At 68.2% G+C, this 115,343-nt stretch carries 93 protein-coding genes (2 of these 93 only partly in view); 51 read left to right on the top strand and 42 right to left on the bottom strand.

Translation table 11 applies throughout. The features are described 5' to 3' along the window. The 5 genes from pnp to tsaD form a co-directional block, all read right to left on the bottom strand. Window positions 1-327, bottom strand: the start of a protein-coding gene (gene pnp / locus VPH43_RS12070) for a polyribonucleotide nucleotidyltransferase (protein ID WP_328577953.1). It extends 1,965 nt beyond the left edge of the window; the window shows 327 of its 2,292 coding nt (coding positions 1-327); the start codon lies at window positions 325-327; its stop codon lies beyond the left edge, outside the window. 212 nt (window positions 328-539) lie between these two features. Further along, window positions 540-809, bottom strand: coding sequence for a 30S ribosomal protein S15 (gene rpsO, locus VPH43_RS12075; RefSeq protein WP_328577954.1), 270 nt, complete (start codon window positions 807-809; stop codon window positions 540-542). 140 nt (window positions 810-949) lie between these two features. Continuing rightward, the gene (locus VPH43_RS12080; RefSeq protein ID WP_328578251.1) at window positions 950-2,101 is read right to left on the bottom strand and encodes a pyridoxal phosphate-dependent aminotransferase; all 1,152 of its coding nucleotides are present in this window, start codon (window positions 2,099-2,101) and stop codon (window positions 950-952) included. Window positions 2,102-2,106: 5 nt separating this feature from the next. Then, window positions 2,107-3,399, bottom strand: coding sequence for a branched-chain amino acid ABC transporter substrate-binding protein (locus VPH43_RS12085; protein ID WP_328577955.1), 1,293 nt, complete (start codon window positions 3,397-3,399; stop codon window positions 2,107-2,109). Between the two features lie 68 nt (window positions 3,400-3,467). Next, window positions 3,468-4,499: a tRNA (adenosine(37)-N6)-threonylcarbamoyltransferase complex transferase subunit TsaD gene (gene tsaD / locus VPH43_RS12090; protein ID WP_328577956.1), complete on the bottom strand. Its 1,032-nt coding sequence runs from the start codon at window positions 4,497-4,499 to the stop codon at window positions 3,468-3,470. 191 nt (window positions 4,500-4,690) lie between these two features. Here tsaD and VPH43_RS12095 point away from each other — a divergent pair, with 191 nt between their 5' ends. The 5 genes from VPH43_RS12095 to VPH43_RS12115 all read left to right on the top strand — a co-directional run bounded on the left by VPH43_RS12095 (window position 4,691) and on the right by VPH43_RS12115 (window position 8,991). Beyond that, window positions 4,691-4,972 (top strand): hypothetical protein, encoded by a 282-nt coding sequence (locus tag VPH43_RS12095; RefSeq protein ID WP_328577957.1) that lies wholly within the window; start codon window positions 4,691-4,693, stop codon window positions 4,970-4,972. A gap of 148 nt (window positions 4,973-5,120) precedes the next feature. Next, the gene (locus tag VPH43_RS12100) at window positions 5,121-5,753 is read left to right on the top strand and encodes an ANTAR domain-containing response regulator (protein ID WP_328577958.1); all 633 of its coding nucleotides are present in this window, start codon (window positions 5,121-5,123) and stop codon (window positions 5,751-5,753) included. A 243-nt stretch (window positions 5,754-5,996) separates the two neighbouring features. Beyond that, window positions 5,997-7,244, top strand: coding sequence for a CmpA/NrtA family ABC transporter substrate-binding protein (locus VPH43_RS12105; protein WP_328577959.1), 1,248 nt, complete (start codon window positions 5,997-5,999; stop codon window positions 7,242-7,244). A gap of 11 nt (window positions 7,245-7,255) precedes the next feature. Further along, on the top strand, window positions 7,256-8,176 hold the full coding sequence (ntrB, locus tag VPH43_RS12110) for a nitrate ABC transporter permease (RefSeq protein ID WP_328577960.1): 921 nt from the start codon (window positions 7,256-7,258) through the stop codon (window positions 8,174-8,176). A gap of 14 nt (window positions 8,177-8,190) precedes the next feature. Further along, window positions 8,191-8,991 (top strand): ABC transporter ATP-binding protein, encoded by an 801-nt coding sequence (locus VPH43_RS12115; RefSeq protein ID WP_328577961.1) that lies wholly within the window; start codon window positions 8,191-8,193, stop codon window positions 8,989-8,991. 144 nt (window positions 8,992-9,135) lie between these two features. Here VPH43_RS12115 and fdx read toward each other — a convergent pair whose 3' ends face one another. From fdx to uvrB, 8 genes are all read right to left on the bottom strand, one after another. Further along, window positions 9,136-9,474: an ISC system 2Fe-2S type ferredoxin gene (fdx, locus tag VPH43_RS12120; protein ID WP_328577962.1), complete on the bottom strand. Its 339-nt coding sequence runs from the start codon at window positions 9,472-9,474 to the stop codon at window positions 9,136-9,138. Window positions 9,475-9,485: 11 nt separating this feature from the next. Then, complete coding sequence (gene hscA / locus VPH43_RS12125; RefSeq protein ID WP_328577963.1) at window positions 9,486-11,342, bottom strand: Fe-S protein assembly chaperone HscA; 1,857 nt, start codon at window positions 11,340-11,342, stop codon at window positions 9,486-9,488. A 42-nt stretch (window positions 11,343-11,384) separates the two neighbouring features. After that, window positions 11,385-11,903, bottom strand: coding sequence for a Fe-S protein assembly co-chaperone HscB (gene hscB, locus VPH43_RS12130; RefSeq protein ID WP_328577964.1), 519 nt, complete (start codon window positions 11,901-11,903; stop codon window positions 11,385-11,387). Window positions 11,904-11,960: 57 nt separating this feature from the next. Then, window positions 11,961-12,284 carry an iron-sulfur cluster assembly protein IscA gene (iscA, locus tag VPH43_RS12135; protein ID WP_328577965.1) on the bottom strand — a complete coding sequence of 108 codons (324 nt, stop codon included), beginning with the start codon at window positions 12,282-12,284 and terminating at the stop codon, window positions 11,961-11,963. 5 nt (window positions 12,285-12,289) lie between these two features. Continuing rightward, window positions 12,290-12,703, bottom strand: a complete 414-nt coding sequence (iscU, locus tag VPH43_RS12140; protein WP_328577966.1) for a Fe-S cluster assembly scaffold IscU — start codon at window positions 12,701-12,703, stop codon at window positions 12,290-12,292. A gap of 21 nt (window positions 12,704-12,724) precedes the next feature. Continuing rightward, complete coding sequence (locus VPH43_RS12145; protein WP_328577967.1) at window positions 12,725-13,945, bottom strand: IscS subfamily cysteine desulfurase; 1,221 nt, start codon at window positions 13,943-13,945, stop codon at window positions 12,725-12,727. 70 nt (window positions 13,946-14,015) lie between these two features. Next, window positions 14,016-14,549 carry a Fe-S cluster assembly transcriptional regulator IscR gene (gene iscR / locus VPH43_RS12150; RefSeq protein WP_328577968.1) on the bottom strand — a complete coding sequence of 178 codons (534 nt, stop codon included), beginning with the start codon at window positions 14,547-14,549 and terminating at the stop codon, window positions 14,016-14,018. A 203-nt stretch (window positions 14,550-14,752) separates the two neighbouring features. Continuing rightward, entirely contained in the window at window positions 14,753-16,867 is a 2,115-nt protein-coding gene (gene uvrB, locus VPH43_RS12155) for an excinuclease ABC subunit UvrB (RefSeq protein WP_328577969.1), read from the bottom strand. 106 nt (window positions 16,868-16,973) lie between these two features. Between uvrB and VPH43_RS12160 the strand changes: the two genes are divergently transcribed. From VPH43_RS12160 to VPH43_RS12200, 9 genes are all read left to right on the top strand, one after another. Continuing rightward, window positions 16,974-18,170 (top strand): amino acid aminotransferase, encoded by a 1,197-nt coding sequence (locus VPH43_RS12160; protein ID WP_328577970.1) that lies wholly within the window; start codon window positions 16,974-16,976, stop codon window positions 18,168-18,170. 230 nt (window positions 18,171-18,400) lie between these two features. Continuing rightward, window positions 18,401-19,711 carry a polyhydroxyalkanoate depolymerase gene (locus tag VPH43_RS12165; protein WP_328577971.1) on the top strand — a complete coding sequence of 437 codons (1,311 nt, stop codon included), beginning with the start codon at window positions 18,401-18,403 and terminating at the stop codon, window positions 19,709-19,711. Window positions 19,712-19,718: 7 nt separating this feature from the next. Continuing rightward, the gene (rsxB, locus tag VPH43_RS12170) at window positions 19,719-20,399 is read left to right on the top strand and encodes an electron transport complex subunit RsxB (protein WP_328577972.1); all 681 of its coding nucleotides are present in this window, start codon (window positions 19,719-19,721) and stop codon (window positions 20,397-20,399) included. Further along, on the top strand, window positions 20,396-21,043 hold the full coding sequence (gene nth, locus VPH43_RS12175; protein ID WP_328577973.1) for an endonuclease III: 648 nt from the start codon (window positions 20,396-20,398) through the stop codon (window positions 21,041-21,043). The genes rsxB and nth overlap by 4 nt, the downstream gene beginning before the upstream one ends. Window positions 21,044-21,078: 35 nt before the next feature. Then, the gene (locus tag VPH43_RS12180) at window positions 21,079-21,495 is read left to right on the top strand and encodes a low affinity iron permease family protein (protein WP_328577974.1); all 417 of its coding nucleotides are present in this window, start codon (window positions 21,079-21,081) and stop codon (window positions 21,493-21,495) included. Between the two features lie 72 nt (window positions 21,496-21,567). Next, window positions 21,568-21,783: a cell division protein ZapB gene (gene zapB, locus VPH43_RS12185; RefSeq protein WP_328577975.1), complete on the top strand. Its 216-nt coding sequence runs from the start codon at window positions 21,568-21,570 to the stop codon at window positions 21,781-21,783. Next, window positions 21,780-22,097, top strand: coding sequence for a cell division protein ZapA (locus tag VPH43_RS12190; RefSeq protein ID WP_328577976.1), 318 nt, complete (start codon window positions 21,780-21,782; stop codon window positions 22,095-22,097). The genes zapB and VPH43_RS12190 overlap by 4 nt, the downstream gene beginning before the upstream one ends. A gap of 265 nt (window positions 22,098-22,362) precedes the next feature. Continuing rightward, window positions 22,363-22,812, top strand: coding sequence for an EVE domain-containing protein (locus tag VPH43_RS12195; protein WP_328577977.1), 450 nt, complete (start codon window positions 22,363-22,365; stop codon window positions 22,810-22,812). After that, the gene (locus VPH43_RS12200) at window positions 22,809-23,621 is read left to right on the top strand and encodes a sulfite exporter TauE/SafE family protein (protein ID WP_328577978.1); all 813 of its coding nucleotides are present in this window, start codon (window positions 22,809-22,811) and stop codon (window positions 23,619-23,621) included. Before VPH43_RS12195 ends, VPH43_RS12200 begins: the two co-directional genes overlap by 4 nt. 124 nt (window positions 23,622-23,745) lie before the next feature. Here the strand turns inward: VPH43_RS12200 and VPH43_RS12205 are convergent, their stop codons facing one another. Beyond that, entirely contained in the window at window positions 23,746-24,765 is a 1,020-nt protein-coding gene (locus tag VPH43_RS12205; RefSeq protein WP_328577979.1) for a GGDEF domain-containing protein, read from the bottom strand. A 109-nt stretch (window positions 24,766-24,874) separates the two neighbouring features. Beyond that, complete coding sequence (locus VPH43_RS12210; RefSeq protein WP_328577980.1) at window positions 24,875-26,149, bottom strand: type IV pili methyl-accepting chemotaxis transducer N-terminal domain-containing protein; 1,275 nt, start codon at window positions 26,147-26,149, stop codon at window positions 24,875-24,877. 229 nt (window positions 26,150-26,378) lie between these two features. Between VPH43_RS12210 and VPH43_RS12215 the strand changes: the two genes are divergently transcribed. Continuing rightward, on the top strand, window positions 26,379-27,641 hold the full coding sequence (locus VPH43_RS12215; protein WP_328577981.1) for an MFS transporter: 1,263 nt from the start codon (window positions 26,379-26,381) through the stop codon (window positions 27,639-27,641). Window positions 27,642-27,745: 104 nt separating this feature from the next. Here VPH43_RS12215 and VPH43_RS12220 read toward each other — a convergent pair whose 3' ends face one another. After that, window positions 27,746-29,452 (bottom strand): bifunctional protein-serine/threonine kinase/phosphatase, encoded by a 1,707-nt coding sequence (locus VPH43_RS12220; protein WP_328577982.1) that lies wholly within the window; start codon window positions 29,450-29,452, stop codon window positions 27,746-27,748. Between the two features lie 74 nt (window positions 29,453-29,526). On the opposite strand from VPH43_RS12220, the gene nirB reads away from it, so the two are divergent. The 7 genes from nirB (at window position 29,527) to VPH43_RS12255 (ending at window position 39,093) form a co-directional block, all read left to right on the top strand. Then, window positions 29,527-31,986: a nitrite reductase large subunit NirB gene (gene nirB, locus VPH43_RS12225; protein WP_328577983.1), complete on the top strand. Its 2,460-nt coding sequence runs from the start codon at window positions 29,527-29,529 to the stop codon at window positions 31,984-31,986. 70 nt (window positions 31,987-32,056) lie between these two features. Continuing rightward, window positions 32,057-32,860, top strand: a complete 804-nt coding sequence (locus VPH43_RS12230) for a type IV pili methyl-accepting chemotaxis transducer N-terminal domain-containing protein (protein WP_328577984.1) — start codon at window positions 32,057-32,059, stop codon at window positions 32,858-32,860. Window positions 32,861-32,875: 15 nt separating this feature from the next. Continuing rightward, window positions 32,876-33,298: a nitrite reductase small subunit NirD gene (gene nirD, locus VPH43_RS12235; RefSeq protein WP_328577985.1), complete on the top strand. Its 423-nt coding sequence runs from the start codon at window positions 32,876-32,878 to the stop codon at window positions 33,296-33,298. Between the two features lie 25 nt (window positions 33,299-33,323). Next, a complete protein-coding gene (locus VPH43_RS12240; RefSeq protein ID WP_328577986.1) occupies window positions 33,324-36,110 on the top strand; it encodes a nitrate reductase in 2,787 nt (928 codons plus the stop codon). 31 nt (window positions 36,111-36,141) lie between these two features. Continuing rightward, window positions 36,142-37,098, top strand: a complete 957-nt coding sequence (gene ybiB / locus VPH43_RS12245; protein WP_328577987.1) for a DNA-binding protein YbiB — start codon at window positions 36,142-36,144, stop codon at window positions 37,096-37,098. After that, window positions 37,095-37,907: a uroporphyrinogen-III C-methyltransferase gene (gene cobA, locus VPH43_RS12250; protein ID WP_328577988.1), complete on the top strand. Its 813-nt coding sequence runs from the start codon at window positions 37,095-37,097 to the stop codon at window positions 37,905-37,907. Before ybiB ends, cobA begins: the two co-directional genes overlap by 4 nt. Window positions 37,908-37,959: 52 nt before the next feature. Further along, on the top strand, window positions 37,960-39,093 hold the full coding sequence (locus tag VPH43_RS12255; RefSeq protein WP_328577989.1) for a sterol desaturase family protein: 1,134 nt from the start codon (window positions 37,960-37,962) through the stop codon (window positions 39,091-39,093). A 3-nt stretch (window positions 39,094-39,096) separates the two neighbouring features. On the opposite strand, the gene VPH43_RS12260 is transcribed toward VPH43_RS12255, so the two are convergent. Then, window positions 39,097-40,257, bottom strand: a complete 1,161-nt coding sequence (locus VPH43_RS12260; RefSeq protein ID WP_328577990.1) for an MFS transporter — start codon at window positions 40,255-40,257, stop codon at window positions 39,097-39,099. A 73-nt stretch (window positions 40,258-40,330) separates the two neighbouring features. On the opposite strand from VPH43_RS12260, the gene VPH43_RS12265 reads away from it, so the two are divergent. From VPH43_RS12265 to VPH43_RS12290, 6 genes are all read left to right on the top strand, one after another. After that, the gene (locus VPH43_RS12265; protein WP_328577991.1) at window positions 40,331-41,530 is read left to right on the top strand and encodes an NAD(P)/FAD-dependent oxidoreductase; all 1,200 of its coding nucleotides are present in this window, start codon (window positions 40,331-40,333) and stop codon (window positions 41,528-41,530) included. Window positions 41,531-41,672: 142 nt separating this feature from the next. Beyond that, entirely contained in the window at window positions 41,673-41,885 is a 213-nt protein-coding gene (gene rpsU, locus VPH43_RS12270) for a 30S ribosomal protein S21 (protein ID WP_104301834.1), read from the top strand. Window positions 41,886-41,956: 71 nt separating this feature from the next. Next, window positions 41,957-42,403 carry a GatB/YqeY domain-containing protein gene (locus tag VPH43_RS12275; protein WP_328577992.1) on the top strand — a complete coding sequence of 149 codons (447 nt, stop codon included), beginning with the start codon at window positions 41,957-41,959 and terminating at the stop codon, window positions 42,401-42,403. A gap of 10 nt (window positions 42,404-42,413) precedes the next feature. Beyond that, entirely contained in the window at window positions 42,414-42,758 is a 345-nt protein-coding gene (locus tag VPH43_RS12280) for a TIGR01244 family sulfur transferase (RefSeq protein ID WP_328577993.1), read from the top strand. Window positions 42,759-42,868: 110 nt separating this feature from the next. After that, window positions 42,869-43,492 (top strand): TRAP transporter small permease subunit, encoded by a 624-nt coding sequence (locus VPH43_RS12285; RefSeq protein WP_328577994.1) that lies wholly within the window; start codon window positions 42,869-42,871, stop codon window positions 43,490-43,492. Continuing rightward, window positions 43,489-45,180: a TRAP transporter large permease gene (locus tag VPH43_RS12290; protein ID WP_328577995.1), complete on the top strand. Its 1,692-nt coding sequence runs from the start codon at window positions 43,489-43,491 to the stop codon at window positions 45,178-45,180. The genes VPH43_RS12285 and VPH43_RS12290 overlap by 4 nt, the downstream gene beginning before the upstream one ends. A gap of 86 nt (window positions 45,181-45,266) precedes the next feature. Here the strand turns inward: VPH43_RS12290 and VPH43_RS12295 are convergent, their stop codons facing one another. From VPH43_RS12295 to pmbA, 3 genes are all read right to left on the bottom strand, one after another. Continuing rightward, window positions 45,267-46,349, bottom strand: coding sequence for a TRAP transporter substrate-binding protein (locus VPH43_RS12295; RefSeq protein WP_328577996.1), 1,083 nt, complete (start codon window positions 46,347-46,349; stop codon window positions 45,267-45,269). A gap of 154 nt (window positions 46,350-46,503) precedes the next feature. Next, on the bottom strand, window positions 46,504-47,586 hold the full coding sequence (locus tag VPH43_RS12300) for a TRAP transporter substrate-binding protein (RefSeq protein ID WP_328577997.1): 1,083 nt from the start codon (window positions 47,584-47,586) through the stop codon (window positions 46,504-46,506). A gap of 219 nt (window positions 47,587-47,805) precedes the next feature. Then, window positions 47,806-49,179 carry a metalloprotease PmbA gene (gene pmbA / locus VPH43_RS12305; RefSeq protein WP_328577998.1) on the bottom strand — a complete coding sequence of 458 codons (1,374 nt, stop codon included), beginning with the start codon at window positions 49,177-49,179 and terminating at the stop codon, window positions 47,806-47,808. An 86-nt stretch (window positions 49,180-49,265) separates the two neighbouring features. Here pmbA and yjgA point away from each other — a divergent pair, with 86 nt between their 5' ends. Both yjgA and mog read left to right on the top strand, forming a co-directional pair. Next, window positions 49,266-49,796 carry a ribosome biogenesis factor YjgA gene (gene yjgA, locus VPH43_RS12310; protein WP_328577999.1) on the top strand — a complete coding sequence of 177 codons (531 nt, stop codon included), beginning with the start codon at window positions 49,266-49,268 and terminating at the stop codon, window positions 49,794-49,796. Then, window positions 49,793-50,383 carry a molybdopterin adenylyltransferase gene (mog, locus tag VPH43_RS12315; RefSeq protein WP_328578000.1) on the top strand — a complete coding sequence of 197 codons (591 nt, stop codon included), beginning with the start codon at window positions 49,793-49,795 and terminating at the stop codon, window positions 50,381-50,383. Before yjgA ends, mog begins: the two co-directional genes overlap by 4 nt. On the opposite strand, the gene cysE is transcribed toward mog, so the two are convergent. Then, window positions 50,376-51,155, bottom strand: coding sequence for a serine O-acetyltransferase (gene cysE / locus VPH43_RS12320; RefSeq protein WP_328578001.1), 780 nt, complete (start codon window positions 51,153-51,155; stop codon window positions 50,376-50,378). The two genes, mog and cysE, sit on opposite strands and share 8 nt — an antisense overlap. An 88-nt stretch (window positions 51,156-51,243) precedes the next feature. Then, a complete protein-coding gene (locus tag VPH43_RS12325) occupies window positions 51,244-51,990 on the bottom strand; it encodes an RNA methyltransferase (RefSeq protein WP_328578002.1) in 747 nt (248 codons plus the stop codon). 78 nt (window positions 51,991-52,068) lie between these two features. Here VPH43_RS12325 and VPH43_RS12330 point away from each other — a divergent pair, with 78 nt between their 5' ends. The 11 genes from VPH43_RS12330 to VPH43_RS12380 all read left to right on the top strand — a co-directional run bounded on the left by VPH43_RS12330 (window position 52,069) and on the right by VPH43_RS12380 (window position 63,142). Then, complete coding sequence (locus tag VPH43_RS12330) at window positions 52,069-53,028, top strand: inositol monophosphatase family protein (protein WP_328578003.1); 960 nt, start codon at window positions 52,069-52,071, stop codon at window positions 53,026-53,028. 18 nt (window positions 53,029-53,046) lie between these two features. Continuing rightward, window positions 53,047-55,641 carry a DNA mismatch repair protein MutS gene (gene mutS / locus VPH43_RS12335; protein WP_328578004.1) on the top strand — a complete coding sequence of 865 codons (2,595 nt, stop codon included), beginning with the start codon at window positions 53,047-53,049 and terminating at the stop codon, window positions 55,639-55,641. Further along, a complete protein-coding gene (locus tag VPH43_RS12340; protein WP_328578005.1) occupies window positions 55,638-56,462 on the top strand; it encodes a proteasome-type protease in 825 nt (274 codons plus the stop codon). Before mutS ends, VPH43_RS12340 begins: the two co-directional genes overlap by 4 nt. Then, a complete protein-coding gene (locus VPH43_RS12345) occupies window positions 56,459-57,256 on the top strand; it encodes an alpha/beta fold hydrolase (RefSeq protein WP_328578006.1) in 798 nt (265 codons plus the stop codon). Before VPH43_RS12340 ends, VPH43_RS12345 begins: the two co-directional genes overlap by 4 nt. Window positions 57,257-57,323: 67 nt before the next feature. Beyond that, entirely contained in the window at window positions 57,324-59,012 is a 1,689-nt protein-coding gene (locus VPH43_RS12350) for a CTP synthase (protein ID WP_328578252.1), read from the top strand. A 14-nt stretch (window positions 59,013-59,026) separates the two neighbouring features. Then, window positions 59,027-59,884 carry a 3-deoxy-8-phosphooctulonate synthase gene (kdsA, locus tag VPH43_RS12355; RefSeq protein ID WP_328578007.1) on the top strand — a complete coding sequence of 286 codons (858 nt, stop codon included), beginning with the start codon at window positions 59,027-59,029 and terminating at the stop codon, window positions 59,882-59,884. A gap of 7 nt (window positions 59,885-59,891) precedes the next feature. After that, window positions 59,892-60,185 (top strand): DUF1330 domain-containing protein, encoded by a 294-nt coding sequence (locus VPH43_RS12360; protein WP_328578008.1) that lies wholly within the window; start codon window positions 59,892-59,894, stop codon window positions 60,183-60,185. Window positions 60,186-60,265: 80 nt separating this feature from the next. Next, window positions 60,266-61,552, top strand: coding sequence for a phosphopyruvate hydratase (eno, locus tag VPH43_RS12365; RefSeq protein WP_328578009.1), 1,287 nt, complete (start codon window positions 60,266-60,268; stop codon window positions 61,550-61,552). Window positions 61,553-61,567: 15 nt separating this feature from the next. After that, entirely contained in the window at window positions 61,568-61,843 is a 276-nt protein-coding gene (gene ftsB / locus VPH43_RS12370; RefSeq protein WP_328578010.1) for a cell division protein FtsB, read from the top strand. Between the two features lie 10 nt (window positions 61,844-61,853). Further along, complete coding sequence (gene pnuC, locus VPH43_RS12375) at window positions 61,854-62,480, top strand: nicotinamide riboside transporter PnuC (RefSeq protein ID WP_328578011.1); 627 nt, start codon at window positions 61,854-61,856, stop codon at window positions 62,478-62,480. Then, window positions 62,456-63,142 carry an ATP-binding protein gene (locus tag VPH43_RS12380; RefSeq protein WP_328578012.1) on the top strand — a complete coding sequence of 229 codons (687 nt, stop codon included), beginning with the start codon at window positions 62,456-62,458 and terminating at the stop codon, window positions 63,140-63,142. Before pnuC ends, VPH43_RS12380 begins: the two co-directional genes overlap by 25 nt. A gap of 65 nt (window positions 63,143-63,207) precedes the next feature. Here the strand turns inward: VPH43_RS12380 and hslO are convergent, their stop codons facing one another. Both hslO and VPH43_RS12390 read right to left on the bottom strand, forming a co-directional pair. After that, the gene (hslO, locus tag VPH43_RS12385) at window positions 63,208-64,164 is read right to left on the bottom strand and encodes an Hsp33 family molecular chaperone HslO (protein ID WP_328578013.1); all 957 of its coding nucleotides are present in this window, start codon (window positions 64,162-64,164) and stop codon (window positions 63,208-63,210) included. Between the two features lie 37 nt (window positions 64,165-64,201). Continuing rightward, on the bottom strand, window positions 64,202-64,726 hold the full coding sequence (locus tag VPH43_RS12390; RefSeq protein WP_328578014.1) for a gamma carbonic anhydrase family protein: 525 nt from the start codon (window positions 64,724-64,726) through the stop codon (window positions 64,202-64,204). A gap of 40 nt (window positions 64,727-64,766) precedes the next feature. Between VPH43_RS12390 and VPH43_RS12395 the strand changes: the two genes are divergently transcribed. Together VPH43_RS12395 and VPH43_RS12400 are read left to right on the top strand one after the other, a co-directional pair. Beyond that, on the top strand, window positions 64,767-65,567 hold the full coding sequence (locus VPH43_RS12395; RefSeq protein WP_328578015.1) for a ferritin-like domain-containing protein: 801 nt from the start codon (window positions 64,767-64,769) through the stop codon (window positions 65,565-65,567). After that, window positions 65,564-67,060, top strand: a complete 1,497-nt coding sequence (locus tag VPH43_RS12400; protein ID WP_328578016.1) for a M81 family metallopeptidase — start codon at window positions 65,564-65,566, stop codon at window positions 67,058-67,060. The genes VPH43_RS12395 and VPH43_RS12400 overlap by 4 nt, the downstream gene beginning before the upstream one ends. Window positions 67,061-67,070: 10 nt before the next feature. On the opposite strand, the gene adeC is transcribed toward VPH43_RS12400, so the two are convergent. The 10 genes from adeC to rocD form a co-directional block, all read right to left on the bottom strand. Further along, the gene (gene adeC, locus VPH43_RS12405; protein WP_328578017.1) at window positions 67,071-68,465 is read right to left on the bottom strand and encodes an AdeC/AdeK/OprM family multidrug efflux complex outer membrane factor; all 1,395 of its coding nucleotides are present in this window, start codon (window positions 68,463-68,465) and stop codon (window positions 67,071-67,073) included. 17 nt (window positions 68,466-68,482) lie between these two features. Continuing rightward, the gene (locus VPH43_RS12410) at window positions 68,483-71,572 is read right to left on the bottom strand and encodes an efflux RND transporter permease subunit (RefSeq protein WP_328578018.1); all 3,090 of its coding nucleotides are present in this window, start codon (window positions 71,570-71,572) and stop codon (window positions 68,483-68,485) included. 11 nt (window positions 71,573-71,583) lie between these two features. Beyond that, window positions 71,584-72,732, bottom strand: coding sequence for an efflux RND transporter periplasmic adaptor subunit (locus VPH43_RS12415; protein WP_328578019.1), 1,149 nt, complete (start codon window positions 72,730-72,732; stop codon window positions 71,584-71,586). Between the two features lie 295 nt (window positions 72,733-73,027). After that, on the bottom strand, window positions 73,028-73,726 hold the full coding sequence (locus tag VPH43_RS12420; RefSeq protein ID WP_328578020.1) for a TetR/AcrR family transcriptional regulator: 699 nt from the start codon (window positions 73,724-73,726) through the stop codon (window positions 73,028-73,030). A gap of 77 nt (window positions 73,727-73,803) precedes the next feature. Next, window positions 73,804-75,093 (bottom strand): DcaP family trimeric outer membrane transporter, encoded by a 1,290-nt coding sequence (locus tag VPH43_RS12425; RefSeq protein ID WP_328578021.1) that lies wholly within the window; start codon window positions 75,091-75,093, stop codon window positions 73,804-73,806. Between the two features lie 50 nt (window positions 75,094-75,143). Continuing rightward, window positions 75,144-75,869: an amino acid ABC transporter ATP-binding protein gene (locus VPH43_RS12430; RefSeq protein WP_328578022.1), complete on the bottom strand. Its 726-nt coding sequence runs from the start codon at window positions 75,867-75,869 to the stop codon at window positions 75,144-75,146. Between the two features lie 92 nt (window positions 75,870-75,961). Next, window positions 75,962-76,750, bottom strand: a complete 789-nt coding sequence (locus tag VPH43_RS12435; RefSeq protein WP_328578023.1) for an amino acid ABC transporter permease — start codon at window positions 76,748-76,750, stop codon at window positions 75,962-75,964. A gap of 124 nt (window positions 76,751-76,874) precedes the next feature. Beyond that, window positions 76,875-77,651 carry an ABC transporter substrate-binding protein gene (locus tag VPH43_RS12440; protein ID WP_328578024.1) on the bottom strand — a complete coding sequence of 259 codons (777 nt, stop codon included), beginning with the start codon at window positions 77,649-77,651 and terminating at the stop codon, window positions 76,875-76,877. Between the two features lie 114 nt (window positions 77,652-77,765). Further along, complete coding sequence (locus VPH43_RS12445; protein ID WP_328578025.1) at window positions 77,766-78,368, bottom strand: MarC family protein; 603 nt, start codon at window positions 78,366-78,368, stop codon at window positions 77,766-77,768. An 18-nt stretch (window positions 78,369-78,386) separates the two neighbouring features. Beyond that, window positions 78,387-79,637: an ornithine--oxo-acid transaminase gene (rocD, locus tag VPH43_RS12450; RefSeq protein WP_328578026.1), complete on the bottom strand. Its 1,251-nt coding sequence runs from the start codon at window positions 79,635-79,637 to the stop codon at window positions 78,387-78,389. 159 nt (window positions 79,638-79,796) lie between these two features. Between rocD and VPH43_RS12455 the strand changes: the two genes are divergently transcribed. Further along, a complete protein-coding gene (locus tag VPH43_RS12455; protein WP_328578027.1) occupies window positions 79,797-80,264 on the top strand; it encodes an Lrp/AsnC family transcriptional regulator in 468 nt (155 codons plus the stop codon). 113 nt (window positions 80,265-80,377) lie between these two features. Here the strand turns inward: VPH43_RS12455 and phbB are convergent, their stop codons facing one another. The 3 genes from phbB to phaC all read right to left on the bottom strand — a co-directional run bounded on the left by phbB (window position 80,378) and on the right by phaC (window position 84,127). Next, complete coding sequence (gene phbB / locus VPH43_RS12460; RefSeq protein WP_328578028.1) at window positions 80,378-81,115, bottom strand: acetoacetyl-CoA reductase; 738 nt, start codon at window positions 81,113-81,115, stop codon at window positions 80,378-80,380. Between the two features lie 191 nt (window positions 81,116-81,306). Beyond that, window positions 81,307-82,488, bottom strand: a complete 1,182-nt coding sequence (locus VPH43_RS12465; RefSeq protein WP_328578029.1) for an acetyl-CoA C-acetyltransferase — start codon at window positions 82,486-82,488, stop codon at window positions 81,307-81,309. 19 nt (window positions 82,489-82,507) lie between these two features. Further along, window positions 82,508-84,127 carry a class I poly(R)-hydroxyalkanoic acid synthase gene (gene phaC / locus VPH43_RS12470; RefSeq protein WP_328578253.1) on the bottom strand — a complete coding sequence of 540 codons (1,620 nt, stop codon included), beginning with the start codon at window positions 84,125-84,127 and terminating at the stop codon, window positions 82,508-82,510. Window positions 84,128-84,345: 218 nt separating this feature from the next. Here phaC and VPH43_RS12475 point away from each other — a divergent pair, with 218 nt between their 5' ends. Further along, the gene (locus VPH43_RS12475) at window positions 84,346-84,621 is read left to right on the top strand and encodes a hypothetical protein (protein WP_442909278.1); all 276 of its coding nucleotides are present in this window, start codon (window positions 84,346-84,348) and stop codon (window positions 84,619-84,621) included. On the opposite strand, the gene pgeF is transcribed toward VPH43_RS12475, so the two are convergent. Both pgeF and maiA read right to left on the bottom strand, forming a co-directional pair. Then, window positions 84,559-85,329 carry a peptidoglycan editing factor PgeF gene (gene pgeF, locus VPH43_RS12480; RefSeq protein ID WP_328578030.1) on the bottom strand — a complete coding sequence of 257 codons (771 nt, stop codon included), beginning with the start codon at window positions 85,327-85,329 and terminating at the stop codon, window positions 84,559-84,561. The genes VPH43_RS12475 and pgeF overlap by 63 nt on opposite strands. Beyond that, on the bottom strand, window positions 85,329-85,964 hold the full coding sequence (maiA, locus tag VPH43_RS12485) for a maleylacetoacetate isomerase (RefSeq protein ID WP_328578031.1): 636 nt from the start codon (window positions 85,962-85,964) through the stop codon (window positions 85,329-85,331). The genes pgeF and maiA overlap by 1 nt, the downstream gene beginning before the upstream one ends. Window positions 85,965-86,010: 46 nt before the next feature. Here maiA and VPH43_RS12490 point away from each other — a divergent pair, with 46 nt between their 5' ends. After that, window positions 86,011-86,628 carry a chorismate--pyruvate lyase family protein gene (locus VPH43_RS12490; RefSeq protein WP_328578032.1) on the top strand — a complete coding sequence of 206 codons (618 nt, stop codon included), beginning with the start codon at window positions 86,011-86,013 and terminating at the stop codon, window positions 86,626-86,628. On the opposite strand, the gene VPH43_RS12495 is transcribed toward VPH43_RS12490, so the two are convergent. Then, the gene (locus VPH43_RS12495) at window positions 86,529-87,221 is read right to left on the bottom strand and encodes a fumarylacetoacetate hydrolase family protein (RefSeq protein WP_328578033.1); all 693 of its coding nucleotides are present in this window, start codon (window positions 87,219-87,221) and stop codon (window positions 86,529-86,531) included. The genes VPH43_RS12490 and VPH43_RS12495 overlap by 100 nt on opposite strands. Window positions 87,222-87,297: 76 nt before the next feature. Between VPH43_RS12495 and VPH43_RS12500 the strand changes: the two genes are divergently transcribed. From VPH43_RS12500 to VPH43_RS12515, 4 genes are all read left to right on the top strand, one after another. Next, window positions 87,298-87,846: an NUDIX hydrolase gene (locus VPH43_RS12500; protein WP_328578034.1), complete on the top strand. Its 549-nt coding sequence runs from the start codon at window positions 87,298-87,300 to the stop codon at window positions 87,844-87,846. Between the two features lie 7 nt (window positions 87,847-87,853). Then, window positions 87,854-90,091, top strand: a complete 2,238-nt coding sequence (locus VPH43_RS12505; RefSeq protein WP_328578035.1) for a type I secretion system permease/ATPase — start codon at window positions 87,854-87,856, stop codon at window positions 90,089-90,091. Further along, window positions 90,088-91,512: an HlyD family type I secretion periplasmic adaptor subunit gene (locus tag VPH43_RS12510; RefSeq protein WP_328578036.1), complete on the top strand. Its 1,425-nt coding sequence runs from the start codon at window positions 90,088-90,090 to the stop codon at window positions 91,510-91,512. Before VPH43_RS12505 ends, VPH43_RS12510 begins: the two co-directional genes overlap by 4 nt. A gap of 217 nt (window positions 91,513-91,729) precedes the next feature. Continuing rightward, entirely contained in the window at window positions 91,730-112,597 is a 20,868-nt protein-coding gene (locus VPH43_RS12515) for an immunoglobulin-like domain-containing protein (protein WP_328578037.1), read from the top strand. A 225-nt stretch (window positions 112,598-112,822) separates the two neighbouring features. Here the strand turns inward: VPH43_RS12515 and VPH43_RS12520 are convergent, their stop codons facing one another. Continuing rightward, window positions 112,823-114,148 (bottom strand): N-acetylmuramoyl-L-alanine amidase, encoded by a 1,326-nt coding sequence (locus tag VPH43_RS12520; RefSeq protein WP_328578255.1) that lies wholly within the window; start codon window positions 114,146-114,148, stop codon window positions 112,823-112,825. Between the two features lie 38 nt (window positions 114,149-114,186). Next, entirely contained in the window at window positions 114,187-114,684 is a 498-nt protein-coding gene (gene tsaE, locus VPH43_RS12525) for a tRNA (adenosine(37)-N6)-threonylcarbamoyltransferase complex ATPase subunit type 1 TsaE (protein WP_328578038.1), read from the bottom strand. Here tsaE and queG point away from each other — a divergent pair. Next, window positions 114,661-115,343 carry the 5' portion of a tRNA epoxyqueuosine(34) reductase QueG gene (gene queG / locus VPH43_RS12530; RefSeq protein WP_328578039.1) on the top strand. The gene runs 412 nt beyond the window's last position, so 683 of the gene's 1,095 nt are visible here — the first part of the coding sequence; it begins with the start codon at window positions 114,661-114,663; its stop codon lies beyond the right edge, outside the window. The two genes, tsaE and queG, sit on opposite strands and share 24 nt — an antisense overlap.

Consider the following 115,343-nt stretch of genomic DNA (forward strand, 5'->3'; position numbering starts at 1 on the left):
GAAGCCTTCCGGGAACAGCGGGCGGATCGGGCGGTCGATCAGGCGGCTGGTCAGCGTTTCGAGTTCGCTCGGGCGGCCTTCACGCTTGAAGAAGCTGCCCGGGATCTTGCCGGCAGCGTAGGTCTTCTCGATGTAGTCCACCGTCAGGGGGAAGAAGTCCTGGCCGGGTTTGGCTTCGGTGCGCGCCACCACGGTGGCCAGCACCACGGTGCCTTCGATGTCGACCAGCACGGCGCCGGTGGACTGGCGGGCGATCTCGCCGGTTTCCATCGTGACCTTGTGGTTGCCCCACTGGAAGGTCTTGGTGACTTTGTTGAACATGCTCATGTTCGTCTCTCCGTATGTTGTCCGACGCTGTTGAAGCCTGCGTCTTGAGGCTCGGAGCGCTCGGCACCCTTGCAGGCGGGATGCCATTCCAGTGTGGCCAGCACGTGGCGACGGTGGAATGACACAGCACTGCCTGGAACGGATGCGGCTCCTAAAGACAAAGAGCCTGTGCTGCGCATCGGGCAGACAGGCTCTTCGTGCTCATACCGTGCTTACTTGCGCAGGCCCAGTTTCTGGATCAGCGCGGTGTAGCGGTCGGCGTCCTTGTCCTTCAGGTAGGACAGCAGGCGCTTGCGCTGGTTGACCATCTTCAGCAGGCCACGGCGGCCGTGGTGATCCTTCAGATGGAGCTTGAAGTGGGGGGTGAGCTCGTTGATGCGAGCGGTGAGAAGCGCAACTTGCACTTCCGGGGAGCCGGTATCGGCGGCGCCACGGGCGTTCGCCTTGATGATGTCGGCCTTGTTCAGGTCAGCCACTGCCATGAGAGTTTCCTCTGTGTGAGAACGCGCATGGCCGGCTGCGCCGGGTGCGGTCTCGGTTGCCACTTGCGGTCACGGGTGAAACCGACCCATGCCGTGCTATTTGCTCCGCAATGGCGTTTCGGCCACGCAGAACCGGCGGATTATAGCCCAAGCGCCGTTCGAAGCCGGCCCAGGCCCTGCTCCAGCCGCCCCAGCTGCCGCGAGGCGAAACACCAGCGCAGCCAACCCTCACCCTCCGGCCCGAAGGCGGCGCCGGGCGCCAGGCCCAGCCCATGGTCCAGCACCAGGCGCTTGGCCAGCGCCAGCGAGTCGTTTTCGCCCGCCAGGCGGAAGAAGGCATACATGCCCCCGGCCGGCGAAGCCACTTCGACTCCGGGCACCGCTTGCAAGCCGGCCACCAGGAGATCGCGGCAGCGCTTCAGGTGCTGCACCAGCGCCGGAACGGAGCTGTCCGCCTCGGCCAGGGCCGCCAGCCCACCGCGCTGCACGAACACGGGTGCACAGGAGCTGTTGAACTCGATCAGCTTGCCCGCGGCATCGCACAGGCCCGCCGGGAGCACCAGCCACCCCAGCCGCCAGCCCGTCATGAGGAAGCTCTTGGAGAAGCTGTGGGTGACAATCACCCGGTCGTCGGCGGAGGCCAGGTCCAGGAAGCTCGGGGCAGCCCCCGTCCCGGCGAAGTAGAGCCGCTCGTACACCTCGTCGGCGACGATCCAGGTGCCGGTGCGCCGGCAATGGTCCAGGATGGCCTGCTGCTCGCTGCGGGTCAGCGTCCAGCCGGTGGGGTTGTTGGGTGCGTTGAGCAGCAGCACCCGGGTGCCCGGTGTCACAGCGTGCAGCAGGGCCTGCAGGTCCAGCGTCCAGGCGCCGTGCACGGGCTTGAGCGCGATGCGCCGCACCTGGGCGCCCAGGATGGCCGGCTGGGCGGCGATGTTGGGCCACACCGGCACCACCGCCACCACCTCGTCGCCCGGGCCCACCAGCAGCTGGCTCGCGATCATCAGGCCGCTGACACCCGAGGAGGTGACGGCGATGCGATCGGCAGCCACCGCGGGGTGGAGCGTCGCCGTGTAGTCGGCCAGCGCGGCCCGCAACTCGGCCAGACCCAGGTTGTGCGAGTAGAACGTTTCTCCCCGCGCTAGGGAATCGGCGGCGGCCTGGCGCACCGGCGCCGGCGTCACTTCGTCGCTTTCGCCAAACCAGAAGGCCAGCACGTCGCCGCCGCGCTGCAGGCCCGCATTGGCGACTTCGCGGATCTTCGATCCGGGCAGGTGGGCGATGGTGGTGCGCAAGCCCATCACTCGGGGCGCACCATGCGGCAGCCGTGGGCCGGCTCGGCGATGTCGAAGCGCCGAACGGTGCGAAAACCGTAGCCGGAGCCTTCGCTGTCGAAACGCACGCCAGGCGTGCCGGCGCGCTGCATCACGCTCACATACAGCGGCTGGAGGAACTGGTGATCGGCCGCGCGCATCACGCCGGCGTGGAAGCCGCCCAGGTGCTGGGCGTCGAACCTCATGCCCTCGAGCGCACGCGCCACGGCCACCGGGTCGGTGCTGCGTGCTTTCTCCATGGCTGCCACCAGCATCTCCACCATGGCCTGCATGCGCGCGTGCACGTAGTCGTCGCGCGGCTCCGGGAAGCGCTGGCGGAAGGACGCATAGAACGCATCGGACGCCTTGCCGCCCGCATTGGGATGCCATTCCGCCACGGCCAGCACCGAGCCGACGCCGGCATCCCCCAGCGCGGCCGGCACACCGAGCGCATTGCCATAGAAGGTATAGAACTTGACGCCCAACCCCAGCTCCTTCACCGCCTTGACGAGGAAAGTGAGGTCGTTGCCCCAGTTGCCGGTGAGCACGGCCTGCGCCCCGCTGGCGCGGATCTTGGTGGCATAGGGCAAAAAGTCCTTCACCCGGCCCATGGGGTGGAGCTCCTCGCCCACGATCTCGATGTCCGGGCGCTTGGCCTGGATCATCTCGTGGGCCTTTTTCACCACGTACTGGCCAAAGCTGTAGTCTTGCCCAATCAGGTAGACCTTCTTCACGCGGGTGTCGTCGCGCAGCACGTCGGTCAGGGCCGCCAGGCGCATGTCGGCATGGGCGTCGAAGCGGAAGTGCCAGAAGCTGCACTTGTCGTTGGTGAGCGCCGGGTCCACCGCCGAATAGTTGAGGAACAGCGCCCGCCGGCCGGGCTCGCGCTCGTTGTGCTTGTTCAAGGCATCCACCAGCGCCGCGGCCGTGGCCGAGCTGTTGCCCTGCATCACGAAGGCGATGTGCTGGTCCAGTGCGCCACGCAGCAGCGACAAGGCCTCCTCGGTGTTGCCCTTGCTGTCCATGCGCACCAGCTCCAGCTGGCGGGCGCCGCCGGGCAACTGCACGCCGCCACGCTGGTTCACCCGCTCCACCGCCCAGACGAGGTTGCGCGCCACCGCGTCACCGGCATTGGCAAAGCTGCCGGACAGGCCTTCGATCACCGCCAGGCGCACCGGCTCGGCGGGTGCCGCGGGTGCCTGGGCAACGGCGCCAGCGAGCAGCGCGCCGCACAGCCAGCCGAGCCACACCCGGCGCGGGCGTTGAACAGGGGAATTCATTTGCGAGGTCCAAGCCATGAAAAACGCCGCTTTGATCCAAGCGGCGCGGAGCGGGTGATTGTAGGGAGTCAGGCCGCGGCCAGGTCCCAGCGCGGCCGTACGTCGAAGGCGTAATCCTGGGTGGGCGTGGCGCGACCCCGCTGCACCCGCATGGCGGCGGCCAGGGCGATCATGGCGCCGTTGTCGGTGCACAGGCTGAGCTCCGGGTAGTGCACCCGCACGCCGGCCTTCTCGCAGGCCCGGTTCAGCTGGCGCCGAAGCTCGGCATTGGCCCCCACGCCGCCGGCGATCACCAGTCGCTTCAGGCCACTGGCGCGCACGGCCGCCATCGCCTTGCGCACCAGCACCTCGACGATGGCCGCCTGGGTGGACGCCGCCAGATCGGCCAGCTGCGCCGGCTGCACCGGCTCGGGCAGGCGCTTGAACTGGGTCATCACCGCGGTCTTGAGCCCGGCGAAGGAGAAGTCGAGGTTGCCGGTGTGCAGCAGCGGCCGCGGCAACGCAAAGGCGTCCGCCCGCCCCTGCTCCGCCAGCCGGGCCAGCGCCGGCCCGCCGGGGTAACCCAGCCCCATCAGCTTGGCCGACTTGTCGAAGGCCTCGCCGGCGGCGTCGTCGATCGTCTCGCCGAGCAGCTCATAGCGGCCCACGTCGTCCACCCGCATCAGCTGGGTGTGGCCGCCGGACACCAGCAGCGCCACGAAAGGAAACTCCGGCGGGTCCGCGGACAGAAACGGCGACAGCAGATGGCCCTCGAGGTGGTGCACGCCGAGCGTCGGCTTGCCCAGCGCCGCCGCCAGCGCACAGGCCACCCCTGCGCCCACCAGCAGTGCGCCGGCCAGCCCAGGGCCGCGGGTGAAGGCCACCAGGTCGATCTCGTCCAGCGTGCAGCCGGCCTGGGCGAGCACCTCGCGGGTCAGGGGCAGCACACGGCGGATGTGGTCGCGCGAGGCGAGCTCCGGCACCACGCCGCCATAGGCCTGGTGCATGTCGATCTGGCTGTGCAGTGCCTGGGCCCGCAGGCGGGGCACCGCGCCACCGGTGACCTGGACCAGGGCCACACCGGTTTCGTCACAGGAGGACTCGATGCCGAGCACATTCATGTGCGGAAGTTTAAACACCGTGTCACACGTAGGCCCGAAGCTTGCATGACTGCACGACTTGATATGAGTGTTTTCCCTGTAGAGGGCGCAGACCATTGCGGCGGACCGGTGGCGCAGCTACCCTACGCCCCCTGCACAAGAAATACAGGGCTGCCCCGCGTCACATGCGGCGGCCCGACACGTTGGGGTCCATGAAAGAGTACAAGCTTTCCGCCTGGCCGGATCTTCCGGCCCCGTTCCATCGCACCAGCTACCGTCGCATGCTGAGCGACATGTCGCACCGCTTCGTGTCGACGCAGCAGCTGATGGCGACGAGCGGCGCCACCCGCATGGAGGTGCGCAGCTTCCTGCAGATGCTGGCAGACCGCGGACTGCTGTGCGAGCGCGAAGCCCCGCGCACCCCGCTGTCGGGCTTCAGCGGCTGGCTGCGCCGCACCTTCCAGAACGAACCCGAAGACGCGCACACGCGCTGACACGTCCCGCGCGGCCGGGCGCCCCCGGGTTCCACGCTCAGATCACGCCGCGCCCCTCGCACCCCCCAGGTCAGCGCGACGCTGACCAAGCCCCACCTCCCCCCCACGACATCGGCGCCTTGGCGCAGATGTTGCTCAATGCTGCGGCATGTCCGCCGCCAGCTCTCTTCGCATCGTCATCATCGCGCCGGAATCGCTGTCGCCCGATCCGGCCGACGTGACGGCCTGGTGGGAGGCCGAGCGCTCGCGGTCCCTGCGCATCGGCTTGCTGGAGAACGGCTACAACATCGTGGCGGTGCTGCCGGCCGACGTGTTCCTGCCGGACCGGCTGGCGCAGATCCAGCCCGACATGATCATCGTGGACGCCGAGAGCCAGGCGCGCGACACGCTGGAGCATGTGGTGATGGCCACGCGCGACGCGCGCCGGCCGGTGGTGCTGTTCACCGACGATGAAGACACCTCCCACGTGGGCGCGGCCATCGCAGCCGGCGTCACCGCCTACGTGGTGGCCGGCCTGGGCGCCGAGCGCATCAAGCCGGTGCTGGACGTGGCCATGGCGCGCTTCCAGCACGAGGAGGCGATGCGGCGCGAGCTGGCCGACGCCCGACTGCAGCTCAACGAGCGCAAGCTGATCGAGCGTGCCAAGGGCCTGCTGATGCAGCGCCACGGCATCGCCGAGGCCGAGGCCTATGCGCGCCTGCGCAAGACGGCGATGGACAAGGGCCTGAAGCTGGCCGACGTGGCCCAGCGCATCATCGACGTCGCCCATTTGCTGAGCTGAGCACTGTTTCGGCGCGCCCAGGCTGCGCTTTGGTGCGGCGCTGGCGGTTCCAGGCGGCTGACCGCTGGCACACGGCTTGCGTTCCATCGGCCCGAGAGATCAACGGCGATCTTCTTCACCAGCGTGCATGAACTGCCAAGGACGGCGGCTCGCGCACGAGGACGACGGCGTCCCCACACCGCATGCACGCATGCGACTGTGAGGACGCCTTTTTGTTTTCTGCGCAACGTGAACGAGACGCACATGAACGCATCAGGACCCACCGACATGGCACGCCGCACCCTCATCAAGGCCGCCGCCGCCACCGGCGCCGCCGGGCTGCTGCCCGGCCTTCAATCCGTCGTGTACGCCGCCGGCTCCGACAAGCCGGAGAAGGAGGAGGTGCGCATCGGCTTCATCCCGCTGACCGACTGCGCCTCGGTGGTGATGGCCTCGGTGCTGGGCTTCGACAAGAAGTACGGCGTGAAGATCATCCCCACCAAGGAAGCGTCCTGGGCCGGCGTGCGCGACAAGCTGGTCAATGGCGAGCTGGACATGGCGCATGTGCTGTACGGCCTGGTCTATGGCGTGCACCTGGGCATCGCGGGGCCGAAGAAGGACATGGCGGTGCTGATGACGCTGAACAACAACGGCCAGGCGATCACCCTGTCGAAGAAGCTGGCCGACAAGGGCGCGGTGGACGGTGCATCGCTGGCCAAGGTGATGGCCGGCGACAAGCGGGACTACACCTTCGCCCAGACCTTCCCCACCGGCACGCATGCGATGTGGCTGTACTACTGGCTGGCCACCTATGGGGTCGACCCGATGAAGGACGCCAAGGTGATCACCGTGCCGCCACCCCAGATGGTGGCCAACATGCGCGTGGGCAACATGGACGGCTACTGCGTCGGCGAGCCCTGGGGCCACCGCGCCATCATGGACGGCATCGGCATCACCGCGGTGACCACGCAGGACGTCTGGAAGGACCATCCCGAAAAGGTGCTCGGCACCACCGGCGACTTCGTCAAGAAGTACCCCAACACAGCGCGCGCCGTGATGATGGCCGTGCTGGAAGCCGGCCGCTGGATCGACACCAACCTGTCGAACAAGATGAAGATGGCCGAAACCGTGGCCGACAAGGCGTACGTCAACACCAGCGTGGACGCGATCAACCAGCGCATTCTCGGCCGCTACCAGAACGGCCTGGGCAAGACCTGGGACGACCCCAACCACATGAAGTTCTTCAACGACGGCGCGGTGAACTTCCCGTACCTGTCCGACGGCATGTGGTTCCTCACGCAGCACAAGCGCTGGGGCCTGATCAAGGAGCACCCCGATTACCTGGGCCTGGCCAAGCAGATCAACCAGGTGGACCTGTACCGCCAGGTGGCCTCGGCCATGAAGATCAGCGCGCCGAAGGATGCGATGCGCAGCAGCAAGCTGATCGACGGCATCACCTGGGACGGCAAGGACCCGGCGAAGTACGCCGACAGCTTCAAGATCAAGGCCTGAAGGAGCGGACCATGGTGAGTGCAGTCTTCCATTCCCCGCTCGGCACCGCCGACGGGCCCGACACATCGGCCGGCAAGGCGCCCGCCAAGCCGGCGGCGGCAGCCGCCAACGCCACTGCCGCGGCCGCGCCGGTGCCGCACCGCCCTGCCCGCCTGCCGTTCGACTGGCGCGGCCTGTGGCTGGTGGTGCTGCCGCCGGTGATCGGCATCGGGCTGCTCATCGGTGTGTGGGCGCTGCTCACGATGAACAGCGCCTCGTTCCCCACACCGGCGGCCACCTTCGATGCCGCCGTCAAGCTGTTCAGCGACCCGTTCTACCGCCGCGGCCCGAACGACCAGGGCATCGGCTGGAACATCCTCAACTCGCTGCAGCGCGTCGCCCTGGGCTTCGGCCTCGCGGCGCTGGTCGGCATCCCGGCCGGCTTCATGATCGGCCGCTTCGGTTTCCTCAACCGCATGGTGTCGCCGCTGATCAGCCTGCTGCGGCCGGTGTCGCCATTGGCGTGGCTGCCGATCGGGCTGCTGGTGTTCAAGTCGGCCAACCCGGCCGCCATCTGGACCATCTTCATCTGCTCGATCTGGCCGATGGTGATCAACACCGCCGTGGGCGTGCAGCGCGTGCCGCAGGACTACCTGAACGTGGCGCGCGTGCTCAAGCTGAGCGAGTGGAGCGTGATGACCAAGATCCTGCTGCCGGCCGTGCTGCCCTACATGCTGACCGGCGTACGCCTGTCGGTGGGCACCGCCTGGCTGGTGATCGTGGCGGCCGAGATGCTGACCGGTGGTGTGGGCATCGGCTTCTGGGTGTGGGACGAGTGGAACAACCTCAACGTGCCTCACATCCTCATCGCGATCTTCGTGATCGGCATCGTGGGCCTGCTGCTGGAAGCGCTGCTGGTCAGCATCGCAAAACGTTTCTCCTTCGACGACTGAACCGGAGCACCACGATGGACAACTTCATTCAAGTGCAAGGCGCCGAAATGGTGTTCGACACGCGCAAGGGCCGCTTCCATGCCTTGTGCGACATCCACCTGTCGGTGGCGCGCGGCGAGTTCGTCACGCTGATCGGGCACTCCGGCTGCGGCAAGTCGACGCTGCTGAACCTGGTGGCCGGCCTGCTGGTGCCCACCAGCGGTGCGCTGCTGTGCGACAACCGCGAGATCGCGGCGCCCGGGCCCGAGCGCGCGGTGGTGTTCCAGAACCATTCGCTGCTGCCCTGGTTGACCTGCTTCGACAACGTCTACCTGGCCGTGGAGCGGGTGTTCGGCGGCGGCGAACCCAAGGTCAAGCTCAGGCTGCGCACCGAAGCGGCGCTGGAACTGGTGGGAATGGGGCATGCGGCCCAGAAACGGCCCCATGAAATCTCCGGCGGCATGAAGCAGCGTGTGGGTATCGCGCGCGCGCTGGCGATGGAACCGAAGGTGCTGCTGATGGACGAGCCTTTCGGCGCGCTGGACGCCCTGACCCGCGCCCACCTGCAGGACGAACTGCTGAAGATCGTGGCCCGCACCCGCAGCACGGTGATCATGGTGACGCACGACGTGGACGAGGCGGTGCTGCTGTCCGACCGCATCGTGATGATGACCAACGGGCCGGCGGCCACGATCGGGGAGGTGTTGAAGGTCGAGTTGCCCCGGCCGCGCAGCCGGGTGGAACTGGCCGAAAACAGCACCTATGTGCACCACCGCAAGCAGGTGCTCGACTTTTTGTACACCCGCCACGGCTACACGGAGAAGGCGGCCGCCTGAGCATCGCGCTGCCGCTGGCACGAGCCTTGCGAGAGGCGTTGCGACATCGCGTGCGGTGTCTTGTCTATCTCCTCAGCAGGGCGAGCCCGCGGGCCAGCTCTTTCGTCCAGCCTCTCCGCCGCAAGGCGGGGAGGCTTTTTTTCTTCAGTGGTTCTCTTTCGCGTGGTTGATGGAGTACTTGGGAATCTCCACCGTCACATCCTGGTTCGACAGGATGGCCTGGCATGACAGGCGGGAGGTGGGCTCCAGGCCCCAGGCGCGGTCCAGCAGGTCTTCTTCGCTCTCGTCCATCTCGCCCAGGGAGTTGAAGCCCTCACGCACCACCACGTGGCAGGTGGTGCAGGCGCAGCTCATCTCGCAGGCATGCTCGATCGGGATGGCGTGCTCCAGCAGGGCTTCGCAGATGGAGGTGCCGGCAGGCGCCTCCACCGTGGCGCCCTGGGGGCAGTACTCGGCATGCGGCAGGATCTTGATGACGGGCACTTAAGCTTTCCTCAGACTTCTCGGACATTGCGGCCCGCGAGGGCGCTGCGGATGCCGCGGTTCATTCGTTCGGCGGCAAAGGCCTCGGTGCCCCTGGCCAGCGCTTCGACGGCGGCGTTGATCGCGGTGTGGTCGTCACCCCGAGCCGTCTCGGCCAGCGCCTGGGCCAACGCCTCGATCTGTGCCCGCTCGCCGGCGACAAGCAGGTCGCCATCGGCGGCCAGGGCGGACTGGGTGGCCAGCAGCATGCGCTCGGCTTCCACCCGCGCCTCGCGCAGCGCACGCGCGGCCATGTCGCCTTCGGCGCTGGCAAACCCTTCCTTCAGCATGCGGGCGATGTCCTCGTCGCCCAGGCCATAACTGGGTTTGACGACGATGGCCGCCTCCACGCCGGAGGTCTGCTCGCGCGCCGACACGTTGAGCAGGCCGTCGGCGTCCACCTCGAAGGTGACGCGGATGCGGGCGGCACCAGCCACCAAGGGCGGAATGCCGCGCAGCTCGAAACGCGCCAGTGAACGGCAGTCGGACACCAGCTCGCGTTCGCCCTGCACCACGTGCAGCGCCATCGCAGTCTGGCCGTCCTTGAAGGTGGTGAAGTCCTGCGCCTTGGCGGTCGGGATGGTGGTGTTGCGCTCGATGATGCGCTCCACCAGCCCGCCCATGGTCTCCAGGCCCAGGGACAGCGGAATCACGTCCAGCAGCAGCAGGCCGCCTTCGGCGTTGTTGCCGGCCAGCTGGTTGGCCTGCAGCGCCGCGCCCAGCGCCACCACTTCGTCGGGGTTCAGGTCGTTCAGCGGCTTGCGATCGAAGAACTCGCCCACGGCCGCCTGGATGGCCGGCATGCGGGTGGAGCCACCCACCATCACCACGCCCTGCACCTCGTCGCGCCGCACCTTGGCATCGCGCAGCACGCGCTTCACGCTCTGGAGCGTGCGCTCCACCAGGTGACGGGTGAGCTCATCAAACCGCTCGCGCGACACGGCCACGGCGATGTCGCGCCCGGCGATGCGGCAACGCAGCTCGGCATGGGGGTTGGCGGTCAAGGCCTCCTTGGCCGCGCGGGCAGCCACCAGCACGGTGCGCTTGTCCTGCGGGCCGGCCACCTGCACGCCGGCCTGGGCCAGCGCCCAGTCCGCCAGGGCCTGGTCGAAATCGTCGCCACCCAGCGCGGCATCACCACCGGTGGCGACCACCTCGAACACGCCGCGCGACAGGCGCAGCAGCGAGATGTCGAAGGTGCCGCCGCCGAGGTCGAAGACGGCGTAGAGGCCTTCGCTGCCATGGTCCAGGCCGTAGGCCACCGCGGCGGCAGTCGGCTCATTCAGCAGGCGCAGCACCTTCAGCCCGGCGAGCTGCGCCGCGTCCTTGGTGGCCTGGCGCTGTGCATCGTCGAAGTAGGCGGGCACCGTGATGACGGCGCCGAACAGCTCGTCGTCGAAGCTGTCCTCCGCCCGGTAGCGCAAGGTGGCCAGGATCTCGGCCGACACCTCCACCGGCGACTTCACGCCCTGGCGGGTGGCGATGCCCACCATGCCGGGCTGGTCCACGAAGCGGTAGGGCAGCTTGTCGCGCTCGCCGATGTCGTTCAGGCCGCGGCCCATGAAACGCTTGACCGAGACGATGGTGTTTTCCGAATCCTCGGCCTGGGTCACTTGCGCATCGAAGCCGATCTGGCGCCCCTGGCCTTCCAGGTAGCGCACGATGGAGGGTAGCAGCACGCGCCCCTGCCCATCGGGCAGACATTCCGGCACGCCGTGGCGCACCGCGGCGACCAGCGAATGGGTGGTGCCCAGGTCGATGCCCACCGCGATGCGGCGCTGGTGAGGGTCGGGCGCCTGGCCCGGCTCGGAGATCTGCAGCAGGGCCATGTCAGTACAGGCGCGTTATAGGGATGCGGGAATGCATGGCCGTCATTGTCCCAGTGCCTCCAGGCGATGGTCGATGTCGGAGCGAAAGCGTGCAACGAACATGAGGGCTCTCACCACGCTCGAGGCGGCCGCGGCGTCATGGCGTTCGTCCAGCGCCTGGCGCACGTGTTCGAACAGCGCGGCTTCTTCGCGGGCGATGCTTTCGTCCAGCGCCTGCACCGCCTGAACGCCCTCGGCATCCTCTAGCGTTTCCCGCCATTCCATCTGCTGCATGAGGAAAGCCGGCGGCATGGCGGTGTTGTTCTCGGCCTGGATCGGCGCGCCGCCCAGCTCGCACAGCAGGGCGGCGCGCTTGAGCGGGTCGCGCAGGCGCTGGTAGGCCTCGTTCACCCGCACGGCCCATTGCATCGCCAGCCGCTGGGCGGCCGCGCCCTCGGCGGCGAACTTGTCAGGGTGCACCCGGTTCTGCAGCGCACGCCACGACGCGTCCAGCTGCGCACGGTCCAGCGCGAACCGGCGCGGAAGGCCGAACAGGGTGAAGTCGTCGTCGTCGAGTTTCACGGTGGTGGCATGAAAAAGGCGCGGCTGTTGGGCCGCGCCTTCAACGGAGTGAGGTGATCAGACGCGGAACGACTCGCCGCAACCGCAGCGGTCCTTCTCGCGGGGGTTGTGGAACTTGAAGCCTTCGTTGAGGCCCTCGCGCACGAAGTCCAGCTGCGTGCCGTCGATGTAGGGCAGGCTCTTCGGATCCACCAGGATCTTCACGCCGTGGCCTTCGAACACATGGTCTTCGGGCGCCACTTCATCGGCATATTCCAGCTTGTAGGCCAGGCCGGAACAGCCGGTGGTCTTGACGCCCAGGCGCACACCGACCCCCTTGCCACGCTTGGCGATGTAGCGCGAGACGTGGCGGGCGGCAGCCTCCGTCAACGTGACTGCCATGGCGCTCACTGCACGGTTTCCCCGGCGCTGGCGGTGGCACCCGCCTTGGCCTTGTAGTCCTGCACCGCCGCCTTGATGGCGTCCTCGGCCAGGATGGAGCAGTGGATCTTCACCGGCGGCAGCGCCAGCTCTTCGGCGATCTTGGTGTTCTTGATCGTCAGCGCTTCGTCCAGCGACTTGCCCTTCACCCACTCAGTGACGAGCGAGCTGGATGCGATGGCGGAGCCGCAGCCGTAGGTCTTGAACTTGGCGTCCTCGATCAGGCCGGTCCTGGGGTTCACCTTGATCTGCAGCTTCATCACGTCGCCGCAGGCGGGAGCGCCCACCATGCCGGTGCCGACGGAATCGTCGTTCTTGTCGAACGAGCCGACGTTGCGGGGGTTTTCGTAGTGGTCGATGACCTTGTCGCTGTATGCCATTTTTCTACTCCTGGTCCTTCATCAATGCGCGGTCCATTGGATCGCGCTGATGTCCACGCCGTCCTTGTACATCTCCCACAGCGGCGAGAGCTCGCGCAGCTTGGCCACGCGGTCCTTCAGCGTCGAGACGGCGTAGTCGATCTCTTCTTCCGTCGTGAAACGGCCGATCGTCATGCGCAGGCTCGAATGCGCCAGCTCGTCGCTGCGGCCCAAGGCGCGCAGCACATAACTGGGCTCCAGGCTGGCCGACGTACAGGCCGACCCGGAGGACACGGCGAGGCCCTTGACGCCCATGATCAAGGACTCGCCCTCGACGTAGTTGAACGAGATGTTCACGTTGTGCGGTACACGGCGCTCGAGGTCGCCGTTGATGAACACCTGCTCGATGTCGGAGAGGCCGCGCAGCAGCTTCTGCTGCAGCATGCGGATGCGCTCGCTCTCCACGCCCATCTCTTCCTTGGCGATGCGGAAGGCCTCGCCCATGCCGATGATCTGGTGCGTGGGCAAGGTGCCGGAGCGCATGCCGCGCTCATGGCCGCCGCCGTGCATCTGCGCCTCCAGGCGCACCCGGGGCTTGCGCCGCACGTACAGCGCGCCGATGCCCTTGGGGCCGTAGGTCTTGTGCGAGGCCAGGCTCATCAGGTCGATCGGCAGCTGGCTCATGTCGATGGCCACCTTGCCGGTGGCCTGCGCCGCGTCGACGTGGAAGATGATGCCGCGCTCGCGGCACATCGCGCCGATGGCCGGGATGTCCTGGATGACGCCGATCTCGTTGTTCACGAACATCACCGACACCAGGATGGTGTCGGGCCGCAGCGCCGCCTTGAACTTGTCCAGGTCGAGCAGGCCGTTTTCCTGCACCTCGAGGTAGGTGACCTCGAAGCCCTGGCGCTCCAGCTCGCGCATGGTGTCCAGCACGGCCTTGTGCTCCGTCTTCACCGTGATCAGGTGCTTGCCGCGGCTCTTGTAGAAGTGAGCCGCGCCCTTGAGCGCCAGGTTGTTGGATTCGGTCGCCCCCGAGGTCCAGACGATCTCGCGCGGGTCGGCGTTGATCAGCTCGGCCACCTGCGTGCGCGCCTTCTCCACCGCCTCTTCCGCCTCCCAGCCCCAGGCATGGCTGCGTGAAGCCGGGTTGCCGAAGTGTTCGCGCAGCCAGGGAATCATCACATCGACCACGCGCGGGTCGACCGGCGTGGTGGCGCCGTAGTCCATGTAGATCGGGAAGTGCGGGGTCATGTCCATGTCGAAACAGGCTTCTTCAGACGGGCAGATGTGCACAGGCGCTGCGGGCGGCTAACGCCCGCAGCGGCCTTCACTTCGAGAACGCGTTGCCGAGGGCGAACACCGAGTTCGGCGCGGTCACCTTGATCGGCTTGACGACCGGCTGGCTGGAAATCGCGCGCTTGACGGGCGCTTCTTCCACCGAGACGCCACGGGCGAGCTGGTCGTCCACCAGCTTCTTCAGCGAGATGGAGTCGAGGTACTCGATCATCTTGTTGTTCAGGCTGGTCCACAGGTCGTGCGTCATGCAGCGGCCGGTGTCGTCGCCCATGCAGTTTTCCTTGCCGCCGCAGCCGGTGGCGTCCAGCGCCTCGTCCACGGCGACGATGATGTCGGCGACGGTGATGTCCTCGGCCTTGCGGCCCAGCGAATAGCCGCCGCCCGGGCCGCGGGTGCTTTCCACCAGCTCATGGCGGCGCAGCTTGCCGAACAGCTGCTCCAGGTAGGACAACGAGATCTGCTGGCGCTGGCTGATGGCGGCCAGGGCGACCGGCCCGGAATGCGAGCGCAGCGCCAAGTCGATCATGGCGGTGACGGCAAAACGGCCTTTGGTGGTCAAACGCATAACTTCTCCTTCTCGCCAAAGCGGCAGCGCAGCAAACACGGACCAATCTGGGGCCACATGTCCGCCGGGACCGGCGGTAACCGGGTAAACCCTCGCTCGATTACCCTTGTGAGTTCCCGAGCGATTTACTCAATTATACATGAAGCCGACCAGTTTGGTCGGGATTACCCGAGGAAGTTCCCAGCGGGTCCGCCGCGTCGCGTTCAGGCCGCTTTCCCGCCGATCGGCAGCACATTGACGTCGTGCCCCGGCGCGCCGAACGCCTGCTCCCGCAGCAGCGCCAGCTGGTCGCGTACCCGCGCAGCCTGTTCGAATTCCAGGTTGCGGGCGTGGTCCAGCATCTGCTTTTCCAGCTGTTTGATCCGCTTGCCGAGATCCTTCTCCGACATGGCCTCGACCTGCGCCGCCTCTTCCATGTGCTTGAGCTTGCTGCGGTCGTCCTGCTGGCTCACCACCCCGTCGATCATTTCCTTGATCTGCTTGGTGATACTGCGCGGCGTGATGCCCTGGGCCAGGTTGTGGGCGATCTGCTTGGCGCGGCGGCGCTCCGTCTCGTCGATCGCGCGCCGCATGGAATCCGTGATCCGGTCGCCATAAAGGATGGCCTTGCCGTTGAGGTTGCGCGCCGCCCGGCCGATGGTCTGGATCAGGCTGCGCTCGGCGCGCAGGAAGCCTTCCTTGTCCGCGTCCAGGATGGCCACCAGCGACACCTCCGGGATGTCCAGCCCCTCGCGCAGCAGGTTGATGCCCACCAGCACGTCGAAGGCGCCCAGCCGCAGGTCGCGGATGATCTCCACCCGCTCCACGGTGTCGATGTCGGAGTGCAGGTAGCGCACTTTGACCCCGTTTTCCGACAGGTAATCGGTGAGCTGCTCGGCCATGCGCTTGGTCAGCGTAGTGATCAGCACGCGCTCGTTCACCTTCACCCGCTCGCGGATCTCCTGCAGCGCATCGTCCACCTGGTGGGTCGCCGGGCGCACCTCCACTTCCGGGTCGATCAGCCCGGTGGGCCGCACCAACTGCTCAACCACCTGGCCGGCATGCTCCTGCTCGTAGGCGGCCGGCGTGGCGGAGACAAAGATCGCCTGGCGCATCTTCTTCTCGAACTCGGCAAACTTCAGCGGCCGGTTGTCCATGGCGCTGGGCAGGCGGAAACCGTACTCCACCAGCACTTCCTTGCGCGCCCGGTCGCCGTTGTACATGCCGCCCAGCTGGCCGATGAGCACATGGCTCTCGTCCAGGAACATCAGCGAGTCCTTGGGCAGGTAGTCCACCAGCGTGGGCGGCGGGTCGCCCGGCATCGCGCCTGACAGGTGCCGGGTGTAGTTCTCGATGCCCTTGCAGTGGCCCACCTCCTGCAGCATCTCCAGATCGAAGCGGGTGCGCTGCTCCAGGCGCTGGGCCTCCACCAGCTTGCCGGCCTTGACGAATTCATCCAAGCGCCAGCGCAGCTCTTCCTTGATGGTCTCGATGGCGCGCACCACCTGGCCGCGCGGCGTGACGTAGTGGCTGGACGGGTACACCACGAAACGCGGCACCTTCTGCCGGATGCGGCCGGTCAGCGGGTCCAGCAGGGAGAGCGACTCGATCTCGTCGTCGAACAGCTCGATGCGGATCGCCAACTCCGAGTGTTCGGCCGGGAAGATGTCGATGGTGTCGCCGCGCACCCGGAAACTGCCGCGCGAGAAATCGATCTCGTTGCGGGTGTACTGCATGGTGATCAGCTGGGCGATCAGGTCGCGTTGGCCGACCTTGTCGCCCACCCGCACGATGAGCCGCATCTGGGTGTAGTCCTCCGGCTTGCCGATGCCGTAGATCGCGCTCACGGTGGCCACGATCACCACGTCGCGGCGCTCGAGGATGCTCTTGGTGGCCGACAGCCGCATCTGCTCGATGTGCTCGTTGATCGAGCTGTCCTTCTCGATGAACAGGTCGCGCTGCGGGACGTAGGCTTCCGGCTGGTAGTAGTCGTAGTAGCTGACGAAGTACTCCACCGCGTTCTTCGGAAAGAACTCGCGGAATTCGCTGTACAGCTGGGCGGCCAACGTCTTGTTGGGCGCGAACACGATGGCCGGGCGGCCCATTTGCGCGATCACGTTGGCCATGGTGAAGGTCTTGCCCGAGCCGGTGACGCCCAGCAGCGTCTGGAAGCTCAGGCCGTCACGCAGCCCTTCCACCAATTTGGTGATGGCGGTCGGCTGGTCGCCCGCGGGCGGATACGGCTGGAACAGCTGGAACGGCGAATCCGGATAGCTGATGAACTCGCCCTGGGGCGCCTCCGCTACCACTTCCTGCATGACATCCGAACGATCTGGCATGGGGATTTCCCTGGGGTCACATAAAATCGATGCCGTGCCGGCAGCGAACCCTTCAGGTTATCGCAACCGGCGCTCCCGCCTCACCCTCCCTTCAGAAAGAGCCTCCATGTCGTTGTTCGACGCTGTCCAGATGGCCCCGCGCGACCCGATCCTGGGTCTGAACGAGCAGTTCAACGCCGACCCCAACCCTGCCAAGGTGAACCTGGGCGTGGGCGTCTACTACGACGACAACGGCAAGCTGCCGCTGCTGGCCTGCGTGGCTGCGGCGGAAAAACAGATGCAGGAAGCGCCCAAGCCGCGTGGCTACCTGCCGATCGACGGCATCGCCGCCTATGACAAGGCGGTGCAAGGCCTGGTCTTCGGCGCCGACAGCGAAGCGGTGCGCAGCGGCCGCGTGGCCACCGTGCAGGCCCTGGGCGGCACCGGCGGCCTGAAGGTGGGCGCGGATTTCCTGCACCGCCTGAACCCGGAAGCGCAGGTGCTGATCAGTGACCCGAGCTGGGAGAACCACCGCGCGCTGTTCACCAACGCCGGCTTCACCGTCACCAGCTACCCCTATTACGACGCGGCCCGCCGCGGCGTGGACTTCGACGGCATGCTGGGCGCCCTGAACGCGGCCCCCGCCGGCACGGTGGTGGTGCTGCATGCCTGCTGCCACAACCCCACCGGTTATGACATCACCACCGAGCAGTGGACGCAGGTGGTGGCCGCGGTCAAGGCACGCGGGCTGGTGGCCTTCCTGGACATGGCCTACCAGGGCTTCGGCGAGGGCATTGCCGAAGACGGCGCCGTGATCCAGCAATTCCTCGCCGCGGGCATCGACTTCTTCGTCTCCACCTCATTCTCCAAGAGCTTCTCGCTCTATGGCGAACGGGTGGGCGCCCTGAGCGTGGTGTGCGCCACCAAGGAAGACGCAGCCCGTGTGCTCAGCCAGCTGAAGATCGTGATCCGCACCAACTACTCCAACCCGCCCACGCATGGCGCCGAGGTGGTGGCCACGGTGCTGAACACGCCCGCGCTGCGCAAGATGTGGGAGGAGGAGCTGGCCGGTATGCGTGTGCGCATCAAGCTGATGCGCGAGGAGCTGGTGAACAAGCTGGCCGCCGCCGGCGTGCAGCAGGACTTCGGCTTCATCGGCCGCCAGAAGGGCATGTTCAGTTATTCGGGCCTGAACAAGGCACAGATGGAGCGCCTGCGCAATGAGTTCGGCGTGTACGGCGTGGATTCCGGCCGCATCTGCGTTGCCGCGCTCAACAGCCGCAACATCGACGCGGTGGTGGCGGCCATCGCCAAGGTGCTCTGAGAGCGAGCGAACCGTTCTCACCAAGCCCGGCGCCTGCCGGGCTTTTTTATTGCCTTTGCTTCAAAAGGCGCGCCGCAGCGGCACTGTTCACGAAAAGAACACCCGTTCGATACGTGTTTTCTCGCTATGGTGCAGAGCCGCATACCGGCACGATTGACCGGTAAAGATGTTTGTTGCACTGCACAAAACTTCGTGCGATATTCGATTCCTCCTGCCACAAGAGTCTGTTCATGCTGTATCAGCTTTACGAAACCCAGCGCGCCCTGATGGCCCCGTTCGCTGAGTTCGCCAGCGCGTCGTCCAAGCTGTACAACCACCCGCTGTCGCCGTTCACCCACACGCCGATGGCCCAGCGTATCTCCGCCGGGTTCGACCTCGTGCACCGGCTGGCCAAGGAATACGAGAAGCCGCAATTCGGGATCACCTCCGCCGTGGTAGGCGGCACGCCGGTGGCGGTGCAGGAGCAGGTGGCGCTGAACAAGCCCTTCTGCCGTCTGCTGCGCTTCAAGCGCTTCACCGACGACGCCGCGGCGCTGGACCTGATGAAAGGGCAGCCCACCGTGCTTGTGGTGGCGCCGCTGTCCGGCCACCACGCCACCTTGCTGCGCGACACGGTCAAGAGCCTGCTGCAGGACCACAAGGTCTACATCACCGACTGGACCGACGCCCGCATGGTGCCGGTGGAGGACGGCCCCTTCCACCTGGACGACTACGTCCAGTACGTGCAGGAGTTCATCCGCCACATCGGCGCCGATGCCCATGTGATCTCGGTGTGCCAGCCGACCGTGCCGGTGCTGGCGGCCATCTCGCTGATGGCCAGCCGCGGCGAGCCGACGCCGCAGACCATGACCATGATGGGTGGCCCGATCGACGCCCGCAAGTCGCCCACTGCGGTGAACAACCTGGCGATGAACAAGAGCTACGAGTGGTTCGAGAACAACGTGATCTACCGCGTGCCGCCGAACTACCCCGGCGCCACGCGCCGTGTGTACCCGGGCTTCCTGCAGCACACCGGCTTCGTGGCCATGAACCCGGACCGCCACCTCAGCTCGCACTACGACTACTTCCTGGACCTGGTGCGCGGTGACGAGGACAGCGCCGAAGGGCACCGCCAGTTCTACGACGAATACAACGCCGTGCTGGACATGCCGGCCGAGTACTACCTGGACACCATCAAGACGGTGTTCCAGGACTTCGCGCTGGTCAACGGCACCTGGCAGGTGAGCGGCGAGCTGGTGCGCCCGCAGGACATCGAGAGCACCGCCCTGCTCACCATTGAAGGCGAGCTGGACGACATTTCCGGCGCGGGCCAGACCAAGGCCGCGCACGGGCTGTGCACCGGCATCCCCAAGGACCGCCAGTTCCACTACGACGTGGTGGGCGCCGGCCACTACGGCATCTTCTCCGGCCGCCGCTGGCGCGAGAAGGTCTACCCCGAAGTGCGTGACTTCATCGCCCGCCACCACGCGGGTGACGGCGAGCGGGCTGCCACGGCGCCGCGCACCGCACGCAAGGCAACCGCGCGCAAGGCAAAGGGATAATCCGGCGGTGCCCGCCACCGCTGATCCCACACTCGACTCCCTGGCCGCCGCGATCGACGCGGCCCTGCCCCAGACGCAGTGCACACGCTGCGGCTATCCCGACTGCCGCGCCTATGCCGACGCGGTGGCTCGCGGGGCGGCGCAGATCAACCAGTGCCCGCCCGGCGGCGCCGAAGGCGTGGCCCGGCTGGCTGCGCTGACGGGCCGGCCCGTGTTGCCACTGAACCCGGAACACGGCACCGAAGGCCCGTTGCGGCTGGCGCTCATCGACGAGAGCTGGTGCATCGGCTGCACCCTGTGCATCAAGGCCTGCCCGGTGGACTGCATCGTGGGCGCACCCAAGCAGATGCACACCGTGGTGCCCGACCAATGCACCGGCTGCGAACTCTGCATTCCGGCCTGCCCGGTGGACTGCATCGAGCTGGTGACAGTGGAGCCGCAGCGCACCGGCTGGTCCGCGTGGAGCCAGCCGCACGCGGACCAGGCCCGCGCGCGTTATGCCTTCCGCCAGGTCCGCCTGGAGCGCGACAAACGCGAGAACAACGAACGCCTGGCCGCCAAGGCCCAAGCCAAGCTGGCCGACCTCGCACAGGCATCCGCCATCACCGACCCCGCCACGCTGGAGCGCAAGCGCAGCATCGTCGAAGCGGCCCTCGCGCGCGCCCGCGCGCAGCGCAATGTCGGATGAAACGCGAGGACGTCGAACCCTTTTTCGCCACGCTGAGGGCCGCCAACCCGCAGCCCACCAGCGAGCTCGAATACACCAGCGTGTTCGAGCTGCTGGCCGCGGTGCTGTTGTCCGCCCAGGCCACCGACGTGGGCGTGAACAAGGCCACCCGGCGGCTGTTCCCGGTGGCCAACACGCCGGCCAAGATCCTTGCGTTGGGCGAGGAGCGGCTCGCGGAGTACATCAAGACCATCGGCCTGTACCGCAACAAGGCGAAGAACCTGCTGGCCACCTGCCGCATCCTGATCGAGCAGCACGGTGGGCAAGTGCCGCGAACGCGTGAAGCGCTGGAGGCGCTGCCCGGCGTGGGCCGCAAGACAGCCAACGTGGTGCTCAACGTGGCTTTCGGCGAGCCGACCTTCGCAGTGGACACCCATGTGTTCCGCGTGAGCAATCGCACCGGCCTGGCGCCGGGCAACACACCCTACGAGGTGGAGCTCAAGCTGGAGCAACGCGTGCCCGGCCCTTACCGCGCCGATGCGCACCATTGGCTCATCCTCCACGGCCGCTACATCTGCCAGGCGCGCAAGCCGCTGTGCCTGCAATGCGCTGTCAGCCGCTGGTGCGACAGCTTCCCGCTGGTGCAGCCTGAAGCCGACGAGTGAGCTGCATACTGCCGCACCGCATCCCTTTGCGCACCATGAGCACCTCCCGCTTCCATTCAGGTTTCACACGCTTCGCCAAGTGGACCGCACGCATGAGCGGCCGCCCTGTGACCTTCGGGCTGGCAGTCGGCCTCATCCTCGTGTGGGCCCTCACCGGCCCCCTCTTCCATTACAGCGACACCTGGCAACTGGTGATCAACACCGGCACCACCATCATCACCTTCCTGATGGTGTTCCTGATCCAGAACACGCAAAACCGCGATGCCGAGGCATTGCAGGTGAAGCTGGACGAACTGATCCGCGCGATCGAAGGCGCGGAGAACTCGATGATCGACCTGGAGGAGCTGGACGACGAACAGCTCGCCCGCATCCGCGCCCGCTATGCCAAGCTCGCCGAGCGTGCGCGCAAGGCGGCGCAGCGCAAGGGCGGAGGGCTGCAGACCGACGACTGAGCGGCAGTTTTCAACGCTGCCGGCCAGCGGGCGCCGCCTACAATCGGCGCCATTGCCCCCGGACGCCGCACCATGTCGAAGATCCAAGAACTCGCTGACCGGGTCGAACGGCTGCTGCTGCGGCATGAGGAACTCAAGCGCACCAACGAACTGCTGCAGCAGCAGCTGACCGCCGTGACCACCGAACGCGACAGCCTGCGTTCGCGCCTGGGCGCGGCACGCGCCCGCATCGACGCGCTGCTGGAGCGGCTGCCGGCTGATCTGGACACCAAGGGCGGCCCGCAATGAAGCAGATCGAAGTGACCATCATGGGGCAGAGCTACATCCTCGGCTGCCCCGAAGGCGGCGAAACCTCGCTGCTGCAGGCCGTGGCCAGTGTCGACAAGGAAATGAGCGCGATCCGCGATGCGGGCAAGGTGAAGGCGCGCGAGCGCATCGCCGTGCTGGCCGCCTTGAACCTGGCCTACCAGCTGGCCGAGCGGCCGTTGGTGCCTGCGGCCTCGGCCGCGGCACGAGTGAATGGCGCGGCCTCCGACGTGGACCTCGACACGCTGATCCGCAGGGTCGACCAGGCCCTGGGCGAAGACGGTCAATTGCTGTAACCCTTCACGGCCCCTGGCACGCGTTGCAGGCGTAGAATTCTTTGGGTCCGCTGCGTTCGAGTGGGTTTTATATTTCCTTGAACCGATGCTCTTTGAGCTAGGGCTTGGAACATCGCTTGGCTGGTGCGATCGTCTCGCGTCAGATGAACCCGATGCCTCGCTGACCTCGCCCACCTGAACACCACCTGGGTTCAGGAATGCGGCCCACGGTTCGCAGTGGACACCTTCTTCTGCCGCTTCCCCGATGCACCCACAGTTTTGGCTCATGAAGAGCGAGCCCGACGAGTGCTCGATCGACGACCTGGCGAAGCGGCCACAACAAACCGTCCCCTGGACCGGCGTGCGCAACTACCAGGCGCGCAACTTCATGCGCGACGCCATGCGCGCGGGCGACGGCGTGCTGTTCTATCACTCGTCGTGCCCGCAACCCGGGATCGCCGGCCTGGCCGAAGTGGCCAGCAGCGCCTACCCTGACGCCACGCAGTTCGATCCGAACAGCAAGTACTTCGATGCGAAAGCCAGCCCGGAGCATCCACGCTGGCTGCATGTGGACGTGAAGCTGGTGCGCAAGACGCGCCTGCTGTCGCTGCCGGAGATGCGCCAGCACGCCGCCCTGGCCGACATGCAGGTGCTGCGCGCAGGCAACCGCCTGTCCATCACGCCGGTGACGCCGGCGCAATGGCAGGCCGTGCTGCAGTTGCTGGACGCCGCATGATGCTCGAGTGGAGCCTGGTGGCCGAACTGCTGCTGCTGGGCTGCGGCACCGGCTTTCTGGCCGGCCTGCTGGGCATTGGTGGCGGCATGCTGATGGTGCCCTTCATGACGCTGCTGCTGTCGCAGCGCGGCGTGCCGGCGGCGTTGGCGGTGAAGATGGCGATTGCCACGTCGATGGCGACCATCCTGTTCACGTCGGTCTCCAGCGTGCGCGCCCACCACAAGCGCGGCGCGGTGCGCTGGGACGTGGTGCGCACCCTGGCACCGGGCATCGTGGTGGGCGGCTTGATCGCGGGCGCCGGCGTGTTCGCCCTGCTCAAGGGCACCACGCTGGCGCTGGTGTTCGCCATCTTCGTCGGCTTTTCCGCCACGCAGATGCTGCTGGACAAGAAGCCCAAGCCCACGCGCCAGTTGCCCGGCCCGGCCGGCCGCTTTGCCGCGGGCGGCGGCATCGGCTTCATCTCCGGCCTGGTGGGCGCCGGCGGCGGATTTGTGTCGGTGCCCTTCATGACCTGGTGCAACGTGCCGATGCACAACGCGGTGGCCACCAGCGCAGCGCTGGGCTTTCCGATCGCGCTGGCCAACACCGTCGGCTACGTGGTGGGCGGCTGGTCACTGCCCAACCCGCTGCCCGGCGCGCTGGGCTACCTGTGGCTGCCCGCCCTGGCGGTGATTGCCACCGCGAGTGTGCTGCTGGCGCCGCTGGGTGCGCGCGCCGCGCATGCGATGAACGTCAAGCAGCTCAAGCGCGCCTTCGCCGGAATGCTGTACCTGCTGGCCGCGTACATGCTCTACAAAGCGATCGCGTAGTCGACGCGCACCCGCGGCCGCAAGGCGGCCATCAACTTTCATGCTGGAGCCCCCGCCCGGAGGGGGCTAGGGGGAGCCGTACGCCCACCGGGGCACCCGGCCTAGAAGCCGGCGGCGCCGGCTTCTAGGCCGGGTCGAACCGGATGCTGGCCAGCGTGACGTGATTGCCGCCGCGGCGCTGGGCTTCCTTCAGCGCGGCCTCGCAGGCGGACATCAGGTCGTCCTGTGTGAGCGCGGTGTGCGGGAAGCTCGCCACGCCCATGGCCACGGTGAAGCCCAGCTCCTGCCCGTCCAGCACCACGATCTGGGTGGCGCACTGGCGGCGCAGGCCTTCCATGCGCGAATGCGCAGTGGCCAAGCCCACACCGGACAGCAGCACGGCGAAGCTGCCTTCATCGAGGCGGCAGGAGGCGTCCATCGCGCGGGTGTTGCCGCGCAGCAGGCGCCCCACGGCTTCGAGGATGCGGCCCTGCGCCGGCGCGCCGAGGGCGCGCACGCGCTCGGTGGGCGCGTCCAGCGCGATCAGCACCATCGCGAACTCTCGGTGTTCGCGGGTGGACAGGTCCACCTCGCGCCGCAGCTGGTCCTCGAAGTGCGCGCGGGTGTAGAGGCCCGTGGCCGTGTCGCGCAGGGACTGGTCTTGCAGTTCGCGGCGCAGCTGCTCGTTGGCGCGCTGCTGCTCTTCCAGTTGCTCCAGCGCATTGCGCAGCTGGGTGTCCTTGTGGCGCTGCTGGCTCTGGTCGCGCCACACGCTGCACAGCAGCCGCCGGCCTTGATCGTCCGGCCCGACCACCGCGCGCAGCACGCTGAAGTCATGGCGCGCGCCACGCCACTCGAAGCGGTGCTCGCTGCTCCACACACCGGGCTGGCCCAGCGCGGTCTGCTCGGCCGCCCGCAGCGCGGTGGCCAGCGTGGCGTCCAGCAGTTCGCCGTCGCTGCGGCCGGGGATCTCCGCGGCCGGCACGCCCAGCCACTCGGCCATCGCCCGGTTGACATGCACATAGCGCCCGCTGGCCGCGTCCTTCACCGACAACAGGGTGCCCTGCTGCTCCAGCACCAACGGCAGCAGCTGGCCGAAGGCCAGCTGCAGGCGGCCGGGGTCGGCAGCAGCCGCAAGATCGTCGGGGTGTAGCGGTGCGGACATGGAGGCGGGAGCAAGGTAGACGCTCCCCCGAATGGTATAGGTTTGGCGCGTGCCCGCGCCGCCCAGCGAGCGCATGCCCCCTGTTCGAGGTGAATCCACGAGGTGTGCTTCAGCCCATCAGCAACTGGACACTTCGCTCGTAACGTTCGGTCAGGCGCTCGAAACACCCCAGCAAGGCTTCGCTCGCATCGGCCAACAGCAGGCGCCCCCGCGCGGAGGCCACGGTGCGCGCCCCGTGGAGCATGCGTTGCCACTGCTCGTCGGCGCCGGCCAGGCCAGCGCGGATCTCCGGCGTGCTGAGCGGCGCGGCTTTCAACGCATCCAGCGCAGCTTCGAAGTCCCGCACCGTCTGCGCCGACTGCAAAGCCGCCTCGCGCCCCGCCTCGCCGGTGAGCAGCACACCGAGCAGTGCCTGCTTGGCCAGACGCTGGCTCAGCATGCGCTGGCGGCCGCTGAGGTTGACCACGTGCAAGGTGGTGACCGGCCCGGCACCCTCGAGCGCGGTGGTGAGGTTGTCCGCACAGGCCAGCAGGCGCTCGGCCACGGCATCGGCATCGCTCAATGCCTGGGCGCCGGGAGCGGCCTGCAAGGCAGCGGTCAGTTCAGCGAAGCTGCGGTCCACCGCTGAGAGCAGGTCACCAAACGTGGCCATGGACACCGTGCGCTTGAGGTGGTCGATCTGCTGCGCGGCCCGCTGCAGCGACTGGTCGAGCAGCGCACGCGAAGCTGGCACATCGGTGGCGCTGACCACCAGCGCATGCAGCTTCAGCAGGCGCTGCGAGAGCATGCGCAGCTGCCCCGCGCGATTGACCGCGTCGGCGTCGCGGGCGGCCACAATCACATGCTGCGCCACCTGGCCCACGCGCTGCTTGGCCTGCATGGACGCGGTGCGCAACAGATGGAACGCCTGGTCCTCGGGGATCGCCTGCGCGCGCATCAGGATGCCCTTGGCGCGGTCGAGCAGCTTGCGCTCCTCGAAACGGTCGCCCAGTTCCTGCAGCGCCTCGCGCTGGCGCTGTTCGTGGCGAAACCGCACCTGGGCCAGCTGCACCAGCGGGCGCAGCCGTTGGGATGCGTAACCGTGCACCACCCAGGCGCTCACGCCCGCTTCCAGTGCACGCTCCAGCGCCTCCGCCTGCACGTCGCTGGTGAACACCACCACCGGCAGCGGGCAGGTCTGCATCAGCGCAGCCAGCGTGCGGAACCAGGCCTCGCCCGGCACCGGCGCCCAGCACACCACGACATCGGGGGCCGCACGCACCGCCTCCTGCACCAACTTGTCGCATTCCACGGCCCCCAGCACGTGAATGCCCACCGAGGTGAGATCCCCGGCGATATCCGGCATGCCGGGCGAGGGCGTGGCAACAAGCAGGGCAGAAGTCATTGACGGCCGGGATTTCAGAGAGGGACACCCGAAGTTGAAAGCATGGAGCGCGCCACCGCACACATCGTGCGCGTCATTTGGCACGGATGCTGCTTTTCAGCACCCCGGGCGCAGCGCCGCGCCTGTCGACCGTGCACCTGCACAGCCGGTCGTGCGCCCGCCGTCGCGCGCAGCCATGTGCCTCCAGCTTTGCCCGCTTCTGGTGCGAAGCGCTGTCCTGCGGAGAGCCATGTCCAGCTTCACCACCTTCCTGCGTGCGGGCCACGGCCCCACACTGTTTGCCGCGTTCCTGTATTTCGCCTTCTCCTGCTGCATCTGGGTGCTCAACGGCGCGATGGCGCCGTTCATCAGCGAGACCTTCCAGCTGTCGCCGGCACAGAAGGGCCTGATGCTGTCGGTGCCGATCATCGCTGGCGCGCTGATGCGCTTTCCGCTCGGCGTGCTGGCGCAGTACATCGGCCGCAAGCGCGCCACGCTGGTCGAGATGGCCCTGATCGCGGTGGCCATGCTGTTCGGCTTCTTCTTCGTGCACAGCTTCAATGACCTGCTGGCCATGGGCGTGCTGCTGGGCATCGCCGGTGCCAGCTTCGGCGTGGCCCTGTCGCTGGGCTCGGGCTGGTTCCCGCCCCAGCACAAGGGCCTGGCCATGGGGCTGGTGGGTGCGGGCAACGTGGGCACCGCGGTGTCGGTGCTGGTGGCTCCGCCGCTGGCCGGCTGGCTGGGGTGGCAGGCGGTGTACGGCGTGGCGGCAGCGGCCATCGCGGTGCCCATGCTGGTGATGATCCTGCTGGCCAAGGAGCCGCCGGACGTGGACGCGCACGCCAGCTTCCGCGAGCACATCGCCTGCCTGTTCGAGAAGGACGGCTGGGCCTTCAGCCTGATCTACGGCGTGACCTTCGGCGGTTTCATCGGGCTGACCACCTTCCTGCCTTCCTACTACTACGACCAGTTCGGCGTGAGCAAGGTGCAGGCGGGGCAGCTCACCATGCTGGCGGCCTTCATGGGCGCGGCGGTGCGCATCGCCGGCGGCTGGATCTCCGACCGCTGGGGCGGCGTGAACACGCTCACGCTGGTGCTGGTGGTGGTGGCGGTGTGCCTGGTGCTGGTGGGGCTGTCGTCGGGCTCGCTGGTGCTCACCACCCTGCTGCTGATGCTGTGTTTTGCGGCCCTGGGCGCCGGCAATGGCGCGCTGTTCCAGCTGGTGCCGCTGCGCTGGCCCACGGCCACCGCGGTGGCCGGCTCGATGATCGGCGAGATCGGCGCCCTGGGCGGCGGCCTGGTGCCCAACGCGATGGGCTTGTCGAAGCAATACGCCGGCACCTACGCCTGGGGCTTCGTGCTGTTCGCCGCGCTCGCGGTGGTGATGCTGGGCGTGATGCGCGTGATGCAGATCCGCTGGACCCGCACTTGGGCCGAAAAGGGCGGCCGGGCACGTGCGCACGCTGCGCCAGCGGCCGCACAGACAACATCACTCAAAAAGGCACGCGCCTGATGACGCTCTCGGTCAAAGCCCAGCGGCCGCCGCGGATCCGGCTTCGCCGGTCCGCCAGCGGCGCCCCCTTGAGGGGGAGCGCCGAAGGCGCTCCGGGTTGGGCCCTACCTCGGCAGAAAGAGCAACCACACGATCAGCAGCACGTTGAACAGTGCGGAGATCGCAAAGGCCAGCTTCCACACGGCCCCGGGGTCGCGCTTGAGCAAGGGGGTGGGCAGCGGCGCGGACAGCAGGCGCGAGGCACCCCGCTCCAGCGCGAGCGCCAGCTCCTCTGCGGTCTCGAAACGCTGGCGCGCGTCGCGCGTCACGGCCTTGAGCACCACGTGGTCCAGCCAGATCGGCACGTCGGGCCGCCGGCGCGACGGGGGCACCGGGTCGCGCCGGTAGCGCCCGGACTGGTAGGGTTCGATCTCGCCGTAAGGCAGGTGGCCGGTGAGCCACCGGTACAGCGTGGCGCCCAGCGCGAAGAGATCGCTGCCGCGGTCGGCCCGGCCACCGGGCTCCCACTGCTCCGGGTTCATGTAGCTGGGCGTACCCGCATGCAGCTCACGTTGGGCCTCCGGCTCCCGGCCCGACAAGGCCACGCCCAGGTCGAGGATGCGCCACTGCCCATCGTCGCCCAGGTGCAGGTTGGCGGGCTTGATGTCGCGGTGGATCACACCATGGCGGTGCAGGCGGCCCAGGGCCCGTGCCACGTCCAGCGCGCCCGCCACCACCTCGTCCACCGTGAAGCGCCGGCCCTGTGCCAGCCACTGCTCCAGCGTGCGGCCACCGTGCCAGTCGAACAGCAGGTACAGCGCGCTGGGCTCCGCCACCTCGCGCAGGCGCACGAAGCCGCGCGCGTCGTGCGCGGTGACATGCGCACCCAGCCAGGCCTCGTGGGCCAGCATGGCGCGCTCCTGGGGATCATTGGCGCGCGACTCGTGCAGCGTCTTCAGCGCCAGCAGCGTGCCCTGCGCGTCGCGCGCCTGGTACAGGCGGTGCACCCCGGTGTCAGCCACCAGAGCGGTGATCGTGAAGCCGTCCAGCGCTTCCCCCACCTTCAGCTTCGGCGGCACCGGCAGATGGCGGCCGCGCCGCAGTTCATCGTCCAGGCCGCCGCTGTCCAGCCCGAGCACGCGGATCACCAGCGCGGTGGCGTTGTCCCGGCTGCCGGCGTCCAGCGCCGCTTGCACGATCGCTTCGCTGGCCTGCTGGGCCGTGCCCTCGCCCGCCAGCTGCGCGAGCGTGCGGCGCCTCAGCACGCCGTGCACACCGTCGCTGGTGAGCAGGAACACATCGCCCACCTGCAACTCGCCCTGCAGGTAGTCCACCCGCACACGATCGTCCAGGCCCACCGCACGCGTGAGGCGGCTGCGCAGGTCGGGGTGGTCCAGCGCATGGTCCTGCGTGAGCTGGCGGCATTCGCCTTCGTGCAGGCGCCAGGCCCGCGTGTCGCCCACATGGGCCAGCGTGTAGCCATGGCCCTGCAGCACCAGCGCAGTCAGCGTCGTCATGGCGGCCGCGCCTTCGGCCGCGGCATGGCGACGGTTGTGACCGGCGAGCCAGGCGTTCTGCGCGGCGATCACTCGGTCCAGCGCCACGGTGGTCTCCCAGGTGGCGGGCGCTGCGAAGAAGTCGTCGAGCAGGCACCTCACCGTGGTCTGCGCGGCCACGCTGCCCTGCCCGCCGGCGGACACACCGTCCGCAATGGCGGCGATGAGCCCGCGGCCCGGCTCACTGGGCGCTGCGCGCAAGGCCGCCGCGAAATCCTGGTTGGATTCGCGCGCACCGCGCCGGCTTGCGTAACCGATGTCGACCTCGAAGCTCATGCTTCGATTCTCGATGTGTTTTCTGGCACCGGCCTTGCTGTCCCGAGCCGGTCTTTCATGGGTGGAGCGATGCAATGAGGAAAATGAAGCTGGTGATGGTGGGCAACGGCATGGCCGGTGTGCGCACGCTGGAAGAGCTGCTGAAGATCGCCCCCGATCTCTACGACATCACGGTGTTCGGTGCCGAGCCGCACCCCAACTACAACCGCATCCTGCTGAGCCCTGTGCTCGCCGGCGAACAGACGCTGGACGAGATCGTGCTCAACCCGATGAGCTGGTATGCCGAGCACAACATCACCTTGCACCTGGGCAAGAAGGTGGTGGAGGTGGATCGCCGCCGCCGCATCGTGCGGGCCGAGGACGGCACCGAGGCCGAATACGACCGCCTGCTGCTGGCCACCGGCTCCAACCCCTTCATCCTGCCGGTGCCAGGCAAGGACCTGGACGGCGTGATCGCCTACCGCGACATCGCCGACACCAACACGATGATCGAGGCGGCCGCGAAGTACAAGCACGCGGTGGTGATCGGTGGCGGCCTGCTCGGCCTGGAAGCGGCCAACGGCCTGATGCTGCGCGGCATGCAGGTGAGCGTGGTGCACATCATGCCGTGGCTGATGGAGCGCCAGCTGGATGACACCGCCGGCAAGCTGCTGCAGAAGTCGCTCGAAGACCGGGGCCTGAAGTTCCTGATCGGCGCGCAGACGCAGGCGCTGATCGGCGACAAGGAACGTGGCAGCGCCGGCCGCGTGATGGCGGTGCAGTTCAAGGACGGCAAGGAGATCCCCGCCGACCTGGTGGTGATGGCCGCCGGCATCCGCCCCAACACCGAGCTCGCGGAAAGGATCGGCCTGCACTGCAACCGCGGCATCGTGGTCACCGACACCATGCAGACCATCACCGACCCGCGCATCTACTCGGTGGGGGAATGCGCCGCGCACCGCGGCATCGCCTATGGCCTGGTGGCGCCGCTGTTCGAGCAGGGCAAGGTGTGCGCCACCCACCTGGCGCAGTTCGGCATTGGCCGCTACACCGGCAGCCAGACCAGCACCAAGCTCAAGGTCACCGGCATCGACCTGTTCTCCGCCGGCGACTTCATGGGCGGCGAGGGCTGTGAGGAGATCGTGATGAGCGATCCCTTCGGCGGCGTCTACAAGAAGCTGGTGCTCAAGGACGACAAGCTGGTGGGCGCCTGCCTCTACGGCGACACGGTGGACGGCAGCTGGTACTTCAAGCTGCTGCGCGAGGGCCGCTCCGTGAGCGACATCCGCGACCGCCTGATGTTCGGCGAGTCCAACATCGGCGACGCCGGCCACGAGGGCCACAACAAGGCCGCCGCCATGGCGGACAGCGACGAGGTCTGCGGCTGCAACGGCGTCACCAAGGGCAGCATCTGCAAGGCCATCAAGGACAAAGGGCTGTTCACCCTGGACGAGGTGCGCAAGCACACCAAGGCCAGCGCCTCCTGCGGCAGCTGCACCGGTCTGGTGGAGCAGATCCTCATGTTCACCGCCGGCGGGGACTACTCCGCCACGCCGAAGAAGAAGGCGATGTGCGGCTGCACCGACTACAGCCATGAAGAGGTGCGCCAGGCCATCCGCAAGCCGCTGCCAGACGGCAGCAAGCTGCTCACCATCGCCCAGGTGCAGCGCACGCTCGAGTGGCGCACGCCCAACGGCTGCGCCACCTGCCGCCCGGCGCTGAACTACTACCTGATCAGCACCTGGCCAAAGGAGGCCAGGGACGATCCGCAGTCGCGCTACATCAACGAGCGTTCGCACGCCAACATCCAGAAGGACGGCACCTACAGCGTGATCCCGCGCATGTGGGGCGGCGAGACCACCGCCGACGAACTGCGCCGCATCGCCGACGTGGTGGACAAGTACAAGATCCCCACCGTCAAGGTGACCGGGGGCCAGCGCATCGACCTGCTGGGCGTGAAGAAGGAAGACCTTCCCAACGTGTGGAAGGACATCGGCATGCCCTCGGGCCATGCCTATGCCAAGGCGCTGCGCACGGTGAAGACCTGCGTGGGCAGCGAATGGTGCCGCTTCGGCACGCAGGATTCCACCCAGATGGGCAAGGACCTGGAACGTGCGCTGTGGCGCATGTACGCGCCGCACAAGGTGAAGATCGCGGTGAGCGGCTGCCCGCGCAACTGCGCCGAGTCCGGCATCAAGGACGTGGGCGTGATCGGCGTCGACTCCGGCTGGGAGATCTACGTGGCCGGCAACGGCGGCATCAAGACGGAGGTGGCGCACTTCTTCTGCAAGGTGAAGACCGCCGCCGAGGTGCTGGAGGTGAGCGGCGCCTTCCTGCAGCTGTATCGCGAGGAAGGCTGGTACCTGGAACGCACCTGCCACTACGTGGGCCGCGTCGGCCTGGACCATGTGAAGAAGAAGGTGCTGGACGACGAAGCCCACCGCAAGGCACTGTGGGAGCGCCTGCAGTTCGCGCTCGATGGCGAGCCGGACCCGTGGTTCGAGTTCGACAAGGCGCAGGTCGACGTGCGGCAGTTCACGCCGCTGGGCGCATGAGCCCCGCCCGGCCGCCCGAAGAGGCGAATTCCCGCCTGGCGGGAACGCACGCAGCGCGAAGGGTGCACCAATGAGCCCCGTGTTCACCCGCCGCCGCCTGCTGCACACGGGCGCTGCCCTGGCCGGTGCGGTCGCGCTGCCGCTGCAGGCCCAGGTGCACGACCTGAACGATGCGATCAACAAGGCAGGGCGCCAGCGCATGCTGTCGCAGCGCATGGCCAAGGCCTACCTGGCGCTCGGCATGGAGATCGAGCACAGCGCCGCCCAGCAGGTGCTGGAAGCTTCGATGGTGCTGTTCGAGCGCCAGCTGGCGGAGCTGAAGGCCTACGCACCCTCGCCCACGATCCGCGCCACCTACGAGGCGCTGGACTTGGCATGGCAGGCCTACCGGGCTGCGTTGACCGACCCCCGCGCCTCGCGCGACCAGGTGGCCGCGCTGGTGGGGCTGGACAGCCGCGTGCTGGCACTGTCGCATCAGGGCACCAGCCAGTACGAAAGCGCCTCGGGCAAGTCGGTGGGCCGGCTGGTCAACCTTTGCGGCCGCCAGCGCATGCTGTCGCAGCGCTGTGCCAAGTTTTATCTCGCGCTGGCCTGGGACTCCGGCCTGCCGCAAGCCAAGGCCGAGCTCGACAAGGCGCGCTCGGAGTTCGTCGCGGCCCATGCCGTGCTGAGCGCCGCGCCCGAAGCCACCCCCACCATCCGCGACGAGCTGGAGCTGGCGCGCCAGCAATGGATGTTCTTTGAAAACGCGCTGCAGTTCGGCAACCAGGCCGGGCTGGGTGCACGGCGCGCCAGCGACGTGTTTCGTGCGAGCGAAAACATCCTGGCGGCGATGGACCGTGTCACCGGCCTGTATGCGCGCCTGAGCGCCTGACCGAGGAGAAACGTAATGAGTGAATGGAAGGCGATCTGCCGCGTGGACGACATTCCGGTGCTGGGTTCGCGCCGCGTGGCGCGGCCGGTGGGTGCCGCCGTGGCGCTGTTCCGCAACGCCGACAACGAGGTGTTCGCGCTGCTGGACCGCTGCCCGCACAAGGGCGGCCCCTTGAGCCAGGGCATTGTGTTCGGCACCAGCGTGGCCTGCCCGCTGCACAACTGGACGATCGGCCTGCAGGACGGCAAGGCACAGGGCGCCGACGAAGGCTGCACGCCGCGCTTTGCAGTGCGGGTGGCCGACGACCAGGTGTTCCTGGATGCTGGCGAGCTGGCGTCGCTTGGCGTGGACCTGCCCTTGCCGGTGGCCGGGCCATGCGCCAGCAAGGGGACGGTCGGCGACCGCACGTTTGACGTTCAGGCACCGCACAGCGCGTGAGCACGGGCGAAGAAGGAACCTGACGATGGCTGAAACTCGATCCACCTGCCCGTACTGTGGGGTGGGTTGTGGCGTGATCATCGAAAGCGATGGCGCGCAGATCACCGGCGTGCGGGGGGACCCCGAGCACCCGGCCAACTTTGGCCGCCTGTGCACCAAGGGCAGTACCCTGCACCTGACCGCCGCGGCGCCTATCACGCTGCAGACCCGGCTGCTGCAGCCCCTGCGGCGGGCCGAGCGCGGTGGACGGGCCGAGCCGGTGAGTTGGGACAGCGCACTGGACGACGCGGCCGAGCGCTTCACCGGCATCGTGCAGGCCCACGGCCCTGACGCCGTGGGCTTCTACATCTCCGGCCAATTGCTCACCGAGGACTACTACGTCTTCAACAAGCTCGCCAAGGGCCTGATCGGCACCAACAACGTCGACACCAACTCGCGCCTGTGCATGAGCAGCGCGGTGGCCGGCTACAAGGCCACCCTGGGCGCGGACGCGCCGCCCGCCTGCTACGACGACCTCCAGCATGCGCGCACGCTCTTCATCACCGGCTCCAACACCGCCTGGGCCCACCCGGTGCTGTTCCGCCGCATCGAGGATGCTCGCCGTGCCAACCCCGCACTGCGCCTGATCGTTGCCGACCCGCGCCGCACCGAGACCGCCGAAGCCGCCGACCTGCACCTGCCCCTTCTGCCGGGCAGCGACGTCGCCCTCTTCTACGGCATGCTGCACCTGATGCTGTGGGAAGGCTGGATCGCTGCCGGCTACATCGCGCGCCACACCACCGGCTTCGACGCGCTGAAGCAGCGCGTGCGCGAGTTCACGCCGGCTGAAACCGCGCGGATCACCGGCCTGGCGCCCGAGCTCATCCAGCAGGCCGCGCGGGAATTCGCCGGCATCGACAGCAGCGGCCAGCGCCAGCCCACGCTGTCGCTGTACTGCCAGGGCCTGAACCAGAGCGCCAGCGGCACCGCAAAAAACGCGGCGCTGATCAACCTGCACCTGGCCACCGGCCAGATCGGCAAGCCCGGCGCAGGGCCGTTCTCCCTCACCGGCCAGCCCAATGCCATGGGCGGACGGGAGGTGGGCGGGCTGGCCAACCTGCTCAGCGCCCATCGTGACCTGTCCAATCCGGTGCATCGGGAGGAGGTCGCCCGCTTGTGGGGCGTTCCGTCGGTGCCGGCCCAGCCGGGCAAGACCGCGGTGGAGATGTTCGAGGCCGCCGCCGACGGGCAGCTGAAGGCGCTGTGGATCGCCTGCACCAACCCGGCGCAATCCATGCCCGACCAGGCCACCGTGCGCCGCGCCCTGGAGCGGGCCGAATACGTGGTACTGCAAGAGGCGTTTGGCACGACGGCGACCGCGCGTTTTGCCGACCTGCTGCTGCCGGCCACCACCTGGGGCGAAAAGGACGGCACGGTCACCAACAGCGAGCGCCGCATCAGCCGCGTGCGCACCGCCGTTCCGGCGCCCGCCCAGGCGCGCCACGACTGGTGGATCGCGGCCGAGTTCGCCCGCCGCCTGGAGGCCCGCCTGCGCCCGGGGCAGCCCAGCCTGTTCCCCTACGCCGACGCCCAGGCCGTGTGGCTGGAGCACCGCGAGTCCACCCGCGGCCGCGACCTGGACATCACCGGCATGAGCTACCCGATGCTCGAGCAGGCGCCCCGGCAATGGCCGCTGAAATCCGGCGAGACCGAAGGCCGGGCGCGCCTGTACGAGGACGGTGTGTTCCCCACCGCCGATGGCAAGGCCCGCTTCCACGACGCGCCCTTCGTGCCGCTGGCCGAAGCCCGCGATGCGCGTTACCCCTTCAGCCTCACCACCGGCCGGCTGCGCGACCAGTGGCACGGCATGAGCCGCACCGGCACGCTGGGCCGCCTGTTCGGCCACGTGCCCGAGCCGGCGATCGAGCTGCATCCGCAGGACCTGCAGCGCCTGGGCTTAAGCGATGGCGAGCTGGCCTATGTCACCTCCCGCCGCGGCTCGCTGCTGCTGCCGGTGAGCGCCAGCGACACCGTGGCACCCACCCAGGCCTTCATCGCGATGCACTGGGGCGAGGAGTACGTGTCGGGGCTCAGCAGCCGGGGTGAACGGCTGGCCGGTGTGAACGCACTCACCACCCCCGCCTTCTGTCCGACGTCCAAGCAGCCCGAGCTCAAGCACTGCGCGGTGAAGGTGCTGAAGGCCGAACTGCCCTGGCGCCTGGTGGCCGCGGCCTGGCTGCCGGCCGACCGGGCCTCAAGCGCACGTGAGCGCCTGAGCGCCCTGATGGCGCGCTTCACCTTCGCCAGCTGCGTGCCTTTTGGGCATGAACGCAGCGGTGTGCTGTTCCGTGCGGCGGCCCATGAGGCGCCGCCGGCCGGCTGGGCCGACGAGATCGAGCGCCTGCTCGGCCTGGACGACGGCCCGCAGGCGCCGCTGCGCTACGAAGACCAGCGCCGCGGCCAGCGCCGCACCATGCGGCTGTCGCGGGAGGGTGGCGACACCCGGCTCGAAGGCTTCGTGCTGGCGGGTGACACCAGCGCCGAGCCCTGGATCAAGGCGCTGCTGCAAGGCCAGCTGCCGGCCCAGGCCTACGGCCGCCTGCTGCTGGCACCGGGTGCCAAGGCACCGGTGGCCGTGGCGGCCCGCGGCCGCCAGGTGTGCAGTTGCCTGGACGTGAGCGAGCCGCAGATCCTGGCGCAGCTGGCCCAGTGCCGCGGCACCGAAGACCAGCGCCTGGGCGAGCTGCAGCAGGCCCTGCGCTGCGGCACCCAGTGCGGCTCCTGCCTGCCGCAGCTGAAGCGGCTGGTGCGCGGCTCCACCGTGGCGGCCTGAAACTTGCGATAGTGCGCATGGGGGTTTCACCATGAGCATTGCGCAGTACATCAAGGAGATCGGACGCGGCGGCGCGGGCGCGCGCTCGCTGGGCGCCGACCAGGCCGAGGACCTGATGAGCCAGGTGCTGGACGGCCGTGTCACCGACCTGGAGATCGGTGCCTTTGCGCTGGCCATGCGCATGAAGGGCGAAAGCGTGGAGGAAATCACCGGTTTCCTGGCCGCAGCGCAGGACCGCTGCGAAACCATCCCCACGCAGCGCCCGGTGGTGCTGCTGCCGTCCTACAACGGCGCACGCCGCCTGCCGAATCTGACCGCGCTGCTGGCGCTGCGCCTGGCCCAGGAGGGTGCGCAGGTGCTGGTGCACGGCCCCGGCCACGACCCGGCGCGCGTGACCACCGCCGAGGTCTTCCATGACCTGGGCTTGAGCGCGGCGCGCAATGCGCACGAAGTGGAGCAGGCCTGGTTGCGCCGCGAGCCGGCCTTCATGCGCACCGACATGCTCTGCCCGCCGCTGGCCCGCCTGCTGGACGTGCGCTGGGTGGTGGGCGTGCGCAATTCCGGCCACACCATCGCCAAGATGCTCAACCCCTGCCGCGGCGCGCGCGCCTTGCGCGTGGTGAACCACACGCACCCGGAATTCGGCGAGCTGATGGCCGCGTATGCGCAACGCGCCAGCGCCGACATGCTGCTGCTGCGCGGCACCGAAGGCGAGCCGGTGGCCGACCCGCGGCGCGCACCTCGCCTGCAGGTGGTGTTGGCCGGCCAGCCACGCACCGACCTGTCCATGGCAGCGCAGGACGGCGTGCTCACCGAACTGCCAGTGCTGCCGCGCGGCCATGACGCCGCCACCACCGCGCTGTACATCCAGTCGGTGATCGGCGGGGAAAAGCCGATGCCGGCACCGCTGGAGCAGCAGGTGCAGACGCTGCTGCGCGCACTCGCCGCCATGGCGCACCACACCGAGGGACTGGGGCTCACTGCATGACGACCGCCACACCGACCGCCGTCACCGTACGCGGCACCTGCACGCTCGTGGGCGCCGGCCCCGGCGACCCTGACCTGCTGACCCTCAAGGCGGTGAAGGCGATGCGCCAGGCGAGCGTGCTGCTGGTGGACGACCTGGTGAGCGACGCGGTGCTGGCAATGGCGCTGAAGGGCCGCCGCACACGGCCGCGCGTGGTGCATGTGGGCAAGCGCGGCGGTTGCGCCAGCACGCCCCAGGCCTTCATCGAGCGGCTGATGATCGCCGAGGCCCAGCGCGGTGAACGGGTGGTGCGCCTGAAGGGTGGCGACCCCTTCATCTTCGGGCGCGGCGGCGAGGAGGCCGAGCACCTGCGCGCCGCCGGCATCGAGGTGGAGGTGGTCAACGGCATCACCTCCGGCCTGGCGGCGGCCACCGCGCTGGGCGTGCCGCTCACGCACCGCGACCATGCCCACGGCGTGATCTTCGTCACCGGCCACGCACGCGACGCCGAGGCGGAACTCGACTGGGCGACCCTGGGTGCCGCAGCCGCGCAAGGGCTCACGCTGGTGATCTACATGGGCGTCTCGCAGGCCGAGCGCCTGCAGGCCGGCCTGCTGCACCACCTGGCGGCCCACACGCCGGCAGCCGCGGTACAGCACGCCAGCCTGCCGCAGCAACGCACCGTGCTCACCAACGTGGCCGGGCTCGCCACCACCTTGCGCGGGGAAGGCATCGGCAGCCCGGCCATCCTGATCGTGGGCGACGTGCTGCGCGGTGTCGCGGCGCTGGCCGCACCTGCGCGCGACACATCGCACGCCGTGGCCGCATAGCCCACCTTCTGGGGGTTGTTGCGGCCGGGGGCGGTAGCCACAATCCGCCGCCATGTCGACACCCATCCACAAACTCAACCGCCTCAGCGAATCGCACGGCGAGCTCAAGCCGGGCCATGGCATGGTCTCCGGCGTGATCGCGCTCACGCTCGCGATCCTGTGCTTCCTGGGGGTGCTGGCCTTCCACTTCCCCGAATACCTCACCACGCCGCAGCTGCGCAAGAGCTACGACGTGCAGGTGATCCGCCTGATCATGTACTGGGCGATGGTGATCTCGGGCGGGCTGTCGCTGTTCAACATCGTCATGGGCCGCGCGCGCTGGCTGGCCGCCGGGGCCTTTGCCACCGTGCTGCTCACCCTGCTGCTGGGCGGCCACAAGGTGCCGGTGAACGACTTCGCCGACAACACGCCCTACATCGGGCTGGACTGGTTCATCCTCGACCTGCTCGGCTCCTCGCTGATCTTCATCTTCATCGAGAAGCTGTTCGCGCTGCGGCGCGACCAGCCGGTGTTCCGCGCCGAGTGGCAGACCGACTTCCATCACTTCATCGTCAACCACATGGTGGTGGGCTTCGTGCTGCTGGCCACCAACCTGCTGGTGCACAAGCTGTTCGGCTGGGCGGCCAAGGACGGCATCCGCTTCTGGGTGCAGGAGTTGCCCTTCCCGGTGGCGCTGTTCCTCATCGTGCTGGTGGCCGACCTGGTGCAGTACTGGACCCACCGCGCCTACCACGAGGTGCCGCTGCTGTGGCGCCTGCATGCGGTGCACCACAGCGTGAAAAGCATGGACTGGCTGGCCGGCTCGCGCCAGCACATCCTGGAGCTGCTGATCACCCGCACCCTCGTGCTCGCGCCGATCTACGTGTTCGGCTTCAGCAAGGACGTGATCGACGCCTACATCGTCATCGTCGGCTTCCAGGCGGTGTTCAACCACGCCAACGTGAGCGTGCGGCTGGGGCCGTTGCGCTACCTGATCGTGACGCCCAACTTCCACCACTGGCACCATTCGCAGGACGACGAGGCGATCGACAAGAACTACGCCGCGCACTTCGCCTTCCTGGACTACCTGTTCGGCACCGCCGTCAAGTCGGACCGCGAATGGCCGGCTCAGTACGGTGTGGTGGGCGACTACGTGCCCAACGGCTTCTGGAAGCAGGTGAAGTTCCCGTTCACCTGGACCGGCTGATCATCAGGCCGGCAGTGCACGCCGCGCGCTCAGGGCCAGCACGGCGGCAAACAGCACCACGGTGAACAGGCCGGCCGTGAGCGACTGGTGCTCCGCGATCACGCCGATCAGCGGCGGCCCGGCCATCATGCCCAGGTAGGCCAACGAAGACACCGCCGCGATGCCATGCGCCGGTGTCACCCCGGGCACCTTGGCAGCCGCACTGAAAAGCACCGGCACCACGTTGGCGAAACCCAGGCCCACGAGTGCAAAGCCGAACAGGGCCACCGCCGGCTGCGCCACCAGCAGCGCCAGGGCCATGCCGGCAGCGCCCAGCGCGCCGCTCCAGCGCAGCAGCGCCACCGGTGACATGCGGGCCCGCACCCAGTCGCCGGCGAAGCGCGCGATCGCCATCGCGGCGCTGAAGCTGGCATAGGCGAGCGAGGCGGTGCCCGCGTCGCTGCGCAAGTCCTGCTTCAGGTAGAGCACGCTCCAGTCGTACATCGCGCCTTCGGCGAGCAGGCCGGCAGCCGCCAGCAGGCCGATCCACAGCAGCGCGCCGCGGGGCAGGCCCATCGGCGCCTGCGCGCTGGGGCTCCCCTGCATGCGCAACATGGCGGAGCCACCGAGCAGCACCGCGCCGGCCGCCAGCAGCGCAGCACCCAGCAAGTGCTGCGCGGGCGGCACGCCGGCCGACAGAACGGCCGCGCCGGCCGCTGCACCCACCATGCCGCCCAGGCTGAACATGCCATGGAAGCCGCTCATCAGCGCCCGGCCCGTCAGCCGCTCCACCTCGGTGGCCTCGGCATTGATGGACACGTCGAACAGGCTGGTGGCCACCCCGTACGCCAGCATCAGCACGAGCAACCCGGCATAGCTTTCAAAGGCCAGCAAGGCGGCGATGACGACGGTGCACACCAGGCCGCAGGCCAACGCCACCGCCCGGGGCCCATGCCGGCCCACCACGCGGCCCGCCTGCGTGAGCGCAAGCAACGCCCCTACACCAGAGGCCAGCATGGCGATCGCCAGCGCCTGCTCCCCCAGCCGGTAGTGCGCCTTGACGGTGGGCACGTGCACACCCCAGGTGGCGAACAGGGCACCCGCCACGAAGAACTGCGCGCGCACGCCGCGCGAGGCGCGCACCAGTGTGGAGTCGGGCACGCGGGCAGCAGCGGTCGAAGGCATGGAGCGGGCGATTCTAGGTAGCACCCGCGTGCCCGGGTTACGGCACGGGTACCGCTCGCGATAATCCGGCGCCATGCAAACCTTCGATGCCGTCGTCATCGGCGCCGGCGCCGCCGGCCTGTTCTGCGCCGGCATCGCAGGCCAGCGCGGCGCCCGCGTGCTGCTACTGGATCACTCGCCCAAGGTGGCCGAGAAGATCCGCATTTCGGGCGGCGGCCGCTGCAACTTCACGAATCGCGATGCCGGGCCGGCCAACTTCCTGTCGGAAAACCCCGCGTTCTGCCGCTCAGCGCTGGCGCGCTACACCGCGGTCGACTTCATCGGCCTCGTGCAGCGGCACCGCATCCCGTTCCACGAGAAGCACAAGGGCCAGCTGTTCTGCGACGAGTCCAGCGAGGACATCATCGGGCTGCTGCTGCGCGAGTGCGACGCTGGAGGCGTGGTGCGGCGCCAGCCCTGCGGCGTGCGGGCCGTGCGCGCGGCCCCCGGCGGCTTCGAGCTGGACACCGACGCCGGGCCGGTGCAGGCCACCCGCCTGGTGGTGGCCACCGGCGGGCTGTCGATCCCGAAGATCGGCGCCACCGACTTCGGCTACCGGCTCGCACGCCAGTTCGGCCACCGCGTGGTGGAGCCGCGCCCGGCCCTCGTGCCTCTGACCTTCGGCGCCGACACCTGGGCGCCGTTTTCCGCGCTGGCCGGGGTGGCGCTGCCGGTGCGCATCGAGACGGGTAGCGGCAAGGCGCGCGGTGAGTTCCTTGAAGACCTGCTGTTCACCCACCGGGGTTTGAGCGGCCCGGCGGTGCTGCAGATCTCCAGCTTCTGGCGCCCCGGCCAGCCCTTGCGCCTGGACCTGTGCCCCCAGTTGGACCTGCCGCGGGCCCTGCGCGAAGCCAAGGCGTCCTCGCGCCGGCACCTGGGCAACGCGCTGGCCGAACTGCTGCCCCAGCGGCTGGCGGACGCCTGGCTCACCGCGGCCGGCCTGCCAGCGGACCGGCCATTGCCCGAGGTGCGCGACCGGGAGCTGGACGCGCTCGCCCAGCGCCTGCAGCGATGGGAGTTGCTGCCGGACGGCACCGAGGGCTGGCGCAAGGCGGAGGTCACGGCCGGCGGGGTGGATACCCGCGAATTGAGCTCGCAAAGCATGGAAAGCAAACGCCAGCCGGGGCTGCACTTCATCGGCGAGGTGGTGGACGTGACCGGCTGGCTGGGCGGCTACAACTTCCAGTGGGCCTGGGCCAGCGCCCATGCCTGCGCGCAGGCCTTGACAGCCTGAAACCGCCGGGTGTAGCCGCGCCAATTTTTCTGGCTATAATCGCTGTCTTTGCTGGCAAACCGCGCGTCGATTCGACCCAGACGTTCCGGAACATACCCTGGGCCGGGCTCCGAGCGCACCAAATTCAGGATCCTTGAGTTACATGACCACGATTCGCGTCAAAGAAAACGAGCCGTTCGACGTCGCCCTGCGCCGCTTCAAGCGCACGATCGAGAAGCTGGGCCTGCTGACCGAACTGCGCGCACGCGAGTTCTACGAAAAGCCCACCGCTGAACGCAAGCGCAAGAAGGCAGCCGCCGTGAAGCGCCACTTCAAGCGCGTGCGCAGCATGCAGCTGCCCAAGAAGCTGTACTGATCGGATCCGTCCGGTCAACTGAAAGCCCGCGCGGGACGCCGTTGCGGGCTTTTGCCATTCTGGAGCCCCCCATGAGCCTCAAAGACCAGATCACCGACGACATGAAGAGCGCGATGCGCGCCAAGGAGGCGGAGCGCCTGTCCACCATCCGCATGCTGCTGGCCGCCATCAAGCAAAAGGAAGTGGACGAGCGCATCACGCTGGACGACACGGCGGTGATCGCCATCGTCGACAAGCTGATCAAGCAGCGCAAGGATTCGATCACCGCCTTTCAGCAAGGCGGCCGCACCGACCTGGCGGACAAGGAAACCGCGGAGGTGAAGGTGCTGGAGCGCTACCTGCCGCAGCGCCTGTCGGCCGACGAAATTGCGGCCGAAGTGCAGGCCATCGTGGCCGAGCTGGGTGCCAGCGGCCCGGGCGACATGGGCAAGGTGATGGGCGCGGTGAAGGCCCGCCTGGCCGGCAAGGCCGACATGGGCCAGGTGTCGGCGGCCGTCAAGCAGGCGCTCAGCCGCTAAGCTGCACGCCATGAACAACCTGCCCGTCCAACCCGTGGGGCCCGACATCTGCGTCGCCCCGCAGCTCACTCCCGACGCGATGGCCCTGGCCGCCCAGGCCGGCTTTCGCAGTGTCGTGAACAACCGGCCCGACTTCGAAGGCGGTGCCGACCAGCCCACCAGTGCGGCGATCGAAGCGGCGGCACGCGCTGCCGGCCTGCAGTACGCCTTCCTGCCTGTCGCCGGGGGCTATCAAAGCCCGGAAGAGATCGCGCAGTTCGCCGAGCTGCTGAAGACCCTGCCGCGCCCCATCCTCGCCTTCTGCCGCAGCGGCGCACGCTCCACGCGGCTGGTGATGGCCGCGTCGCAACTCTGATCCTCTGATTGCTCAGGGCTTACCCTAGACCGCCTTTCGTTTAAGGCGGTTTTCAGTGCCTTTTCCTTACAGTCGGCGTGACCTTGAGTCACCCACTCTTTGGAGAAGACGTGTCTGCCCTATTGCAACTGTCGCGCTTGATCGACCGGCTCAGTGAATGGGTCGGTCGCTGGCTGTCGTGGCTGGTGCTGATCATGGTGTTGATCAGCGCGACCAACGCCTCCGTCCGCAAGGCGTTGAGCTTCAGCTCGAACTCCTTCCTCGAGATCCAGTGGTACCTGTTCGCTGCGGTGTTCCTGCTCGCCTCGGGCTACACGCTGCTGCGTCAGGAACACGTGAAGATTGACGTGGTCCTGGGGCGCTTCTCGCGGCCCACGCAGATCAAGGTCGAGATCTTCGGGCTCGTGGCCTTCCTGATGCCGTTTGTCTTCGCGGTCATCGCGGAAGTGATGCCGCTGGTCATCAAGGCGTACTACAGCGGCGAGATGTCCGAAAACGCCGGCGGCCTGGTGCGCTGGCCGGTGTATGCGCTGGTGCCGATCGGCTTTGCGTTGCTCGGCATCCAGGGGCTGTCGGAGATCATCAAGCGCGTGGCCTTCCTCAAGGGCCTGATCGACGACCCAGGCAAGAAGCAGCAGGCCAAGACGGCCGAAGAAGAACTGGCCGAGGTGATCCGCGCCCGTGCCGAGGCTGAAGCCGCTGCCGCCATGGCCACCGGAGGGAAAGCCAAATGATCGAGTTCCTGCAAGCCAACATGGCGCCGGTGATGTTCATCGGCCTCATCGTGTTCCTGCTGATGGGCTTCTCGGTGGCGTTCTCGCTCGCCGCCTGCGGCCTGTTCTTCGGCTGGCTGGGCATCAAGCTCGGCGTGCCGGGGCTGGAGTCGCTGATGAACGCGCTGCCCTTGCGCATCTTCGGCATCCAGAAGAACGACACCTTGCTCGCGGTGCCCTTCTTCACCTTCATGGGCCTCATCCTCGAACGCTCCGGCATGGCCGAGGACCTGCTGGACACCATCGGCCAGCTGTTCGGCCCGATCCGCGGCGGCCTGGCCTATGCGGTGATCTTCGTGGGCGCCATGCTCGCGGCCACCACCGGCGTGGTGGCGGCCTCGGTCATCTCCATGGGCCTGATCTCGCTGCCCATCATGCTGCGCTACGGCTACGACCGGCGCGTGGCGTCCGGCGTGATTGCCGCATCGGGCACGCTGGCGCAGATCATCCCGCCATCGCTGGTGCTCATCATCATGGCCGACCAGCTCGGCCGCAGCGTGGGCGACCTGTACAAGGGCGCGTTCATCCCCGGCTTCGTGCTGACGGCGCTGTATGCCGGCTACATCCTGCTGATCAGCCTGTGGAAACCCACCTGGGTGCCGGCGCTTCCGAAGGAGGCCCGCACCATCCGCGAGGACGACGGCACGCCGGGCCTGCGCTCGCTGCTCGTGCTGTTCATCGTGTCGGTCGGCGCGGCGGTCGCGTTCGCCAAGACTCGCGCCGACAGCATGGCCACCGATGAGACCATCGTGGTGTCCATGTGCGTGGGCATCGGCGTGGCCTTCGTGCTGTCGATGATCAACAAGCTGCTCGGGCTGAAGCTGCTGTCGCGCATGGCCGAACGCGTGACCTTCGTGCTGATCCCGCCGCTCGCGCTGATCTTCCTGGTGCTGGGCACCATCTTCCTCGGCATCGCAACGCCCACCGAGGGTGGCGCGATGGGCGCGGTGGGTGCGCTGGTGATGGCGCTGGGCCGCCGGCGGCTGAGCCTGTCCCTGCTGCGCCAGGCGATGGACACGACCATGAAGCTGTCGTGTTTCGTGGTGTTCATCCTGCTGGGTTCCACCGTGTTCAGCCTGGCATTCCAGGGCGTGGACGGTCCCCGTTGGGTGGAGCACCTGCTCACCAGCCTGCCGGGTGGCCAGCTGGGCTTCCTGATCGTGGTGAACATCCTGATCTTCGTGCTGGCGTTCTTCCTGGACTTCTTCGAGCTGTCCTTCATCGTCATCCCGCTGATCGGGCCGGTGGCCGACAAGCTGGGCATCGACCTGGTGTGGTTCGGCGTGCTGCTGGCGGTGAACATGCAGACCTCGTTCATGCACCCGCCGTTCGGCTTTGCACTGTTCTACCTGCGCAGCGTGGCGCCCACCGACGACTACACCGACCGGATCACCAAGCAGCGCGTGGCCAAGGTGAAGACCGGAGAGATCTACTGGGGCGCGGTGCCGTTCGTGCTGATCCAGATCCTCATGGTGGGCCTGATCATCGCCTTCCCGGGCCTGGTGTCAGGCGGCTTGGGCAAGAAGGCAGACCTGGATACCACCAACATCCAGATCGAGGCCACACCCAGCGACTACGGTGAGAAGAAGGACGAGAACATGAACGAGCTCTTCGGGCTGCCGGACGCTGCGAGCGCGCCGAAGAAGTAGGCTCAGCCACCGGCAACGACAAAGCCGCCCTCGGGCGGCTTTGTTCTTTGGCGATGAGGACAAGGGCCGCCCGCGGCGGCCGGCGTTCAGAGCTTCTGCGCCTGCATGAAGTCGTCGAAGCTGGCCTCGGCAAAGCGGAACCACAGGTTCTGGTCGCGGCGGAAGTTGGCGTAGTCCTCGTACACCTTCTTCCAGCGCGGGTTCTTGGCCGAGAGGTCGCTGTACAAGGCCATCGATTCCTTGAAGGCCGCATCCATCATGTCCTTGGGGAAGCGAGCGAGCTTGGTGCCGGAGGCCACCAGCTGCTTCAGCGCCGCCGGGTTCTTGGCGTCGTACTTCGCCTGCATGTCCAGGTGCGCAAAGGCGGACGCCGCATCGATGATGGCCTTGTACTCCGCGCTCAGGCCGTCATAGGCCTTGGTGTTGATGAAGAAGTCGACCTGGGGGCCGCCCTCCCACCAGCCGGGGTAGTAGTAGTTGGGCGCCACCTTGTTGAAGCCCAGCTTCTGGTCGTCGTACGGGCCCACCCATTCGGCCGCGTCGATGGTGCCCTTCTCCAGCGCCTGGTAGATCTCGCCGCCGGGGATGTTCTGCGGCACGCCGCCCATGCGCTCGATCACCTTTCCGGCGAAGCCACCGATGCGGAACTTCAGGCCCTTGATGTCCGCTGCGCTCTTCACTTCCTTGCGGAACCAGCCGGCCATCTGCGCGCCGGTGTTGCCGCCCATGAAGTTGATGATGTTGTAGCCGCGGTAGAACTCGCGCATCAGCTTCAGGCCGTTGCCCTCGATCATCCACGCGCTCATCTGGCGCGAGTTCATGCCGAAGGGAATGGCGGCGCCGATGGCGAAGGTCTCGTCCTTGCCGAAGAAGTAGTACGGCACCGTGTGGCACATCTCGACGGTGCCGTTCTGCACCCCGTCCACCACGCCGAAGGGCGGCATCAGCTCGCCGCCGGCATGCACCGAGATCTCGAACTTGCCGCCCGACATCTCCTTGACCTTGCGGGCGAACACGTCGGCTCCGCCAAAGATGGTGTCCAGCGACTTCGGGAAGCTGGAGGCCAGGCGCCAGCGGACGTTGGCTTGCGCATGCACGATCGCGGGGGCCACGCTGGCGGCCAGCACACCCGCTAGGCCGGCTCCGCGCACGAAGGAACGACGTTCCATGAACACTCCTCAAGTGACAGCTATGACTCAGGAGCGGCGGATTCTAGGAGCGCTAAATGTGCAACGCCGCAGGGTAACCACTGCGGCGTTGTGTTCCTTGCATCAATGCAAGATCGCCTGGCACTGATGCACAACGCCGGGCGAACGAAGCGATTTACAGCTTCTGTGCTTGCATGAAGTCGTCGAAGCCGGCTTCGGCAAAGCGGAACCACAGGTTCTGGTCGCGTCGGAAGTTGGCGTAGTCCTCGTAGATCTTCTTCCAGTTGGCGTTCTTGGCGCCAATGTCGGAATACAGCGCCATGGACTCCTTGAAAGCCGCATCCATCACGTCGCGCGGGAAGCGGGCCAGCTTGGTGCCGGAAGCCACCAGCTGCTTCAGTGCAGCCGGGTTCTTGGCGTCGTACTTGGCCTGCATGTCGACGTGCGCGACATGGGTGGCGGCATCGACGATCGCCTTGTACTCGGCCGACAGGCCTTCATAGGCCTTGGTGTTGATGAAGAAGTCCAGTTGCGGGCCGCCTTCCCACCAGCCGGGGTAGTAGTAGTTGGGCGCCACCTTGTTGAAGCCCAGCTTCTGGTCGTCGTACGGGCCCACCCATTCGGCCGCATCGATGGTGCCCTTTTCCAGCGCCTGGTAGATCTCGCCGCCGGGGATGTTCTGCGGCACGCCACCCATGCGCTCGACCACCTTGCCCGCGAAGCCGCCCACGCGGAACTTCAGGCCCTTCATGTCCGCAACGGTCTTGATCTCCTTGCGGTACCAGCCACCCATCTGGGCGCCGGTGTTGCCGCCCATGAAGTTGATGATGTTGTAGCCCTTGTAGAACTCGCGCATCAGCTTCAGGCCGTTGCCTTCCACCATCCACGCGGTCATCTGGCGCGAATTGAGGCCGAAGGGAATCGCGCAACCGAGGGCGAAGCACTCGTCCTTGCCGAAGAAGTAGTACGGCGCGGTGTGGGCCATTTCCACCGTGCCGTTCTGCACGCCGTCGACCACGCCGAAGGGAGGCATCAGTTCGCCACCGGCGTGAACCGAAATCTCGAACTTGCCGCCCGACATGTCCTTCACCTTCTTGGCGAACACTTCGGCGGCACCAAAGATGGTGTCCAAGGATTTCGGGAAGCTCGACGCCAGGCGCCAACGGATGTTGGCCTGGGCATGCACGATGGCCGGTGCGGCACCGGCAGCCAGCACGCCGGCCAGGCCCGCGCCGCGTACGAAGGAACGACGTTCCATGAGGTCTCCTCTTGAAGGTGGAAAGCAGAACTGCAGGACAACACTGCAAAAGCGCAGCCAATTGTGGGCGGCCGGTGGAGGGATCGGCACGGGGTTTGCACCGTAATCCCATCGGCTTGTGAACCCGTTCTCGGCGAGCCGCTGCGAGGCTAACGGCCCAACCTTGAAGCTCGCTGAACAAGGGCGCGCGGTGCGCCCCGAGGAAACCCGTACGGCGCGTCAGCTTCCCGCGATCTTCATGCGCTCGATCAGCACCGAGCCGATGGTCTTGGTGCCCATGGTGTAGGCGTCAGCACCCACCGCGGAGATCTGCTTGAACATGTCGCGCAGGTTGCCCGCGATCGTGACCTCATGCACCGGGTGAACGATGCGCCCGTTCTCCACCCAGAAGCCCGCGGCGCCGCGCGAATAGTCGCCGGTCACGTAGTTCACCCCCTGCCCCATCAGCTCGATGACGAACAGGCCGCGGTGCAGCTTGCGCAGCATCTCGTCCAGGTTGTCGCCCGGCCGGGTGAGCCGGCTGGTGAGGGTGAGGTTCTGCGAGCCGCCGGCATGGCCGGTGGTGCGCATGCCGAGCTTGCGTGCGGAATAGCTGGAGAGGAAGTAGCCCTGCACCACCCCGCCTTCGACCACGCTGCGCGGCTTGGTGGCCACCCCTTCGTCGTCGAAGGGCGCGCTGCCCTTGCCTTTGGGGATGTGCGGGTCCTCGCGGATGTCGATGTGGTCGGCGAGCACCGGCTGCCCGAGGCTGTCGACCAGAAAGCTCGCCTTGCGGTACAGCGAGCCGCCGCTGGTGGCCTGCACATAGGCGCCCAGCAAGCCGGCCGCCAAGGTGGACTCGAACAGCACCGGCACCTCGCATGTGGCGATCTTGCGCGACTTCAGGCGCGACAGCGCGCGCTCGGCGGCATAGCGCCCCACCGCCTCGGGTGCGGCCATGTCGGCGGCATTGCGTTCCGAGGTGTACCAGGCGTCGCGCTGCATGCCGTCGCCGCGGCCAGCGATGGGCGCCACCGACAGCGAATGGCGCGAGCTGGCGTAGCCGCCACGAAAGCCGCGCGAGTTGCCGGCGAAGAAGTGCGACTGCTGGGCCGACACACCTGCGCCTTCGGAGTTGGTGATGCGCTTGTCGGTGGTGAGCGCCGCGTCCTCGCAGCGGCGTGCCAGCTCGGCGGCGGCCGCCGCGTCGATGTCCCAGGGATGGAACAGGTCCAGGTCGCGTGCGGCCTGCTCCGGCGTGACGAGATCTGCCTCGTCGGGCAGCCCGGCGGCAGGGTCTTCCGCCGTGAAACGCGCGATGTCGTAAGCGGCCTTGACCGTCTGCTCCAGCGCGGTGCGGGAGAAGTCGGACGTGCTCGCGTTGCCGCGCCGCTGGCCGATGTAGACCGCCACGCCCACCGACTTGTCGCGGTTGCGCTCCACGTTTTCCAGCTCGCCCTTGCGAACCGACACCGACAGGCCTACGCCTTCGGACACCTCCGCACCGGCGTCGCTGGCGCCCAGGTCGCGCGCGATCGCCAGGGCGTCCTCGACGATCTGCTGGAACTGCTCGCGGGAATAGGCGAAGCCGGAGTCGGAACGGGAGGTGGTCATGGGGTGCGACAGCCGTGCGCAGCACGGGCGAAAGATGGGGCGCGGCTATCATAGCGACCCCCTTTCCCGCCCGCTCCAGCCGCCTCATGTCCCCGGACGAACTCGACCCAGACGCCAGTCCGCAGCCCTACTACGAGCGGCCGAGCAAGACGCGGATGAAGAAGCAGTCGCACGACCTGCAGGCCCTGGGCCAGGCGCTGGTGGACCTGCCGGACGACCGCCTGGCCGCCCTGCCGGCCGAAGAGAGCCTGATCGACGCGGTGCGCGAGTACAAGAAAACCCGCTCGCACGAAGGCCGGCGCCGCCAGATGCAATACATCGGCAAGCTGATGCGCCACACCGACCCCGAGCCCCTGCGCGAGGCGGTGGCCGCGATGCAAGTGCCGCGCGCCAAGGACACGCTTGCCCTGCACCAGGCGGAGCTGTGGCGCGACACGCTGATTGCCGACGACGAAACGCTCACCCGCTGGATGGCGGAGCATCCCGAGTCGGACACGCAGCAGTTGCGCAGCCTGATCCGCGCCGCCCGCAAGGAAGGCGCGCTGCCGCCCGAGCAGCGCCATGGCCGGGCCTACCGCGAGCTGTTCCAGTTCATCAAGAAGGCGATGGCGGAATGAGCGGTCTGGAGCTTGTTCGCATCGGGGTCGTGTCCATCAGCGACCGCGCCTCCACCGGCGTCTATGAAGACAAAGGCCTGCCGGCCCTGCGCGATTGGCTAGGCCGCGCGCTGCGCAACCCGATCGACTGGGAAAGCCGGCTGATCCCAGATGAAGCTCCACTCATCAGCAACACCTTGCGCGAGTTGGTCGACGTGGCCGGCTGCCACCTGGTGCTCACCACCGGCGGCACCGGGCCCTCGCCGCGCGACGTGACGCCGGAGGCCACGCTGGCGGTGGCCGACAAGGAGATGCCGGGCTTCAGCGAGCAGATGCGCCAGATCAGCCTGCGCTTCGTGCCCACCGCCATCCTGTCGCGCCAGGTGGCGGTGATCCGCGGCAAGGCCCTGATCATCAACCTGCCGGGCCAGCCGAAATCCATCGCGGAAACGCTGGAAGGGCTGCCAGGCGCGACGCCGCCGGTGCACGGCATCTTTGCTGCCGTGCCCTATTGCATCGACCTGATCGGCGGCCCTTACCTGGTCACCGACCCGGCGGTGTGCGCGGCCTTCCGGCCGAAGTCGGCGATCCGCCCGCCAGCTACTTGACCAGGCGCTCCAGCTTCTGGGCGTCGAAGTGCTCGGTGGTCTGGGCGTCTTCTGGCACGCAGTCCTCCCCCGGCAATTCACGCGAACGGGACGACAGCTTCTCAATCGCCTGCCACAGCAGCGCGATCTGGTGCTCGTGGCCGGCCGCATGGTCGATCAGGCCCTTCATGGCCTGCGCCACCGGGTCGTCGCCCTGCGTCACGCCATAGGCTGAGAAGCCCATGCGCGCCGCCACCGCCTCGCGCGTGGCGTCGGCATCTGCCTGGATGATGCGTGCCGGGTTGCCCACCGCGGTGGCGCCCGGCGGCACCGGCTTGACCACCACGGCACTGGAGCCGATGCGCGCGCCGTCCCCGACCGTGAAGCCGCCCAGCACCTGCGAGTTCGCGCCCACGATCACACCGCGCCCCAGCGTCGGGTGCCGCTTGGCGCCCTTGGACAAGGAGGTGCCGCCCAGCGTCACGCCCTGGTAGATGGTGCATTCATCGCCGATCTCGGCCGTTTCGCCCACCACCACGCCCATGCCATGGTCGATGAAGACCCGCCGGCCGATGGTGGCGCCCGGGTGGATCTCGATGCCGGTGAAAAAGCGGCCCAGGTGCGAGATGAAACGCGCCAGCCAGCGCAGGCCGTGCTGCCAGCACCAATGGGCGCGCCGATGGAAGATCAGCGCATGCAGGCCCGGGTAACAGGTGAGCACCTCCCACGTCGAACGCGCCGCAGGGTCGCGCTCGAGGATGCAGGCGATGTCTTCACGCAGTCGGCTGAACATGGGGTTGACCCTGTGTCGGGCTGAAGTGGAGCAAGTGTATGCGCGGCCCTCATAACAAGCCGGCCAGCGGGGAGAAGCGCCGTGCGACCTATGGCCGCTTGGCCATCGCCCGGGCGATGCCGCGCAGGATGTGGACTTCGGTGTCCTGCAGTTGGGCCCGGTTGAGCAGCTGCTGCAGGCGAGGCATCAGCTTCTTGGGCGCGTTGGGGTCCAGGAAACCGATGTCCACCAGCACCTGCTGCCAGTGGTCCAGCAGGCCGGCGATGGCGGTGCCGTCGGCGAGGGCGGGGTCGACGGTGCGCGGGGCGACGGCAAAGCCGCCCAGCGCCTGGCGCCAGTCATACGCGATCAACTGCACCGCCTGGGCGAGGTTGAGCGAGCCGTAATCGGGATGGGTGGGGATGCTCAGGCACGCATGGCAGGCATAGACCTCGTCGTTGCTCATGCCGAAGCGCTCGCTGCCGAACACGAAGGCCACACGCTGCGGCTGCCGCACCAGTTGAGCGAACAGCTCGCGCGGCGCGAAGGTCGGTGGCCCGAAATCGCGCGGCGTCATCGCCGTGGCGCAGGCGTAGCTCACGCCTTCGAGCGCCTGCGCCAAGGTGTCCACGATGCGTGCGCGCACCAGGATGTCGGCCGCACCGCTGGCCATCGCCACGGTTTCTTCGCGCGACAACACGTCGTCGAAACGCGGCTTCACCAGCACCAGGTCGGAAAAACCCATCACCTTCATGGCACGCGCCACCGAGCCCACGTTGCCCGGATGGCTGGTGTTGAGCAGGATGAAGCGGGTGGGGTCGCTGGCTTGCACGATGGCGCCGGGTAAAATCGGCATTATCGGCAGCGGGCCACCGCCGCCACGCTCTTTCCTCCCGTCGTCGCCGTTCTCTTTGCCTTCACAGCAGGTCGCCCCATGTCCCAAGCCCTGAACCCCATGCTCAACATCGCCATCAAGGCGGCACGCACGGCCGGTTCCATCATCAACCGGGCATCGCTGGACCTGGACATCCTCAAGATCAACACCAAGTCGCCCAACGACTTCGTGACCGAGGTGGACCAGGCGGCCGAGAACGCGATCATCGAGACCCTGCTCACCGCCTACCCCGGCCACGGCATCCTGGCCGAGGAATCGGGCCGCGAGCATGGCGCCAAGAACAGCGAATACGTCTGGATCATCGATCCGCTGGACGGCACCACCAACTTCATCCACGGCTTTCCGGTCTATGCGGTGTCCATCGCGCTGACCTACCGCGGCCAGGTGCAACAGGCGGTGGTGTACGACCCGTCGCGCAACGACCTGTTCTATGCCTCCAAGGGCCGGGGCGCGTTCCTGAACGACCGGCGCCTGCGCGTGTCCAAGCGCACCCGCATGTCCGACTCGCTCATCGGCACCGGTTTTCCCTTCCGCAAGGGCGACAATTTCAAGCGCTACGTGAAGATGTTCGAAGAGGTGATGCAGCAGTGCGCCGGCCTGCGCCGCCCGGGCGCCGCGGCGCTGGACCTCTGCTACGTGGCTGCGGGCTACTACGACGGCTTCTTCGAGACCGGCCTCAACCCCTGGGACGTGGCCGCCGGCTCGCTGATGATCACCGAGGCGGGTGGGTTGATCGGCAACTTCACCGGCGAAGCGGACTACCTGTTCCAGCGTGAGGTGGTGGCCGGCTCGCCCAAGATCTATGGCCAGCTCGTGCAGATCCTGTCGCCCTACACCCGCGTGATCAAGCAGGACGAGGAGCACCCGGCCGGCGCTGCGCCCGAGGGTTCGCCCGAGCAGGCGCTGGCCGCGGCCGTGCGCGGGGCCGACGCTGCGCCAGTGCCACAACCCGAAGAAAAGAAGCGGACGGCGGTGCGCATCCGCAAGGCCGACCTCTGACCTCACCGGGCTGACCCGATGAACAGCCCCGTGGAGCTCGGCGCGCACACGCCGGTCATGCAGCAGTACTTCCGCCTGAAGGCGGAGCACCCCGACGCGCTCGTGTTCTTCCGCATGGGCGACTTCTACGAGGTGTTCTACGACGACGCGCGCAAGTGCAACCGCCTGCTGGACATCACGCTCACCTCGCGCGGCCAGAGCGGTGGCGAGCCTGTCGTCATGGCCGGGGTGCCGGTGCACGCGCTGGAGGCCTACCTCGCCAAGCTGATCAAGCTGGGCGAGGCGGTGGCCATCGCCGAGCAGGTGGGCGACGTGGCGACGGCCAAGGGCCCGGTGGAGCGCAAGGTGGTGCGGGTGGTCACGCCTGGCACCGTCACCGACACCGAGCTGCTGTCGGACCGAGTGGATACCTTGCTGGTGGCGGTGCGGCGCCAGCGCGCCACCTGGGGCCTCGCCTGGCTGGGGCTGTCCAGCGGGCAGTTGGGCCTCACCGAATGCGGCGAGCGTGAGCTGCCCACCTGGCTGGCGCGGCTGGATGCGGCCGAGATACTGATCGACCGCGACGACGTGCCGGCGTGTGTGCAGCAAAGCGGCGCTGCCATCACGCATCGCCCGGCCTGGCAGTTCGACAGCTCCCTGGGCGCGCGCAAGCTGTGCGAACAGCTGCGTGTCGCGTCGCTGGCCGGCTTCAACGCGCAGGAGCTGGCCGCTGCCCATGCAGCCGCAGCGGCGCTGCTCAGCTTTGCCGAGCACACCCAGGCGCGCGCTCTCTCGCATGTGCGCAGCCTGGAGGTGGCCCGTGCCAACGAGCTGCTGGAGCTGCCGCCGGCCACGCACCGCAACCTGGAGCTCACCCGCACCCTGCGCGGCGAGGACAGCCCCACCCTGCTGTCGCTGCTCGACAGCTGCCGCACCGGCATGGGCAGCCGCGCGCTGCGCCACTGGCTCACACATCCCCTGCGGGCTCGCGACACGGCGCTTGCGCGCCACGACGCGATCGACGTGCTGCTGCGTGAAGGCTTCGCGCCGTTGCGCGAGGTGCTGCGCCATGTGAGCGACGTGGAGCGCATCGCCTCCCGCGTGGCCCTGCGCCAGGTGCGCCCTCGTGAGCTCGCCGGCCTGCGCAGCACCCTGCAGCAGCTGCCCGCCCTGCGCGCCAAGGCGCCGTCCGGCAGCCCGCTGCTCGACCAGCTGCACCAGGCCTTGCAGCCGGCGCCGCAGATCGCCGCGCTGCTGCAGCAGGCGATCGCCGAGGAGCCGTCGGTGCTGCTGCGCGAAGGCGGTGTCATCGCGCCGGGCTTCGACCCCGACCTGGACGAGCTGCGCGGCATCAGCCAGAACTGCGACGCCTTCCTGCTCGACCTGGAAACCCGCGAGCGCGCCCGCACCGGCATCGGCAACCTGCGGGTGCAATACAACAAGGTGCACGGCTTCTACATCGAGGTCACCGCCGGCCAGCTCGACCGGGTGCCCCTGGACTACCAGCGCCGCCAGACGCTGAAGAACGCCGAGCGCTTCATCACGCCGGAGCTCAAGGGCTTCGAGGACAAGGCGCTGTCAGCCCAGGAGCGGGCGCTGGGGCGCGAGAAGCTGCTGTTCGAGATGGTGCTGGACGAGCTGCAGCCGCATCTGCCGGCGCTGTCCGCCCTGGCGCGCGCGCTGGCCTCGCTGGATGCGTTGGCGGCCTTGGCCGAGCGCGCCGCCACGCTCAACTGGTGCCGGCCGCAGTTCGTGTCGCACCCCTGCATCGAGATCGAGGCCGGCCGCCACCCGGTGGTGGAAGCCCGGCTGCGCGAAACCGGCGCGGGCGAGTTCATGGCCAACGACTGCCGGCTCGATGCCAGAACCCGCATGCTGGTGATCACCGGCCCCAACATGGGCGGCAAGAGCACCTTCATGCGCCAGGTGGCGCTGATCTCTCTGCTGGGCGCCATGGGCAGCTTCGTGCCGGCGCGCAGCTGCCGCCTGGGGCCGATGGACGCCATCCACACCCGCATCGGCGCAGCCGACGACCTGGCCAACGCGCAGTCCACCTTCATGCTGGAGATGACGGAAGCGGCGGCCATCGTGCACGGCGCCACCGAGCAGTCGCTGGTGCTGATGGACGAGATCGGGCGCGGCACGTCCACCTTCGACGGCCTGGCGCTGGCCGGTGCGATCGCCGGTTACCTGCATGACCGCAACAAGGCCTTCACGCTGTTCGCCACGCACTACTTCGAGCTGACCGCCTTTCCGCAGAAGCACGAGCGAGCGCTCAACGTGCACGTGTCGGCGGCGGAAAGCGGCGACGACATCGTCTTCCTGCACGAGATCCAGCCCGGCCCTGCGAGCCGCAGCTATGGCGTGCAGGTCGCTCGACTGGCCGGCATGCCGGCCTCGCTGATTCGCCAGGCGCGCAACACGCTGGAGGCGCTGGAGCGCCAGCAGCAGGCAGGCGACCCGCAGGTGGACCTGTTCGCACCACCGCCTGCGCCCGCTGTTGCCGCGCCGGCGTCGCCGCTGGACGATGCGCTGGCGGTGATCGACCCCGACAAGCTGTCCCCGCGCGAAGCGCTGGAAGCGCTCTACCGGCTCAAGGCCCTGACCGGGGCCACCACCGAAAGGCAAGCATGACCTACTGCGTGGGTATCCGGCTCGATGCCGGCCTGGTGTTCATGTCCGACTCGCGCACCAACGCGGGCCTGGACCAGATCAGCACCTACCGCAAGATGATGGTCTACGAGAAGCCCGGCGACCGCTTCATGGTGCTACTGTCGGCCGGCAACCTGAGCATCAGCCAGTCGGTGCGCGAGATCCTGCAGGTGGAAAAGCTGGACAACGGCGACGAACCACCCATCACGATCTGGAACGCGAAGAGCATGTTCGACGCCGCCCGGGTGCTGGGCAACGCGGTGCGCCGGGTGTACGACCAGGACGGCAAGGCGCTCAAGGCCACCGGCGTGGACTTCAACGCCTCCATGATCTTCGGCGGCCAGATCCAGGGCGAGGCCATGCGCATGTTCCTCGTCTACTCGGCGGGCAACTTCATCGAGGCCACGCGCGAGACCTGCTACTTCCAGATCGGCGAATCCAAGTACGGCAAGCCCATCCTCGACCGCGTGGTCACGCCGCAGACGCCGCTGGACGAAGCCGCGAAGTGCGCCTTGATCTCGATGGACTCCACTTTGAAGTCCAACCTGTCGGTGGGCCTGCCGCTGGACCTGCTGGTGTACGAGGCGGGCACCTTCAAGACCAACCAGCTGGTCTGCATCGACGAAGGGAACCCCTACTTCAGCATGATCCGCGGCACCTGGGGCCAGCGCCTGAAGCAGGTGTTCGAGGACATCGAGGACCCGCGCTGGGACGGTGGCCACAGCGAATTCCCGCTGTGCGTGCCGTCGCCGCGCTACGAGCCGATGCGCAAGATCAGCAAACCCGACGAGAAGATCGTTTGAAACCCACCAAGACCCTCGTCTTCTCCCATGCCAACGGCTTTCCGGCGCGCACCTATGGCGTGCTCTTCGAGCGCTGGCGTGCCGCGGGCTACGCCGTGCATGCGGTGGACAAGTTCGGCCACGACCCGAAGTACCCGGTCACCAGCAACTGGCCCAAGCTGCGCGACCAGCTGATCGATTTCATCGACCGCGAGGTCGACGGCCCGGCTTACCTGGTAGGCCACTCGCTGGGCGGCATGCTGAGCCTGCTGGCTGCCTGCCGCCGGCCTGACCTGGCACAAGGCCTGGTGCTGCTGGACTCGCCGGTGATCACCGGCTGGCGCGCCCACAGCGTGCAGGTGGTCAAGGCCACCGGCCTGATGCACCGCATCTCCCCCGGGCGGGTGTCGCAGAGCCGCCGCCACGAGTGGCCGTCGCGTGAAGCCGCCCACCAGCACTATGCCGCCAAAAGCAAGTTCGCCCGCTGGGACCCGCGGGTGCTGAAGGACTACATCGACTGCGGCATCGACGAAACCAGCGGCAAGGCCGTGCTCGCTTTCCGGCGCGAGGTGGAAACCCGCATCTACAACACGCTGCCGCACCACCTGCCCGCGCTGCTGAAACGGCATCCGCCCAAGTGCCCGGTGGCGTTCATCGCGGGCACGCAGTCCGAAGAAGTGCGCCAGGGCGGGCTGGAGGCGTCGCGCCGGCTGGCGGGCGAACGCTTCGTCTGGATGGAAGGGTCGCACCTGTACCCGATGGAAAAGCCGGACGCGACCGCCGACGAAGTGCTGAAGCTGCTGGCTTCGATGTGAGCACCCCACCCCTATAATCACGCTTTACCACCACAGCGTTCTTGCAACAAAAGAACGCTGCATGACAATGACCAAGTTCGTCTTCGTCACCGGCGGCGTGGTGTCCTCTCTCGGCAAGGGCATTGCAGCGGCGTCTCTCGCCGCGATCCTCGAATCGCGCGGTCTCAAAGTCACCCTCATCAAGCTCGACCCGTACATCAACGTGGATCCGGGCACGATGTCGCCGTTCCAGCACGGCGAGGTGTTCGTCACCGACGACGGCGCGGAAACCGACCTCGACCTCGGCCACTACGAGCGCTTCGTCACCACGCGGATGAAGCGCCAGAACAACTTCACCACCGGCCAGATCTACAAGACCGTGCTGGAGAAGGAACGCCGCGGCGACTACCTCGGCAAGACGGTGCAGGTGATCCCGCACATCACCAACGAGATCCAGGACTACGTGCGCCGCGGCGCCGGCGTCGGCACGCCGGACGAGGCCCAGGTGGCCATCGTCGAAATCGGTGGCACGGTGGGCGACATCGAATCGCTGCCCTTCCTGGAAGCCGTGCGCCAGATGAGCCTGCGCCTGGGGCCGACGAACACCGCGTTCGTGCACCTCACCTACGTGCCCTGGATCGCCGCCGCCGGCGAGCTGAAGACCAAGCCCACCCAGCACACGGTGCAGAAGCTGCGCGAGATCGGCATCCAGCCGGACGCGCTGCTGTGCCGCGCCGACCGCCGCATCCCGGACGACGAGCGCGACAAGATCAGCCTGTTCACCAACGTGCTCACCACCGGCGTCATCTCGGTGTGGGACGCGGACACCATCTACAAGGTGCCGCGCATGCTGCACGAGCAGGGCCTGGACGAGCTGATCTGCATGAAGCTGCAGTTGCTCACCCGCCCCGCCGACCTCAAGCGCTGGGACCGCCTGGTGTACGAGGTGGAGCATCCGCAGCACGAGGTCACCATCGCCATGTGCGGCAAGTACACCGACCTGTCGGACTCGTACAAGTCGCTCAACGAAGCGCTCAAGCACGCCGGCATCCACAACCATGCCCGCGTGAACATCGAGTACGTCGATTCCGAGACGCTGAACGAAGGCAATGCCACCCAGCTGCTGGACAAGTACGACGCCATCCTGGTGCCGGGCGGCTTCGGCAAGCGCGGCGTGGAAGGCAAGATCTGCGCGGCCCGTTATGCCCGCGAGCACAAGATCCCTTACCTGGGCATCTGCCTGGGCATGCAGGTGGCCACCATCGAATACGCGCGCCACAAGGCCGGGCTGGACAACGCCAACAGCACCGAGTTCGACGAGAAGACGCCGCATCCGGTGATCGCGCTGATCGACGAATGGCAGGACCGCGACGGCAGCATCCAGAAACGGGACGCCAACTCGGACCTGGGCGGCACCATGCGCCTGGGCTCGCAGAGCTCCGACGTGAAGGCCGGCACCCTGGCGCACCAGATCTACGGCAGCGTGGTCACCGAGCGCCACCGCCACCGCTACGAGGCTAACGAGCATTACCTGCAGCGCCTGCAGGAAGCCGGCCTGGTCATCTCCGCCATCACCCAGCGCGAGAAGCTCACCGAGATGGTGGAGCTGCCGCAAAGCGAGCATCCCTGGTTCGTGGGCGTGCAGTTCCACCCGGAATTCAAGTCCACGCCCTGGGACGGCCATCCGCTGTTCATCAGCTACATCCGCGCGGCGCTGAACCGCCACATGGAACGCAGCGGCGGCAAGGCCGACGCCAAGGCCAAGGTCACCGCCTGAGAAGGAAGACAGACATGAAGTTGTGTGGTTTCGACGTCGGCCTGGACCGGCCCTTCTTCCTGATCGCCGGCCCCTGCGTCGTCGAGTCCGAACAACTGCAGATGGACGTGGCCGGGCGCCTGAAGGAGATCACCTCCGAACTCGGCATTCCGTTCATCTTCAAGTCCAGCTACGACAAGGCCAACCGCTCCTCGGGCACGTCCTTCCGCGGCCCGGGCCGTGACAAGGGCCTGCAGATCCTGGCCGCGGTGAAAAAGCAGATCGGCGTGCCGGTGCTCACCGACGTGCACAGCGAAGCCGAAGTGGAAGAAGTGGCGTCCGTGGTGGACGTGCTGCAGACCCCGGCCTTCCTGTGCCGCCAGACCGATTTCATCCGCGCCGTGGCCCAGAGCGGCAAGCCGGTGAACATCAAGAAGGGCCAGTTCCTCGCGCCGCACGACATGAAGAACGTGATCGACAAGGCCCGTGCCGCCGCGCGCGAAAAGGGCCTGCCGGAGGACAGCTTCATGGCCTGTGAGCGCGGCGCCAGCTTCGGCTACAACAACCTCGTGTCCGACATGCGCAGCCTCGCCATCATGCGCGAGACCGGTGCGCCGGTGGTGTTTGACGCCACCCATTCGGTGCAGTTGCCCGGCGGGCAAGGCACCAGCTCGGGCGGCCAGCGCGAGTTCGTGCCGGTGCTGTCGCGTGCCGCGGTGGCGGTCGGCATCGCCGGCCTCTTCACCGAGACCCATCCTGACCCCGCCAACGCACTGAGCGACGGCCCGAACGCCGTGCCGCTGAAGCACATGAAGGCGCTGCTGGAACAGCTGGTCGCCCTGGACCGGGTGATCAAGCAGCAGCCGCTGCTCGAGAACGACTTTTCCTGCTGAGCCCACGATGCCCGCTGCCTACATCATTGCCGACGTCACCGTCACCGACGCCGAGAAGATGGCCAACTACCGCGTCTGGTCCACCAAGGCCATGCAGGAGCACGGTGCCCAGGTGCTGGTGCGCGGCGGCGAGTTCGAGGTGCTGGAAGGCCCGTGGACGCCCAGCCGGCTGGTGGTGCTCAAGTTCCCCAGCCGCGAGCAGGCCAAGGCCTTCTACAACAGCCAGACCTACGCCCATGCCAAGACCCTGCGCGAAGGCGCCGGCGTGATGCGCATGATCGTGGTCGACGGCGTGGAATGAATCTGAAGCGCGCATGTAACGCCTTTCATGCACCATGCGCGGCTTTTGCGAATTGAGAAACCTTCAGGAGAAGACCCAGCATGAGTGCCATCGTTGACATCGTCGGCCGCGAGATCCTCGACAGCCGAGGCAACCCCACCATCGAATGCGACGTGCTGCTGGAAAGCGGCACCATGGGCCGCGCGGCCGTGCCTTCGGGCGCGTCCACCGGCTCGCGCGAAGCTATCGAGCTGCGTGACGGCGACAAGAGCCGCTACCTCGGCAAGGGCGTGCTCAAGGCGGTGGAGCACGTCAACACCGAGATTTCAGAAGCCGTGCTGGGCCTGGACGCCTCCGAGCAGGCCTTCCTGGACCGCACCCTGATCGACCTGGACGGCACCGAGAACAAGAGCCGCCTGGGTGCCAACGCGACGCTGGCGGTCTCCATGGCCGTGGCCCGCGCCGCGGCCGAAGAGTCCGGCCTGCCGCTGTACCGCTACTTCGGCGGCATGGGCGGCATGCAGATGCCCGTGCCGATGATGAACGTGATCAACGGCGGCGCCCACGCCAACAACACGCTGGACCTGCAGGAGCTGATGATCATCCCCGTGGGCGCGCCGACGTTCCGGGAGGCGGTGCGCTACGGCGCCGAGGTGTTCCATGCGCTGAAGAAGATCATCGACGGCCGCGGCATGAGCACCGCCGTGGGCGACGAAGGCGGCTTCGCGCCCAACGTGCAGAACCACGAAGCGGCGATCCAGCTGATCCTCGAGGCGATCGACAAGGCAGGCTACACGGCGGGTGAGCAGATCGCCATCGGCCTGGACTGCGCCGCCAGCGAGTTCTACAAAGACGGCCAGTACGTGCTGGAAGGCGAAGGCGGCCTGAAATTGAGCGCCCCGCAGTGGACCGACATCCTGGCCACCTGGTGCGACAAGTACCCGATCATCAGCATCGAGGACGGCATGGCCGAAGGCGACTGGGACGGCTGGAAGCACCTGACCGAGCGCCTGGGCAAGAACATCCAGCTGGTGGGCGACGACCTGTTCGTCACCAACACCAAGATCCTGCAGGAAGGCATCGACAAGCGCATCGCAAACTCGATCCTCATCAAGATCAACCAGATCGGCACGCTGACCGAAACCTTCGCCGCGATCGAGATGGCCAAGCGCGCGGGCTACACCGCCGTGATCAGCCACCGCTCGGGCGAGACGGAAGACAGCACCATCGCGGACATCGCGGTGGGCACCAACGCCGGCCAGATCAAAACCGGGTCCTTGAGCCGCAGCGACCGCATGGCCAAGTACAACCAGCTGCTGCGCATCGAGGAAGACCTGGGCGACGTGGCCACCTACCCTGGCCGCTCCACCTTCTACAACCTGCGCTGACTCCGGCAGCCCGCCGTGCGCCTGGTCACCCTGCTGCTGCTTGCGCTGCTGGGCTTCGTCCATGCCGAACTCTGGTTCGGCAAGGGCAGCCTGCCGCGGGTGGTGGCCTTGTCGGGCCAGGTGACGGAACAGAAGGCCAAGAACGAGCTCGCGCGCCAGCGCAACGAGCAGCTGGCCGCCGAGGTCAACGACCTCAAGGAAGGCCTGGAGATGGTGGAAGAGCGCGCCCGCGCCGAGCTGGGCATGATCAGGCCGGACGAGATCCTCGTCCAGGTCACCGCCCGCCGCTGAAGGCTGCGTGATGGATGCCCTGCTGCACACGCTGCAGCCACTGTTCGCGAGCGCGTTTTCCGTCTGGGGCAGCCCGGTCACCTGGCTGGAGATCGTGGCTTTCGTGCTCGCCTTGTGGATGGTGGTGTGCAACATGCGCGTCAACCCGCTGGGCTGGCCGCTGGCCATCGTGAGCTCGCTGCTGTACTGCCTGCTGTTCTGGAACAGCAAGCTGTATGGCGATGCCTCGCTGCAGATCTTCTTCGCGGTGGTTGCGCTGTGGGGCTGGTGGCAGTGGCTGCGCGGCACCGATGCGTCTGGCCATGCCCTGGCCGTTCGGTATCTGGGCGCAGCAGGCCGCTGGCGCCTGCTGCTGCTGACCCTGGCCGCCTGGCCTTTGCTGGGCCTGTTCCTGCACCGTTTCACCGACACCGACGTGGCGTGGTGGGACGCCTTCCCCACCGCCTTCAGCGTGGCCGGGCAATGGCTGCTGGGCCGCAAGTACGTGGAGAACTGGCCCACCTGGGTGCTGGTCAATACCGTGAGCGTGGGCCTGTTTGCCTACAAGGGCCTGTGGCTCACCGTGCTGCTCTACGGGCTGTTCGTGGTGATGTCGCTGGCCGGCTGGCGCGCGTGGCAAAGCAAGGCCACGGCATGACGCCCGGCGTGTGCATCGCCATCGTGGGAGCGGAAAGCACCGGCAAGACCGCGTTGGCCGGTGCCTTGTGCGAGCGCATCGCGCAGGCCACCGGCCTGCGCTGCACCTGGATCAGCGAGCTGTTGCGCGACTGGTGCGACAGCCACCACCGCACACCACGCGCCGACGAACAGCTGGCCATTGCCCAGGGCCAGGCGCAGCGGGTGCGCAGCGCTGCCGATCATTTCGATGTCGTGATCGCCGACACCACACCGCTGATGACGGCGGTGTACAGCGAGATGCTGTTTGCGGATGCCTCGCTGTACGGCATGGCGCTGGCGCACCAGCAGACCTATGCCCTCACCCTGCTGACCGCGCTGGACCTGCCCTGGGTGCCCGACGGCCTGCAGCGCGACGGCCCGCATGTGCGCGAGCCGGTGGACCGCGCAGTGCGCAGCGCGCTGGTGCGCGCCGGCGTGGCCTGGAGCGTGGTGTCGGGCACCGGCGCCGCGCGGCTGGAGTGCGCACTGGACGCGGTCACGCCGCTGCTGCTGCGCGCACCCGCACCTCAAGCCGGCCTCTTCACCCGCCTGCGCGAGCGCGAGGCGGCGCAGCCGGCCTGGCAGTGGGTGTGCGACAAATGCGACGTGCCCGAATGCGAGCACGCCGCGCTGCGGCCCTGAGCCCGGCTGCCTCCTTCACACCAACGTAGCGCCCACGCTCCAGCGGAGGGCACAGGCCCTGCAGGCTACTGCACCGCCCCGCTGCCAGGCGGCTGGTTGCCCGGCGGCGTGAACAGCTCCCCCACGTCCACCGGGTCGAAGTGGTACTGCTGGCCGCAGAACTCGCAGCCGATCTCGACCTCGCCGCGTTCCGCGACCACGCTGTCGATCTCCTCGCGGCCCAGGCCCTTGAGCATCTGGCCCACGCGCTCGCGCGAGCAGGTGCATGCAAAGTGCGGGGTCTGCGGCTCGAAGCGGATCAGCGGCTCCTCCCAGAACAGCCGGTGCAGGATGGTCTCCACGTCCAGCTCCAGCAGCTCTTCCTGCGTGAGCGTTGCAGCCAGGTGCGCCACGCGGTTGAAGCCTTCGCTCAGGCCGATGTCATCTTCATTGCGGCGGCCTTCGAGGTTGCCTTCGCCTTCGATCGGCAGGCGCTGGATCAGCAGCCCGGCGGCCACCTGGTCGTTGGCCGCCAGCACCAGCCGGGTGTCCAGCTGCTCGGACTGCAGCATGTAGTGCTCCAGCACCTGGGCCAGCTCCTGCAGCGGCTCGCGGTGGTCGCCGTGCAGCGGCACCACGCCCTGGTAGGCCTGCTGGCCCGGCTTCTTGTCCTTGGGGTCCAGCGTGATCGCGCAGCGGCCCTTGCCGTGCACATTGAGCATGGCTTCCAGCTGCGCCGTGGGCTTGACCTCGCCCACCACCTTGGCGGTGGTGCGAAAGCTCAGGTCCGGCTGCACCTCGGCCACCGCCAGCTTGACCGGCCCGTCGCCGAACACCTGCAGCACCAGCGCGCCGTTGAACTTGATGTTGGACTGCATCAGCACGCCCGCGGCCGCCATCTCGCCCAGCAGCGCGCGCACCGGCGCCGGAAAGGGGCCCGCCGCCTCGCGGCGCTTGAGCACGTCCTGCCAGGCGTCGGTCAGGCGCACCAGCATGCCGCGCACCGGCAGGCCATCGAAAAGGAATTTGTGGAGTTCGCTCACCCGTGTCACCTTGGGGCTGGTGGCCCCGGTTCAAGCCTCAACCGATCTTGCGCAGCCCGGCGGCAAAGCGCCTGGCATTGGCGGCATAGTGCCGGGCGCTCAGCGCCAGGCGCTCGATCTGCTCCGGCGACAGCTGGCGCACCACGCGGGCCGGCGAGCCCATGATCAGCGAGCCGTCGGGGAATTCCCTGCCTTCGGTCACCAGCGAGCCGGCGCCCACCAGGCAATTGCGGCCTATCTTCGCGCCATTGAGCACCACCGACTGGATGCCGATGAGCGAGTTGTCACCAATGGTGCAGCCGTGCAGCATGACCTGGTGGCCCACGGTGACGTTCTCGCCGATCACCAGCTCGATGCCGGCGTCGGTGTGCAGCACGCTGCCGTCCTGCACATTCGAGCCGCGCCCGATGTGCAGCCAGTCAGTGTCACCACGCGCCACGGTGTTGAACCAGATGCTCGCCTCTTCGCCGAGCGCCACCTTGCCGATCACGCTGGCGCTGTCGGCCACCCAGGCCGACGACGCGATGCGGGGCGTGTCGTCCCCGAGTTGGTAGATGGCCATGGCGCGGTCCGAGAAAGCAGTGGAGCCCATAATTCTAGGGATGGAGCTTCGACAGCGCGCGCTCGAGGTGTTGTGCCTGGCCGACCCCACCGCCAAGGCGGATGCGGCGCTGGCCTTGCAGGCCGCCGCCCGCGGAGGGGCGCCCCTGAACCCCACCGCAGCAATGCCCGCCCCCGCGCTCCTGCCCGGCCGCCCGGCGCGCCCCGCGCTGGTGCCGCCCGACCAGGTGCCGCGCCGCTCGCCGTTCACGCCGGAAGGCCGGGCCGCGCTGCTGCACGCCGTGGCCCACATCGAGTTCAACGCGATCAACCTGGCGCTGGACGCCGTGTGGCGTTTTCCGGGCATGCCCGATGCCTACTACTTCGACTGGCTGCGGGTGGCGGGTGAAGAGGCGCTGCACTTCACCCTGCTGCGAGAGCACCTGCGCAGCCTGCAGCACGACTACGGCGACTTCGACGCACACGACGGACTCTGGGCCATGACGGACAAGACCCGGCACGACATCGTGGCGCGCATGGCCCTGGTGCCCCGCACGCTGGAGGCCCGCGGCCTGGACGCCACGCCACCGATGCAGGCGAAGTTCGCCAAGGCCGGCGACCAGCGCGCAGTAGAGATCCTGGCCATCATCCTGCGCGACGAGATCGGCCATGTCGCGGTGGGCAACCGCTGGTACGCCTGGCTGTGCAAGCGCGACGGGCTCGATCCGGTGCAGCACTACCGCACCCTGGCTGAACGCCATGGCGCGCCCCGACTCAAACCCCCCTTCAACCGCCCTGCCCGCCTGGCCGCCGGCTTCAGCGAGGCAGAGCTGGCCACTCTGCAGGACACAGCCAACCCATGAGAGTCTTTGTCGCAGGATTCCAGCACGAGACCAACACTTTCGCCCCCACCAAAGCCGACTGGGCTGCCTTCCAGGCCGGCGCCGGCTACCCCGCCGTGTCACGCGGCGAGGCGATGCTCGAGCTCATCGGGCCGAGCAGCCTGCCGATGGGCGGCTTCATCCGCAGCGCACGCGAGCGCGGCTGGACGCTGCTGCCGTCGATCTGGGCCGGCGCATCGCCCTCCGCCCATGTGACCAAGGACGCCTTCGAGCGCATCAGCGCCGCGGCGATCGAGGACTTGCAGCGCGGTGGCTTCGACGCCGTGTACCTCGACCTGCATGGCGCCGCCGTGGCCGAGCACCTGGACGATGCCGAGGGCGAGTTGCTGGCGCGCATCCGCGAGGTGATCGGCCCGCAGATGCCGCTGGTGGCCAGCCTGGACCTGCATGCCAACGTCACCGAACGCATGCTGCGCCTGGCCACGGCGATGACCGCCTTCCGGACCTATCCCCACGTGGACATGGCGGAGACCGGCATGCGCGCGGCCGCCATGCTGGCCGCCCTGCACGCGGGCGCGCACTGGAGCACGCGGCACCTGCGCATTCCCTTCCTGCTGCCGCTGAACGCGCAGTGCACCCTGATGGAGCCGGCCGCCAGCGTGATGACGCGGCTGGCCGCGCTGGAGGCGCAGCATGGCGTGATGCTCAGCTGCGCCATGGGCTTCCCGGCCGCTGATTTCCCCGAGTGCGGGCCCGTGGTCTTTGGCCATGGGCCCGATGCCGACGCCGTGCAGCTTGCCGTGAACGCGCTCGCGGAGCAGATCGTCGCGCAGCGCGCCCAGTGGTCGCTGGACCTGCGCGCCCCGCGTGAAGCGGTCAACGAAGCGCTGGCGCTGGCGGAGCAGTCCGAAGGGCCGGTCGTCATCGCCGACACCCAGGACAACCCCGGTGCGGGCGGTGATGCCAACACCACCGGCATGCTGCATGCGGTGCTGGCCGCCGGCGCCGGCCAGCGCTGGCCCGGCCGGGTGGCACTGGGCCTGCTGCACGATGCGCAGGCCGCGGCCACCGCATCGGCCGGCGGACCGGGTGCGCTGCTGGAGCTGCGCCTGGGGCAAGCGGTGCCCACCTACGCCGGCGGGCTGAGCGACCCGCCGCTGCGCTGCCGCTGCGTGGTGCGGGCGGTGAGCGACGGCGTGGTGCCGCTGCATGGGCCGATGACGGCCGGCAGCACCGCGCGCCTGGGGCCCAGCGCCTGCGTGGACATCGACGGCGTGCTGGTGCTCATCACCTCAGCCAAGTGCCAGATGCTGGACCTGGACCTCTACCGCTTCCTCGGCGTTCAGCCCGAACGCATGAAGATCCTGGTGAACAAGAGCTCGGTGCACTTCCGCGCCGCCTTCGGCCCGATCGCCTCGCACATCCTGGTGGCCAAGGCGCCGGGGCCGATGGCGGCGGACCCGGCCGACCTGCCGTGGCGGCGGCTGCCGTCGCAGATCGCACGCCGGCCTTGAGGGCAACGGCTCAGGCCCAGCCGCCGCCGAGGGCCCGGTACAGCGACACCTGGTTCGACAGGCGCGTCAGCCGCACGGCGATCAGCGCCTGCTGGGCCGCCACCATCTCGCGCTGCGCATCCAGCACTTCGAGGTAGCTCAGCGCACCCTGCCGGAAGCGGATCTCCGACAGCCGGAAGGTCTGCGCCGTGGCGGCCACCAGCGACTGCTGTGCCTCCAGTTGTTCGCCGAGCGTGCTGCGCACGGCGAGCGCATCGGCCACCTCGCGGAAGGCGCGCTGGACGGCGCCTTCGTACTGCGCCAGGGCGATCGCGCGCTCGGCGTCCGCCACCTCCGCCGCAGCCTGGCGGCGGCCACCCTCGAAGATCGGCAGCGTGACCTGTGGCAGGAAGGCCCACGCGCCCGCGCCTGCCCGGAACAGGTCGGCCAGTGCAGCGCTGGCCACCCCGCCGCTGGCGGTGAGCGTGATGCTGGGGAAGAAGGCCGCACGCGCGGCACCGATCTGCGCATGGGCCGCCTGCAGCCGGTGCTCGGCGCCCCGGATGTCGGGCCGGCGCTGCAGCACCTGCGACGGCAGACCCGCCGGCAACGCGTCCAGCGTGGCCACCGGCGCCAGCGAATCGGGCAGCAGCTCAGGTGGCAGCGGCGCACCCACCAGCAGCGCCAACGCGTTTTCTGCCTGCGCCGCCTGCGCGGTGAAACGCGCGAGGTCGCCACGGGCCGCGTCCACCGTGGTCTGCGCGCGGCTCAGGTCGAGCTGCGAAGCGACGCCCGACTCCACGCGGCGCTGGATGAGCGTGTAGGCGCTGCGCTGGTTGTCCAGCGTCTCGCGGGCCAGCCGCTGGCGCTCACGGTCGGCGGCGAGCGCGAGGTAGGCATTCGCCACTTCGGCCACCAGGCTGATCTGCGCGCTGTGCCGCGCCTGCTCGGTGGCCAGGTACTCCTGCAGCCCGGCCTCGTTCAGGCTGCGCACGCGGCCGAAGAAGTCGAGTTCATAGCCGCTGATGCCCACGCCTGCGTCGTAGCGGTGCGTGGTTTCGGCACGTCCGCTGGGGGTGAGGCTGCCGGGCGTGCGCTGCGCGGTAGCGCCCGCACCAACCGCCACCGTCGGCAGCCGGTCGGCGCGTTCGATGCGGTACAGCGCCCGCGCGCGTTCGATGTTGAGCGCGGCCACCCGCAGGTCGCGGTTGTGCTCGAGCGCCTGGCCGATCAGCGTGCGCAGCCGCTCGTCGCTGAAGAACTGCTGCCAGCTGCGCTCGGCCACGGCGTCGGGCGATGCTGCGGTGGCTGCAGATGGCGCTGGCCAGGCCTGCGGCACAGGCGCCGCAGGGCGCTGGTAGTCCGGCGCGAGGCTGGTACAGCCCGCCAGCACCAGCGCGGCGGCCAGCAACGAAAGTGTTTTCATCTCTGTGCTCCTTTGGCTCAGGCCGGCAGCGCGGCAAGGTGCGCGCCGGCGTCCGCCGTGTGCGCCTCTGCCGCCGTGCCCCGGCGGTCCTTGGCGATCAGCATGTAGAACACCGGCACCACCACCAGCGTGAACACCGTGCCGATCACCATGCCGCTGACCAGCACCGTGCCGATGCTGTTGCGTGCCTGGGCGCCCGGGCCGGACACCAGCACCAGCGGCAGGTGGCCGAACACCGTGGCGGCCGAGGTCATCAGCACCGGCCGCAGGCGGGTGAGCGCCGCCTCGCGCAAGGCCGCCAGCTTGGCGAGCCCGCGCTCCTGCAAGGTGTTGGCGAACTCGACGATCAGGATGCCGTTCTTGGCGATCAGGCCCACCAGCGTGATCAGGCCCACCTGCGAGTAAATGTTGATGGTGGTCAGGTCCAGGAAGCTGAACACCAGCGCACCGGAAATGGCCAGCGGCACCGAACCCAGCAGCACGATCAGCGGATCGCGGAAGCTCTTGAACTGCGCCGCCAGCACCAGGTAGATGAGCACCAGGCTGAAGCCCAGCGTCACGGCCAGCGCCGAGCCCTCGTGGCGGATCTGGCGCGATTCGCCGGCATGGTCCAGCACCACGCGGTCGCCACCGGCCGCGCGCGCGGCATCCTCCAGCACACGCAGGCCCTCCTCCTTGGTGACACCCGGCGCGACGCCGCCGAACACCTTGAGCGCATTGCGCTGCTGGAAGCGGTTGAGCGTGCGCGGTGCCGCGCTGGTTTCCACGCGCGCGAAGGTGGACACCGGCACCAGCGCACCTGCGGGCGTCTTGATCTTCAGGTCCAGCAGCGGTGCGATCGAGGCGCGGCCTTCGTCGCCGATCTGCGGGATGACCTTGTAGCTGCGGTCGAACCAGTTGAAGCGGTTGACGTGGCTGCCGCCCAGCAGCGTGCCCAGCTCGCGGCCCACGCCGGCGAGGTCCAGGCCCAGGTCGGCGATGCGCTCGCGGTCCAGCACCACGCGCGCCTCCGGCAGGTCGAGCTTCAGGTCGGTGTCCACGTAGAGGAACTTGCCGCTCTTCATGCCGGCCTCGATCACGCGCGACACGATCGCCAGCTGCTGCTCAGGCGGGTCGTCACTCTGCAGCACCAGCTCCACGTCGTACTGTCCCGGTGTGGGCAGCGGCGGATCCAGGCGCGGGAACACACGCAGGCCCGGCACCTGCGAGACGGCGCCGTAGACCTCGCCGTACATCGCCTCGGTGGAGCGGCTGCGCTGCTGCCAGTCCTTCACCACGATGCCGCCGAAGCCGCCCCAGTTGGCCGTGAGCGACCAGGTGAACTCGGTCTCGGGGAAGGCGCGCACCGCCTTCACCACGTCGAGATGATCGCGCTTGGTGGCGGCCAGCGACGAATCGGGCGAGGCTTCGTAGTACAGGCTGATGTGGCGCTGGTCTTCCACCGGCGCCAGCTCCTGGCGCGAGAAGACATACAGCGGGTAGGCCGCCACCGCGATCAGCAGCGCCGCCAGCACGATGGCCGCACGCAGGCCGAGCACCACGTCGAGCACGCGGCCGTAGCCAGCCCGCACCCGGTCGAACTGACGGTTCACCCACACGGTCAGGCGCGTCTGGTGGCCGCCCTCGTGCACGAAGTGCGCGCTCATCACCGGCGACAAGGTCACCGCGACGATGCCGGACACCACCACGGCGGCCGCCAGCGTGATCGCGAACTCGAGGAACAGCGCGCCAGTCAAGCCGCTCTGGATGCCGATGGGCGCATACACCGCGGCCAGCGTGATCGTCATTGCCACGATGGGGCCGAACAGCTCGCGGGCGCCGGCCAGCGCCGCCTCCATGCGGGTCTTGCCTTCGCGCACGTGGCGTTCCACGTTCTCCACTACCACGATGGCGTCGTCCACCACCAGCCCCACCGACAGCACGATCGCCAGGATGGTGAGCAGGTTCAGGCTGAAGCCGAAGGCGTACATCACCGCGCCGGCGCCGATCAGGGACACCGGCATGGCCACCAGCGGCACCAGCGCCGTGCGGGCAGAGCCGAGGAAGAGGAAGACCACCAGCGCGACGATGGCCACGGTTTCCGCCAACGTCTTGCTGATCTCCTTGAGCGCGTCGCGCATGAACATCGTGCCGTCCCAGACCAGGCGCATCTCGATGTCCTTGGGCAGCGTCGGTTCGATCTCCGCCATCTTGGCGCGCAGGCCGTCGGCCACCTCCAGCTCGTTGGCGCCGGGCACCGGCCAGATGCCGAGGTACACCGCCTCCTGGTCGTTGTAGCGGGCGGCGAGCTGCGCCTCTTCGGCACCCAGCTCCACACGCGCCACGTCGGCCAGCCGAACCACCGCGCCCTGCCGCTCGGCCACGATGAGCTGGCGGAACTCCTCCACCGAGCGCAGGTCGGTGTTGGCCAGCACGTTCACCTGCACCTGGTCATTGCGCGTCTGGCCCACCGCGGCCAGGTAGTTGTTGCGCTGCAGGGCCGCCTGAACGTCGCCCGGCGTGAGGCCCAGGGCCGCCAGGCGGTCGGGGTCGATCCACACCCGCATCGCGAGGTTGCGGCCACCCTCGTTGTTGGTGACACGCTGCACACCGTCGATGGTGGCCAGCCGCGGCTGCACATTGCGCACCAGGTAGTCGGTGATGGCCGAAACGCTGCGCTCCTTGGAGGCGAAGCTGAGATAGAAGGTGCCATACGGCCGGTCGGCCCGCTGCACCTCCACCGCAGGCGGCTCGGCTTCACCGGGGAGCTCGGAACGCACCTGCTGCAGCCGGGCTGTCACCTCCGCGAGCGCCGCGGTCGAACTGTGGTTGAGCTTCAGGCGCACGGTGACGGTGCTCACGCCGGCGCGGCTGCTGGACTCCACATGGTCCACGCCGCCGATGGCCGAGACCGCGCGCTCGATCGGCGTGGTGAGGAAGCCGCGCACCGTCTCGGCGCTGGCGCCGGTGTAGACGGTGGTGATGACGACGGAACTGCTTTCGAGGTTGGGGTACTGCTGCACCGGCAGGGTGGCCAGCGCCCGCCAGCCCACGAGCGCGATGACCATGTTCACCACCACGGCGAGCACCGGGTGGCGGATGAAAAGATCGGTGATGGAAGAGCGCATGGCTTGCTCCTTCAGCCGCCGGTGGCCGCACCGGCCTTGGCCGACGTGCGTGTGGGCGCTGGCGCCACCGCCACGAGGGCGGTGTCGCGCAGCTTGAACGAGCCCGAAGCGGCGACCTGCTCGCCGGCTGCGAGGCCACCGGTCACCAGCACTTCGTCGCCCAGCGCGGCGCCCACCTGCACCGGGCGCTGATGCGCGCGCAGCTGCTTGTCGGCACCGGCGGCGAGCACGAACACATGGTCGCCGGCCGGCCCCTTGCGCAGCGCGGTCGCCGGGATGGCCACCGCGGCCGCCGGCTGGCCCACCGCCACGCTCACACGCATCGATGAGCCGGGCACCGGCAGCACCGCGCTGGCGGCAGCCTCCTTGCCCAGCTGGATGCGCGCACGCACCGTGCTGTTGCGCGTGGCGGGATCGACCTTCGCGTCCACCGCGGCAATGCGGGCGGCGATCGGTGCTGCGGCGCGGCCCGCCTCGGCAGCGGCGAACACGTCCACCCGGTCGCCCGGCTTCAGGGCCGCGGCCACCGCCTGGGGCACCGCAAAGTCCACATGCAGTGCCTCGTCCACGCTTTGCAAGGTGGTGATCTCCGTGCCCTCCTGCAGGTACTGCCCAGGGTGCAGGTTGGCCAGCCCCACGCGGGCGCGGAAGGGCACGCGGATCAGCTTGCGCGCGATCACGGCCTCGGTGCGGGCCACCTGCGCTGCAGCCACGTCGCGCTCGGCGCGCGCCTTGTCCAGGTCGATCTCGGAGATGGCGTCGAAGCCGCGCAGCGCCTCCAGCCGCTTCAGCGTGGCGTTGGCCAGGCCCAGCTGGGCCTGCTGCGCCTTCAGGTCCGCCTGTTCCACCGACACGTCCAGCGCCACCAGCACGCTGCCGGCATCCACGATGGCGCCCGGCTGCAGGTTGACCTGGCGCACGGTGCCGGCGATCTCGTTGCGCAGCGTCACCGAGCGCAGCGCCAGCACGGTGCCGATCGCGCTGGTGGCGCCGCGATGTTCGCGCGCCACCGCGGTGGCGGCGGAAACGGCTTCGGCCGGTTCCGCCTGCGCGGCACCGGCCCCTGCAGCCGGGTCGGCGCCGAACTTCCATGCGGCCAGCGCGCCGCCGATGCCGACAAGCGCCGTCAGCAGGACGGCCGATCGGAACACGTTGTTCATGGGTTGCTCCTTCAGGTTCGGTTGCGCCGGCATCCAGGCCAGCACATGGGGCGCAACGCTACCGTCCAGCCGGTCGGTTGTCAACCGACCAGACGGTCGGTACCGTCCGGTCGGTCAATCTATGCGGCGTGAAGCCGACGCGCCACCGAGCGCGCCGCAGCGCAGCAGCACCGCGACAACCGCCCGCGAACCCGCGCGCCGGCGTGGCGCCGGCGCGTCAGGACACCCGACGGTCAGCAGGGGAAAGACAGGGGAAGCGAGGGAAACCAGCGCGGCACGCAGGCCGGCCGGGGGCTCAGCGCTTGCGCGCGGCGGCGGGGGCCTTCTTCGCAACGGTGCGACGGCCGGCGGCCGTCTTGCTGCCGGCGCCGGCGCTGCGCCCGCGGGGTGCGGGCTTGGCGTCGTCGAGGATCTTCTCGAGTGCCTTGCGCACACGAACGATCATGGTCTGGTCCACCTGCACCAGGCCGAGCACCCAGTACAGCCACAGGCCGTCGATGGCGGCGGCCACGACCTCGCCCACGCCTTCGGGCAGATCGTCCTCCGCCACGCGGCCGTGCAGCTCGGCATAGGCGTCACGCATGGGCGCCAGGAGCTGCGGGTTGTGGGCCAGCGCCGAGAAGGTGGCGGCCGAGCCGCGCTGGCAGGTGACGCACCACTCGTCGAGGTCGCGCAGGTTGGCCGCCAGCAGCCCGCGGGCCATGCGGCCGGGGCCCTCTTCCGCCTGCTCGTAGGCCTGGGCGTTGTGCCCGCGGATCGCGCCGGCGGTGCGCTTGACCAGCGCGTCGACCAGGCGGTCCTTGCTGGGAAAGTGGTGCAACAGCCCCCCCTTGCTGACCTTGGCCTCGGCGGCCACGGCGTCCAGCGTGAGGCTGGCGATGCCGTCGCGCACGATCACGGCTTCCGCCGCATCGAGCAGCGCATCCACGCGCGATGTGCTGGCGTCAGGGCTGGGCGGCGGGACCAGCGGTCCGCTGAACGGGCTGGTGGACATGGGTGCAGACTAACCGTCCGGTCGGTCGGTTGTCAATGGCAACCGACCGACCGGCTCGGGCATGGCCCGGCGGGGCCTCAGAAGGAGTAGCGGCCCATCAGGTCAAAGCGGGACAGGTCGCCCTTGTCGACGTTGTTGTCCGCGTCGGCAAAGCTCTTGCGCTGGCCCCACACGTACTCCGCACCGAGCTCGACGTTCTTGATCGGCGAGTAGATGAAGTTCACGTGCAGCTGGCGCAGGGTGCGGTTGCCGATGTCCTGCGCCGTCTTGGCCTTGTTCGCGCCAAACGCCACGGTGCCGCGCAGCTGGTCGGTGAAGGTCTTGGCGTAGCCCACCACCAGGCCCATGTTGTGGTCGAAGGTGATGGCGCCGGTGTCCGGGTCGATGGCATAGCCGTTGGAGCCGTACATCTGGTCGAAGTCGCCGTCCACGCGCGCGAACTGCGCCATCAGCAGGTCCTTGTCGGTGATCTTGAAGCTGCCGCCGATGCCAAGGCCATAACCGCGCTTGGTGGTGGTGGCCGAGCGCTTCTCGTGCACCAGGCCGCGCACGTTCACCGCGCCCCAGTCGAAGCTCTTGTCCACGCGGGCCACGAACTGCGGCAGGCGCTCGTTGGCGCTGCCGTTGCCGAACTGGTCTTCCGGATCCTCCAGCGCCACCGTGAACTTGGCTACCTTGGGGTCGCTGTAGGTGTAGCGCACCATGGTGCGGCGCGAGAACGGCGCGCCGATCGGGCCGTTGAAGTCCACCGTCTCGGGCAGGTCGTCCAGGTCCATGAAGGTGGACCAGGTCTGGCCGACCAGGAAGCCGGCGTATTCACCGTAGGCATGGCGCAGGCGCAGGCGGTTGCGGTTGCCCGAGCCGTAGGAATAGAAGTCGGCTTCCAGCTTGGTGTTGAAGGTGCCGTACTGCGTGGGCGTTGAGCTCTCGAACCCGAAGCGCGAGGTTTCGGCGGTGAACTTGGTGCGGCCCTTCTGCCCTTCGGACGGCTGGAACTGCAGGTTGGTGGAGTTGTCCGGCGGCGACCAGCGGCCGAAGTCGTGGATGGCATGCGCCTCGGCGTAACCGTAGATGCGCATCGAGGTTTCCGAGCCCGGCAGGCGGAAGCCGCCGCCGATGTCGCCGGCCACCACCGCGTCCTTCTGCTTGATCTCGACCTGCTCGATGCGGTCGCCCCAGTTGGTGCTGTCGGCCGGTGCGGCCGGGGCGGTGGCGCCCTTCTGCTGCTTGAGCGCATTGATCTCCTGGCGCAGCTGCTTGATCTCGTTGCGCAGCTCCTCCAGCTCCTTGCTGGACTGCGCCTGGGCGGGAACCGTGCCCAGCACGGCGAGGCCGGCGGCCAGTGCGACGAGGGTCTTGTTCATCATGGCTTCTCTCTCCTTGGGGGTTGTTCGTTCGAGGGGCGGGTTTGAATGGGTCAATGCACGATCTGGCCGAGGAAGGCCCGGATGCGCGGGTTGTCCTGCGCATCGAAAAACTGTGCCGGCGGCGCGTCGTAGGCGATGCAGCCCTTGTCGACAAACAGGATGCGGTCGCCCACCTCGCGGGCAAAGCCCATCTCGTGGGTGACCACCAGCATGGTCATGCCGCTCTTGGCGAGCTGCTTCATCACGTCCAGCACTTCCTTCACCATCTCCGGGTCCAGGGCGGAGGTGGGCTCGTCGAACAGCATCACGCGGGGCTGCATCGCCAGGCTGCGGGCAATGGCCACGCGCTGCTGCTGGCCGCCCGACAGCGCGAACGGATGCTTGTGGGCATGCGCCTTCAGGCCCACGCGGTCGAGCAGCTCCATCGCCTTGGCATCGGCCTCCTCGCGCTTCATCTTGCGCACCCGGCGCGGCGCGAGGGTCACGTTCTCCAGCACGCTCAGGTGCGGGAACAGGTTGAACTGCTGGAACACCATGCCGACCTCGGCACGCAGCTTGTCCAGCTGCTTGGCATCGTCGTTCACCTCGATGCCGTCGACCACGATGCGGCCGCTGTCGTAGGTTTCCAGGCGGTTGAGCATGCGCAGCAAGGTGCTCTTGCCGGAGCCCGAAGCGCCGATGATCACGGTGACTTCACCCGCATTGAAATGCGTGGTCACGTCGCGCAGCACATGGTGCGGGCCGAAGTGCTTGTTGACCCGCTCGACCGTGATCAATGGCGAACCAGCCTGAGCGCCGGGCCGCCCCAAGCTCGGGCTGGAGCCCCCCTGGGGGGCGGACGCCGGTACTCCGGCGGATGGGGGCACCGTCATGCCAGTTTTCCTTCGATGTCGTAGCGGCGCTCGATGGCGTCGGAGATCTGCGTCATCACGGTGGTGAGCACGAGGTAGATGATGGCGGTGGCGATGAAAACCGGCACCGCCTGGAACGAGGTGGACTTCACCTGCGAGCCGGCGTTGGTGAGCTCCACCACGCCGATGGTGAAGGCCAGCGACGAATCCTTCAGCAAGGCCACCACGTTGTTCACCAGCGGCGGCAGCGCGATCTTGAAGGCCTGCGGGAAGGTGATGTCGACAAACGTGTACCAGCGGCTCAGGCCGAGCGAGCGCGCCGCTTCCACCTGGCCCTTGGGCACGGCGAGCAGGCCGGAGCGAATGGCCTCGGCGTTGTAGGCGCCGACGTTGAGCGCCAGCGCCACGCAGGCGGCGGTGAACTCGTCCATGCGCAGCACCGGGTGGATCTCCGGCAGCGCGAAGTACACGAACAGCACCTGCACCAGCAGCGGCGTACCGCGCATCACCCACACATAGGCGCCGGCGATCCAGCGCAGCGGCGGCACCCGCGACACCTTGCCCAGCGCGGCCAGCACGCCGAGCAGCACGCCTATCACGCCGGACACCAGCGTGAGCTGCACCGTGACGCGGGTGCCTTCGGCGAACAGCTGCGCGTTGTTGCCGATCGGGTGCGGCGCCCACGACAAGGGCGTGGCGATCAGCCACAGGATGAGCAGCAGCAGCACGCTGGCCGACACCATCGTGGCACTGCTGCGCTGCTGGCGGCTCCATTGAGCCGGCCAGGGGGACAAGAGACGTTGCATGGTGGCAAGTCCAGGAGGGCGGGAAGGGGCGAAACCCAGGCGCCAACGCTGACGCTGGCGTGCGGACTCCGGAGGGCCCCCGCCTGAAGCGGCAGGGGCGGTCGGACCTAGGAAGCTCAGCCGCTCACTTGCAGCGGATGTCCTCGTTGAACCACTTCTTCGAGATGGCGGCGTAGCTGCCGTCGGCCTGGATGGCGGCCAGCGCCTTGTTCACCTCGGCAGCCAGCGAGGTGTTGCCCTTGGCCACTGCGGACGCGATGCGCTCGATGAACAGGAAGTCGCCGATCTTCATGCCGGAGCCGGGGTTGGCGTCCAGCGCCTGCTTGGCCACGAAGCGGTCGGTCACCCAGGCATCGACGCGGCCGCTGGCCAGCGCGGCACGGGCGTCGGTGTCCTGCGGGAAGTTCTTGATCTCCTTCACGTTGGAGACCTTCTTGACGTTTTCGAGGTAGGTGGTGCCGGTCTGCACCGAGATCACCTTGCCGGAGAGGTCCTTCGCGGCGTGGATGGCCGGGTCCTTCGCCACGATGACGCCACCCGAGCAGTAGTGCGGCTCGGTGAATGTGACGGCCTTGGCGCGCTCTTCGGTGATGCCGTGGGAGGCGATCACCATGTCCCAGCGGTCCTGACGCAGGCCGGTGAGCAGCGCATCGAAGCTGAGCGCCTTCCACTCGACCTTGACGCCCATCTTGGCGGCCACCGCCTCCGCCACTTCCACCTCGAAGCCGGTCAGCTTGGCGCCCTGGAAGTAGTTGAAGGGCGCGAACTGGCCCTCGGTGGCGATGATGATCTTGCCGTCCTTCTTGACCTCGTCGAAGGTGCGCGCTTGCGCGCCCAGGCACAGGGCGGTGGCCGCCAGGGCGAGCGTGAGGCTCTTGGAGATCGACTTCAGCAGCTTCATGGACACAGTCCTTTCAAAGGAACTTCGAAGAATGACAGTTGGGGTGGTCGCTCATGCCGCCTCTTCCGCCGGCAGGAGCAGGGAACGGGGGAAAATGGGGTGCAGGATTATGGGTCAGCTGTCCCCGAAGAAGTAGCGCTTCAGGCCGGCCAGAACCATTTCCACTGCGATGGCGGTCAGCACCAGGCCCATGAGTTTTTCGATCGCCGACACCATGGAGTGCCCGATCAGCTTGCGGATGCGGCCGGCGGCCATGAGCACCGCGCCCGACACGCCCATGGCCGCGGTGAGTGCGCCTATCCAGTCCACCAGCCGGTCGGGCTGGCGAGACGCGAGCAGCAGCACGGTGGCCATGGCGGAGGGCCCGGCCAGCAACGGCACGGCCAGGGGAAAGATCAAGGGCTCGCGCGGCTTGCCGTCGCCGGCATACACCTCCACACCCGACTGGAAGATCATGCGGATGGCGATGATCAGCAGAATCACCCCGCCGGCCACTTCCAGCGAGCGCTCGGACAGCCGCATCAGGTGCAGGAAGCCACGGCCGCTGAGCATGAACGCGATCAGCACCGTGAAGGCAATCGCGACCTCGCGCACCGCCACGATGGTGCGGCGCTCGGGTGCCACGCCCTTCATCACGGAGATGAAGATCGGCAGGCTGCCCAGCGGGTCCAGCACCAGCAGCAACAGCACGAACGCTGAAAGGAAGTTGTGGGCCATCGATGGCGCAACAGGCCGTCATGCCGGCGCGCGGCTGGCGCCAAGGCGGTGCAAGACCCGGGCCAGCGCGTCCACCGCCTGGTCCAGCTGGGCCAGCGTCACGACGAGCGGCGGTGCCAGGCGCACCACGGTGCCATGCGTGTCCTTGGTGAGCACGCCTTCGTTCATCAGGCCCACGCAGACGCTGCGGGCACTGGCGAAGCCGGGGTCGATCTCCACGCCGACGAGCAGGCCCTTGCCGCGCAGGTCCACGATCGCGGGATGGCCGATCGCCTTCAGCCGCAGCATCAGGTGCTCGCCGGTCCAGCGCGCCTGCTCGGCGAGGCCTTCACGTTCCAGCAGCTGCAGGGCGGCATCGCCCACCGCGGCGGCCAGCGGGTTGCCGCCGAAGGTGCTGCCGTGGTCGCCGGGGGTGAAGAGATCCATCACGTCGTCACGCGCCAGGAAGGCACTCACCGGCAGCAGCCCGCCGCCCAGCGCCTTGCCCAGCGTCAGCCCATCAGGGCGCACACCTTCGTGGTCGCAGGCCAGCATGGCGCCGGTGCGGCCCAGGCCGGTCTGGATCTCGTCGCAGATCATCAGCACGTTATGGCGATCACAGGCCTCGCGCACGGCCTTCAGGTAACCGTGTGGCGGCACCACGATGCCCGCCTCGCCCTGGATCGGCTCGATCAGCACCGCGCAGGTGTCAGGCGTGATCGCCGCTTCCAGTGCGGCCGCATCGCCGAAAGGCACCTGCACGAAGCCGGGCGCAAAGGGGCCGAAGCCGTCGCGGTACTGCGCTTCGGTGGAGAAGCCGACGATGGTGGTGGTGCGGCCGGCGAAGTTGTTCTCCGCCACGATGATCTGCGCCCTGCCCTCGGCCACGCCCTTGATCCGATAGCCCCATTTGCGGGCGGCCTTGATCGCCGTTTCCACGGCTTCCGCGCCGGAGTTCATCGGCAGCGCACGCGCCATGCCGGTCATGCGGCACAGGCGCTGCAGGAAGGGGCCCAGCTTGTCGGTGTGGAAGGCGCGCGAAGTGATGGCCAGGCGCTGGGCCTGCTCGTTGAGCGCCTGCAGCAGCACCGGATGGCCGTGGCCGAAGCTCACCGCCGAGTAGGCCGACATCATGTCGAGGTAGCAGCGGCCGGCGTCGTCCCACAGCTGAACGCCTTCGCCGCGGGTGAGCACCACCGGCAGCGGGTCGTAGTTGCGGGCGCCATAGCGCGCCTCCAGCCCGATCGGTGATTCGTCGGGCGTCGCCTCGTGGGGAAGGCGGGCAGTCATTGCAAGTCTCCTGGCGGACCCCGCTCGAACGTGCGGCCGGGCTCTCGAAATCGAAACCGTGACTCTAACCGCGCGGCAACGCAAGATGCTTTCTATTTGTTGCGCCGACGCAGCGGGTCATGACAAGATTCGTGCACCAAACTGTCACGGCCTGTTTTCATGGATGCGTTGGACACGATTGACCGCAAGATTCTTAAGGCACTGCAGGATGATGGCCGTGCGTCCAACGTGGAGCTGGCCGCCGAGGTGCACCTCTCGGCACCGCAATGCTTCCGCCGGGTGCGCGCGCTGGAGGAACGCAGGGTGATCCGCGGCTACACCGCCAGGGTGGCGCCCGAGGCGCTGGGGCTGGGGGTCACCGCTTTCGTGAGCCTGAACATCGACGGCGGCAAGTTCGACCAGGTGCGCAGCATCGAGAGCCACATCCGCGACTTCCCGCAGATCCTGGAGTGCCACACCGTGTCGGGCGACTACGACTACCTGCTGAAGGTGGTGGCCAAGGACCTGAAGTCCCTGTCCCAGTTTCTCACCGACCGCCTGATGCAGATCCCCGGCGTGGCCGACGTGCGCTCCATGATCTGCATGGAAGAAGTGAAGCCGCCCTCGGCGCTACCGACAGCGCTCTGACCGACGCATGAAAAAGGGCACCATCGGTGCCCTTTCGTCCTTCAAGCTGGAACCCCCTCCCGGAGGGGGCCCGGGGGAGCCAAACGTTCGCCCGCAGGGCTCCACATGGGCCTCTAGCCCATGTGGAGCCCGCCGTTGCAGGACATGTCCGCGCCGGTCGTGAATCCGGACTCGTCGCTCGCCAGCCACGACACCATGGAAGCGATCTCCTCCGGCGTACCCAGCCGCTTGATGGGGATGGTGGCGATGATCTTGTCCAGCACGTCCTGGCGGATTGCCTTGACCATGTCGGTCGCGATGTAGCCCGGGCTGATCGTGTTCACCGTCACACCCTTGCTGGCCACTTCCTGCGCCAGGGCCATCGTGAAGCCGTGCATGCCGGCCTTGGCCGCCGAGTAGTTGGTCTGGCCGAACTGGCCCTTCTCGCCATTGACCGAGCTGATGTTGATGATGCGGCCCCAGCCCCGGTCCATCATGTCGTCGATGACCTGCTTGGTCACATTGAACATGCTGTTGAGGTTGGTGTTGATCACCGCATCCCAGTCGGCCCGGGTCATCTTGCGGAACAGGCCGTCACGCGTGATGCCGGCGTTGTTGACCAGCACGTCGACCGGGCCGTGTTCCGCCTTCACCTTGGTGAACGCTGCGACGGTGGAATCCCATTCCGCCACGTTGCCCACCGAGACGTAGAAGGTGTAGCCGAGCGCCTTCTGCTCGTTGAGCCACTTGTCGAAGTCGCGGCTGGGGCCGCAGCCGGCGATCACCTTGAAGCCGTCCTTGTGCAGGCGCTGGCACATCGCGGTGCCGATACCGCCCATGCCGCCGGTGACGTATGCAATCTTCTGAGCCATGTGAGTGTTCTCCTTGGGGTTGTTATTGCCCTGTTGTGTTCCCAGGGTGGCCCGCTTGCCGCATCGGGTCAAGCGGGGGTTCTCCCTGCATGTCGCCCCCGCTTCGCCGGGTACGGCGAATCACCCCCCGAAGGGGGTGCCGCCTTGCTTGGGGCGGCCCGGCGCGGCGGCGGCCTCGCGCCTTCCGATGTTCAGCGCTCGATCGTGAGCGCAACACCCATGCCACCGCCGATGCACAGCGAGGCGATGCCCTTCTTCGCATTGCGGCGCTGCATTTCGTGCAGCAGCGTCACCAGAATGCGGCAGCCGGATGCACCGATCGGGTGCCCGATGGCGATGGCACCGCCGTTGACATTCACCTTGCTGGTGTCCCAGCCCATCTCGTTGTGCACCGCGCAGGCCTGGGCGGCAAAGGCTTCGTTGATCTCCAGCAGGTCCAGGTCGGCCGGCTTCCAGCCGGCACGCTCCAGCGCCTTCTTGGCGGCCGGCACCGGGCCCATGCCCATGAAGGCCGGGTCCAGGCCCGCGCTGGCGTAGGAGGCGATGCGGCCCAGGGGCTTCAGGCCCAGCTTGTCGGCCATCGCCGCCGTCATCACCACCACGCCGGCGGCGCCGTCGTTCAGGCCGGACGCGTTGCCGGCCGTCACGCTGCCCGCCTTGTCGAAGGCGGGGCGCAGGCTGGCCAGCGCTTCAGCGTTGGTCTTGCGGTTGATGAACTCGTCCGCATCGAAGACCAGCGGGTCGCCCTTCTTCTGCGGGATCTGCACGCCGACGATCTCGTCCTTGAAGCGGCCCGCGTCCTGCGCGGCGGCGGCTTTCTGCTGCGACGCCAGCGCCAGCGCATCCTGCTGTTCACGCGTGACGCCGTACTTCTTGGCCACGTTCTCGGCCGTGATGCCCATGTGGTACTGGTTGTACACGTCCCACAGGCCGTCGGTGATCATGGTGTCGATGAGCTTCCAGTCGCCCATGCGCTGGCCATCGCGCGAGCCCGGCAGCACGTGGGGCGACAGGCTCATGCTTTCCTGACCGCCGGCGATCACGATCTGCGAATCGCCGTCGCGGATGGCCTGCGCCGCCAGCATCACGGCCTTGAGGCCGGAGCCGCACACCTTGTTGATGGTCATCGCAGGCGTGGCCTGCGACAGGCCGGCCTTGATGACGGCCTGGCGCGCCGGGTTCTGCCCGGTGCCGGCCTGCAGCACCTGGCCGAGGATTACCTCGTCCACCTGGTCGGGCTGCAGCCGGGCGCGCTGCAGCAGCTCGCGCAGCACGATGGCGCCGAGTTCGGACGCGGGCGTCTTGGCCAGCGTGCCGCCGAACTTGCCGACCGCGGTGCGGGCAGCTGCGACGATGACGATGTCGGTGGTCATGGAGGGTCTCCTTTGGGGGTCAGGCCTTGGCTTTGACGTAGCGGCCGGGGGCGGGTTCGATGGCTTTGTAGCGCTTGTTGCCGAAGGTCTTGGGGGCAGCAATTTGCTTGCCGGCATGGGCCTTCAGCCAATCTGCCCAGTCTGGCCACCAACTGCCGGGCGCTTCTTGCGCATTGGCAAACCATTGGGCGGCCGTGGGCGGCAGCGCGGCGCTGGCCTTGGTGGTCCAGTGGCTGCGCTTTTTCTTCTCGGGCGGGTTGATGACGCCGGCGATGTGGCCGGAGGCACCCAGCACGAAACGCGTCTTGCCCTTGAGCACCTGGGTGTTCAGGTAGGCCGCGTCCCAAGGCACGATGTGGTCCTCGCGCGAGGCATACACATAGGCCGGCGCCTTGATGCGGCCCAGGTCCACCTTCGCGCCGCAGACGGTGAGCTTGCCGGGCACCTTGAGGTTGTTCTCCAGGTACATGTTGCGCAGGTACCAGCAGTACCAGGGCCCGGGCAGGTTGGTGGAATCGCTGTTCCAGTACAGCAGGTCGAACGGCGGCGGCGTTTCGCCCTTGAGGTAGTTGCCCACCACGTAGTTCCACACCAGGTCGTTCGGGCGCAGGAAGCTGAAGGTGGCCGCCAGTTCCTTGCCGTTGAGCATGCCGGGGCCGGTGGGCGCATCCGGGCCGATGGTGGTCTCGCGCAGCTGCACCGAGGCCTCGTCGACAAACAGGTCCAGCACGCCGGTGTTGCTGAAGTCGAGGAAGGTGGTCAGCAGCGTGAGGCTGGCGGCGGGTTGTTCGCCGCGCGCGGCCAGCACGGCCAGCGCACAGGCCAGCAAGGTGCCACCCACGCAGAACCCCAGGGTGTTGATCTGCTCCGCAGCGGTGATCTCCTGCACCACGCGGATGGCTTGCAGCACCGCGTCCTCGATGTAATCGTCCCAGGTCTTGGCGGCCAGGCTTTCGTCCGGGTTGCGCCAGCTGATCACGAAGGTGCGATGGCCCTGCGACACCGTGTAGCGGATCAGCGAGTTGTCCGGCTGCAGGTCGAGGATGTAGAACTTGTTGATGCACGGCGGCACGAACAGCATCGGCCGTTCGTGCACCTTGGCCGTGAGCGGCTTGTATTCGAGCAGCTGGAACAGTTCGTTCTCGAACACCACCGCGCCTTCGCTCGTGGCCACGTTGCGGCCCACCTCGAACACAGTTTCGTCGGTCTGCGAGAGATGCCCCTGCTGGATGTCATGCAGCAGGTGCTGCAGGCCCTGCGCGATGCTTTCACCGCCGGTCTCCAGCGCGCGTCGCTGCGCTTCGGGGTTGAGTGCCAGGTAGTTGCTGGGGCTGGCGGCGTCCACCCACTGCTGCACCGCGAAGCGGATGCGGGCCTTGGTCTTTTCGTCGCCCTGGATCGAATCGGCCAGCTGCATCAGCGTGCGGGCGTTGAGCAGGTACATCTGCGCCATGTAGGCGGTGGCCGGGTTGCTCGCCCACTCGGTGGCGGCAAAGCGGCGGTCGGCCAGCTTGGGCACGTCTTCGGCCGCCTTGGTACTGAGGCGCTCGACCGTGTCGTTCCACAAGGTGCTGGCCTGCTGGAGATAGTCGCTCTGCAGCCGCGACAAGGCATCGAACGAGACGTTCAAGCCGGACATGGACTTCACGATGTCCCCCACGGCGGCGCCGAAGGCCTGCGCATGCGCGCCCGCGTCATCCAGGGAAGCGATAGGCTTGGCTTTCAAAGGCATGTCTCCTGCAGTGCGTCAGCCGATTGTGGCGGTCGCAAAGCCGCCTTTCTAGCCGCGCGATCTTACCGCATCATGACATCAAATTTCATTACGCGAAACTACGTAAGCCCACTGAAGGGCAAGACATGAGCCCGGTGTTGCTGCTGGTGGGCATCGGCTGGATGTACGTGGTGGTGATGATGGCGGTCGCCGAGGCGATCTCGCCGTCCGGCACGCTGCTGGGCGCCTTGGTCACCTTTGTGCTCTATGGCGCGCTGCCCCTGTCGATCGTGATGTACCTGCTGGCCACACCGGCACGGCGGCGGCGCCGGCGTGCGGCCGAGGCTGCAGAGGCGGCTTCAGCCGCCGCGCAGCCAGACGGCGGCCGCCATGCGCCCGGTGACGCGGTCGCGCCGGAATGAATAGAAGCGCGCCGGGTCTTCCACGGTGCACCAGCCACCCCCGGACACCTGCTGCACGCCGGCCGCGGTGAGCTTGTCGCGTGCCAGCTGCGGCAGGTTCGCCAGCCAGCGTGGTGTGCCGTCCGCCCCGCAACGCGCGGTGAACCGCGCCGGATCGGGCTCGTCGGGCGACTGGTCGAAGGCCGTGAGCACGTCGGCCCCCACCTCGAACGCGCGCGGGCCGATGCAGGCACCCAGCCACGCGACCACCTCCTGCGGCGAGCAGCCGGCCGCCTGGCACACGGCCGCCAGCGTCTGCTCCAACACCCCGCCCGCCAGGCCGCGCCAGCCTGCATGCGCGGCACCGACCGCACGGCCATTGGTTGCAGCGAACAGGACCGGCAGGCAATCGGCCACCGTGACGGTGCAGGCCACGCCCGGCCAGCTGGTCACGCTCGCATCGGCTTCGATCACCGGTGCACCAGGTTCGACCGTGTCGAGGTTCACCACCCTCGTGCCGTGCACCTGCTTCATGAACACCGGTCGCGCGCCTGTCACGTCGGCGAAGCGCTGCATGTTGTGGCGCACTGCCACCTCCTCGTCGCCCACATAGGCGCCCAGGTTCATGCTGGCGAACGGGCCGGCACTCACGCCGCCGGCGCGTGTGCTCATCACCGCGCCCACGGCGGCCGGCGCGTCCCACTGGGGCTGCAGCCAGTCAGCGTCCATCAGGCGGTGGCGTCCGGGCACTTGGACGGCTGGGTTTCGTCGAAGGCGGGCAGTTGCATGCAGGCCTCGAACACCCGCATCACGTTCGGCACGTGATCCAGCCGGCAGTCGAAACGCTGGGCATTGAAGATCTGCGGCACCAGCACGCAGTCGGCCAGCGTGGGCGTGTCGCCATGGCAATACCGCCCGGGCTGGGCCGCCAGCTGCCGCTCCACCACTTCCAGGCCGGTTTCCACCCAGTGCCGGTACCAGCGGTTCTTGTCGTCCTCACTCACCTTGAGCGACTGCACCAGGTAGCGCAGCACGCGCAGGTTGTCCAGCGGATGGATCTCGCAGGCGATGTCCAGCGCCAGCGCCCTCACCCGCGCACGGGCGGCCGGCTCCTTGGGCAGCAGCGGCGGCTCGGGATGCGTTTCCTCCAGGTACTCGATGATGGCCAGCGACTGCGTGAGCGTGTGCTCCCCGTCGCGCAACAGCGGCACCAGGCGCGACGCCGACACCGCCTGGTAGGACTCGTTGAACTGCTCGTTCCTGGCCAGGTGCACCGGCAGGTAGTCGTAGGCCAGGCCCTTGCAGGCCAGCGCGATGCGCACCCGGTAGGAGGCCGAGGAGCGGAAGTAGTTGTAGAGCTGCATGGCGGCCAGTGTAGGAGCCGCGGGCGTGGCTATCATCGGCGCCCCTATGAGTGCCCTGGCATTGCGCCGGTGGCTGCAACGCACCGGCTCGCTGAGTGCGCACCTGCAGACACTGGGCTCCCGATTCGAAGTGCAACGCGTGTCGCAACGCGTGGCGCCCCTGCTGCCGGGCGAGGCCCGCAGCATGGGGCTGCCGCACAGCACACGCTGCGTGGTGCGCCAGGTGGTGCTGCGGGTGGACGGGTTGCCCTTGGTGTTTGCGCGCAGCGTGGCGCCGGCACACGCGCTGCACGGGCCGTGGCGAAGCTTGGGCTCGCTGGGCTCCAAGCCACTGGCGCAATTGCTGTTCGACACACCGCAGGTGTCGCGCAGCCGGCTGCTGGCGCAGCGCATCGGGGCCGCCGGCCCGTGGCGGGCGGTGCTGGACAAGGGCTGGCACGCGGCCACCGGGCAGGCGTGGCCGCAGCCCTTGGCGCACGCGCGCCACTCGGTGTTCCGCAAGGCCGGCATGCCGCTGCGCGTGACCGAGGTGTTCGCCCCGGCCATGCGCTCACGGCCCTGCCCTCAGACGATGCGCACGGCCAGCCGCGGCAAGCCGTCCACTTCCGCTTCCAGCAGGTCGCCGGCCTGTACCGCGGCCACGCCTTCCGGCGTGCCGCTGTAGATCAGGTCGCCAGGCTGCAGCTCCCAGGCGGCCGACAGGTGGGAGATCACCTCGGGCAGGCTCCAGATCAGCTTGCAGATTACGCTGCCCTGGCGCGGCTCGCCGTTGACGCGCAGCGCGATGCGGGTGTCGGCGCCGACCTGGCACTGCGCCGCCGGCTTCAATGCGCCGATGGGCGCGGCCTGGTCGAAACCCTTGCCGATGTCCCAGGGCCGGCCCTGCTTCTTCATCTCGTTCTGCAGGTCGCGCCGCGTCATGTCCAGGCCGACCGCATAGCCCCACACATGGGCCATCGCCTGGTCGACCGGAATGTCCCGGCCGCCCTGGCCGATGGCCACCACCAGCTCCACCTCATGGTGCAGGCTCTTGGTGAGCGAGGGGTAGGCCATCTCGCCGACCTCGCCTTCGGCCACCGGCAGGATGCTGTCGGCCGGCTTGAGGAAGAAGAACGGCGGCTCGCGGCCGGTGTGGCCCATCTCGATCGCGTGTTCCACATAGTTGCGGCCCACGCAGTAGATGCGGCGCACTGGGAAGGTTCCGCCGCCGGCCACGGGGACGCCAGGCATGGCTGGCGGACTCACGACATAAGTCATGCTCAAGGCTCTCCAGTTGGGGTCGTTCCATGATGCCACGGGGCCGTCTGCACACCCCGCTAGTACACTGCCCGCCATGCTTTTCCAAGCGCGCAGCATCAAGCATTGCAAGGCCTGCGGCGGCAGCGTGCACTACCAGGTGCCCGCCGACGACAACCGCGAACGCGCCGTGTGCAGCGACTGCCACGCCATCCATTACGAGAACCCGCTGAACGTGGTGGGCACCGTGCCGTTCTGGCAGGACCAGGTGCTGCTGTGCCGGCGCAACATCGAGCCGCGGCGCGGCCTGTGGACACTGCCCGCCGGTTTCATGGAGCTGGGCGAAAGCACCGCCGAAGGCGCACTGCGCGAAACCGTCGAGGAGGCCGGCGCCGATGTGGAGATGGGCGCGCTCTTCACGCTGCTGAATGTGGTGCGGGTCGGCCAGGTGCACCTGTTCTACCTCGCGCGGCTGCGCAGCACCGAGTTCGCGCCCGGGCCGGAAACCATCGAGGCGCAGCTGTTCACCGAAGCGCAGATCCCCTGGGAAGAGATCGCCTTCAAGACCACCCGGGAAACCCTGCTGCGCTACTTCGAGGACCGGCGCAGCGGCCGGTTCGGCGTGCACACCGCCGACATCGCCTGACCGCCGTATGAGCGAGACGCCCGCACCATCGACCCAGGCTGCCGCCCCCCCCGCTCCTGCCACCGCTGCTGCCGCCACGCCGGCCCCCATCACCTCGCGCCTGCGCGAAGACCTGCTGCACCCTGACCCGCTGCTGGACTGCCTGGTGGAGGTGTGCCGGCTGCATGGCCAGAACGCCTCGCGCGCGTCGCTGTCGGCCGGCTTGCCGCTGGTGGGCGGGCGCCTCACGCTGGAGCTGGCCGAGCGCGCCGCCTCGCGCGCCGGCATGGCCACCCGGCTGCTGCGCCTGCCGCTGGAGCAGATCGACCCGGCCAGCCTGCCCGCCATCCTGGTGCTGGCGGACAACAAGGCCTGCGTGCTGCTGAGCCTGGCGCAGGGCGAGGAGCCCGCGCGCGTGCTGCTGCCCGAAACCGGCCAGGGCTCGGTGCCTCTGACGAGAGAAGAGCTCGCCGCCCGCTACAGCGGCGTGGTGCTCTCGGTGCGGCCGCACTTCCGCTTCGACGACCGCACGCCCGACGTGCGGGCCCATCGCAGCGGCCACTGGTTCTGGAGCGCCCTGCTGGAGCAGCGCTTCGTGTACCGCGATGTGCTGTGGGCGGCCGCGCTGGTGAACCTGTTCGCACTCGCCTTCCCGATGTTCTCGATGAACGTGTACGACCGGGTGGTGCCCAACAACGCGGTGGAGACCTTGTGGGCCCTGGCCATCGGCGTGGTGCTGGTGCTGTGCGCCGACCTGTTCATGCGCAACCTCCGCAGCCATTTTGTGGACGAAGCGAGCGCGCGGGTGGACGTGCAGATCTCGGCCAAGCTGATGGAGCGGGTGCTCGGCATGCGGCTGGAGCATCGGCCGGAGTCGGTGGGCTCGTTCGCCTCCAACCTGCGCGGCTTCGAGCAGGTGCGCGATTTCATCGCCAGCAGCACGGTCACCGCGCTGATCGACCTGCCCTTCGCGCTGCTGTTCGTCATCGCGATGGGCTGGATCTCGATGTGGCTGGTGGCGCCGGTGGTGATCGCGTTCGCGCTGATCCTGGTGGTGGGCTACGTGCTGCAGCACCGGCTGCATGCGCTGGCCGAAACCACCTACAAGGCGTCGGCCCAGCGCAACGCCACGCTGATCGAGAGCCTGACCGGCATCGAGACCATCAAGACGCAGGGCGCCGAGGGCGTGATCCAGGCGCGCTGGGAGCGGGCGAACCGCTTTCTCGCCAGCGTGAACGTGCGCATGCGGGGGCTGTCCTCCGGCGCCATGTATGCGACCAACTGGCTCACGCAGATGGTGACGGTGTGCACCGTGATCATCGGCGTGTACCTGATCTCGCAGCGCGAGCTGACCATGGGCGCGCTGATCGCGGCGGGCATGCTGGCCGGGCGGGCGCTGTCGCCGGCGAGCCAGATTGTGGGCCTGCTGATGCAATACCAGGGCGCGCGCACCGCGCTCGAATCGCTGAACAAGCTGATGGACAAGCCGGTGGAGCGGCCCAGCAGCGCCGAAGGCGGCAGCCCCTTCATCCAGCGGCGCGAGCTCAAAGGCGACATCGAGTTCCGCAACGTGCGTTTTGCCTACCCTGGGCGCGACGACCCGGCGCTGGATGGCGTGAGCTTCAAGATCGCCGCGGGCGAGCGCGTGGCGCTGATCGGCCGCGTGGGCTCGGGCAAGTCCACCATGCAGCGGCTGATGATGGGCCTGTACCAGCCCACCGGCGGCGCGGTGCTGCTCGACGGCATCGACGTGCGCCAGCTCGACCCGGCCGACGTGAGGCGCAACGTGGCCTCGGTGTCGCAGGACGTGATGCTGTTCTACGGCTCGCTGCGCGACAACATCACCTTCGGGCTGCCCTATGCCGACGACTCGGCGGTGGTGCAGGCGGCGGAAACCGCGGGCCTGGCGGAGTTCGTGAACCGGCATCCGCGCGGTTTTGACATGCCGGTGGGCGAACGTGGCGAGCTGCTCTCCGGCGGGCAGCGCCAGGGCGTGGGCATTGCCCGCGCGGTGCTGCACAACGCGCCCATCCTGCTGCTGGACGAACCGACCAGCGCGATGGACTTCTCCACCGAAGCCCAGGTGACCGCCCGGCTGGGCGCCTTTGCACACCAGAAGACGCTGGTGCTGGTGACGCACCGCACTTCGCTGCTGTCGCTGGTGAACCGCGCCATCGTGGTGGACGGCGGCAAGATCGTGGCCGATGGCCCGCGCGACCGCATCATGGAAGCGCTGCAGAGCGGCCGCATCGCGAGGGCGCAATGAACGAGCGCCTGCTGCATGCCGGCCGCACCCTGCTTGCCGGGCTCGAACGCGTGCGCATCCACCTGGAGCCACTGACGACTCGTCTGTTCGGGCCACCCTTGTCCGATGGCGATGCCGCCGCTGGCGGGCTGCGCCCTTTCGAGCAGGAGGCCGACGAGCTGATGTCGCGCAACCGCACGCGCCGGGCCCAGAAGATCGTGCGCTCGGCCGTGATGGTCCTGCTGCTGCTGTTGCTGTGGGCCGCTTTTGCGCACGTGGACGAAGTCACCCGTGGTGAAGGCCGCGTGATCCCGTCGCGCCAGCTGCAGGTGCTGCAGGCGCTGGACGGCGGGGTGGTGGCCGAGATCCTGGTGAAGGAAGGCCAGGTGGTGGACAAGGGCCAGCTGCTGCTGCGCATCGACGAAACCCGGGCCACTTCCGGCGTGCGCGAAAGCGCGGCCACCGGGTTTGCGCTGCAGGCGCGGCAGGCCCGGCTGCGGGCGCTGGCGCAGGGCACCAGGTTCGAGCCGCCCACCGCTCGCGATGCCGAGGAGCAGCGCACCGTGGGCGAGGAACTGCGGCTGTACCAGGCCAAGGTGTCGGAGCTGAACACCATGCTGCAGATCAACCGCCAGCAGCTGGCGCAGCGCCAGCAGGAGCTGACCGAGATGCGCGCCCGCAAGGCGTCGGCCGAGCGCAGCCTGGACCTGGGCCAGCAGGAGCTCGCCAAGACACGGCCGCTGCTGGCCACCGGCGCGGTGTCGGAAGTGGACATCCTGCGCCTGGAGCGCGACGTCGCCCGCAGCCGCGGCGAGGCGGAACAGGCGGCCGCCCAGATCGCACGGGTGCAGGCGGCCATCGGCGAGGCTGAGCGCAAGACCGAAGAAACCGAGCTCACCTTCCGCAACGAGGCCCGGCGCGACCTGGCCGAAGTGACCGGCAAGCTGAACGCGCTGAACCAGGGCGCGGTGGCGCTGGCCGACCGGGTGGACAAGGCCCAAGTGCGCTCCCCGGTGCGCGGGCGGGTGCAGCGGCTGCTGGCCAACACCGTGGGCGGCGTGGTGCAGCCGGGCAAGGACATCGTGGAGATCGTGCCGCTGGACGATGCGCTGATCCTGGAGGCGCGGGTGGCGCCCAAGGACATCGGTTTCATCCGGCCGGGCCAGAACGCGACGGTGAAGTTCACCGCCTACGACTTCTCCATCTACGGCGGCCTGGACGCCACGGTGGAAAACATCAGCCCGGACACCACGATCGACGAGCGCGGCAACGCGTTCTACCTGGTGCGGGTGCGCACCCACCAGGCCAACTTCGGCGAAAAGCTGCCGGTCATCCCCGGCATGACGGCCGAGGTGGACATCCTCACCGGCAACAAGACGGTGCTGTCCTACCTGCTCAAGCCCCTGCTCAAGGGCAAGGCGTACGCGCTGCGCGAACGTTGAACCGCGGCCGCTGAACTTTTCCCGCCGTCCCGCTCCAAAGCGACCTTGCCCTGCCCGCGCCGGATGGCGCGCCCGCAGGGCTTGTCTCCGGTTGTATCAAATTCTCACAAACCGGGGTAGCGAGTGATCTGGTTCACGGATCACCCCCTTTTCCAAACGCTTAAGCCGGCGCCCGACCCTATGCTCGGGCACGGCCATCCTCGCGCGAAGTCATTCCATGCCCATTCTTCTCCAGACCATCAAAGGTACCGTCACCGGCTTGTGGGGCGTTGCCCAGGTGAAGGGGGCCGACGGCGTCGTGCGGATGCTGAAGCTGGGGGATGTCGTCCACAAGGGCGAAGCGATCCTCACCAGCCAGGACGGCATCGTGCAACTGACGCCCGAGGACGAGGGCACCGCCGTGGCCGTGGCGGCGAAGCCGGCGGTTCCTGGGACGGACCTGGACGAGACGATTGCGCAGATCGAGCGGGGCGACCAGCAGGCCGTGCCGGCCGCCGGCCTGGCAGCCGATGGCGGCGGTGGCTTGACCCCGGGGCTGCGCGTGGACCGCATCACGGAATCGGTGAGCGGCGGCGGCGGGCCGGCGCCGGCTGCAGACGTGAATACCCCTGCAGTGACCTTTGCGGGCGGCAACCCGGCCGCCCGACCGGCCGACACGGCAACACCCGATGCGGCGCCCGCGCCGACTGTCGGGCTGAGCGCGTCGGCGGCCACTGCCGCCGAAGGCGGCGCCGTGGTGTACACCGCCACGGTCAGCACCCCGGTAACGGGCTCGCCGCTGGTACTGACGCTGTCCAACGGCCAGACGATCACCATCCCGGTCGGCCAGAACACCGGCACCAGCGCGCCGTTCGTGCTGCGCAACGACGACGCCTACGCTCAAGGCGACCAGACCGTCAGCGTGGACATCGTGTCCGCGACCGGCGGCGGCTTCCCCACCCTCACGGCGAGCAGCACGGCGGCGACCACGGTCACCGACGACCTGGATGCCACGACGGTGACGTTGAGCGCGTCGGCCGGCACCGTGACCGAAGGCGGCGCCATCGTCTACACGGCGACGGTGAACAACCCGGTGACCGGCGCGCCGCTGGTCATCACGCTGAGCAACGGCCAGACGATCGCCATTCCTGTTGGCCAGAGCTCTGCCAACAGCGCACCGTTTGCGGTGCGCGCCGACGACGCCTATGGCGAAGGCAACCAGACGGTCACCACCGGCATCGCGTCCACCTCGGGTGGCAACTACGAAGCGCTCACCACCGCCAGCACCGCATCCACGGTCGTCACCGACGACGCAGATGTCACCACCGTCAGCCTGAGCGCCACGCCGAGCGTGGCCGAAGGCGGCACGATCACCTACACCGCCACGCTGAGCCAGGCCGCGCTCACGCCGGTCACCGTGACGCTGTCCAACGGCGCCACCATCGCCATCGCCGCCGGCCAGGCCAGCGGCAGCACCAGCGTGGCCGCGCCCTCGGATGACGTGTATGTGGACGCGGGCACTGTCTCCGCGACGATCAGCAGCGCCACCGGCGGTGGCTTCGAGACCCTCACCGCCAATCCGGCTGCGGCCTCGACCTCGGTCACCGACACGGTGGACAACACCACTGTCAGCCTCAGCGGCAGCGGCTCCGTGGCCGAAGGCGCTTCAGGCAGCTACACCGTCTCGCTGAACGCTCCGGCGCAGACCGCTGTGACGGTCAACTTGGCCTACAGCGGCACCGCTGCCGATGGCAGCGACTTCACCGGCGTGGCCTCCGTCACCATCGCCGCCGGCGCCAGCAGCGCCAACTTCTCCATCGCCACGGTGGACGATGCAGCCGCCGAAGGCAGCGAGAGCTTCACCGTCAGCCTGGTCTCGGCCAGCGGTGGCAACTTCGAGGCGCTCGCCCTCAATGGCACGGCCAGCAGTGTCACCACCACCGTGGTGGACAACGACGTCTCGGTGCTCAGCCTGGCGGCCACACCGTCGATCACCGAAGCCGGCGGCACCATCGTCTACACCGCCAGCCTGACGCAGGCTCCAGTGAGTGACCTCACGGTCACCTTGTCCAACGGCCAGACGATCACCGTGCTGGCGGGCCAGACCAGTGGCAGCGTGTCGGTGCCGTTTGCGCCGGCTGATGACGTGTACGTCGATGCCAGCACCGTCAGCGCCAGCATCACGGGCACGAGCGGTGGCGGCATCCTGCTGTCGGTGGACCCGACACCCGCCACCACGTCGATCACCGACACCATCGACGCCACGACGGTCACGCTCACCGCTTCCGCCAACACCGTGGCGGAAGGCGGGACCATCATCTATACAGCCTCGGTGAACAACCCGGTCACCGGCTCTCCGCTGGTCGTCACGCTGAGCAACGGCCAGACCATCACCATCCCTGTCGGCCAGAGCTCCGCCAACAGCGCCGCCTTTGCCGTGCGCGCCGACGACGCTTACGCCCAGGGCGACCAGACCGTCACGGCAAGCATTACTTCGACCTCCGGCGGCAACTACGAAGCGCTGACCACGACGAGCACCGCATCCACCGTTGTCACTGACGACGGCGATGCCACGGTTGTCACCCTGAGCGCGTCCACCAACACCGTGGCCGAAGGCGGCTCCATTGTCTACACGGTCGCGGTCAACAACCCGGTTGCTGGCGCTCCGCTGGTTGTCACGCTGAGCAACGGCCAGACGATCACCATCCCGGTCGGCCAGAGTTCTGCCAACAGCGCCGCGTTCGCCGTGCGCGCCGACGATGCGTATGCGCAAGGCAATCAGACCGTCACGACGAGCATTACCTCGACGTCCGGCGGCAACTACGAAGCGCTGACGACGACCAGTACCGCCTCTACCGTGGTCACCGACGACGGCGATGCCACCGTCGTCACGCTGACCGCCTCCACCAACAGCGTGGTTGAGGGTGGTTCCATCACCTACAGCGCCGCGGTGAACAACCCGGTCGCCGGCACGCCGCTGGTGATCACGCTGAGCAACGGCCAGACGATCACCATCCCGGTCGGCCAGAGCTCCGCCAGCAGCGCGGCTTTCCCGGTGCGCGCCGACGACGCCTATGCCCAAGGCAACCAGACGGTCACCACCGGCATTGCGTCCACTTCGGGTGGCAACTACGAAGCGCTCACCACCACCAGCACCGCATCCACGGTCGTCACCGATGACGCCGACGCCACCACCGTCAGCCTGAGCGCCACGCCGAGCGTGGCCGAAGGCGGCACGATCACCTACACCGCCACGCTGAGCCAGGCGGCCCTCACGCCGGTGAACGTGACGCTGTCCAACGGCGCCACCATCGCCATCGCCGCCGGCCAGACCAGCGGCAGCACCAGTGTGGCCGCGCCCTCGGACGACGTGTATGTGGACGGAGGCACCGTCACGGCCACCATCACCGCTGCCACCGGCGGTGGCTTCGAGAGCCTCACCGCCAATCCGGCTGCGGCATCGACCTCGGTCACCGACACGGTGGACACCACCACCGTCAGCCTGAGCGGCAGCGGCTCCGTGGCCGAAGGCGTCGCGGGCAGCTACACCGTCTCGCTGAACGCCCCCGCGCAAACCGCCGTCACGGTCACCCTCGCCTACACCGGCACGGCTGCCGACGGCAGCGACTTCACCGGCGTGGCCTCGGTCACCATCGCCGCCGGCGCGAGCAGTGCCAACTTCTCGGTTGCCACGCTGGACGATGCGCTGGCCGAAGGCAGCGAGAGCTTCACCGTCAGCCTGGTCTCGGCCAGCGGTGGCAACTTCGAGGCGCTCGCCCTCAATGGCACGGCCAGCAGTGTCACCACCACCGTGGTGGACAACGACGTCTCGGTGCTCAGCCTGACGGCCACACCGTCGATCACCGAAGCCGGCGGCACCATCGTCTACACCGCCAGCCTCACCCAGGCCCCGGTGAGCGACCTCACGGTCACCCTGTCCAACGGGCAGACCATCACCGTGCTGGCCGGCCAGACCAGCGGCAGCGTGTCGGTGCCGTTTGCGCCGGCTGATGACGTGTACGTCGATGCCAGCACCGTCAGCGCCAGCATCACGGGCACGAGCGGTGGCGGCATCCTGCTGTCGGTGGACCCGACACCCGCCACCACGGCGATCACCGACACCATCGACGCCACGACCGTCACCCTCACCGCTTCCGCCAACACCGTGGCCGAAGGCGGCTCCATCATCTATACAGCCTCGGTGAACAACCCGGTCACCGGCAGCCCGCTGGTCGTGACCCTCACCAACGGCCAGACCATCACCATCCCGGTCGGCCAGAGCGCCGGTGACAGCACGCCGTTTGCGGTTCGTGCTGACGATGCCTACGCCCAGGGCAACCAGACCATCACCGCCGGCATTGCATCCACCTCGGGTGGCAACTACGAGGCGCTGACCACCACCAGCACGGCGAGCACGACGGTGACCGACGACGGTGACGTCACCACCGTCACGCTCGCTGCCACCGCGTCGGTGGCCGAAGGCGGCGTCATCGCCTACACCGCCACGCTGAGCCAGGCCGCACTCACCCCGGTGAGCGTGACGCTGTCCAACGGGGCCACCATCAGCATCGCGGCCGGCCAGACCAGCGGCACCACCACCGTGGCGGCGCCCACGGACGACGTCTATCTGGACGCCGGGTCGGTATCGGCCACCATCACCGCAGCCACCGGCGGCGGCTTCGAGTCGCTGGTGGCCGACCCCGGCGCGGCAGTCACCACGGTGACCGACACGCCGGACGCCACGACGGTCACCCTCACCGCGTCGGCCAATACAGTGGCTGAAGGCGGTGCCATCGTCTACACGGCAACGGTCAACAACCCGGTGACCGGCAGCCCGCTGGTGGTTACCCTCACCAACGGCCAGACCATCACCATCCCGGTGGGCCAGGCGATGGGCAACAGCGCGCCCTTTGCCGTGCGCCCCGACGATGCCGATACGCAAGGCAACCAGACCCTGACGACCGGCATCGCCTCCACCGCGGGCGGCAACTACGAAGCGCTTGTCGCGACGAGTACCGCATCGACGACGGTCACGGATGACGGCGACATCACCACGGTGACCTTGACGGCGTCCGCCAACACCGCGAGCGAAGGCGGCTCCATCGTCTACACGGCTGCGGTGAACAACCCCGTGGCCGGCTCTCCGCTGGTCATCACGCTGAGCAACGGCCAGACCATCACCATTCCGGTCGGCCAGAGCTCTGCCAGCAGCGCCGCTTTCGCGGTGCGGGCGGACGACGCTTACGCGCAAGGCAACCAGACGGTCACCGCGAGCATCAGCTCGGCCTCTGGCGGCAACTACGAGGCGCTGACGACGGCCAGCACCGCCTCTACCGTTGTCACCGATGACGGCGACACCACCGTTGTCACGCTGACCGCCTCGACCAACACCGTGGCCGAGGGCGGCTCCATCGTCTACACGGTGGCGGTGAACAACCCCGTCACTGGCACGCCGCTGGTCGTCACGCTCAGTAACGGGCAGACGATCACCATTCCGGTCGGCCAGAGTTCGGCCAACGGTGCGGCCTTCGCCGTGCGCGGCGACGATGCCTACGCGCAAGGCAACCAGACCGTCACGACCAGCATTGCCTCGACCTCCGGCGGCAACTACGAAGCGCTGACGACGACCAGTACCGCCTCTACCGTGGTCACCGACGACGGCGATGCCACCGTCGTCACGCTGACCGCCTCGGCCAACACCTTGGCCGAGGGCGGTTCCATCGTTTACACGGCCGCGGTCAACAACCCGGTGACCGGCACGCCGCTGGTGATCACGCTGAGCAACGGCCAGACGATCACCATTCCGGTGGGCCAGAGCTCCGCCAACAGCGCGGCCTTCGCTGTGCGCGCCGACGACGCCTATGCGCAAGGCAATCAGACCGTCACCACCAGCATTGCCTCGACGTCCGGTGGCACCTACGAAGCGCTGACAACGACCAGCACTGCCTCTACCGTCGTCACCGACGATGGCGATGCCACCGTCGTCACCTTGACTGCCTCCACCAACACCGTCGCCGAAGGCGGCTCGATCGTCTACACGGCCGCGGTGAACAACCCCGTGACCGGCACGCCGCTGGTGATCACGCTCAGCAACGGCCAGACCATCACCATCCCGGTGGGCCAGAGCGCTGCTGACAGCACGCCGTTTGCAGTGCGCGCCGACGACGCCTATGCACAAGGCAATCAGACCGTCACCACGAGCATCGCCTCCACTTCCGGTGGCAACTACGAAGCGCTGACAACGACGAGCACTGCCTCCACCGTCGTCACCGACGACAGCGACGCCACCACGGTCACCTTGTCGGCCACCCCCACGGTCGCCGAGGGTGGCTCCATCGTCTACACCGCCACGCTGGACCAGGCGGCCCTCACGCCGGTGAGCGTGACGCTGTCCAACGGTGCCACCATCACCATCGCGGCCGGCCAGACCAGCGGCACCACCACCGTGGCGGCGCCCACGGACGACGTGTATGTCGACGCGGGCACCGTGACGGCCACCATCACCGCCGCCACCGGCGGTGGCTTCGAGAACCTGGTGGTCAACCCGGCTGCGGCATCGACCTCGGTCACCGACACGGTGGACACCACCACCGTCAGCCTCAGTGGCAGCGGCTCCGTGGCCGAAGGTGCCTCGGGCTCCTACACCGTCTCGCTGAACGCCCCGGCGCAGACGGCCGTCACGGTGAACCTCGCCTACACCGGCACGGCTGCCGATGGCAGCGACTTCACCGGCGTCGCCTCGGTCACCATCGCCGCCGGTGCGAGCAGCGCCAACTTCTCGATCGCCACGCTGGACGATGCGCTGGCCGAAGGCAGCGAGAGCTTCACCGTCAGCCTGGTCTCGGCCAGCGGTGGCAACTTCGAGGCGCTCGCCCTCAATGGCGCGGCCAGCAGCGTCACCACCACCGTGGTTGACAACGACGTCTCGGTGCTCAGCCTGGCGGCCACACCGTCGATCACCGAAGCCGGCGGCACCATCGTCTACACCGCCAGCCTCACCCAGGCCCCGGTGAGCGACCTCACGGTCACCCTGTCCAACGGCCAGACGATCACCGTGCTGGCCGGCCAGACAACAGGCAGCGTGTCGGTGCCGTTTGCACCGGCCGACGACGTTTACGTGGACGCGACCACGGTCAGCGCCACCGTCACCAGCACCAGCGGCGGCGGCATCCTGCTGTCGGTGGACCCGACACCCGCCACCACGGCGATCACCGACACCATCGACGCCACGACCGTGACCCTCACGGCGTCCACGAACACGGTGGCCGAAGGCGGCTCCATTGTTTACACGGCCGCGGTGAACAGCCCTGTCACGGGCACACCGCTGGTCGTCACGCTGAGCAACGGCCAGACGATCACCATCCCGGTGGGCCAGAGCGCTGCTGACAGCACGCCGTTTGCAGTGCGCGCCGACGACGCCTATGCACAAGGCAATCAGACCGTCACCACGAGCATCGCCTCCACTTCCGGTGGCAACTACGAAGCGCTGACAACGACGAGCACTGCCTCCACCGTCGTCACCGACGATAGCGACGCCACCACGGTCACCTTGTCGGCCACCCCCACGGTCGCCGAGGGTGGATCCATCGTCTACACCGCCACGCTGGACCAGGCGGCGTTGTCTCCGGTGAGCGTCACGCTGTCCAATGGCGCGACCATCACCATCGCGGCCGGCCAGACCAGCGGCACCACCACCGTGGCGGCGCCCACGGACGACGTGTATGTCGACGCGGGCACCGTGACGGCCACCATCACCGCCGCCACCGGCGGTGGCTTCGAGAACCTGGTGGTCAACCCGGCTGCGGCATCGACCTCGGTCACCGACACGGTGGACACCACCACCGTCAGCCTCAGCGGCAGCGGCTCCGTGGCCGAAGGCGTCGCGGGCAGCTACACCGTCTCGCTGAACGCCCCCGCGCAAACCGCCGTCACGGTCACCCTCGCCTACACCGGCACGGCTGCCGACGGCAGCGACTTCACCGGCGTGGCCTCGGTGACGATCGCCGCCGGTTCGAGCAGCGCCGACTTCTCCATCGCCACGCTGGACGATGCAGCCGCCGAAGGCAGCGAGAGCTTCACCGTCAGCCTGGTCTCGGCCAGCGGTGGCAACTTCGAAGCGTTGGCGCTCAATGGCGCGGCCAGCAGTGTCACCACCACCGTGGTAGACAACGACGTCTCGGTGCTCAGCCTGGCGGCCACGCCCTCGATCACCGAAGCCGGCGGCGCCATCGTCTACACCGCCAGCCTCACCCAGGCCCCGGTGAGCGACCTCGCGGTCACCTTGTCCAACGGCGCGACGATCACCGTGCTGGCCGGCCAGACCAGTGGCTCGGTGTCGGTGCCGTTTGCACCGGCCGACGATGTGTATCTGGACGCGAGCACAGTCAGCGCCAGCATCAGCGGCACGAGCGGCGGCGGCATCCTGCTGTCGGTGGACCCGACACCCGCCACCACGGCGATCACCGACACCATCAACGCCACGACCGTCACCCTGACGGCTTCCGCGAACACGGTGGCCGAAGGCGGCTCGATCGTTTACACGGCCGCGGTGAACAGCCCCGTGACCGGCTCGCCGCTGGTGATCACGCTGAGCAACGGCCAGACGATCACCATCCCGGTGGGCCAGAGCGCTGCTGACAGCACGCCGTTTGCCGTGCGCGCCGACGACGCCTACGCACAAGGCAACCAGACCGTCACCACGAGCATCGCCTCCACTTCCGGTGGCAACTACGAAGCGCTGACAACGACGAGCACTGCCTCCACCGAGGTCACCGACGACGGCGACGCAACGGTGGTGACCCTCACCGCTTCCGCCAACACCGTGGCAGAGGGCGGCTCCATCGTCTACACCGCCGCGGTCAACAACCCGGTCGCTGGGTCGCCGCTGGTCCTCACGCTGAGCAACGGCCAGACCATCACCATTCCGGTCGGTCAAAGCTCTGCCAGCAGCGCCGCCTTCGCGGTGCGGGCGGATGACGCTTACGCTCAAGGCAACCAGACGGTCACGACGAGCATCACCGCGGCCTCTGGCGGCAGCTACGAGGCGCTGACAACGACGAGCACCGCTTCGACCGTTGTCACAGACGACAGTGACGCCACCGTCGTCACGCTCACCGCCTCCGCGGGCACGGTGGTGGAAGGTGGCTCCATCGTCTACACCGCCACGGTGAACAACGTGGTCACCGGTGCGCCACTGGTCGTGACGCTCACCAACGGCCAGAGCATCACCATCCCGGTGGGGCAGAGCTCGGCAGACAGCACGCCGTTTGCGGTGCGCGCTGATGACGCCTATGCGCAAGGCAACCAAACGGTCACCGCCGGCATTGCGTCCGCCTCCGGCGGCAACTACGAAGCGCTGGCGACGACCAGCACCGCCTCGACCATCGTCACGGACAACAGCGACGCCACCACTGTCACGCTCAGCGCTGTGTCCTCGGTGGTGGAAGGCGGCTCCATTGTCTACACGGCGAGCGTGAACAATCCGGTCACCGGCAGCCCGCTGGTGGTGACGCTGACCAATGGTCAGACGATCACCATCCCTGTCGGCCAGAGCTCTGCCGACAGCGCGCCCTTTGCGGTGCGCGCCGACGACGCTTACGCCCAAGGCAATCAGACCGTCACCACCGGCATCGCGTCCACCTCCGGTGGCACCTATGAATCGCTGGTCACCGCCAGCAGCGCCAGCACAGTGGTCACCGACGACAGCGACGTCACCACGGTCACCTTGTCGGCCACCCCCACGGTCGCCGAAGGTGGCTCCATCGTCTACACCGCCACCCTGGACCAGGCGGCCCTCACGCCGGTGAGCGTGACGCTGTCCAACGGTGCCACCATCACCATCGCCGCCGGCCGGACCAGCGGCACAGTGGCCGTTGCGGCGCCTGGTGAGGACGTTTACGTCGACGCGGACACTGTTTCCGCCACCATCACGGGCGCCACCGGCGGTGGCTTCGAGAACCTGGCTGTCAACCCGGCGGCGGCGTCCACCAGCGTGACCGACACGGTCGATACGACCACCGTCAGCCTCAGTGGCAGCGGCTCCGTGGCCGAAGGCGCCTCGGGCAGCTACACCGTCTCGCTGGACGCCCCCGCGCAAACCGCCGTCACGGTCAACCTCGCCTACAGCGGCACGGCTGCCGACGGCAGCGACTTCACCGGCGTGGCCTCAGTGACGATCGCCGCCGGTGCGAGCAGCGCCAACTTCTCCATCGCCACGCTGGACGATGCAGCGGCCGAAGGCAGCGAGAGCTTCACCGTCAGCCTGGTCTCGGCCAGCGGTGGCAACTTCGAAGCGTTGGCGCTCAATGGCGCGGCCAGCAGTGTTACCACCACCGTCGTGGACAACGACGTCTCGGTGCTCAGCCTGGCGGCAACGCCGTCGATCACCGAAGCCGGCGGCGCCATCGTCTACACCGCCAGCCTCACCCAGGCACCGGTGACCGACCTCACGGTCACCTTGTCCAACGGCCAAGTCATCACCGTGCTGGCGGGCCAGACCAGTGGCAGCGTGTCGGTGCCGTTTGCGCCGGCCGACGACGTTTACGTGGATGCGACCACGGTCAGCGCCACCGTCACCGGCACGAGCGGCGGCGGCATCCTGCTGTCGGTGGACCCGACACCCGCCACCACGGCGATCACCGACACCATCGACGCCACGACCGTGACCCTCACGGCGTCCGCGAACACAGTGGCCGAAGGCGGCTCCATTGTTTACACGGCCGCGGTGAACAGCCCTGTCACGGGCTCACCGCTGGTCGTCACGCTGAGCAACGGGCAGACGATCACGATTCCTGTCGGCCAGAGCTTCGCCGACAGCACGCCGTTTGCGGTGCGTGCTGACGATGCCTACGCACAAGGCAACCAAACGGTCACGACGAGCATCACCTCAACCTCCGGTGGCAACTACGAAGCGCTGACAACGACCAGCACTGCCTCTACCGTCGTCACCGACGATGGCGATGCCACCGTCGTCACCTTGACCGCGTCCACCAACACCGTCGCCGAAGGCGGCTCGATCGTCTACACGGCCGCGGTGAACAGCCCGGTCACGGGCTCACCGCTGGTCGTCACGCTGAGCAACGGCCAGACGATCACCATTCCGGTGGGCCAGAGCTCTGCAAACAGCGCTGCCTTCCCCATTCGGGCTGATGACGCCTATACGCAAGGCAGCCAGACAGTCACGACGAGCATCAGTTCGACGTCAGGCGGCAACTACGAGGCGCTGACGACGACGAGCACGGCGTCGACGACCGTCACGGACGACGGCGATGCGACGGTGGTGACGCTCACCGCTTCGGTCAACACCGTCGCTGAAGGCGGCTCCATCTTTTACACGGCGGCGGTCAACAACCCCGTCACCGGATCCCCGCTGGTTGTCACGCTGAGCAACGGCCAGACGATCACGATTCCTGTGGGCCAGAGTTCCGCCAACAGCGCCGCGTTTGCGGTGCGCGCCGACGACGCCTATGCGCAGGGCAACCAGACCGTCACCACGAGCATCGCCTCCACTTCCGGCGGCAACTACGAAGCGCTGACCACGACCAGCACTGCCTCTACCGTTGTCACCGACGACGGCGACGCAACGGTGGTGACCCTCACCGCCTCGGCCAACACGGTGACCGAAGGTGGCTCCATCGTTTACACGGCGGCGGTGAACAACCCGGTCGCGGGCTCTCCGCTGCTCGTCACTCTTAGCAACGGCCAGACCATCACCATCCCGGTCGGTCAGAGTTCGGCCAATAGTGCCGCCTTCCCCGTGCGCGCCGACGACGCCTATGCCCAAGGCAACCAGACGGTCACCACCGGCATCGCGTCTACCTCGGGTGGCAACTACGAAGCGCTCACCACCACCAGCACCGCATCGACCGTCGTCACCGACGACGCAGATGCCACCACTGTCAGCCTGAGCGCCACGCCCAGCGTGGCCGAAGGCGGCACGATCACCTACACCGCCACGCTGAGCCAGGCCGCGCTCACGCCGGTGAGCGTGACCTTGTCCAACGGCGCCACCATCGCCATCGCCGCCGGCCAGACCAGCGGCAGCACCAGCGTGGCCGCGCCCTCGGACGATGTGTATGTCGACGCCGGCACCGTCACGGCCACCATCACCGCCGCCACCGGCGGCGGCTTCGAGAGCCTGGCTGTCAACCCGGCGGCGGCGTCCACCAGCGTGACCGACACGGTCGATACCACCACCGTCAGCCTCAGCGGCAGCAGTTCCGTGGCCGAAGGCGCCAGTGGCACTTACACCGTCTCGCTGAACGCGCCGGGGCAGACCGCTGTCACGGTGAACCTCGCCTACAGCGGCACGGCTGCCGACGGCAGCGACTTCACCGGCGTGGCCTCGGTCACCATCGCGGCTGGCGCGAGCAGTGCCAACTTCTCCATCGCCACGCTGGACGATGCGCTGGCAGAAGGCAGCGAGAGCTTCACCGTCAGCCTGGTTTCGGCCAGTGGTGGCAACTTCGAAGCCCTGGCCCTCAACGGCACAGCCAGCAGCGTCACCACCGCGGTGGTGGACAACGACGTCTCGGTGCTCAGCCTGGCGGCAACGCCCTCGATCACCGAAGCCGGCGGCACCATCGTCTACACCGCCAGCCTCACCCAGGCCCCGGTGAGCGACCTCACCGTCACACTGTCCAACGGCCAGACCATCACCGTGCTGGCGGGCCAGACCAGCGGCAGCGTGTCGGTGCCGTTTGCGCCGGCTGATGACGTGTACGTCGATGCCAGCACGGTGAGCGCCACCGTCAAGGGCACGAGCGGTGGCGGGATTCTGCTGTCGGTCGATCCCACGGCTGCGACCACGGCGATCGCCGACACCATCGACGCCACCACCCTCACTTTGACGGCCTCAGCCAACACGGTGGCCGAAGGCGGCTCCATCGTTTACACCGCCACGGTCAACAACCCGGTCACCGGTTCGCCGCTGGTGATCACCCTCACCAACGGCCAGAGCATCACCATTCCGGTCGGCCAGAGCTCGGCCAACAGCGCCGCCTTCGCGGTGCGCGCCGACGATGCCTATGCCCAAGGCAACCAGACTCTCACCACCGGGATCGCGTCGACCTCCGGCGGCAACTATGAGGCGCTGACGACTTCCAGTACAGCGTCGACGACCGTCACTGATGATGGCGACGCAAGCGTTGTCACGCTGACGGCTTCTGCTAACACCGTCGCCGAAGGCGGCTCGATCGTCTACACGGCCGCGGTCAACAACCCGGTCACCGGTTCGCCGCTGGTCATCACACTGAGCAACGGCCAGACGATCACCATCCCGGTCGGTCAGAGCTCCGCGAACAGCACAGCGTTTGCGGTCCGTGCGGACGACGCCTACGCTCAAGGCAACCAGACGGTTACCACAAGCATCAGTTCCACTACCGGTGGCAACTACGAAACGCTGACCACGACCAGCACGGCAGCCACCGTCGTCACCGACGACGCGGACGCCACCGTCGTGACGCTCACCGCCTCCACCAATACAGTCGCCGAAGGTGGCTCCATCGTCTACACCGCTGCGGTGAACAACCCGGTCACCGGCACGCCGCTGGTCATCACGCTGAACAACGGCCAGACGATCACCATCCCGGTGGGCCAAAGCTCCGCCAACAGCACGGCTTTCCCGGTACGGGCGGACGACGCCTACGCCCAGGGTAACCAGACAATCACGACAAGCATCAGCTCTACCTCCGGCGGCAACTATGAGGCGCTGACCACTACCAGCACTGCATCGACCACCGTGACTGACGACGGCGATGCCACCACAGTGACCCTCACTGCTTCCGCCAACACCGTGGCCGAAGGCGGTTCGATTGTCTACACCGCAACGGTGAACAACCCGGTGACGAACTCACCGCTGGTCATCACGCTGAGCAACGGCCAGACCATCACGATTCCTGTCGGCCAAAGCTCGGCCAACAGCGCTGCGTTCTTGGTACGGGCCGACGACGCCTACGCTCAAGGCAACCAGACGGTCACTACGAGCATCAGTTCGACGGCTGGCGGCAACTACGAAGCACTAACGACGACCAGCACCGCGTCCACCGTGGTCACCGACGACGGAGATGCCACGGTTGTCACGTTGACCGCCTCGGCCAACACCGTCGCTGAAGGCGGCTCCATCGTCTACACCGCCGCGGTGAACAACCCGGTCACGGGCTCGCCGCTGGTCATCACGCTCAGCAACGGGCAGACGATCACCATTCCGGTGGGCCAGAGTTCGGCTAACAGCGCCGCCTTTGCCGTGCGCGCCGACGACGTCTACGCACAAGGCAACCAGACGGTCACGGCGAGCATCGCCTCCACTTCCGGTGGCAACTACGAAGCGCTGACCACCACCAGCACCGCATCGACCGTCGTCACCGACGACGGCGATGCGACCGTCGTCACCCTGACGGTTTCCGCCAACACCGTCGCCGAGGGCGGCTCCATCGTCTACACCGCTGCGGTGAACAACCCGGTCACCGGCTCTCCGCTGGTCATCACGCTGAGCAATGGCCAGACGATCACTATCCCGGTCGGCCAGAGCTCCGCCAACAGCGCCGCCTTCGCCGTGCGGGCCGACGATGCCTACGCGCAGGGCAACCAGACGGTCACTACGAGCATCAGCTCTACCTCGGGCGGCAACTACGAGGCACTGACCACCACCAGCACCGCATCCACTGTGGTGACCGACGACGCGGATGCCACGGTCGTCACCCTCACCGCCTCCACCAACAGCGTGGTTGAAGGTGGTTCCATCACCTACACCGCCGCGGTGAACAACGCGGTTACGGGCACACCGCTGGTGATCACCCTGACCAACGGCCAGACGATCACCATCCCGGTCGGCCAGAGCTCCGCCAGCAGCACCGCCTTCACCGTGCGTGCCGACGATGCCTATGCCCAAGGCAACCAGACGGTCACCACCGGCATAGCGTCCACCTCGGGTGGCACCTACGAAGCGCTCACCACCACCAGCACCGCATCGACCGTCGTCACCGATGACGCAGATGCCACCACCGTCAGCCTCAGCGCCACGCCGAGCGTGGCCGAAGGCGGCACGATCACCTACACCGCCACGCTGAGCCAGGCCGCGCTCACGCCGGTGAGCGTCACCTTGTCCAACGGCGCCACCATCGCCATCGCCGCCGGCCAGACCAGCGGCAGCACCAGCGTGGCTGCGCCCTCGGACGACGTGTATGTGGACGCGGGCACTGTCTCCGCCACCATCAGCAGCGCCACCGGCGGCGGCTTCGAAGTGCTGACCACCAACCCCGCGGCCGCCACCACCAGCGTCACCGACACCATCAACCCCACCACGGTGAACCTGTCGGGTGCGGTGAACATCGTGGAAGGCAACAGCGGCAGCTACACCGTCACCCTGTCCAGCCCCGCCCAGGGCGCGGCGGTCACGGTGAATCTGGCGTATTCGGGCACCGCGGCCAATGGCACCGACTACACCGGCGTGGCCACCGTCACCATCCCGGCGGGCGCCAGCAGCGCCAGCTTCAACCTGGCGACCATCGACGACGCGCTGGCCGAAACCGGCGAGCAGTTCACTGTGACCGTCACTTCGGCCAGCGGCGGCAGTTTCGAGAGCCTGGTGCCGGGCAGCAGCGCCAGCGTCACCACCAGCATCACCGACGAGGCCACGCCTGACACCGTGCTGGTGAGCCTGAGCGGCCCGGCCACCGTGACCGAGGGCAGCACCACCACCGCCTACACGGTGTCGCTGACCCAACCGGCCGCCACGGCCGTCACGGTGAACCTCACCTACTCCGGCACCGCCGGCAACGGCACCGACTACACCCAGGTGGTGTCCGTCACCATCCCGGCCGGCGCCAGCTCCGCCACCTTCACCTTGCCGACCACCGGCGACACGCTGGACGAGCCCAACGAAACCATTGTGCTGAGCCTGGGCTCGGTGAGCGGCGGCGGCTTCGAGGCGATTGCGGTCAACGGCGCGGCCAGCAGCGTCACCACGACCATCGTGGACGACGACCCCACGCCGTCGCTTGCCATCAACGACGTGAGCGTCAACGAAGCGGCCGGCACGGCCACCTTCACTGTCACGCTCAGCGCCGTGTCCGGCCAGACCGTGACGGTGGGCTTCAACACGAGCAACGGCACCGCCACCGCAGGCAGCGACTACACCGCCGCCACCGGCACGCTGACCTTCGCCCCCGGCGTCACCAGCCAGACCATCACCGTACCCGTCCTCAACGACGCGGTGTTCGAAGGCGCGGAGACCTTCAACGTCAACCTCACCGGCCCCACCAACGCCACCATCGCCGACAACCTCGGCGTGGGCACCATCCGCGACGACGGCACCGGCACCGGCGGCACCGACAACGACACGCCGGCCCTGAGCGTGTCCAGCCCCACGGTGGTGGAATCCGGCGGCTTCGCCCAGTTCACCGTCGCCCTGTCCAACGCCTCCGCCAGCGCCACCACCGTGTCGCTGGGCACCACCGCGGGCACCGCCACCTCGGGCGCTGACTACAGCACCGCGCTGGAGGTGTCCACCGACGGCGGCGCCAACTGGACCGCTGCGTCCAGCGCCACCATCGCCGCCGGCGCCACCAGCGTGCTGGTGCGCGTGCCCATCACCAGCGACGCGCTGGACGAGGCCAACGAGACCTTCACGCTCACGGCCACCCGCACCGCGGGCACCACGAGCAACGGCTCGGCCACCGGCACCGCCACTATCACCGACGACGACCCGCTGCCCGCGCTGGCGATCAACGACGTGTCGATCAACGAAGCGGCCGGCACCGCCACCTTCACCGTCACCCTCAACGCCGCCTCCGGCCAGACCGTGACCGTGGGCTACAACACCAGCAACGGCACCGCCACCGCCGGCAGCGACTACACCGCCGCCAGCGGCACGCTCACCTTCGGGCCGGGCGTGGTGTCGCAGACCATCACGGTTCCCATCACCAACGACACCGCCACCGAAGCCAGCGAAACCTTCAACGTCAACCTGGCGAGCCCCACCAACGCCACCATCGCCGACAACCTGGGCGTGGGCACCATCGTCGACAACGACGCGCCGCCGGCCATCGACCTGGACGGCAACAACTCCACCGCCACTGGCACCGCCTTCGTCACCAGCTACACCGAGAACGGCAGCGGCGTGTCCATTGCGGATGCCGACCTGTCCATCACTGACGTGGACAGCAGCACGCTCACCGGCGCTACCGTCACCCTCACCAACCGCCAGGCCGGCGACCTGCTGAACCTGGGCGCCAATGTGGGCGGCGTCACGGCGGCCATCACGACCAGCACGGCCTCCACCGTCACCATCACGCTGTCAGGCAGCGGCACGCTGGCGGAGTACACCCAGCGCCTGCAGAACATCACGTTCTCCAGCACCAGCGACACGCCCAGCACCACGCCGCGCACCATCAACATCTCGGTCACCGACGGCCAGAGTTCGAGCAACACCGCCACCACCACGGTGAACGTGATCGCGGTGAACGACCTGCCCACCGGCCGCGACGTGACCCTGACCGCGACGGAGGACACCGCGCGCGTGTTCACCACCGCCGACTTCCTGATGAACGACGCGGAGGACGGCACCAACGTGGCGCCCACCAGCGTGCGCATCGACACCCTGCCAGACAACGGCTCGATCTACCTCAACGGGGTGCTGGTCACCGCCGGCCAGGTGGTCACCGCCGCGCAGATCACGGCGGGCCAGCTCACCTACGAGCCGGGCTTCAATGCCAACGGCAGCGCCTACGCGAGCTTCAGCTTCAGCGTGCGCGACAGCGGCGGCGGCTTCGACACCGTGCCCAACACCGCCACCATCAACGTCACCGCGGTGAACGACGGCGCGCCAGTGGCCAGCGCCGATGCCTTCACCACCACGCTGGGCACGCCGGTCATCATTTCGCAGGCGCAGCTGCTGGCCAACGACGTGCTGCCCGACCACGCCACGCTCACCGCCGTGAGCGCCGGCACCGGCGGCACCCTGGTGAACAACGGCAACGGCACCTACACCTTCACGCCCTCGGCCATCGGCAACGGCAGCTTCACCTACACGCTGACTGACGAAGATGGGCAGACCAGCACCGGCACCGTCACGGTGAACACCGTGGCGGCCGTGGACGACCTGGCCACGGTGCATGAAAGCGCGCTCAGCGCCGGCACCGGCGGCGGCACCACCACCGCCAGCGGCAACGTGCTCACCAACGACGGTGGCGGCACGCAGGTCAACAGCGTCAGCTTCAACGGCACCACCATCACCGACGGCAGCGCCAGCGACACCGACAGCCGCGCCGGCTTCATCGGCGTCACCACCAGTGTCGGCAAGATGGTGATGCAGACCACCGGCACCGGCGCGGGCAGCTACACCTACACCTTGAACAAGGCGGCCGACAACAGCGCCTCGGCCAACGACCTGTCCACCACCGAGGTGTTCAACTACACCTCCAATGCGACCACCGCGGCACTGCGCGTGAAGGTGGTGGACGACGAACCCCTGGCCTACGACCGCCAGATCGCGGTGTCGCAGGTGCCGCTGCCCAGCTACAACCTGGTGCTGGTGCTCGACGTGTCGGGCAGCATGACGGGCGGCTCTTCCGGTGGCGAGGTGCGGCAGGTCAATGCCGACGGCAGCACCACCATCACCACCCGGCTGGCCATGGCCAAGCAGGCGATGGTGCAGTTGGTGACCGAGTACTTCAACCAGGCGCAAAGCGTGTCGGTGAAGCTCGTCACCTTCTCCGATTCGGCCACCATCCTCAACGGCAACAACGCCTACACCGACAAGGCCACCCTGATCTCGGCGATCAACGCGATCACCGGCTCCGGCGGCACCAACTACGAGTCGGCCCTGAGCGCCCTGCAAACCGCCTTCGGCACGGTGGACCAGAGCAAGAACAACGCGTCGTATTTCCTGTCCGATGGCGAGCCGTCGTCCGGCAACACGGCCACGGGCCTGGCCAACTACCAGGCCTTCACCACCACCAACAACATCTCGTCGTACGCGGTGGGCGTGGGCACCGGCATCTCCAACACCAGCGCGCTGGACGGCATCCACAACGTGGACGGCGACGGCGACGGCGTGAAGGACTCGGCCATCATCGTGCCTGACACCAACCAGCTGGGCTCCGCACTGCTGTCCACGGTGCCGCCAGCCTTCGGCGGCAACCTGGTCACCAACAGCGCGGCGTCCAACGTGCTGGGCGCCGACGGCGGCTACCTGCAGACGGTGACCATCAAGCTGGACAGCAACAGCGACGGTGTGCCCGACCAGGACGTGACCTTCACCTACAACAAGGCCACCAACCAGATCAGCCAGAACAGCGCCTTCCTGACCGGCTTCCCGAAAACGGGCGACCTGCTCACGCTGGGCACCGGCACCGGCTTCAAGTACGGCACGCTGACACTGAACTTCAGCACCGGCAACTACACCTTCTATACCAACGGCACGTCGCAGCAGGGCGATGCGTTCACGGTCAAGTACGTGGCACAGGACGGTGACGGTGACATCACGCCCCAGACCACCCTCACCTTCGAGATCGACAACGCCAAGCCGGTGGCCAGGCCGGACACCGATACGGTGCTGCCCGGCTCCACCCACACCGACGGCAACGTCATCACCGGCCTGGACACCGATGGCGGCCTTTCGCTGGGCAGCCGCCTTGCCAGCTTCTCGTCCAAGGGCAGCGGCGTGGACACCACGGTGGACAACGCGCAGGTGAGCTCCGTGGCCTTCAAGGGGGCCAGCTACAACCTGCTGGCCAACAGCTCGGGCTCTGGCACCGGTTTCTCCTACACCATCGCGGCCGGCAAGCTCACCTGGACCGGCACCGACGGCAGCAAGCTGGTGTTCACGCGCGACGGCTACTACGACTACACGCCGCCGACCGCCTCGGCGCCGCAGGTGACCTACGCCGCCGCGGTGACCACCAACTTCAACACCTCCGGCGGCGCCACGGCCAACGGCGTGGCACTCACCGGCTTCACCCGCACCGGCGCCACCACCACGCTGAGCTACACCGATTCCAACAACAACGACCGAGACGGTGTGGGGGTGACCGGTGGCAGCAGCAACAACACCGTGGACAACCTCGAGCGCCTGGTGATCAGCTTCTCGCAGGCCTCACATGCCTACGGCGTGGGCAACGTCAGCTTCGTCATCGCGCCCGATGCCAGCGACCTGGGCGCCTCGGGTGGTGTGGTCTCGGCGCTGACCTACACGGTGTACGACGTGGCCGGCAACCAGATCGGCCAGTTCTACAGCTCCTCCGAAGGCACGGTGACCGTGCCGTCCACGCTCACCAACATCGGCTCCATCGAGATCGAGGCCAACAGTGCCGCGAGCGCGCGCGTGACCAGCGTGTCCTTCGCCGACGTGCAGCTGAACACCGGCGCGGCCGAAGTGGCACCGGTGCAGGTGGGCTACACGCTCACCGACGACCAGGGCGACACCAGCAGCTCCACACTCACGCTGAACGTCGCCACCAACAACCTCTTCGGCACTTCGGCCAACGACACGCTGACCGGCACCAATGCCAACGACCGCGTCTGGGGCGGCGCGGGCAACGACACCATCGCCGGCGGCAGCGGCCACGACATCGTGGACGGCGGCGCCGGCAATGACGCCATCACCGGCGGCGACGGCAACGACCTGCTGCGCGGCGGCGCCGGCAACGACACCATCGACGGCGGCAACGGCAACGACATCATCGTGGGCGGCGGCGGCACCGACCTCCTGATCGGCGGCGCGGGCAGCGACGTGTTCCGCTGGGAGCTGGCCGACCAGGGCACGGCCGGCACGCCGGCCACCGACACCATCCAGGGTTTCGACACGGCGGCCGCATCCGCCGGCGGCGATGTGCTGGACCTGCGTGACCTGCTGCAAGGCGAAACCGCGGCCGGCTCGGCCACCGGCAACCTCACCAGCTTCCTGCACTTTGCGCAGGTGGGCTCGGACACGCTGATCCAGATCAGCAGCAAGGGCGGCTTCTCCGGCGGCTTCAATGCCGGCGCGGTGGACCAGACCATCACCCTGCAGAGCGTGGACCTCACCGCCGGCGGCCTGCTGCACACCGACCAGCAGATCATCCAGGACCTGATCAACAAGTCCAAGCTGCTGGTGGACGGCGGCGGCTGACTGGAGCCCCCGGCCGTCGGGCGGCCGCCCCCCGTGGGGGCTACGAAACGCGGCCGGGCAACCCGTCCGCGTTTCGCTCGTTTCATGACCACTGTCCCTGGCCGCTGCGCGGCCTGTCCCAGGGGGACTCCCGCCCCGTGGGGGCGGGTTAGGGTGGGGCCCCATTTCACCCGCAGGGATGCGCCAGCATCCCCTGGCCGCTGCGCGGCTGTCCCAGGGGGACGCTCAGAGTGTCCTGTTGCGTACGAGGTGCGGGTTCTTCGCGAAGTAGCGCTTGATGCCGCTGGCCAGCGCGGTGACCAGTTCCGCCTGGTAGCCGGCGTCGCGCAGCTTCGCTTCTTCCTCAGGATTGGAGATGAACGCGGTCTCCACCAGGATGGACGGGATGTCGGGCGCCTTGAGCACCGCGAATCCCGCCTGCTCCACGCTGCCCTTGTGCAGCTTGCCCACCTTGCCGATCTGGCCCAGCACCTCGTTGCCCACGCGCAGGCTGTCCTTGATCTGCGCGGTGGTGCTCATGTCGATCAGCGCCCGCAACACTGTCGCGTCGGCGGCTTTCACGTTCACGCCACCCACCAGGTCGGCGGCGTTTTCCTTGTTGGCCAGCCAGCGCGCCGCGCTGCTGGAGGCACCGTTCTGCGACAGCGCAAACACCGAGGCGCCACGCGCCTGCGGCGTGATGAAAGCGTCGGCGTGGATGGAGACGAACAGGTCGGCCTGCACGCGGCGCGCCTTGCGCACCCGCTCGTGCAGCGGCACGAAGAAGTCGTCGTCGCGCGTGAGCATCGCGCGCATGCCCTTCTGCGCATTGAGCGCATCGCGCAGCTTCAGCGCGATCTGCAGCACCACGTCCTTCTCGCGCAGCCCGCTGGGGCCGACGGCGCCGGGGTCCTCACCGCCGTGGCCCGGGTCCAGCGCCACCACGATCAGCCGGTCCACCCGGTCCAGCAGGCCGGGTGACGGCGGGGGTGGAGGAACGGGGGTCTTGGTTTCGGGCGGGGCCGAGGCAGCGGAGGCCGGCGCAGCGGGCCGGCGCGGCTCGGGCAGGCCGGGTTTGATCTCCATGCGACCGATGAACTCGCCCAGCGCGTCCTGCACCGACTTGGCCGCTTCCTTCTCCGCCTGCTCCTTCTCCTGGATGAGCGTGAGCAGCGGGTCGCGCTCCTGCGTGGGGTACAGGTCGAACACCAGGCGGTGCTGGTAGGCCGCCACCGGCGCCAGCGCAAACTGCTGGGGCGCGGTCGGCTGCTTCAGGTCGATCACCAGGCGCACCACGCGGGGCTGGTTCTGCCCAATGCGCACGCCGCCGATGAAGGGGTCGTCCGCCCTCACCTTGCCCACCAGGTCGCGCAGCGCGGGGCTCAGCTCCAGGCCGTCGATGTCCACCACCAGGCGGTCGGGGGCGCTCACCAGCTGGTGGCGTGCGCTGAGCGCCTGGTCGGATTCGATGGTGACGCGGGTGTACTCCTCCGCCGGCCACACCCGCACCGCCACGATGCTCGCGCCGCGGGCGATCTGCGATGCCCCCAGCAGTAGCACCAGGGAGCCCATGCGCTGAACGGCCTGGCGCCGGCTGATGGTCGCCCGGCTCAAGCCGCGGCCTCCAGCAAGGCCAGGCCGCGCGGCGTACCCGCGTTCAGCGTCACGCTGCGGCGTTCTTCGTCGATGGGGTCGATGGTCATGGTGAGGTCGGCCGGTGGCAGCATCGCAGCCGCCTTGTCGGGCCACTCGGCAATCTTCAACCCCGGCGCAGCGAACACCTCGCGAAAGCCCGCGTCCTCCCATTCGCGCGGATCGCCAAAACGGTAGAAGTCGAAATGGGCCACCGGGCCGCAGGGCAGGTCGTAAGGTTCCATCACGGCATAGGTGGGGCTCTTAATGCGGCCTTGCACGCCCAGGGCACGCAGCAGGTGGCGCACAAAGGTCGTCTTGCCGGCACCCAGCGGCCCCTGCAGCGCGATGAAGGCGTGGCGCAACCCAGGCGCAGCCGCGAGTGCCCGGGCGAATGCCTCGCATGCGGCCTCGTTGCCCCAGAGGATCTGGCGGGTTCCTAGAATCGGCCGATGCGGGATCACATCGATGGGCATCGTCTGCTTCAACAGCTGCAGGAGTGGGCGAGAGAGCTGGGATTTTCACAGATCGGCGTGGCCGACGTGGACCTCTCGTCGGCCGAGCCGCATCTGCAGCGCTGGTTGGACAACGGTTTCCATGGCGCCATGGCCTACATGTCGGCCCATGGCCTGAAGCGCGCGCGGCCGGCGGAGCTGGTGCCGGGCACCGTGCGCGTGATCACCGCACGCATGAACTACCTGCCGCGCGACACCTCGCCGGCCTGGCGCCACATCGAATGGCAGCGCCTGGACGATCCTGCGCGCGCGACGGTCTCCCTCTATGCCCGCGGGCGGGACTATCACAAGGTGCTGCGCGCTCGCCTGCAGGCGCTGGCCGACCGCCTGGCCGACGCGGTGGGGCCGCTGGGCCATCGGGTGTTCACCGATTCGGCGCCGGTGCTCGAAGTGGAGCTCGCCAGCCGCAGCGGCCTGGGGTGGCGCGGCAAGCACACCCTGGTGCTGGACCGCGACGCCGGCTCCATGTTCTTCCTGGGTGAGCTGTTCGTCGACCTGCCGCTGCCGCTCACGCCGCCCAGCGAGCCTCACTGCGGCCGCTGCCGCGCCTGCATGGACGTGTGCCCCACGCAGGCCATCGTCGCCCCTTACCTGGTGGACGCGCGCCGCTGCATTGCCTA

It is taken from the genome of Ideonella sp. BN130291 (assembly GCF_036231905.1).
Lineage (GTDB): Bacteria > Pseudomonadota > Gammaproteobacteria > Burkholderiales > Burkholderiaceae_C > CAMLIZ01.

Coding starts and splice junctions, on each gene's coding strand:
- rpsO (WP_328577954.1), bottom strand. CDS start 809: ATGGCAGTGGCTGACCTGAACAAGGCCGACATCATCAAGGCGAACGCC.
- VPH43_RS12085 (WP_328577955.1), bottom strand. CDS start 3,399: ATGAATTCCCCTGTTCAACGCCCGCGCCGGGTGTGGCTCGGCTGGCTG.
- tsaD (WP_328577956.1), bottom strand. CDS start 4,499: ATGAATGTGCTCGGCATCGAGTCCTCCTGTGACGAAACCGGTGTGGCC.
- VPH43_RS12095 (WP_328577957.1), top strand. CDS start 4,691: ATGAAAGAGTACAAGCTTTCCGCCTGGCCGGATCTTCCGGCCCCGTTC.
- VPH43_RS12100 (WP_328577958.1), top strand. CDS start 5,121: ATGTCCGCCGCCAGCTCTCTTCGCATCGTCATCATCGCGCCGGAATCG.
- VPH43_RS12105 (WP_328577959.1), top strand. CDS start 5,997: ATGAACGCATCAGGACCCACCGACATGGCACGCCGCACCCTCATCAAG.
- ntrB (WP_328577960.1), top strand. CDS start 7,256: ATGGTGAGTGCAGTCTTCCATTCCCCGCTCGGCACCGCCGACGGGCCC.
- VPH43_RS12115 (WP_328577961.1), top strand. CDS start 8,191: ATGGACAACTTCATTCAAGTGCAAGGCGCCGAAATGGTGTTCGACACG.
- hscA (WP_328577963.1), bottom strand. CDS start 11,342: ATGGCCCTGCTGCAGATCTCCGAGCCGGGCCAGGCGCCCGACCCTCAC.
- iscA (WP_328577965.1), bottom strand. CDS start 12,284: ATGGCAGTCACGTTGACGGAGGCTGCCGCCCGCCACGTCTCGCGCTAC.
- iscU (WP_328577966.1), bottom strand. CDS start 12,703: ATGGCATACAGCGACAAGGTCATCGACCACTACGAAAACCCCCGCAAC.
- VPH43_RS12145 (WP_328577967.1), bottom strand. CDS start 13,945: ATGGACATGACCCCGCACTTCCCGATCTACATGGACTACGGCGCCACC.
- iscR (WP_328577968.1), bottom strand. CDS start 14,549: ATGCGTTTGACCACCAAAGGCCGTTTTGCCGTCACCGCCATGATCGAC.
- uvrB (WP_328577969.1), bottom strand. CDS start 16,867: ATGCCAGATCGTTCGGATGTCATGCAGGAAGTGGTAGCGGAGGCGCCC.
- VPH43_RS12160 (WP_328577970.1), top strand. CDS start 16,974: ATGTCGTTGTTCGACGCTGTCCAGATGGCCCCGCGCGACCCGATCCTG.
- VPH43_RS12165 (WP_328577971.1), top strand. CDS start 18,401: ATGCTGTATCAGCTTTACGAAACCCAGCGCGCCCTGATGGCCCCGTTC.
- nth (WP_328577973.1), top strand. CDS start 20,396: ATGAAACGCGAGGACGTCGAACCCTTTTTCGCCACGCTGAGGGCCGCC.
- VPH43_RS12180 (WP_328577974.1), top strand. CDS start 21,079: ATGAGCACCTCCCGCTTCCATTCAGGTTTCACACGCTTCGCCAAGTGG.
- zapB (WP_328577975.1), top strand. CDS start 21,568: ATGTCGAAGATCCAAGAACTCGCTGACCGGGTCGAACGGCTGCTGCTG.
- VPH43_RS12190 (WP_328577976.1), top strand. CDS start 21,780: ATGAAGCAGATCGAAGTGACCATCATGGGGCAGAGCTACATCCTCGGC.
- VPH43_RS12195 (WP_328577977.1), top strand. CDS start 22,363: ATGAAGAGCGAGCCCGACGAGTGCTCGATCGACGACCTGGCGAAGCGG.
- VPH43_RS12200 (WP_328577978.1), top strand. CDS start 22,809: ATGATGCTCGAGTGGAGCCTGGTGGCCGAACTGCTGCTGCTGGGCTGC.
- VPH43_RS12205 (WP_328577979.1), bottom strand. CDS start 24,765: ATGTCCGCACCGCTACACCCCGACGATCTTGCGGCTGCTGCCGACCCC.
- VPH43_RS12210 (WP_328577980.1), bottom strand. CDS start 26,149: ATGACTTCTGCCCTGCTTGTTGCCACGCCCTCGCCCGGCATGCCGGAT.
- VPH43_RS12215 (WP_328577981.1), top strand. CDS start 26,379: ATGTCCAGCTTCACCACCTTCCTGCGTGCGGGCCACGGCCCCACACTG.
- VPH43_RS12220 (WP_328577982.1), bottom strand. CDS start 29,452: ATGAGCTTCGAGGTCGACATCGGTTACGCAAGCCGGCGCGGTGCGCGC.
- nirB (WP_328577983.1), top strand. CDS start 29,527: ATGAGGAAAATGAAGCTGGTGATGGTGGGCAACGGCATGGCCGGTGTG.
- VPH43_RS12230 (WP_328577984.1), top strand. CDS start 32,057: ATGAGCCCCGTGTTCACCCGCCGCCGCCTGCTGCACACGGGCGCTGCC.
- nirD (WP_328577985.1), top strand. CDS start 32,876: ATGAGTGAATGGAAGGCGATCTGCCGCGTGGACGACATTCCGGTGCTG.
- VPH43_RS12240 (WP_328577986.1), top strand. CDS start 33,324: ATGGCTGAAACTCGATCCACCTGCCCGTACTGTGGGGTGGGTTGTGGC.
- ybiB (WP_328577987.1), top strand. CDS start 36,142: ATGAGCATTGCGCAGTACATCAAGGAGATCGGACGCGGCGGCGCGGGC.
- cobA (WP_328577988.1), top strand. CDS start 37,095: ATGACGACCGCCACACCGACCGCCGTCACCGTACGCGGCACCTGCACG.
- VPH43_RS12255 (WP_328577989.1), top strand. CDS start 37,960: ATGTCGACACCCATCCACAAACTCAACCGCCTCAGCGAATCGCACGGC.
- VPH43_RS12260 (WP_328577990.1), bottom strand. CDS start 40,257: ATGCCTTCGACCGCTGCTGCCCGCGTGCCCGACTCCACACTGGTGCGC.
- VPH43_RS12265 (WP_328577991.1), top strand. CDS start 40,331: ATGCAAACCTTCGATGCCGTCGTCATCGGCGCCGGCGCCGCCGGCCTG.
- rpsU (WP_104301834.1), top strand. CDS start 41,673: ATGACCACGATTCGCGTCAAAGAAAACGAGCCGTTCGACGTCGCCCTG.
- VPH43_RS12275 (WP_328577992.1), top strand. CDS start 41,957: ATGAGCCTCAAAGACCAGATCACCGACGACATGAAGAGCGCGATGCGC.
- VPH43_RS12280 (WP_328577993.1), top strand. CDS start 42,414: ATGAACAACCTGCCCGTCCAACCCGTGGGGCCCGACATCTGCGTCGCC.
- VPH43_RS12290 (WP_328577995.1), top strand. CDS start 43,489: ATGATCGAGTTCCTGCAAGCCAACATGGCGCCGGTGATGTTCATCGGC.
- VPH43_RS12295 (WP_328577996.1), bottom strand. CDS start 46,349: ATGGAACGTCGTTCCTTCGTGCGCGGAGCCGGCCTAGCGGGTGTGCTG.
- VPH43_RS12300 (WP_328577997.1), bottom strand. CDS start 47,586: ATGGAACGTCGTTCCTTCGTACGCGGCGCGGGCCTGGCCGGCGTGCTG.
- pmbA (WP_328577998.1), bottom strand. CDS start 49,179: ATGACCACCTCCCGTTCCGACTCCGGCTTCGCCTATTCCCGCGAGCAG.
- yjgA (WP_328577999.1), top strand. CDS start 49,266: ATGTCCCCGGACGAACTCGACCCAGACGCCAGTCCGCAGCCCTACTAC.
- mog (WP_328578000.1), top strand. CDS start 49,793: ATGAGCGGTCTGGAGCTTGTTCGCATCGGGGTCGTGTCCATCAGCGAC.
- cysE (WP_328578001.1), bottom strand. CDS start 51,155: ATGTTCAGCCGACTGCGTGAAGACATCGCCTGCATCCTCGAGCGCGAC.
- VPH43_RS12325 (WP_328578002.1), bottom strand. CDS start 51,990: ATGCCGATTTTACCCGGCGCCATCGTGCAAGCCAGCGACCCCACCCGC.
- VPH43_RS12330 (WP_328578003.1), top strand. CDS start 52,069: ATGTCCCAAGCCCTGAACCCCATGCTCAACATCGCCATCAAGGCGGCA.
- mutS (WP_328578004.1), top strand. CDS start 53,047: ATGAACAGCCCCGTGGAGCTCGGCGCGCACACGCCGGTCATGCAGCAG.
- VPH43_RS12340 (WP_328578005.1), top strand. CDS start 55,638: ATGACCTACTGCGTGGGTATCCGGCTCGATGCCGGCCTGGTGTTCATG.
- VPH43_RS12350 (WP_328578252.1), top strand. CDS start 57,324: ATGACCAAGTTCGTCTTCGTCACCGGCGGCGTGGTGTCCTCTCTCGGC.
- kdsA (WP_328578007.1), top strand. CDS start 59,027: ATGAAGTTGTGTGGTTTCGACGTCGGCCTGGACCGGCCCTTCTTCCTG.
- VPH43_RS12360 (WP_328578008.1), top strand. CDS start 59,892: ATGCCCGCTGCCTACATCATTGCCGACGTCACCGTCACCGACGCCGAG.
- eno (WP_328578009.1), top strand. CDS start 60,266: ATGAGTGCCATCGTTGACATCGTCGGCCGCGAGATCCTCGACAGCCGA.
- pnuC (WP_328578011.1), top strand. CDS start 61,854: ATGGATGCCCTGCTGCACACGCTGCAGCCACTGTTCGCGAGCGCGTTT.
- VPH43_RS12390 (WP_328578014.1), bottom strand. CDS start 64,726: ATGGCCATCTACCAACTCGGGGACGACACGCCCCGCATCGCGTCGTCG.
- VPH43_RS12395 (WP_328578015.1), top strand. CDS start 64,767: ATGGAGCTTCGACAGCGCGCGCTCGAGGTGTTGTGCCTGGCCGACCCC.
- VPH43_RS12400 (WP_328578016.1), top strand. CDS start 65,564: ATGAGAGTCTTTGTCGCAGGATTCCAGCACGAGACCAACACTTTCGCC.
- adeC (WP_328578017.1), bottom strand. CDS start 68,465: ATGAAAACACTTTCGTTGCTGGCCGCCGCGCTGGTGCTGGCGGGCTGT.
- VPH43_RS12410 (WP_328578018.1), bottom strand. CDS start 71,572: ATGCGCTCTTCCATCACCGATCTTTTCATCCGCCACCCGGTGCTCGCC.
- VPH43_RS12415 (WP_328578019.1), bottom strand. CDS start 72,732: ATGAACAACGTGTTCCGATCGGCCGTCCTGCTGACGGCGCTTGTCGGC.
- VPH43_RS12420 (WP_328578020.1), bottom strand. CDS start 73,726: ATGTCCACCAGCCCGTTCAGCGGACCGCTGGTCCCGCCGCCCAGCCCT.
- VPH43_RS12425 (WP_328578021.1), bottom strand. CDS start 75,093: ATGATGAACAAGACCCTCGTCGCACTGGCCGCCGGCCTCGCCGTGCTG.
- VPH43_RS12435 (WP_328578023.1), bottom strand. CDS start 76,750: ATGCAACGTCTCTTGTCCCCCTGGCCGGCTCAATGGAGCCGCCAGCAG.
- VPH43_RS12440 (WP_328578024.1), bottom strand. CDS start 77,651: ATGAAGCTGCTGAAGTCGATCTCCAAGAGCCTCACGCTCGCCCTGGCG.
- VPH43_RS12445 (WP_328578025.1), bottom strand. CDS start 78,368: ATGGCCCACAACTTCCTTTCAGCGTTCGTGCTGTTGCTGCTGGTGCTG.
- rocD (WP_328578026.1), bottom strand. CDS start 79,637: ATGACTGCCCGCCTTCCCCACGAGGCGACGCCCGACGAATCACCGATC.
- VPH43_RS12455 (WP_328578027.1), top strand. CDS start 79,797: ATGGATGCGTTGGACACGATTGACCGCAAGATTCTTAAGGCACTGCAG.
- phbB (WP_328578028.1), bottom strand. CDS start 81,115: ATGGCTCAGAAGATTGCATACGTCACCGGCGGCATGGGCGGTATCGGC.
- VPH43_RS12465 (WP_328578029.1), bottom strand. CDS start 82,488: ATGACCACCGACATCGTCATCGTCGCAGCTGCCCGCACCGCGGTCGGC.
- phaC (WP_328578253.1), bottom strand. CDS start 84,127: ATGTCCGGCTTGAACGTCTCGTTCGATGCCTTGTCGCGGCTGCAGAGC.
- VPH43_RS12475 (WP_442909278.1), top strand. CDS start 84,346: ATGAGCCCGGTGTTGCTGCTGGTGGGCATCGGCTGGATGTACGTGGTG.
- pgeF (WP_328578030.1), bottom strand. CDS start 85,329: ATGGACGCTGACTGGCTGCAGCCCCAGTGGGACGCGCCGGCCGCCGTG.
- maiA (WP_328578031.1), bottom strand. CDS start 85,964: ATGCAGCTCTACAACTACTTCCGCTCCTCGGCCTCCTACCGGGTGCGC.
- VPH43_RS12490 (WP_328578032.1), top strand. CDS start 86,011: ATGAGTGCCCTGGCATTGCGCCGGTGGCTGCAACGCACCGGCTCGCTG.
- VPH43_RS12495 (WP_328578033.1), bottom strand. CDS start 87,221: ATGACTTATGTCGTGAGTCCGCCAGCCATGCCTGGCGTCCCCGTGGCC.
- VPH43_RS12500 (WP_328578034.1), top strand. CDS start 87,298: ATGCTTTTCCAAGCGCGCAGCATCAAGCATTGCAAGGCCTGCGGCGGC.
- VPH43_RS12505 (WP_328578035.1), top strand. CDS start 87,854: ATGAGCGAGACGCCCGCACCATCGACCCAGGCTGCCGCCCCCCCCGCT.
- VPH43_RS12510 (WP_328578036.1), top strand. CDS start 90,088: ATGAACGAGCGCCTGCTGCATGCCGGCCGCACCCTGCTTGCCGGGCTC.
- VPH43_RS12515 (WP_328578037.1), top strand. CDS start 91,730: ATGCCCATTCTTCTCCAGACCATCAAAGGTACCGTCACCGGCTTGTGG.
- VPH43_RS12520 (WP_328578255.1), bottom strand. CDS start 114,148: ATGGGCTCCCTGGTGCTACTGCTGGGGGCATCGCAGATCGCCCGCGGC.
- tsaE (WP_328578038.1), bottom strand. CDS start 114,684: ATGCCCATCGATGTGATCCCGCATCGGCCGATTCTAGGAACCCGCCAG.